This window comes from Leisingera sp. ANG-S5, assembly GCF_000813925.1.
Taxonomy (GTDB): Bacteria; Pseudomonadota; Alphaproteobacteria; order Rhodobacterales; family Rhodobacteraceae; genus Leisingera.
The window spans coordinates 1-110,824 of sequence record NZ_JWLH01000007.1; the positions used below are offsets into that span (position 1 = coordinate 1).

The following is a 110,824-nucleotide window of genomic DNA, read 5'->3' on the forward strand; positions in this document are numbered from 1 at the left end:
ATGACGTTGCCGGAGTTCAGCTTGCGATCCACGCGGATTGCCAAGCATTCTCGGCTGTATTCGTCGATGATGTTGAGCGTGCGGAACGCCCTTCCGTCATCAGTCCGGCAATGCACGAAGTCGTAAGACCAAACATGATCACGGTATTCTGGCCGTAGCCGAACGCACGATCCGTCATTCAGCCAGAGCCGCCCCTTCTTTGGTTGTTTCATGGGCACTTTCAGCCCCTCTCGTCGCCACAGCCTTTCGACCCGCTTGTCATTCACATGCCAGCCTGCATCTCTCAGCAGCGCTGCGATCCAACGATAGCCATAGCGGCCATATTGCCGGGTCAGCTCGATCATGTCGGCCACCAATCGTTCTTCATCCAGGCGACCAACTGGCACCCTACGCTGCGTGGATCGGTGTTGTCTCAGAACGCGGCACGCGCGGCGTTCCGAGACATTCAACTCACCACAAACGCGATCAATGCAAGCACGGCGACGAGCGGGGCTCAGAAGTTTCCCTTCGCGGCTTCCGCCAAGATCAGCTTGTCCAGCGTCAGATCAGAAACAGCTTTGCGAAGCCGCTCGTTCTCTTTCTGAAGCCGCTTCAGTTCCCTCAATTGGTCAGTGCCCATTCCACCGTACTTCTTCTTCCAGCGGTAATAGGTCTGTTCAGTCACGCCAATCTGCCGGATCGCATCCAGACGCGGCATTCCTTGCGCGGTCAGTATTTCAACCTGCCGCAACTTCGTGACAATCTCTTCTGGCTTTGGTCGCTTGTTGGCCATGCGTTTCCTCCGTTTTACTAAACATAGCGGAGGACCACTTCAGTGGGGGAAGACCAGCGGGGGAAACTCATACTCATTGATCACCTTGTTGTAGCGGAACATCTCTTCTGCACTACTCCCCGGCCAGTCGAAATGCTTGACGGCCCAATGGACGAAGACGCGCTTGAAGGCCTTGGTTTTGGTAAAACCGATTGATCCGTGCTTCTGCGCATATTGCAGAGTAAGCAGAGCGCCCCGAAGCAGCGGAGAATGCGCGAGGTCGGGATGGTCATCGGCGAGAGTGCGGAATTCGATCATGCCAGGATGCTGCCACAGTCCGCGCTGTAGTGCCATGATGTCCGCACAGGGTGAATTTGGCGTTATCAGAATTTCGCGCCTGCAGCGAATGGCCAGTAAGACAGGCCGCGCGGCAACATGCGGCTTAATGCTGAATGGCAGTTGTGGGCCGTCTTTTCGGTGGATTTTGCCGCCATTGCGCAGATGTTGCGTGGTAACGAGGTTAGCTGTGAGGCCAATTTACCGGAAACGAACCATTCAAAATGGGTTTAGCGCTTCGGGCCAGCGCCTGGGATGTTCAGTAATCAACAGCAACACATCCGCCCCGGTCAGCGCCTTGCGCGCATCCTGGATCATTCGCAAATTCAGACTGTTGATTTCTGCCGCCGAGACCGGGCGGCCGGGATTGTAATAGACCGTCACCAAGAAAGTACGCCCAAGTTTGGTGACCGACATGTCCTGCAGCGCGCCGCAATCCTCGGCGATTGCAGAACGCAGGCTTTGCCGGGCTGCAGCGACACTCTCAGGGCTAGCGCTGGCACCGGCCAGTCGCCCAGCCCAACGCGAAAATCCCGAACATAGGAACCGATCGCCAGCAGACAAAGCAGCAGGACAGTCACTGAATCACCCACCGGTGCGACCGGCGCCAGCGGACCATCCCGGAACAAGTAGATGGCGCCCAGAGCGCGCAATTAATCCTTGGCGGACTTCGTACGGGCGCTATCAGAAGAAAACCGGTACGCCGCCGGGGGTGTAAAAGGCCTGGGACTGCCCGCAGCAATGTTTTCCTTCATTTCTTCGGGCCTATTCCAGCGGCCATGTATTCAAGCAGCTCGAGGCAGCGTTGAGCGGACGGGTTGCCCCGACCGAACCGGGTAAGCTTTGCATAGAGCCGGGTGCATCTTGAGTGCCAATCCACGGGCATTTCAACCAAGGAACCCCTGGCAAGATAGGAATCGGCAAAGCTGCGCCAACCCAGTCCCAAGCCGGCGCCGGCCGCAGCGGCCTCCAGCAAATAGACGTAGCTGTCGAACTTCTCTCTGACCTGCCAGCCAGAAAAGTCAGGATGTGCCCGTTGCCAGTCCCGCCAAGTCATCCAGCCGAAATTGTCCTTGCTCAATTCCAGCAGCGGCGGAGGGGCACAGGAACTTTCGAGCGCTGCTTTCGCCTGCTCGATCAGTTCAGGCGTGCCGACCGGTTTGATTTCCTCCTCGCAAACCACGACGTGCTCTTCCGTCGGAGGGAGTGATGAGTACTCGAATACGATATCAGCTCCAGTATCTATTGCCGACCGGGTGAGGTTGTATTCTGCGGTCAGCAGGCGCAGCTCAACCTCCGGGCCCAGAGCTTTACGCAGCTGACCATGGCGCGGCATCAGCAAAAGATGTGAAACCGAATGCGAACAGACCAGGGTGACCAGATTCCCGGTCCGCGCCAGGCCGCGGACCGAATCCTGCAGCATGTCGAGGCCCTGTGCCGTCCCAGCATAGAATTGCTGCCCCTTTCTTGTCAGGCGGATGGGTGAGCTTCCCCGGTCAAACAGCAGTGTGCCGAAGCGGATTTCGAGATTGCGGATATGGCGGCTTATGGCGGGCTGTGACGTGTTCAACTCCTCCGCCGCGCGGGCAAACCCCTGAAGGCGGGCCACCGCTTCGAATGCAGTCAGCGCGTTGAAGGAGGGGAGAGAGTATTTCCGTTCCGGCATATCATTTTCGATATGTCGCCATAGACGCAAAAGCAATGGAAATCCGCGGGGATCCCAGGGAAGCTCCTGTGTGAAAGACACCCTAACCGACCGGCAGATTGCAGCATGGACGACTACGAAAAACCACGTAAATGGGCGGATCCCAAGGTAAAGCTCTTCCCGCACCAGGTGGGCTTTACCTGCCCGCCGCATGATTTCGATGCAGCCCCTTCGGACTTCCTCCGCATGGCGCCGCGCAGTGTCGGAGCCCACGGCTGGATGCTGCATGTGCCAGATTATGCGCACCGGCTGGACCAGCGAAAAAAGAACTTCGGCATGCTTGAGGATTTTCTGGAATGCATGGCGAACAATGGTGCCGATGTTTGCGGCCAGGTGGGGTCGAACTGGGTGCATGCCTCCGGCCTTGGGGTCGAAGGGATCCGCCAGCACTGCGAAATGCTGAGCGATAAATACGAGACCCCGTTTCACATGGCCGGCTACGCCATGGTTGAAGCTCTGCGTGCAAGCAATGTCGAGAAGGTGGCGCTGAATGCCTGCTACCATCCTGCCAGCTGGTATCAGGGCACCGCGGGTTTTCTGAAGGAGGCCGGGTTCGACGTGCTTTGGGCCGGGAACTTCTTTGATCAGGGCTGGTTTGCTTCTCAGCAGGAGGTCGACGACTGCATCTGGTGTTTCGACGAAGAACTGATCTGGAAGTCATTTGAGTTTACCGCAGAGCAAGCCCCCGATGCCGATGCTTACCTGATCAACGGAATGAGCAATTACCGCCGCCCATCGGACGGGATTGCGCAGCGCCCGGTCCATTATGCCGCCGCGCTGGAGGAGCGTTTGGGCAAGCCGGTCATCGGCCATGACATCGCGCTTTACTGGCAGATTTTCAAAACTCTCGGCATTGCGCCGGAAACCCCGCTCGGCAGCCTGCTTTCATCTTTGAAGGACTGATCATGCATAAGATTGTTGCCCTTTGGGCCATTCCCCGTTCTACCTCCACCGCGTTTGAGTGGATGATGCGGCAGCGCGGTGATCTGGATTGCCTGCACGAGCCTTTTGGTGAGGCTTGGTATCAGGGCGAAGACCCTCTGTGGCCGCGGTTCAGGGAGGGGGAAAAAACAACGCCCGGTCTGACACTGGACAGTGTGTGGGATGATATCCGGGAACGGGCGCGCAAGGGTCCGGTCTTCCTTAAGGACTTTCCGCACTACATCAATCACATGTGGGACGCGAAGTTCCTGTCGCAATTTACCCATGCTTTCCTGATCCGCGATCCGGCCAAAACCATCACATCGATGCACCACAAGTGGCCCGACTTTGATGAGCTGGAAGTGGGATTTCCCGAGCAGCGGGCCCTGTTCGATCTGCTGACGGCGCTGAATGGCACACCTCCGCCGGTCGTCGACAGCGACGATCTGCTGGAATACCCGGAGGAGATGACACGGGCCTTCTGCGATGCAGTTGGCATCCCCTTCATTCAAGAGGCGCTGACATGGGAAGCGGGTGGCGACCCCTCTGCCCACAGTTGGTGGGACGGCGGGTCGTTTCATGCAAACCTGGCCCAATCCACCGGCCTGACGCCGCAGAGGCGCAAGTACATCGATCTTGAGGACACGCCGGAACGGGTCCAACGGGTGCATCGCCGGATGAAGCCGCACTATGATCACCTGTACAAGCACCGCATACGTGTGCTGCAACCCGCAGATTAAAGCAGGAGTATTTAGAGGATGCAGCAGCCCGGTTCAGTGAAAGAAGTCGTCGAAGCCGGTCTATGCATCGGCTGCGGACTGTGCGAGGCGCTGGCGCCTGAACGCTGGAAAATGGCCTTTACGCCGAAGGGCCGCCTGCGCCCGTCCAGGATAGGCGCGGGATCTGATGCGGAGATCCTGCAGGCCTGTCCAGGGGTGATCGCCCGCCCCATCAGCGAGGCCGCACCGCGGACGGACACGGTTTGGGGCGGCTATCACCGGATGCAGGAAGCCTGGGCGGTTGATTCGGACACCAGGTTCCGGGCGGCATCTGGCGGTGTCCTGACTGCGCTGGCTGCGCATCTTCTGCGAACCGGCGAGGTGGAATTTATCCTGCATTGCGAGGCTGACCCGCAGGCGCCGATGCGTTCTAAGTGGTGTCTCAGCGATACGCCGGGGCAGGTGCTGGATCGGGCCGGGTCGCGCTATGGGCCGAGCGACACGCTGGCAGGTCTGGCCGCTGCGCTTGACTGGGATGCGCCCTTTGCTGTGGTCGCAAAACCCTGCGACGCCGGTGCGCTGCGCGAGCTTGCCAAAACCGATCAGCGGCTTACCCGCAACCTTGTGGCGGTGCTGGTTATGGTCTGCGGCGGGGCCTCGGACCTGGGCAAGTCGCAGGCCGTGCTGGATGAGTACGATCTGTCCGAGGATGACATCGCTCTGTTCCGCTACCGCGGTTATGGCAACCCAGGGCTGACCCGGATCGAAACAAGCGATGGCCGGGCCTTTCAGAAAACCTATGGCGAGATGTGGGCAGACGAAAGCGGCTGGCGCATCCAGACCCGCTGCAAGATTTGTCCCGATGCCTTGGGGGAGGCCGCGGATGTGGCAGCCGCGGATATATGGCCGGATGCCAGCCCTGATGGCGATAACGAAGGCTTCAACGGGGTGATCACACGGACAGCGGCCGGCGAACAGCTCTTCCGTGCCGCGAGCGAAGCAGGGAGCCTGACCGCCGGCGCAGACATCACCCCCCGCCAGTTCGACTCCTTTCAGCCGCATCAGGTCCGCAAGAAACACGCCTTGTCCGCGCGGCTCAGGGGCATGGCTGCCGCAGGCTCCCCGGTATATGAACATGAAGGTCTAAGGCTGGAAGCTCTCGACACCCACGATGCCCAGGAGGAGATGGGAACCCTGCAGCGTGTCCGCTGTGGCAAGTTCCATGAAGAACTTCCGTAGCAGGGTCCAGCCCAAAGGATTTGACCTGCGATGAAACTGGCGTACGCCGCACAGCAGCTTGTGTTAAGGTCCGCCTTGGTCCGAACTGATCGTTCAGCGGGACTTCCCAGGCAGTGATGCGTACGATCTTCATCGGTGGCTTCTTCTGGTGCTGTGCGCAGTTCCTATCTGGCGCGGATTTCATATGAGGCGACGGGCTTTCCGAAGATGCCGGTGTCGGGAGTAACGCCCAGCCCAGGCGTATCGGGTGGCGTGGCTTTGCCCCCGATGTTGCGTGCGCCCTGGCCCGGGACCGGATCGACCCCCAGATGATAGTGGCATAGCCAGCTGTCCATGTGATGCTCAGGCGGGGTGCTGCTGGCCAGGTGGACCGCCGCGGTGTCAGCCAGGGCGGATCCGCCTAGATCCTCGATATGCATCTTCCAGCCGACGGATACGGCGAAATCGCGCACCTGCAGGGATTTGGTCAGCCCGCCAAGCCGGTTGGGTTTGACCTTTAGCCCCGCGCAGGCATCTGTTTTCCAGGCGCGCAGATGATCGTCGAATGTGTGCAGACATTCGTCCAGCAGAACAGGTTGGCGCACATTTTGGGCGACATAGGCGCATTGTTCCAGCGTTTCGCAGGGCTGTTCGATCCAGCTGCGGGCATCCGACACGGTGTTCAGAACTTGCAATGCCACGCCCGGCAGCCAGGCCCGGTTGATGTCATAAGTCACGAATTCAGAAGGCAGCAGAGCCGAAGTTATCGCCTCGATCCGTTCGATATCGGTTTGCGGGTCGGACCCGCCTAGCTTTGCAGAATGGGTGCGGTACCCGGCGGCGCGCGCTTCGAGGATAAGAGCGATCATTTCATCGGGTGTGCCGGTGGAGATAGAGCTATTGACATGAACCGGCGCGGCTTGGGCTCCGCCCATCAGCTGCCACAGCGGCATTCCGCTGGCCTGCCCCAGAATGTCCCAGCAGGCCATGTCGACCGGGGATTTCACGTAAGGGTGGCCGGGCAGTTGTACGTCCATCAGCCGGTTTATGTGCCCAAGGCTGCGGGGGTCTTCGCCGATCAGAAACGGGGCCAGCGTTTCCAGGCCCGCACGGATGCCGGGCCCATGCGCCGGCAGATAGGTATGGCCCCACGGGCAGCCTTCGCCCCAGCCGGTAATTCCTTCATCGGTGTCGACGCGCACGAAGGTGGAATCGAGCTTTTCGAATTTCAGCCGCCCGCCGGACAGCCAGTAGGGCTTGGTGAGTGGCAAATCGAGCTGGTAGACTGTAATGCGCGAGATTTTCATGTTGCTGTCTCCTCTGCGGGCATTTGAGGATTGTCCGCGGCGGCGTTTTCTACCGACCGCCCCTCATGGGATTGCACTTTGCTCAGTGTCATTTCAGAGAGGTGGGCTGCTAACGCTGTGCTGCAGGCCGGAAGCGGCGGTGTGAATTCTGCGGCTTCTGATTTGCTGACAGTCATGCCGCCTGCCCCGCAAGCTCGAAAACCGGCGCCCCGAGATTGTAAAAGTCCGGCGTCACGCCCAGCCCCGGGGTGTCAGAGGCATAGAGCTTGCCATCACGCGCTGCCGGTCCGCCGATCCCGGTGCTGCGCGTGTTGTAATTCATCAGATCCGTCGAGTTGACCAGCATTTCCTCTGGCGTGGAGGCGGCGAAATGCGCCACCGCCGAGGTCGTGATCTGACCTCCCCAAGAATCTTCGGAAACCACCGGTATGCCATGGTCAATCAGGAAATCACGCACCCGGCGGGCTTTGGACAGGCCGCCAAGGTTGGAGATCTTCAGACAGCAGATCTCAGCCCCGCGGTCATTCACGATGCGGCGGGCCATTTCGATGCCGGTCACGCATTCATCCAGCTTCATCGGCTGCTCTGCCACACGGCGCACCTGTTGGCATTCGTCATAGCTGTGACAGGGTTGCTCCAGGATAAAGTCCAGATCGCGGGTCGCGCGTGCCACACGGATGGCATTGTCGACACGCCAGCCCTGGTTCGCATCGGCCATTGCCTTCTCACCCGGTTTCAGCAGCGGCACGCCGTCGCGGATGCGGTCGATGTCGGTGACCCAGTCGCCGCCCACCTTGATCTGAAACTGCCGGTAGCCCGCTGCGCGATGCAGCTCCATCTCGGCAATGGTTTCTTCCAGCACAGGTTTTTGCGGCACAACCCGGTACATCGGCGCGCCATCGGTGAGCTTGCCCCCCATCAGCATCCACACCGGCTGGTTGGTGGATTGCCCAAGAATGTCCCAGCAGGCCGCATCAAAAGGAGCCTTGGCATAGCCATGGCCCTGCACGAATTTATCCATCAGCCGCTCGATCCGGCGCAGCTGGCGCGGGTCTTCCCCGAGCAGGCGCGGCGCGGCTAGGCGGGCAAACGCCTCCACCCCTTCAGAATGGGCAACCATGTAGTTTTCACCGCAAGGAGCAAACTCGCCGCAGCCTTGCAGCCCTGCGTCAGTATCAACCACAACCACCGACGACATCGAGGTGGTTATGGCGTTGCCCGCCCCCCAGCCATAGGAGCCGCCGACATAGGGCAGCGGGGTCTTGAATACTCGAATGCGTGTTATTTTCATGGTGTCACCACGATGTTTCCGACGTGCGATTTGGTCATGAAGGCCTGTTGCGCAGCGGCCAGATCGCGCAGCGGATATGTTTCAGCCAGAAGCGGCTTCAGGGCGCCGGTCTCGATCATGCCGACGACGCGCTGCATGGTGCCGGGCGGGCAAATCGTCGCGCCGGTCAGCTGCAGGTCCTTGTAAACCAGCTGGCGCAGGTCGAATTCCGCCATTTGCCCGGCAATGCAGCCGGAGGTCGAATAGCGGCCGCCCTGGCGCAGTGCGTTGATCAGCGGCATGAACATTGGCGCACCCACCACATCGAGAGCGATATCCACCAGCCCAACGGCAGCCTTGCGGATTGCAGCTTCCAAATCGGGCGTGTTGCGGTCGATTACGATGGCAGCACCCAGTTCCAGAAGCAGTGCCGCCTTGGCTGGGCTGGCCACCGCGATCACCTTGCAGCCCCGCAGCCGACACAGCTGAATGGCGGCGGAGCCGACGCCGCCCGATGCGCCAGTGATCACCACGGTCTCGCCAGGGCGCGGCGCGGTGCGCTGCACAAGGTTCTCGGCGGTGGTGTAGGCGCAGGGGAAGGTGGCCAGTTCCGCATCGCTGAGTGTGCTGTTGACAGGAACCGCGTTGGCCGCACGCACTATGGTATATTCGGCAAAGCCGCCATCGGCTTCGGATCCGAAGTAGCCGGAGTTTTCCGTGTTGAGCCAGTCACCATGGCCAAGCAGCCAAGGGTCGATCATGACCCGCTCACCGATCCGCGTTGCGTCTACGCCTTCCCCGACGCCAACGATTTCACCAGCAACATCCGCGCCCTGAATGACCGGAAAGTTCAAGGAGCCGCTGCCCCAGGTGCCGTCACCGGCATCCGCTTCCTCGAAGCCATCGGTGCTGCCGCTGCCCAATTCTGCATCGACGGATTTGGAATACCAGGCGGTACGCGTGTTGATATCGGTGTTGTTCAGCCCACATGCGCCGACCTTGACCAGCACTTCGCCCTTACCGGGCTGGGGCGTCGGCACATCTGTGTACACCAGCTTGTCGAGCCCGCCGTGGCCGGTCAACACAACTGCTTTCATCGTTTTCGGGATCATCCCGGCCTCCCTGGTTTTCTTTGATATGTCTTTCTATCGGCGTTAAGGAGCGGCAGCTTCGCCGCTCCTTCTTGCGGATCATGCCGGCTGGTGAACGGCGTCGGTTGGTGGGCGCCCCGATTTCGGATCATAGGCCGGCCCACTCAGGATACGGCCCTTGCGCGGCTCACCTGCGGCGATGATCTCAACCTCCTTACCCAGCACATTCACGTGTAGTTTCACGAAGGCAAATGCGAGGATCTTGCCGACGGAGTGACCGTAGGCGACCGACGCGGTTGCACAGTCGGCAAGATCGGCATGCGTTCGAAGGAGTTTTCTAGCCAGGGCATGACGCGGTCGTAATCAGCCTCGAACAGCCAGTTTTCATATTCCCAGGGACATTCATTGTGCCAGACGGAGTTCGAGTTCTCTTTCTCGTAGATCCCGATCCGCCCCTTCTTTTGCACCATGCGGATGTAGCCCGAGGCCAACTTGTCGTCGCGGATCACCGGCAGTTTAGTGTCTAGATCCTTGAATCCGGGCACGTCCTCGGTGACGAAATAGTGGTGGGTCATCGACGTCATCGGCAGTTGCAGATCGGACCATTTGACCATCTGGCGTGCATAGGTGCCGCCGGCGTTGACGACGTGCTCGCAGATGACGGAGCCTTGCTCGGTTTCAACAACCCACTCACCGGCGTCGTTCTGGGTGATGTTCGTCGCGCGGAATTGGCGGAAGAGTTTCACTCCCTTCTGTCGGGCGCCAGTGGCCATCGCCATTGTCACGTTGGAGGGGGCAACGAGGCCGTCGTCTGGAGTGTACAGAGCGCCAATGACACCTTCGAGGTTATAGTAAGGGTGTTTCTCGGCGATGAATTCCAGACCGACCAGTTCGATATTGAAGCCAAGCGAGCGGCCAACAGACAAGGTGTGTCGCAGCCAGTCCATTTCGTCTTCTGTGTAAGCCAGACGGAAAGAGCCACAAGCGTGCGACGTGGAGCCTGAGGTGAGCTCCGCCTGTTCCAGCAGCACCGTTTTTTCGCCCCAGCCTTCATGACCCAATGTTTGGCCTGGCCGCAGCCCAAAACGCCACCGCCGACAATGACGACCTTGGCGGTTCTTTTTTTGGACATCGCAATTTTCCTGTTCGAGAGACATGGGGTTCGATAGGCGCCCTGCTGCTACGTATGTACCAAAGTTACCATCAAATGGCACATATGTACATGATTTGGATGAGCATGAATTACCCATTACACAAATGTACCAATCTCTGTTTTGAGGTCGCTTTCGTCAGATTTGGACGAGTTGACCCCTCAGCTGCGGAAGACCGCACGTTACGTAGGACATGTTGACAAAAGGGATTCACACTACCCGCTGAGCGTAATTCAAGCTGGTATCTGCGATGGAGACCAGCTCGGCACGAAATTTGATGCCGGACGAGGAGTGGGTGTTCTTTGAACGGTTAATCCTATCTGTCTGAGCCCCGTACGAACGCAAGCCCACCAAACACCGCCTTGTTCTCGATGGAATTTTCTGGATCGCCCGCACCGGCGTCTCTTGGCGCGATTTGACTAAGGAGTTCGGCAAGAGGTTAAGTGTCTACCGCCAGTTCCGGCTCTGGGAACAGATCATGGGTGTTTTGAACGAAGGCGGCACCGTTCCGGACCTGCTGCGCTTTGAAAGAAGCGGACCTACGGTCGCGGCTTCTTTCAGCACGGCGCTACGCCAAGCTAATCTTCTACCGTTTGCTGATCGAATTTGCCGGGACCTCCAGCCGCTTGGAAACAACGTCTACCTTTTCTCCGAAAGCAATATCGAGTTCGGTTCCAACAACGATCTGCGCGGGGTGCAGGTGGGGACAGGCGAGGAGCTGAAGCTGGGGGCTAGCCAAGCGAGTGGCTCGCTGGCTGCTGGAGCGGTCAGGGCGCAGTATTCCCAGCTACCTCTGACGCCCCCCGCTCTGACGGGAAGGCGATGTTTTCCGGCTAGTGTTGCAGGAAAAATCCGCCAGTGGGAAAAAATTAAGGAATGCTCTGCCTGTGCCGTGTAACCTCTGTGCTTGGGTGTCCCCATGAGACAAATTGAGTTTTTTGCCTTCCTGGCTGCGCAGTTTGCGGTATTCAGTTCCTTGCTCCGCGCTGTCTGCAGAAAGAGAGAGGAATAGCCCTGTGAGCTTCAAGAATGCAGTTTCATTAACCTGCTTTTGTCTCAGCCTGCTGTTTGGTCATGTTGCGGCAGCCCGCAACCTGGTCATTGGCACGATCAGCGACGAGCCTGTCAAGGAAGCCCGGGTTTTCCTGCCTTTTGCCGAATATCTTGCAGCGCAACTGCAGGATGAGAGTATCACAGCAGGAGAAGTCAGAATTGCCCGGAACATTGCGCATATGGCGGAATTGCTGCGCAGCGGCGAGGTCGATGTCTTTGTCGACAGCCCGCTTGTCTCGCTCGCGGTCAGGGCAAAATGCGGTAGCCGCTTGGTGGCGCGAAGATGGAAAAAGGGTGTCGCCGAATACCGGTCTGTTGTCTTTGTCCGCCGGGACAGCGGCATCCAGTCGCTGGAAGATCTCAAGGGCAGGGTCATCGCCTTTGAAGAGGCCTTCTCCTCCAGCGGTTACATCCTGCCCCGGCACACGATTGCAACGCAAGGTGTTCAGCTCACCGCGATGAGCGGCCCGCGGGCGGCGCGGCCTGCGGAGGCCACGGGCTATGTGTTTTCCGGTGATGACGAAAACACCATCGAATGGGTGCTGCGCGGGCTGGTTGATGCCGGCGCCATGTCGCTGAATGGGCTGAAAAAACGCGCCGGAGATGATTTCGGCAGCCTTGACGTGCTTGTCCAGACGGAAAGTATCCCGCGGCATGTGGTCAGTTTGTCTCCTGGGGCATCCACAGAGTTCACCGCGGCGGTGCAGGCCGTGCTGATCAACATGGATCAAAGCGATGAAGGCCGCCGGATTCTGGAAAATTTTGAAAGAACGACGAAATTCGATGCCATACCGGATCAAACGCTGGACATGCTGGAAGAGTTTGAGACGCCGGTGACAGCCCTGATTGGCGGCAATTGAGTTTCGCATGTCGGGCCTCAGGACAAAACTGGTTGTCTACACGGTTTTGATCGTCTTTGCGGTTGCAGGGGCGGTTTCGGCCATTTCGATAACTTTGGCCCACCAAGCATCAGTTGCTGCGTTCGAACGCCATGCAAAGGTGCTGGCAAAGACACTGGGCGAGGCGGTTCTGGAACCGTTGTATGAGCTGAATGTCAAACTGATGCGCCAGCAGGTGAGCTCGGTCCTGGCCGGCGAGAGTGCCTTGCGGGTGATGATCCTGGATGCGGGCACGCGTGTTCTGACCGATGGAACCGATGAAAACCCGCTGCGGGGAAGGGAGTTCAACGAACCCTATCTGCGGCAGGCCAGGGAACGCGCTGAATGGGTCACCTCGCTGCAGGACGGCGTGATCCGGGTTGCCGGACCGGTGCAGGCAACGGCGGACCGGCGGCTGGGGTATGTGGTGCTGGAATATTCCACCGCGCAGCTTGATGCCGAATGGATGAAGCACATCCGGCTGACCCTGCTATTGGCCGGTGTCTGTGCCGGACTTGCCTCAATAGCAGCTGTTTTCATGGCGAGCTGGATAACCCGGCCAATCAAGCGGCTGACGGACTTTGCCACCAGTATCCGCCTGGGCAGTGCCATGCGGAAAATCCCTGAGTGCGGCCACGATGAAGTCGGCCGCTTGGCAGATGCTTTCACTGACGTTCTGAGCCACTTGGATCATAGCAATGCCGAGCTCAAAGAGCTGGCAAATTCGCTTGAGCAAAAGGTAAAAGAAAGGACACAAGCGGCGGAAGCGGGCAACAAGGCGAAGTCCGAGTTTCTGGCGACAATGAGCCATGAAATCAGGACCCCGATGAACGCGGTGCTGGGCATGGCCTCGCTGCTGGAGGAAACCAGCCTGGACGAGGAGCAGGCGCTGTATGCCAGGACGATCTCTGAATCCGGCGAAGCGCTGCTGGACATCATCAACGGGATACTCGATTTCTCGAAGACCGAAGACCGAAGCCGGGAAGCTGGAGCTGCGGACTGCGCCGTTTGACCTGGAGGAGCTTCTGAGCGGGGTGCTCCGTATGCTGGCCCCCAATCCGGCGGAAAGCCGGGTGGCGCTGCGGCTGGAATACGATCCCGAGGCGCCGAAGAATATTCAGGGAGATGAAGGGCGGATCCGGCAGATCATTGTGAACCTTGTTGGCAATGCACTGAAATTCACCGAGGCGGGATCGGTGACAGTCAAAGTCACCGGCCGGGCTGCTGGCGGCATGGCGAAGCTGCGGATCGCCGTGACAGACACCGGGGTGGGCCTTCCCGAAGACAGTCTCGAGAAGATCTTCACTGCGTTTTCCCAAGTTAACAGTACCGCTTCCCGGGATTTCGGCGGCACCGGGCTGGGGCTGGCGATCGCTTCCCGTCTCGCGCATCTGATGGGGGGCGGTATTGAGGTCCAGTCCGTGCTCGGGAAGGGGTCCACGTTCACCTTCACATGCGCCCTTGCAACCGCTGAAGATTTGGTGACGGGGTAACTGCGGTGTGCATGGCCGGAGGCCTTGGCCTGGCTGGGCGGCATTGCAGGGGCGCGGAGAAACCAAAAGCTGAACTGAGCTGGCCGACGAACCCGGTCGCTGCGGGTCGTGTGTCACTTGGATTGCGTTTGCCATTGTCCCTAGGAAGGCCATGCGGCAGGTGGAGGAAGTCATGAAAGCAAAGATCAGCTTCAAGCAGCTGCAGGCCCTGGAAGCCGTGGCCAGGCATGGCAGCTTCACCCTAGCGGCAAGAGAGCTTGGCATGTCGCAGCCGACGGTCTCCAACCTCGTCTATAACGGCGGCTATGATGCTGTCCGGCGTTACGCGGCCACGTGGTCCATTTGCTGCCGCCGGACCTGGGTGGGTCGCCACATACAGCCGCTGTCACGCAATCGGTTTTGAATAGTCTTAGGCCGAACACATAATGATCGGAGTGGCCCACTTGGTCATCTTTGAGCCCATTGCTGCCGCCGGCCGCCAGGCTCTCCCTCGCATGTGCAGCGCATCGCGAACGGCGCTAAGCGGCCCTTGCAAGTTCAGCTAAGGAAAAACGGCTGACGGAATGCGCTCGGCGACACAACTGCGATGTGGGAGTATTGCCGCAGAACTAGCGCATCTCCTGGTGGCCTCCAGCCAGCCAGTCAAAAACCAACCGCGCCCGGTCTGATGACTGATTGTGCAGTTTGACATAGAACTCCAGCGGTGCCGTAATGGTGTCAGGCAGCAGCTTGACCAGCTTGCCGGATGCGACCAGATCTGCAGTCAAGCCCTCCCAGCCGAGCACGGCCCCCATGTCGTCCTGCGCGGCTTGCAGTGCGATGACATAATTGTTGACGCGGTGGGTAGACTTCAGCGGTCCTGAATAGCCCAAGGCCTGGGCCCACCCCTGCCAGTCGGTGCCGCCGGTTTCCAGCGAATCGAGATGGATCAGCGGAACCTCCGCGATGCCTGCCACGCTGCCTATCGGGTGCTGATCGGCAAACCGCGGGCTGCACAGCGCCATGATCCGGTCCCGGAACAACGCCCTGCAGTGGCCGCTGTCGCGGGACATATCGCCGTAATGCAGGCTGAGGTCGCAGTCGCCACCCGCCTTTTCCGTATCACTGACAATCTGGGCCACCGAGATATGCTCGTAGCTGCGCCAGAAATGCGCCAGCCGCGGCGTCAGCCACAGTGAACTGACAGCGGTGCTGGAGCGGATCGTTACCGAGCTTCGACCGTGCTGGGCCCGCAGCTGTTCAAATGCATCATTGATCCCCTCAAACCCCCTTTGCAAAGCGACCAGTAAGTAAGCACCGCTTTCCGTCAGTTCGACGCCGCGGTGAAACCGGTTGAACAGGCTGCACTGTAACTCGCGCTCGAGCGTCTTGATCTGATGGCTGACCGCCGCGGGGGTGACGTTCAGCTCTGCCGCGGCCAGTTTAAAGCTGGTGTTCCGGGCGGCGGCTTCGAAGCTGACCAGGGAGCTCATCCGGGGCAAATCATAGGGGCGGTTGGGCAAGGCGGTTTTATCCTACTGACAAAAATGCTGCTTTCTGGCTGCATCTTTTCTCACGTTTGGGCAAAATAAACTAAGCCAAGATGAAAATTTTTACAATTGCCGAATGAGGGAATGACGCCAGAATGCAGCATCATCCTCCGGCTCAGGATCAACACCAGCCGGGCGAGACAGTCAGGAATTCTGCCGCTGCAGCCAAGGCTGCCGGAAACCCGCAAACAGGAGTTGGACAATGAAGTCGCATGCAAAAGTGGTGGTCGTCGGCGGCGGCTGTGTCGGGGCCTCGATCCTTTACGGGCTGACCCAGCATGGCTGCAGCGATGCAGTGATGCTAGAGCGCACCACGCTGACTTCGGGGTCGACCTGGCATGCGGCCGGCCTTTTGGTGACCTTCGTGCGTTCGCACAACATTTCCAAGATGACGATGGAAACCATCCGCATCTATGGCGAGGTGGAGGAGAAACTGGGCAGCTCCGTGGGCCTGCGCCAGGTTGGCCAGCTGCGGGTGGCCAACACCGAAAAGCGCTGGGACGAGTTCCAGTCTTATATCTCCATCGCAGAAGCAGCGGGCGTGCCCTGCCGCCTGGTGACACCGGAAGAGATCAAGGAGATCCACCCGCTGCTAGCGCAGAGCGAGAACATCCGCGGCGGCATCCTGCATGACCAGGACGGCTATGTGAACCCGGCGGACATCACCATGGGGCTGGCCAAGCTGGCCCGCGATCAGGGCGCGACAGTCTATCAGAACACCGAGGCACAGGCTTATGAGAAGCTGGACAACGGCAATTGGAAAGTGACCACCAGCAAGGGCGAGATCACCTGCGAGCATCTGATTTTTGCCACCGGCAACTACGCCCGCGAGAACGCCCGCCGGGTGGGGCTGGACCTGCCTTGCATCCCGATTGTGCATCAGTACTGGACCACCGAGACCGTGCCGCTATTGAAGGAGCGCCGCGCCGAAGGGCTGCCGGAGTTCCCGATCCTCCGGGACGAGGATTATGGCGCCTACCTGCGCGAGGATGTCGGCGGCTTCCAGTTCGGGCCATATGAGTTCGAAAAAGATCTTAAGCTGTTTGCCGAAGACAAGGTTCCAGCCGATTTTGGTGCCGACCTGCTGCCCGAGGATTTCGAGGCGGTGGAAACCCAATGGGAACGTGCGCTGGAGCGGGTGCCTGCCCTGGGCGAGGTGGGCATCAAGGCCAACACCCGCGGGCCGTTCCAGATGACTCCGGACGAGCTGCCGCTGTGCGGTCCGGCACCGGGGCACGAGAACCTGTGGCTGGCCGAGGGCGTGCCCGGCGGCATCCTGTGGGGCGGCACCATGGGCGAGCGGCTGGCACGCTGGATCGTCGATGGCCATCCCGGTATGGACATGTCGGAGATCGACCCGCGCCGCTTTGGCGACTATGCCTCCAAGCGCTGGACCATGGACAAGGTGCGTGAGACCTGGGGCACCCATATGGATGCCCATGTTCCGGGCGAGGATTTCCCCAACGCGCGGCCGATGAAGACGATGCCGTCCTACGATCTGCTGACGGCGCATGGCGCGGTCTGGACCACCTTCAACGGCTTTGAGTTCCCGCGCTGGTTTGCCAAATCGCCCGCCGAGGCCGTCCCAGAGCACAGCTTCCGCCGCACCAACCACATGGAGCTGGTGCAGGAAGAGGTGCGGCTGACCCGGGAGGAGGCTGCGTTCATCGAGATGTCGCCAATGACCAAGTTCACCGTCCGCGGCCGCGGTGCCGCCAAATGGCTGGACGGGATCATGGCCAACAAGCTGCCCAAGGTTGGCCGCATGACCCTGGCCGTGGCGCTGAACCTGCAGGGCGGCATGGAGGGCGAATACACCATCGTCCGTTATGGCGAGAACGACTTCTACCTGGTCTCGACCCCGAACGGGCAGGTCTACAACTGGGATTATCTCTCGCGCTTGCTGCCGGATGACGGCTCGGTTGTGATGGAGGATATTTCGGAACAGCTGGGCGTGATTGCCCTGGCAGGGCCGAAGTCGCGCGAGATCCTGCAGCAGCTGACCGACAACGATCTGTCGAACGAAGCCTTCCCCTGGCTCAGCGCCCAGATGGGCGAGGTGGGCTATGCCAAGGGCGTCCACCTGCTGCGCGTCAGCTACACCGGCGAGCTGGGCTGGGAGCTGCATCACCCGGTCGGATACAACCGGCATCTGGTGGATCAGCTGCTGAAGGCAGGTGTGAAACCTTTTGGCCTGGAGGCGCTGGAATCGATGCGGCTGGAGAAGTCCTACCGCGCGATCAACCGGGAGATCTGCAAGGACATGACCCCGTTTGAGGCCGGGCTGGACCGCTTTGTGGCGCTGGAAGGGCGTGAGTTCATCGGCCGTGATGCGCTGGTCCGGCAGAAGGAGGCGGGCGGTTACAACACGCTTGTCACCCTGAAGCTGCCGTTCTGCGACACTTCGGTGATGGCAGATGAGAGCGTCTATAAGGACGGCACGCTTGTCGGCCGCGTGACCTCGGGCGGGTTCTCCTATTACTGCAACCATGACATCGCGATGGCGCTGGTGCCGCAGGAGCTCACCGCTGAGGGCACGCGCCTGCAGGTGATGGTCCACAACGAGCTGCGCGAGGCTGAGGTGATCGGCATCTGCGCGGTCGACCCAACCAGCGCACGCGCCCGGGCCTGATCCCGGCCTAGCCACAGGAGCATGACATGACGGAACTGAACACACGGGCGCCGCGCGGCGCCCGGGGCGGACGGGCTGCGCGCGTCAAAGCCCGCACCAACCCGGCCCCGGTCTATCTGCCCGCGCTGAACCGCCGGGTCGGCCCCATTGATCTTTTGGGTCCGGAAGGGGTGGAGAAGATCCACAATGCGGCGATGACGATCCTGGAAACCACCGGCATCGAGTTCCGCGACCCGGTGGCGCTGGCCGACTGGAAACGCGCCGGCGCCGATGTGCAGGGCGAGCGGGTGCGCATCGGCCGCGAAATGCTGAAGGAGCTGATTTCCTCGGTGCCATCGGAATGGGGCTATGCCGCCCGCAACCCGGAGCGCTCGCTGCGGGTGGGCAACCGGCACTCGGTCTTTGCCAATGCCTATGGCGCGCCTTTTGTCTATGACTTGGACGGTGTGCGTCGCCCCTCGGTGCTGGAGGATGCGCATAACTTCTTCAAGCTGAGCCAGATGAGCCAGTCGATGATGGTTCCGGGCATCCTGCCGGTGGAGCCGCAGGACGTGCCGGTGCCCGAGCGCCATCTGGAGCTGGTGCATGCGGCCCTGACGCTGACTGACAAGCCGATCAAGGGCTCGGTGCTGTCGGAGCAGGCGGCGCGCGACACGGTGGAGATGGTGCGCATCGTCTTTGGCGAGGAATTTGTCGACAGCAACGTGGTGCTGGCAGCACTTTTGAACTGCAACACGCCGCTGGTTTGGGATGAGACCATGCTGCAGTCTTTGCGGGTCTATGCCGGTGCCAACCAGCCCTGCCTGTTGTCGCCTTTTGTCTTGGCAGGCGCCTCGGCCCCTGCCAGCCTGCAGGGCGGTGTGGCGCTGCTGATTGCCGAAAGCCTGGCGGGTATGGCCTACAGCCAGATCATCCGCCGCGGTGCGCCGATGGTGCTGGGGGTGGCGATCATGGGCGTTTCGATGAAGACCGGCGCCCCGATGATGGGTTCGCCCGAGCCGGGGCTGATGAATCTGCTAGTGGGCCAGATGGCGCGGTTTTACGACGTGCCCTGGCGGACCTGCACCATGTGGACCGGTTCAAAATCGCCGGACATGCAGGCCGGGTTTGACACCGCCAACACCATGTGGCCGGTTCTGCTGGGCGGTGCGAACTACATCGTGCATTCGGCCGGTTTCCTGGAGGGAGCGCTGGGGGTCAGTTACTCGAAATGGGTGCAGGACACGCTGCAGCTTGAGAACTTTCACCGGTTCTTCAGCGGCCTGCAGGAGGAAAACCTGGATGCGCTGCTGGGTGATATCGAAGCGATCGGCCCCGGCGGCCATTTCCTGGGTACCGACCACACCCGCGAAAACCCGATGCATATGAACCCGCTGCAGAACAACGACAGTTTCGAGCAGTGGGAGGCAGAAGGCGCCAAAACCGCGGAACTGGTGGGCCGCGAAGAGGCGCAGCGGATGCTGGACAGCTACGTGCAGCCGCCGATGCCGGACGACCAGCGCAGCAAGCTGGATGAATTTGTTGCCAAAAAGCGCGCGCTGTACCAAGCCTGACACGAGCGGGCGCCAAGGCGCCCCTTTGACCCGACACAAGGACAGGATTTGAGCCCATGACCGCATCTTCGACAAAAACGCTCTCACTCGCCGAAGTGCGGGGTTTGGCCAAATCTGTCCTTGTGGCCGCGGGGATGGACGCGGCGGGCAGCGATGTGATTGCCGATATCGTCACCTGCTCTGAGCGCGACGGCCCGCGCAGCCACGGGCTGCGGATGCTGCCGGTCTATGCGCAGAGCTTCACCTCAGGCTATGCCAATGGCGCCGCGGCGCCGTCGGTTGAAAAGATAGCGCCGGGCGTGCTGCGCGGCGATGCGGACAACGGGTATTACCAGATCGCTGCGGCGGCCGCGCGTGATGAGCTGATTGCCCTGGCGCGGGAAAACGGCATTGCCGCCTTTACCTGTTCCAATTGCCACCACCTGGGGGGGCTGCGTTTTGACACCGAACCGCTGGCCGAGGCCGGGCTGGTGGCGCTGGCGGTAATCAACTCGCTGTCGATGGTGGTGCCGCAGGGGGGCGTTAAGCCGGTATTTGGCACCAACCCGATGTCCTTTGCCTGCCCGCGCGAGGGCGGTGAACCGGTGGTCTGGGATCAGGCGGCCTCGATGGTGGCGCTGATGGATATCCGAATGGCCGCGGCTGAGGGCCACGAGCTGCCGCGGCCGGCTGGGCTGGATCCCGAGGGCAATGCAAGCACCGACCCGAATGCCATCCTGGAAACCCGCAGCCTGTTGCCCTTTGGTGAGCACAAGGGCGCCGCGATTGCTTTTATGATCGAAGTGCTGGGCGCGGCTTTGGCAGGCGGGACCCTGTCCGTTGACAATCAGGAGCGTGAATCCTTCGGGGCCCTCAACATCAAGGGCGGCGCCACCCTGATTGCCATTGATCCGTCCCGCTTCGGAAATGCCGCCTTTGGCGACTACATCACCCGTATCTGCGCCGAAATCGAAGGCAATGGCGCCGCCCGGGTGCCCGGCGACGGGCGGCTGAAAAAACGCACGGCGGCAGAAGCAGACGGCGTTGAAGTCAGCACCGAATTGCTGGCGCAGCTAAACCAGCTGGCAGGCGCCTGATGAAGCGGGTGGTGATCGCAGGCGGCGGCGTTGTCGGCATCTCCTGCGCGCTGGCGCTGCAGGCCGAGGGCCACAGCGTTACCGTGCTGGAGCCGGGACCGGTGGGCGAAGGCGCCAGCTGGGCCTCCTGCGGCTGTATTGCCGTAGGGGAAATTGTGCCGCTGTCGCAGCCGGGCATGCTGATGAAAGTGCCGGGCTGGCTGCGGGACCCCGAGGCGCCTCTGTCCCTGCGCCCGGCATCTGCACTGGGGCTGCTGCCGTGGTTTGCCCGCTTCACCGCCAATTCAATGCCCTTCCGCATGCGGACGATCGCTGCCGACCTGTCGCGGCTAACCTTTGCTGCAACAGCCGACTTCAAGGCGCAACTGGCGGACATCGGCGCTCCGGAATTGCTGGTGGAGCGCCCGGTGATCAAGCTGTTCGATGATGAGCGCGACAAGGCTACTATGGGCGCGGCCTTTGATCTGGCGCGCGAACTTGGCTGCATCATTGACGACATCTCCGGGCAGGAAGCCCATGAGATGGATCCGGCCATCGCCGCCGATTTCAAATATGCCTCGGTGCTGCGGGACTGGAGCTTTGTCACCTGCCCCAAGCGGCTGGTGCAAAAGCTGATGCAAACCTTTCTGCAGCGCGGCGGCACGGTGCTGCCGCTGGCCTGTGCAGGCTTTCAGCGCGACGGCGCCCGGGTTTCCGGTGTCCAAACAGCTGATGGCCAGCTGCTGCCCGCCGATGAGGTAGTGATTGCGGCAGGCACCCAGTCCAAGGGTCTCTCCAGGCAGCTGGGCATCCCGCTTCGCCTGGAAGGCGTCATGGGTTACTCAACCGGTTTGCAGGATCCAGGCGTGAATCTGAAGCACACGGTTTTCTACCCAGCGGGCGGGTTCGGCATCACACCTTACGAGAGCGAGCTGGCGGTTGCCGGCACGGTGGAATTTGCCAGCCTCTCTGCCGCCCCCAAATGGCGCCGGGCCGATGTGTTGGTCAAACGCGCCCACCGGGTACTGCCAGGGCTGCAGGATAGCCACCGCAGCCGCCGCATGGGCCGCCGCCCCTTCACTCCCGACACCCGCCCCATCATCGGGAGAACCGGCAAACTGGCCAATGTGACACTTGCTGCCGGTCACGGTCAGCTCGGGTTGACGTTAGGGGCCACCACCGGACGGATCATTGCGGACGTCATTGCAGGGCGGCGGCCAGGCGAGGAAATCAGCGCCTTCAGCCCGGACAGGTTTTAGGTTCGGACAATTCAGCATTGCCGGACTTGAGTGCGGCGCATTCAGAAGCGGCAGTTGCCGGTCGGCGCCCCCCCCCGGTCTGGCCAACAACATACTTTGCCGGGTTGGCAATTATTAAACGCCGGAACGCCTTTCCTTCAGAGGCATCCCGTCCAACGTTTAAACTCCTGGCTCACGCTAGACACTTCGAACTGCGGACCCGAAAGAACGGCGCTATTCCGCAAGCCTGCCATCTAACCGCCGCTCGTGAAATGGCTCCTTCCACTTTAACGGGCATGCTGCCGCAGGACGGCTTTGAGCTGGGAGCTGTCCTTTCCAACTGCCCCGCGAACGTCCGGTTTGTCCTGTGTGGATGACGTCTGCTTTGTGGAGTTCGTCCCGATTTCCGGACAGTTTGATTATTGACCCTATGCAGCGTTTTTCCAATCCATGTTTTCATACGCTTGCGCGGGTGTTTGGTAGCCGATGGCTGAATGCCGCCTCTGACGGTTGTAGAAGACCTCAATGTATTCGAAGATCGCAGCCTTTGCCTGGGCGCGCGTTTTGAAGCGCTCCCGATGAACCAGTTCCTTTTTCAGTGATGCGAAGAAACTTTCCATTGGTGCGTTATCCAGGCATTCGCCGGTTCGGCTCATTGATTGGATGATCTTCGCGGACCCGAGCAGCGCGCGGTATTCGCTGCCTGCATATTGGGCGGATTCAACCGGTCGTCGCAACACCCCGTTGTTGGAGGTGTAGATGATGACCGGTTGAATCCGCCTTGCACGCCGCGATCCGAATGATGAATGAGCCCAGGAACGGGGCCACGGCGTCCCAGGGCCATGTTCAGGGCATCACAGCACAGTTCGGATCGCAGATGATCGCCCATGGCCCAACCCACGATTTCACGCGTGGCCATGTCCTTGATGGCGGCAACGTAGAGCCATCCTTCGTTCGTATCGACGTAAGTAATGTCAGCGAGCCAAACCCGGTTCGGAACGGTACAATTGAACTGTTGCTCCAACAGATTTGGTGAGGGTTTGAGGCTGTGATTGCTGTCTGTGGTGCGCGGCTTTCGACGCTTGTGCAGGCGCGGAGAGACCCGGTTTTCCCGCATTATTCTGGCCACACGCCGCTCGGAGACATGGATCCCATCGGCGATCAGATCGCGGTGTATGCGCTTTGAGCCATATCGCTTCTTACTTCGAGAGAAAGCCGCTTTGATCTTGGCCAGCAGGTCTGCGTCCCGGTCGTCGCGCAACTTTTGCCGCTGATTTCGGGCTGGTTGCGACTGAGTAGAACCATAAAACCAACTGCGACCGATCCCCAGAATGCAGCACAGCAGGGAAATGGGATAAAGGGCCTTATGGGCAACGACAAATGCATGTTTCGCGGTCATGTTTTCGCTGCCCTTGAGGCGAAAAAAGCGGAAGCTTTCTCGAGGATTTCATTTTCCAGCTTCAAACGTTTGTTTTCCTTCCGCAGACGATCCAGTTCCGCCGCATCCGCCTGCTGCCTGCGCAGCGCCGCCATTGATCCTGCCGCTTCGATCTCCAAGCGCCACGTCTTCAACTGCGAGCTCGTCACTCCAAGCTCCTTGGCAACACCGCCTTGTGTGGCACCAGGCTTATAAAGCCGACCAACAGCTGCGGCTTTGAACTCATCTGTGAACGTCCGTCTCGATTGTCCCATTCCATGCTCCTTTCGTGGACAGGGGTAATTTACCCCGCTGTCCGGGAACAGGGACGAAGTTCATGTGGACCTTCGTCCCAAATGCAGATCACTGGGTTCAATCAGCCGGTAAATGTCGTCCGGAATGTGAAGCTGTAGCTGCCGGGCGCCAGGGCTTTGGGAGCACGCGGCACACGGGCTCTTTTTACCGCGGCTATTGCCGCTTGATCTAGCTTAGCGTTGCCGGAACTTCGGGTAATAGAAACGGTCATCAAACGCCCCTGGGTTGAGACCGTCAGGTGCAGCCGCACTGTCCCCTCCCCGCCGCCGCGGGGCGGGCGTTTCTGCCGCTCGACCCGCGAAATGATTGCGGCCCCCCAGCGGTTCTTGAGACTGGCAGTGCGGCTTGAATCTCCGGTGGTGGCCGCATCCGCACCACCGTCGCCCTTGGCCTGCTGGCGGCTGCTGCCGACAGCGTGCTCTCGCATGCTTTCCGTTGAGGGTGCGGGGGATGGGCCGGGTGCCGCTGCAGCGGGCGGAGGTGGTGGAGGCGGCGGTGATACTTGCCGCGCAGGTGCTGTGTCCGCGGCGGGTGCAGCGGCAAGCACAGGCGAACTGACTGCTGCCGGAGCGTGCGGGGCATAAGGCGCAGCCGGAGCGGCAGCCTGCACAGGCTGCTGCGGTGGGTCGGCCGGAGCCTTGGCAGGCGCTGGCGTGTGGATCTCCGGCGGACGGTTCCAGTCAGAGACCTGCTGCGTCAGCGCCTCAGAGGCGGCCGCCAGTGTCACTTGCCCGCTGCCGCTGCTGCCGAAGCCGGCTGCCCTTGTGCCACCCTCGCGCATTGTCAGAAATGGCAAGGCGTGCAGCACAGCGGCGGCGGCAAGGCAGGCGGGGAACAAGGCGCGCCGGGTCAAGAGCCTGTGCCTGTCAGGCTGACAGCCTTGATGCCTGCGTCGCGCAGCCGGGCGATCAGCGCCGCAACCTCGCGGGCAGGCACCCCGGCATCGGCGCGCAGTGTGAGGACCTCAAGTTCTGCTGCCTGCGCCGCAACAGCGGCCAGGGCGTCCCCGCCTTCAGCCCCGGAGAAATGCAGCTGGCCGTCTGCGGCCATGAACAGCACCGCCTCCCGCATCGGAGGTTCACCGCTTTCCAGCTCCGGCGGGGTCACCGCAAAGGGCGCGCGTGGCGCGATTTGTGAGGACAGAAGGAAGAAGATCAGCAGCAGGAACACCACATTGATCATCGGCAGGATTGGCTCGCCTGCTTGCCGCTTTTGGGGGGTCGAGAAATTCATGCCGCTCACTCCATCACCACCAGGCCGGTGAAGCCGGCTCCGGACAGCAGACCAGCCGCATCCATCAGCTGCTGCAGCGAGGCGTTGGCGTCCGGTTGCAGGATGATCGCATCCGATTTCTTGTGGGTCAGCGCAGTCAACCTCTCCGCCAGGGCTTCTTCCTCCACTGGAACCCCGTTCAGCCGCAGCCCTTCAGCAGTCACCAGAACCAGCCGCGGCGGCCCCTGATAGGTGCTGCCCGCGCCGCCCATGGCCAATGGCACCACCCGGTCGCGGCCGAATTGCGAGGCGAGCATGAAGAACACCAGCAGAAGAAACACCACGTCGATCATCGGTGCGAGGCTGAGGCGCCTTTTCGCGCGCGGTGTTTCAAAGGCAAGTGTCATTCTGCGGCGTGCCGCAGTGCCGGACGGGCGGCTGCCGCAGTGAACACACGGGTGGCGGCGTCCTCCATTGCGGCTTGCTCACGCTCAGCCAGCCCCTCGATCCAGGAGGCAAGAGCCGAGGCCGGGATTGCCACCGCCATGCCCGCCGCCGTGGTCAGCAGCGCCTCCCAGATGCCGCCGGCCAGCACCGAAGGGTCAGCGCCGCTGCCGCTTTCCTGCAGGGCCTGGAACGCGCCGATCATTCCCAGAACGGTGCCAAGGAGCCCGACCAGAGGCGCTATGGCGGCAATCAGCTCCAGCGGGCGCAGGCCGCGGCGGAGGCCCGCCAGCTCTGCCTTGGCAATGCGGGTGGTCTCCTTTTCCGCGGTCACCGAGCTGAACTCAGGTGTCAGACGTGCCCGCATCGCGGACTGCGTTAGCCGATCCAGCGGCGTGCGGCCCGCGCTGATAGGCGGGGTGCCCCCTGCACTCCATTGATCGAGCCAGACTTCAGCCCGTGGCTTGCGCCAGACGCCCGCCTGTGCAAGCCCGATCACCTGCCAGAAGAACAGCGCCAAGGTCAGCACCGACAGCGCCGCGATCACCCACAGGGCGGGGCCGCCGCGGGCCATGAACTCGAGGAGAGGGGCAAGGGACATCGCAGCCTCCGTCAGTGGCCCGGATTTTCCGGGTCGGTTTGCTCAGCACCGCGGTCAAAGCGTTCGGCGTAAGCCTCGGTCAGCCGGTTCGGACCATGCAGCACCCGCCATTGCCGGATGCCATTGCGCCAGCCGGCCCGGCCTTCGCGGGTGTCGGGCTCTACGGCATCCTCAGCCGGAATTTCCGTCTCCAGCAGCTCCCAGACCGCCTGCTTGCCCTGGCAGTATGCTTCGGCGCCCCAAGTGCTCAGCAGTTTCCGGAACGCGTCAAAGGCGGCGCGGTTGAAGACCTTGTCCTCGCCCAGGCGGCCTATCACCGGGTTCTCAGGATGGACGCCGCAGCAGGGCACCCAGCCTTCGGGGATGGGCGTGTTGGCGGAATGAGTGCGCTCGGCACGCAGCAGTTTGGGCAGCACATGGGTGTGCGGGCCTTCGGGAGACTTGCCGCCGGTGTCGGGACCGCCGATCATTTGATAAACTTCGACCCGGCCAAGGCGGGTCAGCAGCACCCGGTGCGGATGGTGCTTCAGGATTGCCCCCATCGCTGGGTTGCCGTGCTCAAACAGCGAGCGGCCGGCGTTTTCGTTCAGCACCTCCAGCAGCTCAGGGTCGGCGGTGCGGATGCAGAAATCCGCCTGGTACTGGCCCAGCCCCATGTCGAACAACTGGGCGCCGCGGTCTTCGCCGCGCAGCGCATCTTCGTCGGGGCCAAGCGCGGTCAGCGCACCGCGCTGGTTCATCGCGGCGTCATCGTGCGGCAAGCACAGCGACACGGCTTGCGTCCAGCGGTGCGGCTTTGGACTGAGTGTCTCATAGGCGACCGGGCGCACGCCTTCCAGGGTGTCGATGCGCACGCCGCCGCGGGGGGTTACCTGCATAAGCCCGGCATGCTCCTGCGGGGCCGGGTCGCCATAGACATGGTGGAACTCGGCAATGGCGCCAAAGGACCCCATGTTCCAGCCGCAATCTTCTTGCATCAGCGCGTCTTTCAGCACCTGTTGAAGCTCAGGCATGTGCTGCCCTCCTGTTGGTTGTTTTCCATTTCAAGGCGCCCGCGTGGACGGCCTGGTAAACGGCTTTGCCGATGGCTTCGCCGGTGGCAGTGTGCAGCCCGGCATAAGGGTTTGCGCCAGCCGGGGCCGCCACCGCGGCACAGTCGGTTCCGGTGCCGGTCGCGGTTCCGCTTGGCAGGACGATGCCCGCCTCCATCACCGCAGCGGTGCGGGCCTGGACGGTAATGCTCATAGCCTCGATCAGCCCGGCGCGGGTCAGCCCTTCGGAGAGGCGCAGGGCGACACTGATGGTGCCCCAGTTGCGGCTGGCGTAGTCCATCCGGCTGCCGGCCCGTTCGGCATTGGACAAGCCGACAGTGGCCACCGCATGTGCGCTGATGCCTTCTACAGTGGCTGAGGCCTCGCAATAGCGGCGCACATCCCGCGAGGTCAGGAAGGCCACGGCATCCTCGCTGCCCCTCTGCGCCAGTTCACCTGCGAACCACTCGGTGACATCCAGATCACGCGGCAGGTCGCTGTTTCTGACTTCGCGCCACAGGATACGGCGGGCGGTAACAAGGCCGGGGCGGTTCACCGCCCAGCTCAGCACCTGCATTTCGGCGCCGAGGTCAAACTCGATCCAGGGGCGTTCCAGGGTGAGCGCGCCCATTACAGAACCTCCAGCGGCTGGAACACCGGCCCTTGCGCCGTTGTCTCATGCCAGACCGAGATGCCAAAGGCGCGGGCCATCAAGCCCGGTGTCAGCACGTCGGCGGGCGGCCCCTCGGCGAGGATGCTGCCTTCGGCCAGCAGGATCAGCCTTGTGCAATGGCGCGCCGCTAGCCCCAGGTCATGCAGCGAGACCAGCGCGGCGCGGCCTTCAGCCGCGAGGCTGGCAAAGACCTCCATGGTGGAAATCTGATGCGCCGGGTCCAGCCCGGCGGCAGGTTCATCGGCCATCAAGAGCGGCGTGTCCTGCGCCAGGGCGCGGGCAATCAGCGCACGGGCCTGCTCGCCGCCCGAGAGGCGCGACGCAGCGCGCTGGCGGAACGGGCCGAGCCCCATGCGCTCAATCGACTGATCGACCAGCGCCTGATCGCCAGGCGGCAGCCGCAGCCCCTGCGGCAGATGCGGCAGGCGGCCGAGCGCCACCAGCCGCTCCACCGGGATCGGCCAGGCAATCTCGCGCGATTGCGGCATCCAGGCCGCCGCGCGGGCGCGCTCCGCCGCGCTCATCTCTGCCAGCGAGCTGTGCCCCTGCGCCGGGATCAGCCCCAGGGCGGAACGCATCAGGCTGCTTTTGCCAGCGCCGTTCGGCCCCAGCAGGCCGACGAACTCACCTGCTTGGATTTCAATCGACACATCGCGCAGCACCGGGCGGTTCCGCAAGGTGACGGAGAGGTTCCGGACCGAAAGCACGCTCATGCCAGCCCCTTCCGCGTCTTATAGATCAGGTGCAGGAACAGCGGCGCGCCGACCAGGGCGGTAACCACTCCCAGCTTCAGGTCCCGCGACGGCAGGATGATCCGCACGGCAATATCCGCCAGTTGCAGCATGATGGCGCCGCCAAGTGCCGAGGCCCACAGCAGCCGCGACGGCTGGCCGCCCACCAGCGGCCGCAGGATATGCGGCACCACCAGGCCGATGAAGCCGATAGCGCCCGCCACAGCAGTGGCGCCGCCGACAATGGCGGCCGTCCCGACAACCAGCAGCAGCCGCAGCCGGTTCAGGTTCATCCCCATGGTCTGCGCCGCATCCTCGCCCAGGGTCAGCGCATCCAGACCCCGCGCCAGCGTCAGCAGAACCGCGCCCCCTGTCAGCGCAAAGGGCAGCACCAGCCAGACATGCAGCATTGAGCGGTCCGCCAGAGAGCCCATCATCCAGAACACGATTTCATTGGCGGCAAAGGGGTTGGGCGACAGGTTCAGCACCAGCGAGGTCAGCGCCGCCGCCATCGCCGAAATCGCAATGCCCGCAAGGATCAGCGTCAGCGAGCCGCCCTGCGGCCCGGCCAGCGCCATCACCAGAAACACACCTGCCAGAGCACCGGCCAGCGCCGCCAGCGGCAGGCCCAAGGTGAGGCTGGCCGCCAGCCCGGTGTTGATCGCCAGCACCGCCCCCAGCGCCGCCGAGGAGGACACACCGATCAGCCCGGGCTCAGCCAGCGGGTTGCGCAGGTAGCCCTGCATCGCGGCACCCGCCAGCCCCAGCCCGCCGCCGATAATCACTGCCAGCAGCGCCCGCGGCAGCCGGATTTCCCGCATCACCAGGGTGAGCGGCCCGTAACCCTCGTCAAACAGAGCGGCCAGGCTTTCGCCAGCGCCCACATCAGCCGGCCCCACCGTGAGCGACAGCAGGAACAGCGCCAGCACCGCTGCGGCCAGCGTCAGCATCAGACGGGTCATTCCCGGATCTCCTTCTCCATGAACAGACGGCGCTCTGCGGCCAGGGTTTCCACCGCGCGCAGCACATGCGGGGTGCCGCAGACCCAATCCGCATCGCGCATCTGCCCGGCGCCGCTGCGGGCGGCCAGCTGCCGCACCACCGGATGCGCCAGATTGTCCTCGCTGCGCGAGGCGCGCGGATAGGGCGACGTGCCGATCAGCAATTCGGGCGCCGACAATGCCAGCAGTTCCAGCGGCATATGACCGGAGTGCGCATAGCCCAGCTCATCCGCGATATTGCGCAGCCCCGCCGCGCGCAGGATCCGGCCCGCGAGGGTCATACTGCCGGAAGTGAACCCGTTGGCGGCATAAAGCCCGGCGCGTGGTGCCTCCGGTCCGGCTTGCCCCAGCTTTGCCAGCCGCTGGTCGTAGTCTGCCAGCAGTGCGCGGGCCGTTTCTTCGCGGCCCAGAACCCGACCCATCTGCAGGATACGCGCGCGCACATCTTGCAGCGAGCTGGCGGGCTGGAACACCACCACCGGCACGCCAAGACGGCGCAGCATATCCGTGGTGGCAGGTGTTGAATAGGCGCCGGCAATCACCAGATCAGGCTGCAGCAGGTATATCTCCTCAGCCAGCCCGTGATTGACGGGATAAGCCATGGCTGCGTCAGCCATGGCCGAGGCGCGTGTGTCCCGCGCGATGTAGGAGACCGAGGCCAGCTGGCCGGGTGCCGCAAGCAGCATCGCCAGCTGGTCGGTGCAGAGGTTCATCGACACCACGCGTGACGGCCCGGCAAAGGCGCCGGTGGCGGCCCACAAAAGGGCCAGGGCTATGCCGGGCAGCCAGCACATGGATCAGAACGAGGCCCGCACGCCGACATAGGCGGCGCGGCCGCGTTTGGCGTAGCCCCAGACGTCCGCGTAGTCCTCGTCAAACAGGTTGGTGACACGCCCGGTCAGCACCACGTTATCCGTCAGCTCATACTCAGCAGCCACATCAACGGTGGTGTAATCCGGCAGCTCAGCTGTGGCAAAGGAGCCAAAGAACTGGCTGTCCCAATTACCTGCCACATGCCGGATGTCCGCGGTGACAGAGCCGCGGCCATTGAAAGTATCCAGTGTGGCACTCAGCAGAAGCTCGTGCTCCGGGCGGCGGATCTCGACCGAGCCATCGGGGTTGGTGGCGTCCAGATAGGTGTAGCACAGACGCAGATCGAGGTATTCGCTGGCTTCCAGGCTTGCTGCCAGCTCAACACCCTTGCGGTCGCTGTCACCGGCTTGGTTGCGGTAGGAGAACGTGGTTGCGTTCACCATGTAGCTCTCGATCTCGCCTGTCAGCGTCTCGTCGAAATAGGTCACATCAACCAGGCCGCGCCCTTGAAGGAACGGCACCTCAATCCCGAAATCGAAGCTGCGATTTTCCTCCGGCTGCAAGTTCGGATTGCCGAGATAGGTGGTGGAGCCGAATGTGCTGTTGGCAAACAGCTCAAAGTAAGAGGGGTTCACAACACCGGTTCCAGCCGAGCTGTGCAGGCGCACACCGCTGTCTGCAAAAGTGTAAGAAGCACTGGCGGTCCAGCTGGTGGCGTCTTCGAATACGCTGTTGTTGTCGTGGCGCACCCCGAGCTGCAGGTCCAGGCCGTTGGCAAAGCTGCCGCGGTATTCCAGGGCAATCGAATTGGTTTCGCGCGCAAAGGCCGGGTTGGAACTGCTGGAGTCCTTTTCCCATTCCAGCATCGCGTTAAGAAGGTGGTCTGCTTGATCCGCTAACTGCCCGTCCAGGCCGAAGCTCAGCAGGTACTTTGCTGCTTCCGTTTTGGTCTCGGTCGGGGTGCCGCCATTGAAGGACCGGTCAAAGTCAGTGCGTTCGATTGACAGGCGGTGTTTCAGGCGGCCGCCCAATGTGTCCAGTTCAGCATAGACTTGCGCCAGTTGCTCATCCCGGTCACTGAATTGCGTCGGATCATCCACGACATAGCTAGCCGCATCCGTTGCGGTGAAGGAGGTGCGGTCGCTGTCATAGCGTTCATCCGACGTGCGGAAGTTGAAGCCAAGTTTCAGCCGGTCGGTGACCAGGTAGTCGCCTTTCAATTGCAGTGTATTGCGGCGGATGCCGTCTTCTTCACCGCCATCGCCCGAGGTGTCATAGCCGTCGTCATTGTCATGGGCGAAGCTGAAGGCGATACCGCCGCGCTCGGTCCGCGACGAAACTCGGGCCGAGGCCCGGTAGCCGTCGGACCCCGCTTCCGCGCTGCCGCCGTATTCCGTGCCGATGCCACCGGACTTGGTGATGATGTTGATCACACCGGCGGAGGCGTTGGAGCCGTAGAACACCGACTGCGGGCCGCGCAGGACTTCGATCCGCTCGATATTGGCAGTGTCCAGGCCGGACAGAATGTACTCGCTGTCACCGCCCGAGGCTTCGACGCCGTCGATCAGGATCAGCGTGTGATTGGCTTCGGCACCGCGGATGCGGACCTGGGTAAAACTGTCGCCGGAGCCGTTCACCATCAGGCCGGGGACCGAACGCAGCGCGTCCCGGACGGTGGTGATACCGCGATCTTCGATTTCTTCGCTGGTCAGGACTGAGACTGAGCGGCCGTATTTTTGGGCCTCGACCGGCGTGAAGCCGCCGGAGACGATGATCTCCCCCAGATCGGTGACTTCTTCATCCTGAGCGGTTGCGATTACAGGGGCGGCGGCCAGGGCGGCGGCCAGGGACAGGCTTGCCTTGCGCATATTCCATTCCTCCCGGCCCACGCAGCAAGCACAGGCCAAGCGGCTGCCCATACCTGGCAGCATGTTCATAATTTTGGTCTTTGGAAGGCAATGCCCCCGCAGACGGTGAAAACTGCCACCACTACGGAAGGTCCGTTATCTTCGGCGCGCCCCGCACCGCGATAGGGTGATCATCCTGGCAGGTCTCCTGACTTGCGGGTCGAGGCTTTGCTGCGCCTTCCCGCCCCTTGGGGCAGTGGCATACCGCAGCATTGCTCTCCGCTCACAGTTGCGGGGGCAGTCACGGATTCGGCGCCTGTTGGCTACACCTCACCGTGTTCCCTTTTAACCGGGTGGTCTCCCAGCCGGACCAGAATGGTCGGGACTTAGGCAAACTGAACTTATTCTGTCAAGCGGGAGAATTCGCAACCTGAGTAGAAATGGCCTTGGGCTGGCATCCATATCGCCGAATTTGCCTTTCCAATTTTTCAAGTGACGATGATTGATTACGCATACAAAAAACTTCGAAAGGCAGCGGTGTTTCCCCGTTCCTCTGATAGGAACATGCCTGCCTATTGATCCCTGCAGCACTGCAGGAGAAAAACCATCGGCACCGGACGGCCAAGTGAACAGAACATGATTCTCTTGACTCAGAAATTCCGGTTTGCCATTCAGCCAAGGTGACCGGTTCCGCGAGTGTTTCAATGCGCAGCGGAAGAAATAGGGAACACGGTGCGGCGTACCCAAAAGGGACCAAATCCGTGACTGCCCCCGCAACTGTGAGCGGTGAGTGACGCTGAATACGCCACTGGGAACATCCCCGGGAAGGCCAGCCGAGCCAGGACCCGCGAGTCAGGAGACCTGCCGGACACGGGGACTGAGGCTCCGCTTGCGGGGTTACTGCCCTTTTCCACCGGACGCCGGGGTGCGCGTCTGGCGCGTGTGCCGTTCAGGCGTTTCCGTGCCGCTACTCCCCGTTGTTCATTCCTGATTGCAGGTGCGCCTGTATCGTCGAATGAGGACGAAATGAAACTGAACTACCTGGCCGCTGCTCTGGCCGTTTCCCTGCCGGTTACCGCTTCGGCGCATTTCCAGCTGAACTACACTGAACAAGCGCTGATCGAAAAGCCCGGCGACGTGCCGATGGGCCTGGTGTTCTGGCACCCGATGGCCAACGGCCATGCGATGGACATGGGCAAGCCGGAAGAGTTTTTCATGATCCACAAAGGTGAAAAGACCGACCTGTCGGACCGCCTGGAACCCGCCACCTTCAAAGGGGCTGAAAACGAAGCTTCGGCTTACAAGGCCTCGGTCCCGGTCAAGCGGTCCGGCGACTATGTCGTGGTGACGGTCCCTTCGCCTTACTACGAGGAAAGTGAAGACATCTATATCCAGCAGATCTCCAAGGTCGTGCTGAACCGCAACACGCTGCCCACAGACTGGGACCAGCCGGCTGGCCTGGCGACCGAGATCCTGCCGCTGAACAAGCCCTATAACGTCATCGTAGGCTCCACCTTTTCCGGTCAGGTTTTGGCGGACGGCAAGCCGGTTCCGGGTGCCGAGATCGAAGTCGAGTTCATGGCGTCGGAGCCGGATCTGGAAAAATTCTCAACCACTGATCCCACCGTGGGTGAGATGCCGGGCGGCGCAATTGTTGCCATCGCCGACCAGAACGGCGTTTTTTCCTTTGGCATTCCGAAAGCAGGCTACTGGGGCTTTGCGGCACTCGGGTCCGGTCCGGCGACCGAGCACGACGGCAAGGAACTCAGCCAGGATGCTGTTCTGTGGATCCACGCAGAAGAGCTGAAGTGAAAGTAGACCGATGCATATCGTAGACGGCGCACTGTCGAACCCGGTTGTGATCGGCGGCGCGGTTGCCGCCGTCGGCGGTATTGCCATGGGTCTGCGCAACCTGCCGCTGGAGCGAATTCCTGCGGCAGGTGTTCTTTCGGCCAGTTTCTTTGTGGCCTCCTTGATCCATGTCCCGATCGGGCCCAGTTCGGTTCACCTGATCCTGAACGGGCTTGCCGGGCTGGTGCTGGGCTGGGCCGCATTCCCGGCTTTGTTTGTCGGGCTGCTGTTGCAGGCGGTCTTCTTTGGCTTCGGCGGGCTGACCGTGCTGGGCGTGAATGCGGTGAATATTGCCCTGCCTGCTGTTCTGGTCGGCCTGATGTTCCGGCCGCTGGTGGCGCGCGGCTCGCCGCTGCAAGGGGCGATCTGGGGCGGCATTGGCGGCGGTGCAGCAATTGCCCTCACGACCCTCGCAGTTGCAGTATCGCTGATGCTGTCCGGTGACGAGTTCATCCTTGCCGCCAAGCTTGTGTTCTTTTCCCATATCCCGGTGATGCTGATCGAGGCGCTGTTGTCCGGCGCCGCCATTTTCCTGGCCCGGCGGGTGAAACCCGAACTGTTTGCTGACACGAAAGGAAGCCTGGCATGATCCGCTCCTGCGTTCTGATCCTCACCCTGCTGGCACCGCTGCCGGCATTGGCGCACAATGTGATCTCTGCGGTGTTTCCATCGGGGTCGGACATTGAGGGCGAGGTCGGCTTTTCCAATGGTGATATGGCTCCGGACTTGCTGATCGAGGTTTTTGACGAAGCTGGCGGCAAACTGGGTGAAACCAGGACCGACGCTGACGGCTTCTTCCTGTTCACCCCGGCAGAACCGGTGACGCATATCTTCCGCGGTGATCTGGGCGCGGGCCATGTTGCTGAAATGATGATGGATGCGGCGGACGTCGCGCAGATCCTGGGCCAAAGCCCCAGCAAAGCAACGTCTGCAGCGGCCAGCTCCGCAGCAATCACTCCGGCCTACACGGCTGCCGGCTTGTCCGATCAGACCCGCGCTGAGCTTGCCACCATGATGCGCAACGAGTTGCGCCCGCTGCGCCTGGAGCTTACCGCGTTTAAGAACAAGTCGGATTTCCAATCCGTGCTTGGCGGCATCGGCTACATCTTTGGTCTTTTTGGTCTGGGCTTCTACATCGCCGCACGGCGCAGGATCGGTGGCAAAGCATGACTTATGTCCTGACTGGCGATGAAAAACCGCTCAGCGGCATCGGTGCCTTCCGCGCCAAGGTCACCGCGCTTGACCCGCGGATGCGCATCGTAATGACCGCGGTCTATGCCGTTGTGGTGGTCTCCCTTAGCAACCTTTGGGTGCTGTCAGCTGCGCTTGGCCTGTCGATGTGGCTACTGGCTTTCTCCGGGCTGCCGCCCCGGAAGACGCTGAAGCGGATGGCGATGATGGACAGTTTCATCATCTTCATGCTGGTGCTGCTGCCGTTCACTGTTCCGGGCACCCCAGTCCTTTCTGTTTGGGGGCTGGAGGCGAGCTGGGAAGGCCTGCGGCGCGCGGCCGAGATTGCCCTGACCGCAAATGCCGTCATCCTGGCGGTCATGACGCTGGCCGGGTCCATGGAGCCCGTGACGATGGGACATGCTCTCTTTGCCCTCAAGACGCCGGAGCGGCTGGTGCATCTGATGATGTTCACTATCCGCTACATCGATGTCCTGCGCGAGGAATACCAGCGCCTGAGCACCTCGATGAAGCTGCGCGGCTTCCGCCCCGGCACCAACTGGCACACCTACCGCAGCTACGGCTATCTGGTGGGGATGATGCTGGTGCGCGCCATTGAACGGTCGGAACGCATTCTGGCGGCGATGAAATGCCGGGGCTTCTCCGGCCGTATCATCCTCCTGGAAGACTTCCGCCTGCGCAGGGCGGACCTGTTGTTTGCCGCGGCACTTACCGCCGCCCTTGCCGCCCTGATCTGGGCAGAGGCCTTTTATGCCGCTTCTTGATCTGAATGATATTCATTTTGCCTACCCTGGGCTTGATCCGGTGCTGGAAGGCGCCTCGATGAAGCTCAATGCGGGAGAACGGCTGTCGATTGTCGGACCAAATGGAGCAGGGAAATCCACGCTCCTAAAAATCATCATGGGATTGATTGCACCCGATAGCGGTTCTGTCACAGCATTCGGAAAACCTTGCAACAGCGAACCGGATTTTCACGAAGTGCGCCGCCGTGTGGGGTTCGTTTTCCAGGACGCCGATGACCAGCTGTTCTGCCCGACTGTGGCCGAAGATGTCGCCTTCGGCCCGCTGAACCTAGGCAAGTCCAAGCAGGAAGCCCTGGCGGTGGTTGATGCAATACTGTCACGCCTGCGGCTGATGCACCTGCGTGACCGGGTCACCCACAAGCTGTCGGGCGGTGAGAAACGGCTGGTGACGCTGGCCACGGTTCTGGCAATGGAACCGGAAGTGCTCATACTCGATGAGCCGACCAACGCGCTGGATCCAGAAAATTATGCACGGCTGGCTGAGATTCTGAAAGAGCTTGACCAGGCGGTTCTGCTGGTCAGCCATGATCCTGAGTTCCGTGAACAGATTGCTCCAACAGGGTATCACCTGATGGAGCGGACACTTACAAGGGTATAGCGGTTTTTTGGCTGAACAGGGCTTTAGCACACACGCTTCCTGCTAAAAAACCGCCGCTCCTGGTTAGCCATGCTGCGAATGCGGCCAATATCCGCAAAGTCCGGTCCCTGATCCGTCTCTGATCAACCTATGCTGCAACGCCGATCAATGGCCGCGTTGAACGCCGCGGGGCAGCGCGCAATTTTCTGCATCTGCGATATCCAGTGTGCAGCAAGCGCGCGCAGCGAGAAATGCCAATGAGCAAGTTGGGCTCACAGTCAAATTTCGCCGTCTGCCACACGAACATCTGCTGCCGATACGGGAACGTCTGGTCACCGTTCCAGGTCGCACGATTTCAAGGACTTGGCCGTAACTCTGGGTGGCCGCTTCTGTTGCCTCAGAGCCATCGGATTCGCCGCGTGAGCAGTCAGCAAAAGAGAGCCCCTTTGCGGTCAAAAGTTGGCTCGCCGCCTGCGCCATTTTCATACTTCGTGATCAGCAAAAAGCCGTCGTTTATGGTATTTCCAATGAAAGACTATGTTGTGAGGCAACTAGCCTACATTTGTTTGCTTGGCTCCCGTCCAGGTGATCTTCCTTTTGCACGGTCTTTGAATGTAATCGCCCACATCGCGGCCAGGATCATCAGCGTCGAAAGGTAGAAAGCACCGTCTGGGACAAGCCGGAACAGCATGAAATCCGCTAAAACGGCAAAAATCAGCGACAGATACTCGAATGGTGCGAGTTTTGAGATTTCGCTGTGCTGCAGAGCAAGGGTCATCATGATATGGGCAATGCCACCTGCAATTCCTGCACCGCAGAGGTAGACCAGCTGCAGAAAGTCAGGCTGGACCCAGCCCCAAAACACAGAAACTCCCCCAGCCACTGCACAGGTCAGCGCAAAGTAGAAGGCTATGGCTCCGGCGTTTTCCGTTTGAGCAAGGCTGCGGATCTGAATTTTGGCACCGGCCGTGAAGATCGCCATGGCGAAGGCCAGGCCTGCTCCGATCAAATAGGGTTGATCCGGTGTCGCAGCAGTCAAGCCAGGCAGCACTAGAACGAGCATTCCCAGGAACCCCAGGACAACGGCAAACCAGCGCATCCCGTTCACTTGTTCACCCAATAAGAATCGCGCCAGAACCACTGCCAGGACCGGGGCCAGATAGCCTATGATCGACGCATGGGCGAGCGGCAGGTATTTTAGCGAAGCAAATGAGGCGAACAGCGCAGTGCAGCCCAGTAGGCAGCGGGCAATATGGGACAGGGGTCGTTTAGTCCGCAAACCGCTAGGAAAGTCCCGTGTCCACATCAGGAACAGAACCAGTGGTATCAGGGCGACGGCGCTTCGAAAAAACACCACCTGGCCTAACGGGACCTCGTCGGCAAGCAGCTTCACAAACACGACCATGACTGTGAAAAACAAGGTTGCGCCGATGCGCAGTGCGATACCTGTGGCTTCCATTGTTTTGCCTCTTGGTGGGTTATCTGGTCTGTGCCAGTACGTCTCGGAGCCTGTCTCCAGCCAGATTGATTGCCAGCACGGAAACCAGCACGGCCAGACCCGGAAAAATCATAATGTGAGGAGCGGTCTGCATATAGGGTTTGCCATCCAGCAGCATGGCCCCCCATTCGGCGGTGGGCGGCTGCACTCCGAACCCCAGAAAGCTGAGCCCAGACACTGCAAGGATCGTGCGTGACCAGCTGCTGGTCCAAAGAACCAGCAGTGATGGCAGCACATTCGGCAGAATGTGGCGCCACAGGATCAGCCAGTCAGTCAGGCCGTTCAGGCGGGCCTGAATAACAAAATCCCGTTCTCCGATGGTCAACCCCAGACTGCGGGCAAGCCGCGCGAATTTCATCCAACTGACCAGAGACAGGGCAACCACTAGGTTGACAGTGCTGGGGCCGAACAGCCCGGCAAAGGCAACCGCTGCGATAAGCTCCGGAAAGGCAAAGAAACTGTCTGTCACTCGCATCAGCAGGGCGTCGGGGAAGGAACCGGAACGGGCAGCCAGCAGCCCGACGAGCGTCCCTGCGATCAGCCCCGCCAATGACACCACAAGCGCCAGCCCCAGAGACCAGAACGCACCATAAAGCAGCCGGGTGCCAATATCGCGGCCCAGATGGTCTGTGCCGAACCAGTGTGCAGGCTCAGGCGGCGCCAGTCGGTTGAGAAAATCCGCCTGTGCCGGCTGGTAGGGTGTCAACCACAATCCGATGCACAGCCCCAGTGCCAGCACCACCAGTACCAGACCTGTTCTGCGCTTGAACCGGGACAGCGGGCTGTCCGGCAGCTTGGCGCCTTTTTGTAGGAGAACCTCACTCATACCCTCTGCTCCTGCGTGCGGGTCGCCGGGTCACTGGCGGCCTGCAGTGCCTCAGCCAGTGAATTGATCACGACATAAGCAACGGCAAAGAACATCACCAGAAACATCACCATAGGCAGGTCGCGCGACAGCACGGAGCCAGCCAGCAAAGACCCCAGCCCAGACCGGGCAAAGGTCAGCTCGACGATGATCGCGCCTTCCAGCAGGCTAGCAAAGTCGACCGCAATCATGGTCACAGCGGGCACCATCGCGTGGCGCAGCACGTGCCGAAAGAAGATCTCGCTCTCGGAAATGCCGCGCAGGCGCAGGGTTTCGACAAACGGCTGATTGGCCGCCTCCAGCATGAAGCTGCGAAGCAGACGGGTCTGCGAGGCCATCACCCAGAACGCCAGCGTCAGCGCTGGCAGCACCAGATGCGCGGGCGTGCCGGTGCCATATGACGGGAACCACCCCAGATGCACGGCAAAGCCCAGGATCAGCAGCAAGCCCAGCCAGTAGCTCGGCATGGCTGCGCCAACTGAGGAGAGCATCACGGCAGCCCGGTCCAGCCATGTCCCCGGGTGGCGCACCGCAAGACTGGCCAACAGAAACGCAACAGCCAGCCCCAGCCCCAGAGACGTTAGCGACAGGGTCACTGTTTCACCAAGATTGCCAATGAAAATGTCCCAGACCGACGTTTGCGAGGCATACGACAGGCCAAAATCACCGCGCAGCACATTGCCAAACCAATAGAGGTACTGGAGCCAGAACGGCTCCTCTAAGTGGAACTCGGCGCGAATGGCCTGGAGCAGTTCTGGTGGGAAGGCAATTTCTTCGGGGTAGCGCGCATGGGCAATAGCCTCAGCTCGGTCGCCGGGGGAGAAATAGCTGAGCGTGAAGGTAATCAGGCTGATCCCCAACAGAACAAAGGCAAGGCCCTGCAGGCGCGACAGAAAATACTTCATGCGGCCTCACTGGCGTGGCTCAATGTGCCGAGGCTGCGGGCGGCCTCGATCAGGTTTTCCGCATAGGGGCTGGCCGGTGCGGCAATGAACTCATCGCATGGCTGATAGGCTTCGACCTGCCCCATGCGCAGAACCAGAACCTTATCAGCATAGGCCGCGGCGAACCCCAGATCATGTGTGACCACAACATAGGCGGTCTGCGTCTTGCGCCGCAGCACTTCCATTTGGCGGGCGATCTTCTTTTGCACCAGTGCATCCAGCGCGCTAAGCGGCTCATCAAAAAAGATGAGTTTGGGCCGGGCGATCAAGGCCCGCGCCAGACAGGCCCGCTGTGCCTGACCCAGAGAGACCTGACCAGGGAACCTGCTGTAAAACTCCGATCCCAGCTGGACATCTTCCAGTGCGGCAAGAACGGCACTCTTGCGCTCCTGGACGGTCAGGTTTTGGCGGTAAAGGCTTTCCTGTATAGAGGCGCCAAGTGTCAGCCGCGGGTTCAGAGCAGCCAATGGATCCTGCATTACCCAGCGGGTCTGCGGCAGGCCAGGGTGCGTTGGCACAGCCCCGGTGATATCCGTGCCAGAGGGTGTGAACACTAGCCTGCGGCAAGTTGCGGGCAGAAACCCCTGCACGGCTTTCAGCAAGGTAGACTTACCTGCGCCGCTTTCTCCGATGACACATAGCATTCCACCCTGCTGGATGTCACAGGAAACATCTTGCAACAGCACTTTGTCTCCGGCCCTGACTGTCAGGCCTTCGAGTTGAAAGACCGGGTCATTCGGCGGCATGGCTGATCTCTGGCTTGGCTTTGTCCCAGCAGCGGTGCGCCACTAGCTCGCGGGAATAGGTATGCTGCGGGTTGGACAAAAGGATGTCAGAAACTCCGCTCTCAACAATCCGGCCGCGCTGCATAATTGCAATCCGTCCTGCAAATCGTGCGGCCAGCGCCAGGTCGTGGGTCACCATCATCACCGCGATCTCATGTTCCGCGGCGATGCGCCGGGTTTCCTGCAGCACCTGCGATGCAATCAGCGGATCCAGCGCTGAGGTCGGCTCGTCCAGGATCAAAAGTTTCGGAGCATCCATCAGGGCCATCGCCAGCAACAGACGCTGCTGCATACCTCGACTCCACTGATGCGGGTAGCTACCGCCCGGATCCGGCAGGCCAAGGGCCGATAGAATGTCCCGCTGATGTGAGGTGTGTTTTACCCTTTTGCGGCGGGCCAGCTGGTCCCATTGCCAGCGCAGGCGGCGCAGCGGATCAAAGCCATGGGCCGGGCTTTGCGGCACATATGCAATGCCATCCAGAGTGGTTTTTGCGGGCGAGGCAAAAGCACGCTGCGCGCCGTTGAACAGAATGTGCCCGCTGGTCGGACGCGCAGGGCGGGTCAGGCCCATCACGGCCCGCAAAAGAGTAGATTTGCCCGCACCGGAGCCGCCCACAACCGCCAGCCATTCTGTCGGCGCCATCTCAAGACTGACATCATGCAGAATACCCTGCCCGCCAATTTCGGCGGACAGGGCCTCGATTTTCATCAAAGGTGCCTGTTTACTCGGCAATCGCCAGCTCCGGGCTCGCCAGATAGGTTTCTGCCGGGTGGATGCGGTAGCCCTCAACCTTGCCATTGCCGACCGAAACCTGTGTCTTGTGGAACAGCGGGATCACCGGAAGGTCACGGTTGATAATGGCTTGAACCTCGGCATAGACCGGTTTGCGCTCTTCGCTTGAAAACAGGCTACGGCCCTTTTTAAGCAGTGCGTCCAGCTCAGGGTTGGAGTAGCCGGAAACATTATAGCTGCCATCCGTCGCCACCAATGTGCTGGGGAAGTAATCCGGATCGCCTTGCGGGGCGGTGCCCCAGGCCTGTAGGTGCAGGTCGATTTCGCCAGCTTTAAGTGCCTCGTTGTTTGCGCCGAATTCACCCATTGCGATTTCCGCGCCCAGACCGATCTGCTGCAGCATGATCTGCGAGATTTCCAGTGTCGGCCGCAGCGCAGCCCGGCCTTCGTAGCTACGGATCTTCAGCACGATGTCTTCGCCGTTCAGCTCCCGGATGCCATTGCCGTCACTGTCGGTAATTCCCGCCTCATCCAGCATGGCCTGCGCTTTGGCCGGGTCATAGGACAGGCTGATATCGCCGTTTACCCAGGATTTCATGCTGGCTGGGAAGATGCCATTGGCCGACTGCCCACCGACACCTGCCAGGGTCGCCGCAACGATGGTGTCACGGTCCAGGCCCAGCGAAACGGCATTCAGAACCGTCTGGTTGGACAGTGGACCGTCATTCACCCGTGGCTGCAAGAAGAACAGTCGCGCGGTTGCCTCCGAGAACAGCTGGCCTTTGCCTTCTTCAAGCAGCTTGGCGAAATCCGGTTCCGGGTAGTTGGTGACCAGATCAACATCACCCGCCTGCAGTGCCAGTGCCGCAACCGAAGGGTCGCTGATCGCGTCGATCACCAGACGGTCAAGTTTCGGCGCGCCGCCCCAGTAATCGGCAAACCCAGTGGTCACATAAGTTTTGTCCGTTTCCGCATTTTCAAAGACAAACGGACCAGTGCCCACCAGCGGCATTGCATCGGTGCCGTCTTTCATGACAGCCGCCGACGGTTCGGTCAGCGACCACAGGAAAGCTGAGTTCGGTGCACTGGTGCGGAAGACCAGCGTTTTATCGTCAACCAGCTCGATGGATTCGATGTTCAGAAGCTTGACCAGGCGCGGGTTATTCCCGGGGTGGCCCTCTTCGCTCAGCTTTTCAAACGACTCTTTGACAGCCTGGGCGGTGACCGCAGAGCCATCATGGAATTTTACACCCTCGCGCAGGGTGATTTTCCATTCCCGTTCAGACAGGTTTTCAAAACCGGTGGCAAGGCGCGGCTGAAGGGTCATGTCATAGCCGATACCAATCAGCGTTTCCGACACGCCTGCCCGGTTGCTGAGCCAGCCATTCTGGCGGGCACGGGGATCAGGAATGCTGCTTTTGGGGCCAAACGGCGCGGCAATCACCATTTCCAATTTGGTTTCTGCGGCTGCAGGGCTCAAAAGCGCCGCAGCGGCGAGGCAGGTTGCGGCGAGGGTTTTGGTCCAGAAAGCGCGTGAATAATTCGGCATGTCCTTGGTCCTTAGGTTTCTGACAAGGGAATTTTGGGGTGAGGTGTACAAGTTATGTGATAATATAACAAGCACTGATTCAGTGGACAGCTGCGTCAGCTCAGGTGTTAGGCAGGCAGCTGCGGAACCTGCATGGACAAGATGATGTCAGGGACGGCAACCGCACCTGCGGCTACGTCCAAGCAAGCCCAAACAGTGGGAGCAAGTTTCCGAGATACGCAGGATGCGTGCCATGAGGCCTCCTTCCAGGACGCCCCGTCCCGGTGTGGTTGAAATCGCGATGGCAGGTCTCCTGACTTGCGGGTCTTGGCTGCGCCATCCTTCCCAGCCATACGGCCAGTGGGTGCTTGGCGTCGCTATCCGCTTACAGTTGCGGGGGCAGTCACGGATTTAGCGCCTGTTGGCTACACCTCACCGTGTTCCCTTTTCATCCTCTCAGCATTTTGCCTTGAGGAACCATCGAAAGCAGGTAGGCGAACGCTGACAGAATTGTCAATTGCCCCGAACCAATAGGTAAGGGCTCGAGGTGGGCCAAAAGCTGCAAGTTTCAAGAGGGTCAGTTTCAATGGAAATGACCTTTGCAGCTAATGGTTCAGCCAAATTGCCTCAGTAGCCTGTGTTGTAATGAACCGGCCTGTCAGGCAGTGCCTCTATAAAGTTGGCTTCCCTGCGCGAAGCCGACACTCGGGGCACCCCTAGCTGCAATTGGGGCGGAAGTCAGCTCCGTCCGGCGACCTGTGGATTCGGGTGACAGATCTCTCTGCAGCATGCTTGAACGGCTGTTTTTTACGCCGCTCAGCGGCGCCCAAAATGATGCAGTTGCGACGATTTTGTTGCGGCGAGCACGCGCAGCGAAGAAATCCAAGGTACAAGTTGGGCTCGAACCTGCCGTCCACTGCATGAAGCTGCGACGTCAGCTGCCTGCGTAAAGAGGACACAGGATGGCGCCTTGGCTGCGTTTGCAGCGAAAACCGGCCTGTCTTGGGTCAGAAATGCTTGACAATTGGGGTGGAAATGCCTGGCAGGTGCAGGCAATTTTTCCTTAAAAACAGTCAGCATCGGGTCAGCTTTGCCTGACGTTTGACACAAACTGTCGGGCGACACATAGTTTTGCCATTTGCGACAGAACCTTTCCTTTTTCGTGTCTCCAACATCCCCGCTCGCGCCTCCTGTTCCGCCAGTGGTGTCAATCGGCATGGAACTTTGACCCCCTATAGGCATCCAAAATTGACCCCCTGTTTGACGTGCGGTTAGCTGGCCCGATGCGGTGTAGCCTCCACCAAGCGAAGCCGTATCGTGCCAGCGTCGGCGCGACTATTCTCGGGTTTTGAAGAGCCAGCTCTCGTTGCCCGTTTCGACGATGTCGCAATGGTGGGTAAGGCGGTCGAGCAGCGCGGTAGTCATCTTGGCGTCGCCGAAGACCGAGGGCCATTCGCTGAAGTCGAGGTTGGTCGTCACGATGATCGATGTGCGCTCGTAGAGGCGGCTGATGAGATGGAACAATAGCTGACCACCGGTTTGTGCGAAGGGGAGATAGCCAAGCTCGTCGAGGATCAGGAAGTCGAGACGGCACAGCAGATCTGCCGTGCGCCCCTGTCGGTCGGCGCGGGCTTCCGCATCGAGTTTGTTCACCAGGTCCACAACGTTGAAGAAGCGCCCCCGTCTGCCGCGGCGGATGCACGCCCGAGCGATGCTGACGGCTAGGTGGGATTTACCGGTCCCTGTGCCGCCGATCAGCACGACATTGCGTTGCTGCGCCAGAAACTCTCCGGTCGCCAGATCACGGACCAGCGCCTCGTTGACCGGCGTGCCTTCGAAGCTGAACTCATCGACCTCTTTCGCCAGGGGCAGCTTGGCAATCGTCATCTGGTATTTGATCGAGCGCGCCTGCTTCTCACTGATCTCGGCGTTCAGCAGATCGCCCCCTCTCGGCAGCATGCTGCGCATGCGCCTGCCGGGCAATGGATGATCTGTTGCGGTTCGTGCTGACGCTTCACCGCCTTGGCGATGGTCTCATCGTAGGCGGCCTTCATGCCGTAGAGCTTCAGCTGGCTCGTCGTGCCGGAGGCACGCATCCAGCGTGACGCGTCGGGCGTATCGATGGTCAGCGGCGGCTCACGATGCCGGGCCAGAATGTTGATGACGACCGAGGCCGCGGGGCCCCCTTCGTTCAGCGCTTCGGCACAGGCAGCATCCACTGCATCCAGCCCATCGGTGGGGATCATGCTCAGGATCTGGACCATCCACTGCCCGGCAGGGCATTGCGCAGCAATGTCCCGAGAGGAGGCCGGTCGCCATTGGGCACCTTGCCCAGTTTGCGCTGAATGCGCCTGATCGCTGATGGCAGCTCCCCGTCCTTGAAGGGAGCCCCATTCCTGAGGGCGTCCCGCTGCCCGGCAGCGCATGCGTGCATGCGCGAGAGGGGGCTTGCGGGCCAGCACCGGGATGTAGTGCAGCGGATCGTAGATGGCCTTGTCGCGCCCGAAGGCTCGTTCATGCCGCCCTACGATCTTGCCGTCCTGCCAGAACTCGACCCGCTCGGCATAGGCGCGGATCTCGACTGGCCGGCCGACGGCGCGGCCATCCACCGAGTAGCGGTTCTTGTCGAACCGGACGAGACAGGTCTTCGAGACTGATGCCGGAACAGCGTGGAAACCATCAAAGGGGCCGACGTATGGCACCAGACTCGCCCGCTCATCCTCGAAGACCTCCCAGATCGTGCGGTCCCGAAGCTCTTGGTGCGGATGAGATTTGGCCCAGGCGGCGCAGCGATCCTCGAGCCAGGCGTTTAGTTCGGCGTAACTCTTAAACTTGGGCCTGGGCACGAAGAAGCGACGCCGGACAACGCCTGCCTGGTTCTCGACCTGTCCACTCGCCATTGGGCTCGAACCAATGGCGCCTCAATGGCTCGTTCCCAGCCCGATGCTGGTGTGCAGGCAACGGGATCGACAAGATAATGCCCGCACATCTGCTGGAAGCGCCGATTGTAGGCCCGGTCGCGGCTAACGAAGATCGTGTCTGCCGCCGTCTTCGCGTCCATTGTCCTCGGACCAGTGGCGGACAATTTCCGCTGTCGTAGATCCCGCGCGTGCAGGCCCCGCCGAAGAAGGCGAAGGCCTTGTCATGGGCATCGAACATCGAGCCATTGGGAGCGCCATTGGTCCAAGCGGCAATGGCGAGGCTCCTGCGTCTCGCGCGGATAGGCCCGGACAAACAGCATGCGGCTGTGGCAGAGCCGGACATGCGCCACCTTCACAGTGGTGGTCGCACCGTCGATCACAACAATCTCGTGGCTCCAGTCAAATTGGTAGGCCTCGCCCGGATCGAAAATTAGCGGGACATAGGCGGCCGCGGTGGCCTCTTGTTTTTCCTTGGACCACGTGGCCGCGTAACGCCGGACAGCGTCATAGCCGCCGTCATATCCAAGGGCTCTCGGTTCTTCGAAGATCCGGATGCGGGTTAACCGCTCGCGCTTTGGCTTCCTCGCATTCGCCGCCAACATCTCTTTGAGCTTGTCTTTCCATGGCCCGATCTTTGGCAGAGGCTGAACGCGGCGTTCGTAGGTTGCTTCCGTCACACCAGACCGGATCACCTTCCGCACCGTATTCCGCGATACCCGCAGTTCCCGGCAGATTTGCTTGATCGGCTTGTTCGGCATTGGCCTCGGACCAATGGCGGCTCAATGCCTCAATCCTGAAAATACGCCCGCCGGATCTTTGCTATCGTCTCCACGACCAACATCCCACTCTGTGCTCCCCGATAACCTCGAGGGCATGATTCACATCAGTGTAAGGGGGTCATCTTTGGACGCCGATTTCCCCGCTACGGGGTCAAAATTGCATGCCTGTTCACACGTTCGGGTGCTGTTGTGCCCCGGTTTCAGGTCCCGCAGCGTCCGAGCAAGCTGGATCCATTCGCGGACAAGCTGTCTGCTTGGCTTGCCGCGCAATCGCGCAAGCCCCGCAAGCAGCGGCGCACGGTTAAGCAGCTGCATGTGGACCTGGCGGCTCTCGGCTTTACCGGCTCGTACGGGCGGGTGGCGGCCTTCATGCGGGCATGGCGCGCGGTACGCCAGCGCGTTCAGCAGTCGTCAGGCCGCGGCACGTTTGTTCCGCTGGCGTTTCAGCCGGGCGAAGCCTCCCAATTCGACTGGAGCGAAGACTGGGCGATTCTCGGTGGAGAGCGCACCAAGCTCCAGATTGCCCATATCAAGCTGTCGCACAGCCGGGCCTTCCTGGTCCGAGCCTACCTTCTGCAATCCCATGAGATGCTGTTCGACGCGCACTAGTATGCGCTCCGGGTCTCCGGCGGCGTGCCCCAGCGCGGGATTAATGACAGTGGGAATTGCCCACCACTGGTTCAAGGGCAATGACCGCGCACACAGCGGTTGAACGGGTCGGCAAAGGCGTTGAGCTGACTAAAAAGTCTAGTTCAGCCTGGACCATCTGAACGAATCATTGGTGCTTTAGTTTGAGGGCAGCTGTCGAGTGCCCCACAGTGTATCCAATCCTCAAGGGCTTTTCATGCCCAGACAGTTTGGGAATGTCCCGAATGACTAGCAGTGCAAACAATACTGTATGTTGCCACAGGTTTGCACAGGCGAAACCGCGTCGATCAGGGTTTTTCTTCAGGGCTTTGCCGCGAAAGCCCCGTGAGTTGTCTATTTTGATTTCAGCTGCTGGTTAGCTGCAACCGAAGCAGGGGTAAGTCACACAATTCTTTTTCCGAACTTGTTGTTGTGAGCATTCTGATGGGGAAGACCGGTAGGGTAGCAGCCCGCGCCGGAGTGTCAGAAGAGGGTTTGGAAATGGCTGTAGAAAAGGTAGACACGCTAGTTGTTGGTGCCGGGCAGGCCGGTGTGGCCATGAGCGAGCATCTGACCAGCCACGGCGTACCGCATCTGGTGCTGGAAAAAAACCGGATTGCAGAGGCCTGGCGGACCGGGCGCTGGGACTCGCTGGTTGCCAACGGCCCCGCTTGGCATGACCGTTTCCCGAACCTGGAGTACGAAGGAACTGACCCTGAGGCCTTTCCGGCCAAAGAGAGGGTTGCGGACTACATGGTTGAATATGCGGAACGGTTCAATGCGCCCATCCGCACCGGAGTTGAAGTGACCAGGGCCGGGCGTATTGAAGGCACCGGCGGTTTCCGGGTCGAAACCTCGGATGGTGTGATCGAGACAAAGCGGATTGTGGCGGCAACCGGCGCATTCCAGCATCCTGTGATCCCGCCTGTGGTGCCCGAGGGCGCAGGGGTGAACCAGCTTCACTCTTTCCACTACCGCAATCCGGGCCAGCTGCCCGAAGGCGCGGTGCTGGTGGTCGGCGCGGGGTCATCCGGTGCGCAGATCGCCGATGAGCTGAACCGGGCAGGCCGCAAGGTCTATTTGTCGGTGGGCCCGCATGACCGCCCGCCGCGGATGTACCGGGGCCGCGACTTTGTCTGGTGGCTGGGGGTGCTGGGCCTGTGGGATCAGGCTGCGCTGGAGCCGGGCAGGGAGCATGTGACGATTTCCGTCAGCGGCGCCTATGGCGGTCAGACCATGGATTTCCGCCGTCTGGCCGGCGAGGGGGTGACACTGCTGGGGCTGACCGAGTCCTACGACAATGGAACTATGAAATTTGCCGGTGATCTTCCGGAAAACATTGCCAATGGTGATGCCGACTATTTGAAGATGCTGGATTTGGCAGATGCTTATGTCGAACGCACTGGTGTTGATCTGCCAGAGGAGCCGGAGGCGCGCAAGGCCTTCCCTGACCCGGACAGCCTGACCAACCCGGTACGCGAGCTGGATCTTGCGGCAGAAGGCATCACTACCATCCTTTGGGCCACCGGCTTCCGCCAGGATTTCACCTGGATGAAAGTGGATGCCTTCGACGAACGCGGCCGCCCGCTGCATCAGCGCGGAGTTTCGGCAGAGCCGGGGGTCTACTTCTTGGGCTTACCCTGGCAGTCTCGGCGCGGCTCGACCTTTATCTGGGGGGTCTGGCATGATGCCAAGCATGTGGCTGACCAGATCGCTATCCAGCGCCACTACGAGGGCTATCGTGGCCCCAGCGAACGCCGCGCCGACGTGCTCTGAGCGCGGCGCTTAGCAGCAGCCTAAGCAAGGGGTAGCCAGACGGTAGTTTTGCTGCCCCGACGTGTGTGCGACAGTCACCAGAAAAACAACGCTGGCCGCACACGTAATCCCGCCATGCCAGGAGGACATCATGGCCCATACCCGTATCCGCAAGTTCAACACATCGGACACTTATCCGGAACAGAACCTGGACAATGATCTGTGCCAGGCGGTGGTGACACACGGCGGCAAAACCGTTTACCTGCGCGGCCAGTGCCCGCAGAACCTGGACGATGCGAAGAACATTGAAAGCCACGACCCGGTGGAGCAGACCCACAAGGTGATGCAGAACATCCAGCAGCTGATTGAAGAGTGCGGTGGCACAATGGAGCATCTGGTGAAGGTCGTCGTCTACATCACCGATGTGCGCCACCGCGAGGCGGTTTACCGCACCATGGGCGAATACATTAAAGGGGTGCATCCGGTGTCGACCGGCCTGGTTGTGCAGGCGCTGGCGCGGCCCGAGTGGCTGGTGGAGATCGACGGCACCGCGGTTATTCCGGACTGATCCGGAAGCGGGAAGGGGGCTGTCTGCCCCTCTTGAGCCTGCGGCTCAATTCACCCCCGAGGATATTTCCGGCCAGATGAAGAATGGATCCGTTTCCAGTGGCTGGTGAGGAGGAAAGACGATGACATTTTCGCTTGTGGCGCGCTGCGCGGAAACGGGCATGTTCGGGGTGGCGATTTCGTCCTCCTCTCCGGCGGTGGCAGCACGCTGTTCATTTGCGCGGGCGGGTGTTGGCGCTGCCGCAAGCCAGAATGTAACCGATCCAAGCCTCGGTCCGCTGGCACTGGACCTGATGGAGCAGGGCATGAGCGCCGCTGAAGCGGTTGCGGAAGTTCAGCGGCGCGGCAGGTTCATTGAATACCGGCAAGTGCTGGCCGTAGACAAAAGCGGCGACACGGCCATTCACTCCGGGCCGAACTCCCTGGGCATCTGGACGCAAGCAGAAGGCCAGGATGTGGCCTCGGGTGGCAACCTGCTGGCCAACGATGGCGTATGCCAGGCCATTGTGGACGGGTTCGCGGCTTCAACCGGCCATCTTGGCGACCGGCTGATTGCCGCGATGCGGGCCGGGCTGGCAGCTGGCGGCGAGGCCGGGCCGGTGCATTCTGCGGGCATGAAACTGGTCGACAAGGTGAGCTGGCCGGTGGCCGACCTGCGCTGTGATTGGACCGGGGATTGCCCGATCGAAAACATTGCTGCGGCCTGGGATATCTACAAGCCGCAGCTGGATGCCTATGTCCAGCGCGCGCTCGACCCGCGCGAGGCGCCGTCTTACGGCGTGCCGGGCGACGAATAAACAGGAGTGGGACTATGCTGGACTATACATTTGACGACTGGAAATCCCATGCAGCGGCTCTCTCATTCCGCAGCCAGGCTTTCATTGATGGCAAATTTACCGACGCTGTGTCGGGTAAGACTTTTGCAAGTGTGAACCCGGCGACGGGCGAAGTGCTGGCGCAAGTAGCCGAATGTGATGCAGAGGATGTGGACCGTGCGGTGGCTGTCGGCCGCCGCGCGTTTGAGGACGGACGCTGGTCGCGGATGGCGCCGGGTGACCGCAAGGCGGTGATGCTGAAGCTGGCGGATCTGATCCGGGAAAATCTGGAGGAGATGGCGCTGCTGGACAGCCTGGACATGGGCAAGCTGGTGACCGATGCGGCCACCATCGACGCGCCCGGGTCGGCGCATTTTTTTCAGTGGTATGCCGAGGCCATCGACAAGGTCTATGACGAGGTGGCGCCGACCGGGCCGGGTGATCTGGCATTGGTGTCGCGCGTGCCGTTAGGTGTTGTGGGCGCGGTAACACCCTGGAACTTCCCGCTGGACATGGCGACCTGGAAAGCGGCGGCGGCGCTGGCGGCCGGGAACTCCGTGGTGCTGAAACCGGCGGAGCAGTCGCCGCTGTCTGCACTGCGGCTGGCCGAGCTGGCGGCAGAGGCCGGGGTGCCGGACGGGGTATTCAACGTGGTGCCGGGCTATGGTGCCACTGCGGGTAAGGCGCTGGGGCTGCATATGGATGTGGACTGCCTCGCCTTCACTGGCTCCACCGCCATTGGCAAGATGTTCATGCAGTATTCCGGGCAGTCGAACCTGAAACAGGTCTGGCCTGAAACCGGCGGCAAAAGCCCAAATCTGGTATTCGCCGACTGCGAGGACCTGGATGCAGCTGCCGACATGGCTGCCTTTGGCATCTTCTTCAACCAGGGTGAGGTCTGTTCGGCCAACTCGCGGCTTTATGTCGAGCGTTCGGTCAAGGATGCCTTTGTCGAGAAGCTGATTGCCCGCGCCGAGGCGGCCCAGCCGGGGGATCCGCTGGATCCGGCCTCGAAAATGGGCGCCATCGTGGATGAGAAGCAGACCGAGGGCATCATGCGTTTCGTTGAGGCGGGCAAATCCTCGGCCAATCTGGTGGCGGGCGGTGAGCGCGTGACCGTCGGTGGCAAGGGCTGTTTTGTGCAGCCGACGATCTTTGACGACGTGAGCCACGACAACCCGCTGGCGCGGGATGAAATTTTTGGCCCGGTGCTGTCGGTCATTCCGTTTGATAGCGAGGAGGAGGCCGTCGCCATGGCCAATGACTCGATCTATGGCTTGGCGGCTTCGGTCTGGACGGCCAACCTCAGCCGCGCCTGCCGGGTGTCGGACAAGCTGCAGGTGGGCACGGTCTCGGTTAACACGGTGGACGCGTTGTCGGCGCAGACGCCCTTTGGCGGTATGAAGCAGTCAGGCTTCGGACGCGATCTGTCGCTGCATAGCCTGGAAAAATATACCGCGCTGAAAACCACTTGGATCAAATACCGGGCTTGATCGGCCCGGTCCTGCTCCGGCATAGTCGCTGACATGCCTTTGCGTTTCACACTGCGCCAGCTGGAGTATTTCGTCGCCGTGGGCGAGGCCGGGTCTATTGCCCTGGCCTCGGAGAAGGTGAATGTCTCCTCGCCCTCGATCTCGGCGGCGGTGTCGCAGCTGGAGAACGAATTCGGCTTGCAGCTGTTTGTGCGCAAGCACGCGCAAGGATTGTCGCTGACCCAGGCCGGGCATCAGTTCATGGATCAGGCGCGCGCGGTGCTGTATGAAGCCGGAGCGCTCAGCCGGCTGGCGGACAATATCTCGGGCTTTGTGCAGGGGCCTTTGTCGGTGGGATGCCTGCTGACCTTTGCCCAGCTCATCGTTCCGGGCCTGCGCCGCCAGTTCGAGGCGCTGTATCCGGCGGTGACCATCAGCCAGACGGAGCGCGATCAGGCCGGGCTGATCGAGCTGATCCGCCAGGCACGGATCGACGTGGCGCTGACCTATGACCTGAATATTCCGGCGGATCTGACATTCAACGCGCTGGCGGAGCTGCCGCCCTATGCCTTGTTGAGCGAGGATCACCCGCTGGCGGACCGCGCAAGCGTCACTGTGGACGACCTGGCTGCGCATCCGATGGTGCTGCTGGATCTGCCGCTGAGTGCCGAGTACTTCCTTTCGTTTTTTGAAGACGCGGGAGCTACACCGCAGATTGCCGAGCGCACCCGCGACATGGCGGTGATGCGCGGGCTGGTGGCAAACGGCTTTGGTTACTCCATTGCCAATATCCGTCCAGTGACAGACATGGCGCCGGATGGGCGCAAGCTGAGCTTCGTGCCGATTGCTGGCAAGCTGCGTCCTATGCGGATGGGGCTGCTGACGGCTGAGGGCGCCGAGAACGTTCTGACCGTCAAGACCTTCATCAGCTACTGCCAGGAACGGATTACTGACGGCACTGTGCCGGGCATCCGCATCGGGGACGGCGGCGCTTAGGCGGCGGCTAATCAATGCTTCCGTAAGCGCAACTTTCGCCTTTGGTGCGGTCCTGTACCTTTGAGGGGCTCTTGCACCGAAGGAGATGGAAATTGCGCGATCCCCGCTATGATATTCTGTTCGAGCCGATGAAGATCGGCCCGCTCACCGCCAAGAACCGCTTTTACCAGGTGCCCCATTGCAACGGCGGCGGCTACCGGGACCCCTCTGCCGCGGCAGCGATGCGGGGCATCAAGGCCGAAGGCGGCTGGGGCGTGATCTTCACCGAACAGTGCGAGATGCATCATACATCGGAAATCACACCCTTCATCGAACTGCGCCTGTGGGAGGACAAGGACATCCCGCAGCTGCGCAAGATGTCGGAGCGGATGAAAACTCACGGTGCGCTGGCCGGTATCCAGCTGGCCTATTCCGGGATCAACGGCCCGAACCTTTATACCAAGGAAGTGCCGCTGGCGCCGTCGGCGCTGCCGATCCGCACCTTCACCAATGACCCGGTGCAGGCCCGAGCGCTGGACAAGCAGGACATCAAGGACCTGCGCCGCTGGTTCGTGAATGCCGCGAAACGGTCAAAGGAGGCCGGGTTCGACCTGATCTGCCTCTATGGCGCGCATGGCTTTGGCATCTTCCAGCACTTCCTGAGCCGCGCTACCAATCAGCGCTCGGACGAATACGGCGGATCGCTAGAGAACCGGGCGCGTTTCAGCCAGGAAGTCATCGCTGACATGCGCGATGCGGTGGGCGACACCATGGCGATCACTCTGCGGGTTTCGTTGGACGAGACTATCGGCGAGCTGGGCTTCTCCAACGCTGAGGTGCGCGATTACATTGAGATGAACAAGGACCTGCCGGACCTCTGGGACCTGGCGCAGGGCACTTGGGAGGATTGCTCCGGCCCGAGCCGTTTCAAGGAGGAGGCCGCGCAGGAGCAGCTGGTGCGCGGCATTCATGAACTGACCGGCAAGCCCATCGTTGGCGTTGGCCGCTTCACCAGCCCGGATGTGATGGCGAAGATGGTGAAATCCGGCACGCTCGATTTCATCGGCTGTGCGCGCCCCTCGATTGCCGACCCTTTTCTGCCGAAGAAGATCGAGGAAGGCCGGATCGAGGACATCCGCGAATGCATCGGCTGCAACATCTGCATCACCGGCGACATGACCATGTCGATCAGCCGCTGCACCCAGAACCCGACTTTCATGGAGGAATGGCGCAAGGGCTGGCATCCGGAAAAGATGAATACCAAAGGCGACAGCTCCAATGTGCTGGTTGTGGGCTCTGGCCCGGCCGGGCTTGAAGCCGCTTGGGCGCTCTGCCGCCGCGGTTATGACGTGGCGGTGGCCGAGGCCAAGGATGTGATCGGCGGGCGTGTGACCCGCGAGCGCACACTGCCGGGCCTCAATGCCTGGGGCCGTGTCGTGGATTACCGTGACTACCAGCTGAGCCAGCGCCCGAATGTGGAGATCTACCGCGAAAGCCCGCTGGATGCGGACAGTATTCTTGAGTTCGGCTTTGAGAACATCTGTATCGCCACCGGCTCCACTTGGCGCCGGGACGGCGTCTCGCGCCAGCATGTGGTGCCGATGCCGATCGCCGAAGGTGCCAAGGTCTATACGCCCGACGACCTGATGGACGGCACCATCCCCGAAGGCCGTGTGGTGGTCTATGACGACGACCACTATTACATGGGCGGGGTTCTGGCCGAACTGCTGGCCTCCAAGGGGGCGCAGGTTACGCTGGTCACGCCGTCGGCCTTTGTCAGCGATTGGACCAACAACACGCTGGAGCAGGTGGCGATCCATCCGCGCCTGGTGGAGGCCGGGGTGGAGATTGTGCTGAACCGCGGCTTGACAGAAATCCACGCGGGCCATGTGGTCAGCAACTGCACCTACACGGACCGCACCTGGAACATCGAGGCGGATGCCGTGGTCATGGTCGCCTCGCGCACCGGTAACGACAGCCTCTTCGAGGAACTGCGCGCCCGTGAGGCGGAATGGGCGGATGCCGGCATCAAGTCGGTCAAGATCATAGGCGACGCCAGCGCGCCGGGGCCGATTGCCTGGGCGACCTATGCAGGCCACCGTTATGCGCGCGAGCTTGATGGCCCGGATATCGGCGATGCGCTGCCCTTCCGCCGCGAGATTACCGAGCTGGCCGTGGACTGACGATGACAGCAACGCTGGACATACTGGAGCGGCTGACCGGGTTCGACACGGTCAGCCGCAACTCCAATCTGGAGCTGGCTGCCTATGTGGAGGGCTTCCTGGTTGAGCGCGGTTTCGCAGTGGTGCGGCTGCCGTCGCCGGATGGCTCCAAGACCGGGCTGTATGCCGAGAAAGGCCCCGCTGGGCAGGGGGTTCTGCTGTCTGCGCATACGGATGTGGTGCCGGTGGACGGGCAGAAGTGGACCCGCGATCCGTTCCGGCTGACCCGGGATGGAGGCCGGGTCTATGGCCGCGGCACAACCGACATGAAGGGCTATGTCGCCAGCGCACTGGCGCTGGCGGATCGTGCCGCAAAGGTGGATCTAAAGGAGCCGCTGAAAATCGCGCTGTCCTATGACGAGGAGGTCGGCTGCGTCGGCATTCAGGAGATGCTGGAGCGCCTGGCTCCGCTGATCGGCAAACCGCGGGCCTGTTTTGTGGGGGAACCGACGGAGATGAGAGTCGCCATCGGCCACAAGGGAAAAGCTGCCCTGCGCGCGGTGTGCCAAGGCCAAAGCGGCCATTCAGCGCTGGCCCCCAATTTCACCAACGCTTTGCACCTCGCGGGGGATTTCCTGGCGGAGCTGCGGGCATTGCAAGAAGATTTTGCCGCCGTTGGCGCGCGGGACGCAGCCTATGCAGTGCCCTATTCCACGGTGCATGTTGGTAAAATGAATGGCGGCACCGCGCTCAACATCGTGCCGGACCGGTCAGAGCTGACCTTTGAATACAGACATTTGGCGGCGGACAACGGGGAAGACATTCTGGCCCGCATTCAGGCCGCCGCCGAACGGGTCAGCAACCGCTACCCGGCTGAGGCCTGTATCGAGGTGGAGCAGTACAACGCTTACCCCGGCCTGGACGTGCCTGCAGATAGCCCAGTAGTCCCTTTTGCGCAGAAGCTTGCCCAGAGCGATGGCACCACCAAGGTCGCCTTTGGCACTGAGGCCGGGTTCTTTGACCAGTTGGGTGTGCCCACTGTGGTCTGCGGCCCGGGCTCGATGGAGGGGCAGGGTCACAAACCTGACGAATATCTGGAGCTGAGTCAGGTTGCCGCCTGCGACGCGATGATGGACCGGATCCTGAACGATCTGACAACTTGAGAAACACGGCACGGCGACAATCGCCTATCTGCAGGCCAGAGTTTATCGTTCCGGCTCATTTAGCATGGCAGCGGGTGAAAGGATTCCCTCAATGCTGGCGGCAGGCAAGCTGCCCTGCTCCTTCAGCACCGCACGGATGCTGCGGCCCGAGGCCAATGCCTCCTTGGCGATCCTGGCAGCGGCATCATAACCCAGATGCGGCGCCAGAGCGGTGGCCAGCACCAGGCTGTTGTCCAGAAGGGCGGCGCAGCGGCCCTCATTGGCGGTGATCCCCGAAACGCATTTCACAGTCAGCACGTCAACGGCATTTTTTAGGATACGGATGGATTCCAGCAGGTTATAGGCCACCACCGGCTCCATCGCATTGAGTTGCAGCTGCCCTGCTTCCGCGGCCATGGTGACGGTAAGATCATTGCCGATTACCTGGAAGCAAACCTGATTGACAACCTCAGGGATCACCGGGTTCACCTTGCCCGGCATGATCGACGACCCCGCTTGCACCGCGGGCAGATTGATCTCACCAAAACCGGCGCGGGGGCCGGAGGACAACAGCCGCAGGTCGTTGCAGATCTTCGAGAGCTTCACCGAGACCCGTTTCAGGATACCGGAATAGGCGACAAAGGCGCCAAGGTCAGAAGATGCCTCGATCAAGTTGCCTGCCTGCTTCAGTTCAAATCCGGAAAGATGCGAAAGGTATTGCAGCGCCAGCGGGGCATAGCCGGGTTCTGCGTTTACCCCGGTGCCGATGGCAGTGCCGCCAAGGTTCACTTCGGTCAGCAGTTGGCTGATGTCGCGCAGCCGGTCGATGTCCTCGCCAACGGTGGTGGCAAAGGAGGCGAATTCCATGCCCAATGACATCGGTACAGCGTCCTGCAACTGGGTGCGGCCGACCTTGGCGATGCAGCAAAAGGCCTCTGCTCGCTCGCCGAATGCCTGCTGCAGCCGGTGCAGCGCCTTGCACAGCGGTCCGGTGCTGGCCAGAACCGCCAGCCGGATCGCTGTCGGGTAGACGTCATTGGTGGACTGGCCATGGTTCACGTCGTCATTCGGATGCAAGTGCGCGTAGTCGCCGGGTAGGTGTCCCATCCTCAGCAGCGCCAGATTGGCAATAACCTCATTGGCGTTCATGTTGGTGGAGGTGCCGGCCCCGCCCTGGATCATGTCGACGCAGAAGTGCCGGTGATGGCGGCCGCGCGCAATCTCATTGCATGCGTCCACAATCACCTTTGCTTTGTCCGGCACCAAGCCGCCGGTTTCCGCGTTTGCACTGGCTGCCGCGGATTTTACCATCGCCAGCGCTCGCACCAGCGCCGGGAAATGCGACAGCGGCACCCCAGTGATTGGGAAGTTTTGCCGGGCCCGTTCTGTCTGGATGCCATGTAGGCAATCTGCGGGCAGCTTCATTTGGCCGATGGAGTCCCATTCCGTGCGCGTATTATGCATTGCCGTCTGTCCTGCCGCTGGAAGTATTTTCCAAGGCCATAGCCAGATCCGCAGGCGAGCCGAAGATGCAGTTTCCGTTGCAAGGCTTAGGGTCAGGCGAAGCAGGTGATCAACTCTCCAGTGTATGCTCTAAGGCATTGTTTTGGAGTGACTTTCAAAGATTAGGTAAAGGCTAACATTTGCTGAGGGAGTCAATTCTTAAAGCAACCCCCTGGCCTTCCTATGCTGGATCAAACGACACGCGGCAGAGGGGAGGCGCAAGTGCCCAGCAACAAGACAGATGCGATTGATGTGCGTAACGCGGTCAAACGCTATGGGGACTTCACTGCCCTCAAGCGGATTTCGCTGACCATCAAGGACAATGAATTTTTTACCCTGCTTGGCCCCTCCGGCTGCGGCAAGACTACGCTATTGCGGATGATCGCCGGCTTCGAGGATGTGACCGAGGGTGAGATCCTGCTTTATGGCGACGAAATCGAAAAGTTGCCGCCGCATCAGCGGCCGGTGAACACCGTGTTCCAGAACTATGCGCTGTTCCCGCATATGACGATCCTGGACAACGTGGCCTTTGGCCTGGAGATGCGCGGCAAATCCAAAGCCGACGCCCGCAAGCGCGCGGGTGAGATGCTGGAGCTGGTCCAGCTGTCGCAATTCGCTGCACGCAAACCGTCTCAGCTCTCAAGCGGCCAGCAGCAGCGTGTGGCGCTGGCGCGTGCGCTGGCGCCACAGCCAAAAGTCCTGCTGCTGGATGAGCCGCTGTCGGCGCTGGACCTGAAGCTCAGGAAGGCCATGCAGCTGGAGCTGAAGCACCTGCAGCGGGAAACCGGGATCACCTTCATCTTTGTGACCCACGATCAGGAGGAAGCGCTGACCATGTCCGACCGCATCGCGGTGATGTCGGCGGGCGAGATGCAGCAGCTGGGCACGCCGACCGAGATTTACGAACAGCCGCGCAACATGTTCGTGGCGGATTTCATCGGCGAAACCAACCTGTTGGAGGTTTCGGTGGATCAGGTGATGAACGGCCGCGCGACTTGCCACCTGGGCGGCGGCCACGCGCTGACCTGCAATTCGGTGGACGGCATCGGCGAAGGCGCCAAGGTGCATATGTCGGTGCGGCCCGAACGGCTGTTCATGTCCGATGCACCGGTGGAGGCCGAAAGCCTCAAGGGGCGGGTCGCCGAGAACATCTTTGTCGGCACTGATATCAGCACGCTGGTCGATCTGGCCGAGGGGCCGCAGTTTATCGTGCGGACTTCCAATTCCGACCGCGGCAACAAGCGGATCTTTGAGCCAGGCAGCGAGATTTTCGTCAACATGGAGCTGGGGGCCGGGCGCCTCCTGATGGACTGATGGCAGCAGGCGCAGCAAGCGGCGGTTCAGCCCGCGCAGACACTTACAAGGACGCCCGCGGCTGGCTGCTGCTGCCGTCCTGGGCGGTGCTCGGCATCTTTGTGCTGGGTCCTGTCTGCATGATGCTGATCTATTCCTTCCTGACCAAGGAATTCCGCGGCGGAGTAATCTGGGAGCCGTCCCTGGCCGCCTACGATCAGTTCTTCTTTGACCGCGGGCTGTTCGGGGATGAACAGCCAAGGATCGAGTGGACCTATATCTCTATTTTCTGGCGTTCAATCTGGCAGGCGGGAGCTGCAACGCTGCTCAGCCTGGTGATCGGCTTCCCGACCGCATATTTCATCGCCACGCGGCCGGAAAATGTGCGGCCCGTCTGGGTGTTCATGATCACCATCCCCTATTGGGTGAACCTGCTGATCCGCACCGTCAGCATGAAATTCCTGCTGCGCGATCAGGGCCCGCTGAATGACTTCCTGATCGGCACCGGGCTGATCGACAGCCCCATTCACATCGTCAACACCAACTTTGCGGTGCAACTGGGGCTGTTCTACTCCTACCTGCCGTTCATGGTGCTGCCGGTCTATGCCGCGGTGGAGCGATATAACTTCTCGCTCAGCGAAGCTGCTGCGGATCTTTATGCCAGCAAATGGACCACCCTGCGCCGCATCGTGTTGCCCGCGGTGAAACCCGGTGTGGTGGCGGGCTGCATCCTGGTGTTCGTGCCCTCAATGGGCTCCTTCCTGGCGCCAGATCTGCTGGGCGGAGCCAAGAACTTCATGATCGGCTCCCTCATCGAGGAGCAGTTCAAGGGCAACGCGGGCAACTGGCCGTTCGGCGCTGCCGCGTCGATGATTCTGCTGACCATGGTGCTGATCATCCTGATGTTCTCCGCCCGCCAGCAGGCCAAAACGGACAAGGCAGGGGGCTGAGCCATGGCGCATGTGAATGACAATATCAAAGCCTACAAGGGTTTCCGCTCCATCACTCTCATGTGTCTGGCGGTCCTTTATGCGCCGCTGGTGATCGTCACCATCTACAGCTTCAACGCCTCCCAATCGATCACCAACTGGGAGGGGATCTCCTTGCGCTGGTACGCCGATGTGTTCACCGGGCCGGAAAGCGAGAAGTTCAAGGTCGCGGCATTCAACAGCTTCACCATCGCCATCATCGCGGCGACGGCCAGCACAACAATTGCCACCCTGGCGGCAACCGCAATGGTCCGCGGCGGCAACTTCAAGCTGCGCACGGTGTCCTTCGGCCTGATCTCGCTGCCCCTGATGGTGCCGGAGATTGTAACGGCGGTTGCGACGCTGATCTTCTTCAACGCGATCGGCTTCACCCGCGGCTACATGACCATTCTGGTCGCCCATATCGCCTTCTGCATCCCCTTTGCCTACCTGCCGATCTCGGCCCGGATGCAGGGGATCGAGGACAGCTTTGAGCAGGCGGCGATGGACCTTTACGCGACCAAGCGTCAGGCCTTCACCAAGATCCTGATGCCGCTGATGGCGCCGGGCATCATCTCGGGCTTCCTCTTGGCCTTCATCGTCTCTCTCGACGACTTCATCATCACCAACTTCGTCAAGGGCGCAGGCGTTGAGACCCTGCCCACCGCGATCTTCGGGTCGGTCAAGCAGGGCATCAAACCCAACATCATGGCGATCTCGACCATGCTGCTGAGCGTCTCAATCGTAATGGTCACCATCAGCTACTTCGTCAGCAAATCCGACAATACAAAATGATCCAACCTGGAGGGAAACACATGAAAAACCTGCTGAAATCCAGCGCCGCAGCTCTTGCTCTGAGTGTTGCTGCCACTGCCGCCGCCGCCGAGGGCAAACTGGTCCTCTACCATTGGTTCGAATACATGCCGCAGGAGGTGCTCGACAAGTTCACCGCCGAGACCGGCATCGAGGTGACTATGGACACCTACGATTCCAATGAATCCATGCTGGCGACGCTGAAGGCGGGCGGTATGGGCACCTATGACCTGGCAGTACCGGGGGATTACATGGTCAGCATCATGGCGGGAGAGGGCCTATTGGACACCATTGCCGATGGCGAACTGGCTAACAAAGGCAACATCGCGCCGGAATGGGCCGACCCCAGCTTTGACCCGGGCCGCGCGTCCTCGATCCCCTACCAGTGGGGATCCACCTCCTTTGCGGTGAACCGCGACGCCTACAGCGGCGACATCCAGACCACCGATATTCTGTTCAATCCGCCGGCAGAGCTGTCGGGCAAGATCAACATGCTGGACAGCCAAGGCGAAGTGATGGCGATGGCCTCGCTGCATATGGGCATCCCGCAATGCTCCACTGACCGGGAGCAGCTGAAAGCGCTGAATGCGATGCTGCAGGACGCCAAGCAGCATTGGGCATCCTTCAACTCGGATACAGCCAAGGAAGTGCTGGTGTCAGGGGATGCGGCTGTCGGACAGATCTACGATGGTTTCGCCGCCAAGGCGCGGGAGGAAGGCGCCAATGTGGAATATGCTTATCCGACGCAGGGCTATGTTGCCTGGATGGACAATGTGGTGCTGCTGAAGGACGCGCCGAACCGGGAAAACGCGCTGAAGTTCATGGACTTTTTGCTGGAACCTGAAAACATCGCGGCTGTCACCAACTATGCCCAGTACAATGCCGGGGTGACTGGGGTAGCCGGCTTCCTGGATCCTGCACTGGCCGCGCAGCCGGAAAAGAACCCTCATGCGGATGCGGGCGATGGGGTGTTTATCGAGGTCTGCAATCAGGAGACCCAGGCGGTCTATGACCAGATTTGGACCAACCTTAAGAAGTAAGAACCTTACCTGATTTCCCCAATAGGCAAGCTGTCCCGGGCATCAATTGCCCGGGCTTTTTTGGTTGAAAACTCTGACTGGGGCCGCCAATGACAAATAAGTTCGGCAAAACTTGCTCAGCGCTGAAAAGGCGAGTGCAACAAGGAACGCAGATCAGGACCCCTAGCAGCCTTTGGCGCAGACGCAGCGAATACTCACTGTGCCCGGCTCCTTGTGAGTGGCTCGTTCCAGCCTCGCTGCGCGCTGCATCAATGGCGGGTTTCATCGCCGCGACACAGCGCCAGATTTCGAGCGCATGAAGCATTTCTTCCGCAGCAAGCGCGCGCAGCAAAAAATCACAATGACCGGGTTGGGCTCTGAGGGTGAGTTCGCTGCTGTCAGGGCAAATGGTCGGTCCAGGCTGCTTCGTCTATCGCTGCGCTGTCAGTGCGCCGCCAGATGAGCGAGGAATATGACATTTTCTGCATCCAGACCGGTATAGCCTGCATGGTTGAGAAGGACATCCACATTGTCGCCCGGTTGGCCGGTACCCCCTTGGCGGGATGCCGGGATGCCAATCACGCGAACTGACCACGCTGATTGCCAGCCTCGGCCTCGCCCTTTTGGACGAGGTTGTTAGGCGTGGAAACGTGCCTCGTCCTCCCCTTTGTCTGGAGGCAAACATGGCACAGAATATCTACGACAATCCCGATTTTTTTTGCTGGCTACAGCCAGCTTCCCCGGCAGGTTCACGGGCTGGAAGGTGCGCCGGAATGACCGGCAATTCGGGCGCTGTTGCCCCGACTGTCAGGCAAGCGCGTGGCGGACCTGGGCTACAGCTTCGGCTGGGCAGCACGGTGGTTCTTCGGTCAGGGGGCTGCTTCAGTTCTTGGGTTTGACCTGTCTCAGAACATGATCGAATGTGCGAGGGCTGACACTGAGGATTCCGCAATCGAATACCGGATTGTTGACTTGGAAACGCTTGAATTGCCCTAGGCGGCGTTTGATCTGGTCTACAGCGCTTTGACCTCCCACTACGTGCAAGATTTTGAACGGCTGATCCGCATGATCCATGCGGCGTTGGTGCCTGGCGGGGATCTGGTCTTCACCATCGAGCATCCGATCTTCATGGCAGCCGCCCGCCCCCAGTGGACGCAAGATGAAGACGGCCGAAAGACCTGCCGGTTAACGGCTATTCTCTTGAGGGCGAGCGCCGCACTGACTGGTTTGCCAAGGGCGTGCTGAAGCACCATCGGACCCTGGCGACAATGATCAACACGCTGATCAGCGCGGGGTTCGACCTGCGCCGGGTGGAAGAGTTTGCGTCCACACCTGAACAGACTGCGGAGTTGCCGGACCTGGCCGAAGAACTGGAGCGGCCTATGATGCTGCTGGTTTCGGCACGCAAAATCTGATCCTATCGCCGCCCAGTCTAATCGCTTGGGCGGCGGACTTTCCAATGATCGGGTTGGGCTCGAACCTGCCGTCCACTGCATGAATCAGTAACGTTAGCTGCCTGCGTAAACAGGACACAGGATGGCGCCTTGGCTGCGTTTGCAACCAAAAACGGCCCGGCTTGGATCAGAAATGCTTGGCAGGTGCAGGCAATTTTTTCTTAAAAACAGTCCGCATCGGGTCAGTTTTGTCTGACGTTTGACACTTAATTGTCGGGCGACACAAAGTTTTGGCATTAGCGACAGAACCTTGCCTTTTTCGTGTCTCCAACATCCCCGCTCGCGCCTCCTGTTCCGCCAGTGGCGAAGCCTTCCCTGATTTTCACTTCGGAAGACCTCGTGTCTTCCGGAGGGCAGGCGGACCAATCAAATGAAAATGCCGGGGCAGGGGGGAGCGGGCGCAACCCGTCGATGCCCTGCCGCGACCCCTGGAACATGCAATCCGCGCGTGCCGCGAGGACTTCTACTGTTTCTTTCTGAAGGCCGCAGTTGCCCAGCTGCCAATCAGCCCAGCCTTGTCCCGCAAAAAGGATCGTCACCCTCCGGGACGGAAACTGGGTAGTGCAAACGACTTGTGTCCGCGGTGAAAAGTGGCTCGGAACGAGACGCTTTCCGCCGCTCCCGGCCGCAGGGAGATTGAGCTATCCAATATCCGTCCAGATGCCGATGCAGTCGGTATCCGGATAGAGCCCGGTCACGAGCTGAAAAGTGCGGGATTTTCTGACCCAAGAATGGGCTCTGAAGACGAGCTCGGCAATGCGGACCTTATGCCTACACGGCAGGGCCTGCTAAACAACAGTCTGCAATGAGGCCTACAAAGCGTATTCAGCACCTGAAACAACGTTTGCGGTACTTTCCTAAACTGGACGTCGGGCAAGTAAATGGCGGTGCCAGACGAACTGTTTGCACGCATAAAGTTGAATGCCGCCCTGGGCCGAATTACCTGCACCGGGCTGAATACCGTCCGGTGCAGGCTGCGGTTCAGGCGAAGCTGACGCCATTCAGGTTCATTGGCAGCGCCGTCACCCGCGGGCCGTTGACTGCAATGGCATTGGCCAGCGCCGGCGCCGAGGGAGGCGTGCCGGGCTCACCGACCCCCGTGGGCATCTCTGCAGAGGGCACGATATGCACTTCGATGGCGCCGATGTCGCCGATCCGAAGCGGCTCATAGTCGGGGAAGTTGAACTGGTCCACTTCGCCCCCGGTCAGAGTGATCACGTTGCGCATCGCGTGGCCTAGGCCATAGCCGATACCGCCCTCCATCTGCGCTTTGATCACATCCGGGTTGACCGCGATGCCGCAATCCACCGCGCAGGTGACCTTCTCGATCTTCACGCCGTCATCGGCATTGCCGGAGATCTCTACCAGCTCGGCCACATAGCTGCCAAAGCTCTTGTGGACGGCGATGCCCTGGCTGCGGCCCTCCGGCGCGCTGCCCCAGCCGCCTTTGTCGGCGGCCAATATCAATACCCCCGCCAGCCGCTGCTGGTCGTCGCCGCCGCCCTCCAGCAGGGTGAGGCGGAAATCCACGGGATCGCGGCCTGCAGCGCGGGCGGCCTCGTCCATCATCACCTCCATCACATAGGCCGTGTGGGTGTGCCCGACCGAGCGCCACCACAGGACGGAAGTTGCCTTGGCCACGTCGGTGAGCCCGGTGAACTGCCCCGGGATCCTGTAGGGGGTGTCTGCCACGCCCTCGACCGAGCTGTGATCGACGCCGCCGTGCACCATCATGCTCTCAAACGCGGTGCCCTTGAGGATCGACTGCGCGGCGATGCGGTGGTCCCAGCCGGTGATATTGCCCGCCGCGTCCAGACCCACCCGCACACGGTGCGCCACCGCGGGGCGGTAATAGCCGCCGGTGATGTCATCCTCGCGCGACCAGACCAGTTTCACCGGGCGGGTGCGGTCAGTCAGGGCAAAGGCCAGCGCCGCCTCCACCTGGTAATCCGCCGTCGGCGTGGCGCGGCGGCCGAAGGAGCCGCCGGCAAACATCGTGTTGATGCGGACCTTCTCCATCGGCAGCTGGAAGATCTGCGCCAGCGCCATGTGCGGACCGGTGGGGAACTGGCAGCCGTCGTGCAGGGTGACGCCGCCGTCCGCGTCGGCCTCGATGGTGCAGGTGAGCGGTTCCATCGGCGCATGCGCCAGCAGCGGGAAGTAGAAAGTCTGCTCGACCACCTGTGCCGCCCCTTCGATCTGCTCTGTGGTGGCGGCGTGGTCGGCGCCGGTCACGTTATACTCCGGCTCCGCGTTTACCGCGGCCAGCAGCTCCTCGCGGATCTGGTCCGAGCTGCGGCTTTCGGCGTTTGAGAAATCCCAGTCCACCGTGATCGCATCGCGGGCCTGGAACGCGGCCCAAGTGTCCTCGGCATAGACCGCGACGCCCGCCTGGTTGGGCAGCACGGCGGCGCGGATGTAGCCTTTGACCGCCTTGGCGCCGGCATCGTCAAACCCGCTGGCCAGCCCGCCCATCCGCGGGGTGCGGATGATGACGGCAACCATCTGGTTCGGCAGATGCAGGTCCATCGCATACATTGCGGTGCCGTTGGTCTTGGGCAGGGAGTCCTTGCGTTTGACCGAGGCGTTGCCGATCAGGCGGAATTCGCTGGGGTCCTTCAGCCGCGGCTCTGCCGGGGCTTCCATCTGGGCGGCGGCAGCGACAAACTCTGCCAGCGGCGCCTCTTGGCCTGCGCCCTTGATGACGCCGTCCTCAAGAGTCAGCTCTGCGGCGTCTGCGCCCCATGTCTCAGCCGCGGCCTTGATGAGCATCTCGCGCGCGGCGGCCCCGGCCTGGCGGTACTGCATAAAGGAATTGGCCATCGCGGTGGAGCCGCCGGTGCCCTGCATCTGGCCGAACGCCAGGTTGGCATAGCGCGAGGGGTCGGAGGGCGCGAATTCGTACTGGATGTCCTCCATCGAAACACCCAGCTCCTCGGCGATCAGCGTGGTGAGGCCGGTGGCCGGGCCCTGCCCCTTCTCGAAGTGCTTGACGATGGCAGTGACGGTGCCGTCTGCATCGATCTTCACAAACGGGTTCAGCTGCGCCGGTGCGGCGCCCGCCGCCAAAGCGCCGTCTGGACGGACGCCGACATAAAGGACCGCAGCAGCGGCAGCAGCGGATTTCAGGAAGCCGCGGCGGGAGGTATTGAGGGTCATTTCAGGCCTCCATCATTTCAGATGCGCGCTGGATCGCGGCGCGGATGCGCTGGTAGGTGGCGCAGCGGCAGGCGTTGCTGTTCATGTAATCGTCGATCTCTTCCACCGTCGGCTTGGGGTTTTCGCTCAGCAGCCCCACAGCGGACATGATCTGGCCGGACTGGCAGTAGCCGCACTGCACCACGTCCAGCTCCATCCAGGCGTCCTGCACGGCTTTGGACACCTTGGAGTCCAGCCCTTCGATGGTGGTGATCTCGGCGCCTTCGGCGTCCTCGACATAGGTCTGGCAGGAGCGCACCGGCTGACCGTCCAGATGCACGGTGCAGGCGCCGCAGGCGGCGACGCCGCAGCCGAATTTGGTGCCGGTCAGCTTCAGTTCATCCCGGATCACCCACAACAGCGGGGTTCCGGGCTCGGCCTCGACTTGATGCGTCTGGCCGTTGAGTTTCAGTGATAGTGCCATGGCTATGGGGCCTCCCCTTGGCTGGAATTTCTGGTTCAGGATTTTTCGAAGTCTGCAAAGGCACCGGCATAGTCGGGATGCCAGCGCGACAAGGCCGGGCGGTTCTCCAGGATATCGCCCAGGGCCCAGGCAACTCGGCGCCGGTCGCGGGCCGGCGTCACGTCGTTGTCCGGGCAAAGAATGTAGAAATCGCCCGCTGCCATGCGGGTCAGCAGGTGATCCACGGTCTGCTCCGAGGTCCAGGCAGAGGCGGGTTTCTCCAAAATGTGGCGGGCGATCATGCCGGTATAAGTGAAGCCGGGGACAAACAGATGCGCGGTGATGGGAGCCCCGGACTGCCGCAGGTCATGGGTCAGCATCTCTGTCAGCACCTTCACGCCGGCCTTGGAGACATTGTAGCCCGGGTTGCCCGGCGGCGTCGTGATGCCCTGTTTCGAGCCGGTGTTGATGACAACCGCCGGGCGTGCGGCGGCGATCATCCGCGGCAAAAAGGTCTGCACGCCGTTCAGCACTCCGAACAGGTTCACCTCGATCATCGCGCGCCAGGCCTCGGGTTCTTCCCAGCTGCCGGAGGGGCGGCCGATGCCTGCGTTGTTCATCAGCACCGCCACCTCACCCGCGGCGAAGGCAGCATCCGCCAGGGCCTGAACGGCCCTTGCGTCGCTGACATCGGTGGGAACGGCCAGAACCTGCGCACCCGGCCGAACCTGGCTGCGCAGCTTCTCAGCCGCCTGATCCAGCGCCTCGCCCGGCAGATCGGCCAGAACCACGTCCAGCCCGGCCCGGGCAAAGCGTTCTGCGGCGGCAAAGCCAACCCCGCTGGCGCCGCCGGTCACAACCGCTAGGCCGCCTGCTGCAAGTGCGTCTTTATACATGGATGTGTCCTCCCAGAAATGCCGTGCTGCCGGTCAACTGCCGGGATTTGGCTATGCTGCTGGACCTAAACCTAGTGCCCGCCGGGCCGGTTCCTGTGCCCGATCCTCCGGATGATCTGCCTGATCCTCCGGGATGCCGGGATTTGCAGTTCTTCCCCTGCCCCTGCCCGCCTATAGTCTGATCAAAGAGGAGGAGCGCCGATGGTACCGCAGGACCTGATTTCCGATGTTGCGGCATTTGTCCGGGAGCAAGGCGCGCTGGACACCGGCTGCAAAACCGGCGTGGGCGGGCTTTTTGCCTTTTGCAGCGAGAAGCGCACTGAATTTCAGGCGATGATCTATGAGCCGGTGATGTGCCTGGTCCTGCAAGGCGCCAAGGAGGCGCACCTGGAGGACCGCACGGTCCGCTACGGCGCAGGCAAATCGCTGATCGTCAGCCATGCCTTGCCGGTGTCGGCCGGGGTGATCGATGCTTCGCAGTACAAACCCTATGTCTCGTTGGCGTTGCAGCTGGATCTGGCGATGGTGCGCAGCCTCTATGACGAGATCGGCACTTTGCCGGATGCACGGCGGACCTCTCATTCGATGAGCGTAGCGGACGGCGATGCCGCTTTGTTCGATGCCGTCGGGCGGCTGTTCCGGCTGGCGCAGGACCCGGTGGAGGTACAGGCGCTGGCGCCCCTGGTGCTGAAGGAGATCCATTTCCGCCTGCTGCGCGCCCAGCACGGCGGGATGCTGCGCCAATTGCTGCTGCACGAAAGTCCGGCAAGCCGGATCACCAAGGCGATTGCCCTGATCCGTGAACAGTACAAGTCCCCGCTGCCGGTGGCAGATCTGGCCGCGGAGGCAGGCATGAGCCAATCCACGTTTCACGAGCATTTCAAGGCGCTGACTTCCACCACGCCGCTGCAATACCAAAAGGAGCTGCGGCTGATGGAGGCGCGCCGCCTGCTGCTGGGTGGCGGCAAGTCGGTGGCTTCGGCGGCCTATGATGTCGGTTATGAAAGTCCGACTCAGTTCAGCCGTGAATATGTGCGGAAATTCGGGGTTCCACCGCGACACGAGAAATTGCCTTCCATACCGGCAGCCGACTAGAGCTCTCCGGGAATGCCTCATTGGCATACTGAAAATGACATCGGCTTCTTCCATGTCCGAGCCGCCGGGATTTTCAGACTAGAGTGTTTTCGGTCATCTTGAATGGCTGGTTTGGGGAGGCAGCTCTGCTGTGACAGTAACCCCTTTCAACGGCAGGTATGGGCCGATACAGTGCAATCAGCAGATGGAGGGGCGGCAAAACGCTGCCCCTCCTGTCATGTTACCTCTTTGAACTGCCTCCCTTCGAAGATCCGGCTCGGTTCACCACGTTGAAGCTGTCCGTGGAGCGCCCAGGTTTCGTCCTGGCGGGCAGCGTCGGCTTCTGCTTTTTCGGCAGCAGCTAGCGCGGCAAGCCGTTCCATCGCCAGACGGCGGTTCTGGTGTTGCGAGCGGGTGTCGCGCACGACGACGGCATAGACTTGTCCATCGGCGCTGGTCCAACGCGCCCTGATCGCGCTCGACGTCTTGTTCTGGTGCTGGCCGCCAGGGCCTCCCGCGCGAATGGCCTGCATTTCAACGGAGGCCGGTTCAATCCGCACTGCGTCAGTGGCCGCAGGCAGGCGGAAAATCTGCACAAACCAGTTCTTCCGTTTGTGCCTGGGGCGCAGCTCGCTCTGACACCGCCAAAGGACGGTACCTTCGACAGCACACGCCAATTCGGCAGCCCGAGCGCCGCTCAGGATCACCACCGCTGAGGCGGGGCCGTGCGTGGCGTCCCTTGTCGCGACATCGAGTTCGACACCGTATTGCGTGGCCTTTGCCCTCAGCCAGGACAACAGGTGGCCCACAGCCTGACGGCATTCACCCGGACCATTGCCGCTGGACAAGAGAAGGGCTTCCCTGCCGCTCATGCCGCACCTCCCGTCGTCTTGAAGGTGACAAGCGGCAGAAGACGCGCCACCGCGTTTGCGATCCCAAAGCCTGCCAGGTTCTGCAGTACCTGTTCCGGGTCTTTGTAGGCCTGGCCGGCTTCTTCCAGCAGAAGATCGCGGTCCCCGCAAATGACGCGCCCGCCGAAACGGGTGCGGGTCAGGGCTGCCAGATCCGAACGGGTCTTGCGGATCCGTCCATGCATGGAGGACCGGTCATACTTCCTGCCTGCCCCATGAGAGACGGAGCCAAGCGCCCCGGGTACGGCATCCGGCACCTCCAGGAGGTAGCTTGGCGCTTCGCGCGATCCCGCGAGCGGGACGAGGCCGCCCTCCGGGCAAGCCGCCCCTTTGCGGTGCAGCCAGCCATCTGAACGCGGCACGGCATGATTATGCACCGTGTCGCAGATCAGCCGGGCCTCACTGCCAAGCGCTTCAGACGCGGAAGAGGCAATCAGCGCCCGGTTCACGCGCGCCCAGCGGGTAGCCGCATCATGAAGGGCGAGATAGCGCGCCGCCGCATCGCTTCCCGCCGCGAAGCCCTGTTTCCAGCTGTCGTCCAGCCCCTGAAAAATCCCGGCGCCGCGCCCGCGCGAACCGGAATGCACCAGCAGGCACAGATCATCTTTTTGCAGGTCAGTACGGGTGTGATCCATGACTTCGCCGACCACCTGCACTTCGCAGAAATGGTTGCCGCCGCCGATGGTGCCGAGTGCCTCTGGACCGATCAGTCCCGTCAGGCCAGCTGCATCCAGTGCTGCAAGCGCCTGATGAAGATCAGCCCCGTCTTCCAGTACAGCCAGCCGCCGGGCGGCCTTGTCGAGTTTGAGCCGGCGCCGAGGCAGATCGAGGCGAAACAAAGCCATACCGCAGCCGATATCCGGCCCGACAAGCTGGGGCCAGATCCGGTCGGCCAGAAAAGCTGCACCAACGGGGCCGAAGCGGCCTGGATGCAGATCCGGAAATCCGGCGACGGCCGTCATGCCCGGCCAGCCAGCCACCTGTTCAAGTTGCTCTTCTGCACGCCCGTCGATCCAGGCCGCACGATTGTAGAATTTGGAGATACGGGCGCACGCGGCGCTCCGTTCCCCGGAAATGGGATTGCCCATCGTTCATCTTTCCATAGCAATAGAAGCGGCCCGAGAGGGTCGCGGATGGATCGGCACTATGTTGGGAAACCCCGAATTGGGGATCAGAACCGCGTCAGATCCTGCGGAAGGGAAATGTTGATGGTTACGGTCATGGCTTACCCTCCTGTCTGTTGCGGATGAAAAGTTGGGAATGGATAAGCCGCAGATGCCGCTCCCGGAAGTCCTTGATCTCAAAATCTGGGACGGTGATGCAATCACGCGACAGGGAGGCTTACCCAAGATGTGACGGCAGATGGCTGTTTGCCTCTTACCCGGTGCCTGCAAGCCGACAATGAAACGTGGTTGATGCTGCACCATGCTTTAATGGCCGTTTTGGTGAAGCTGCGCTGCGGCGGTGAGAGATAATGCGAAATGAGGCTATGGGCTGACTGAGCCAGTAAGGTGCTAGCCGCACCAATCGTCCACTGAAAGACCCTGGCTGATCGTTTCGTCCCTTTAAGGTGGATAGGGAAGCTCCTGTAACCGCTTTTGGTGAGCCAAAGTGCTGAAAGGCGGGCGTGAGTGTCAATTGGACCAATGTCTCTCACGCCCGCCCGCGGTATTTATTTCGCCAGGTTATTGATGCGTCCGTGTCTTTTGCGGGTCGTAGACCGGGCTGACAACCACTGTTGCGGCGGTTTGAAGAGTCTCGCCTTTAAGCCACAGAACCGTTCCAGCGGCGATCCCAGGACGGACATGTGCCAGCGCCAGCGATTTGCCCATCCGGTGAGAAAAGCAGGGGCTGTTGATCACACCGATCTCATCACCATCCAGCAGCAAGGTCTCTCCGCCCTCCACTATGTCAGAATGGTCAATGTCGACGCAGACATTGGAAATCTTCTCGCGGCCCTTCGACGCCATCACCGCCTCTTTGCCGCGGAAATCGCTCTTCGTGGTGCTGACTGTGAAACCCAGGCCGACTTCCCAAGGAGTGTGGGCCTCGGTCATGTCATAGCCGTAGAACAGAAGCCCTGCTTCAATCCGTACCTTGTCGAGCGCGGTGAAAGAGCAAGGCATGACACCCGCTTCTGCCAGCTTGTCCCAGATACCGGTGATCACCGCGGCGCTGGCAAAGATCTCATAGCCGCGTTCGCCCGAATATCCGGTGCGCGAGATCCGGCAGGGGCGACCAAACAGGACGGCAGGCGCGTGTTCAAAATAGCCCAGCCCGGCAAGATCGATGTCGCAATGGGTGTTCAGGATATCCAGCGAGGCCGGACCCTGGACCGAGATATCATGCAGGTCGTCGGTGAACTCCAGCCAGACGTCACGGCCCTCTGCCGAGGCTTCCAGCAGCGCCATAGTGTCGCCCGAGCCATGCACGATCATCCATTCATCGCCGCCGTTGTTTGAGACAATGGCGTCGTCGGCAATACCGCCCGCTTCGGTCAAAACGCAGAGGTAGGCCGATTTGCCCGGCGCCAGTTTGGACAGGTCGCGGGTGGTCAGGTGATCCAGCACCGCCTGCGCATCCTTGCCGCGGACAAAGACCTTCTTCAGCGGCGACATGTCGAACATGCCGGCGCGCTCCCGCACCGCGTCGTGTTCGTCATTCGGGTCGGTGCTGTAGGTCCAGGCCGTGCCCATGTCGTTCCAGTCCTCCAGCCCCGATCCGAGGGCAATGTGGCGGGAAGCAAGCGCCGAGGTGCGGCTCAATTCTTCGGTCATGTTTCAGTGTCCTTTCTCAATACCATTCGTCGGGCATGGCGGCTTTGCGCCCCGCCACGAAGTCGTTCAGGGCTGTGCGGATGGCTGCTGGCATTTCCGGCGGCTGATACTCCGTCAGCATCTGCCGCCAGCGGGCGGCAGCGCGCTGGTCAGCTGTCTGGTGGCCGTTCTCGCTCCATTTTTCGAAGGGGCCGCCTTCGGGCACCTGCGGTTCAAAATTGGCGGTGGTGTAGTGGCGCAGGGTGTGGCTGGTAGACAGGAAGTTCTCGCCCGGACCCGCCTCGGCGTAGGCATCACGACCGAAGGCCTCGCCGTCCGTGCCGAACCCCTGCAGCATCTTCAACATCGCGCCGCAATGGTCGAGGTCCATCACGAATTTCTCGTAGGACATCACCAGACCGCCCTCGAGCCAGCCCGCCGCGTGCCAGACCTGATGGCCGCCGGATAGAAGGGTGGCCCACATCGCCCCGGCGCTGTCCTGCATCGCCTGACCGTCGGCGGCGTTGGAGGCAGTGACCTGACCGCCGCCGGAACGAACCGGCACCCCCAGCCTGCGGCCCAGCTGGCTCAGCGCCATGGTAGTCAGGTTCGCCTCCGGTGAGCCAAAGGTCAGCGCCCCGGTGCGCAGGTTCATAGAGGAGTGGAAGCTGCCGAAGACGACCGGGCAGCCGGGGCGCACCAGCTGGCTGAGGGCAATGCCCGCCATCGCCTCGGCCAGTGTCTGGGCGGCAACCGCCGCCGGTGAGAGCGGCCCCATGGCGCCAGCAAAGATGGCGGGCGAGATGCAGACGCATTGGTTGGCCGCCGCATAGATACGCAGGGAGGCGGACATCACCCCGTCATAGATCAGCGGCGAATTAACGTTGATATTGGCCTGCATCACCGCGTTTCGGTCCAGGAACTCCGAACCGAAGGCCAGCCGGGCCATTTCTATACTGTCCTGTGCGCCCTGCGCGGATGTCACACCGCCCATGAAGGGTTTGTCCGACAGGATGAGATGGGCCAGCATCATGTCCAGATGCCGTTTGTTTACCGGCACATCAGTCGGTTCAACCACGGTGCCGCCGGTATGGTGCAGAGCGGGCGACATATGCGAAAGCTTTACGAAGTTTTCGAAATCCTCCAGCGAGGCATAGCGGCGGCCTTGCTTCAGGTCGGTGACAAAGGGCGAGCCGTAGCCGGGCATCAGCACCAGGTTGTCCCCGCCCAAGGTCACCGTGCGGGCGGGATCACTGCCATGCAGCTCGAATTCGGCGGGAGCGGTTTTGCATAGCTGGCGCACATGGCCCGGTTCGAAGCGGACCCGGACACCGTCAACGCGCGCTCCGGCAGCGGCAAACAGCGCAAGTGCCGTGTCATCGCCGCGGAATTCGACGCCGATATGCTCCAGGATCCAGTCCGCCTGGGCTTCGATGCGCAGGAGTGCAGTCTCGTCCAGCAAATCATATGCAGGGATCTGGCGGCGCCTATACGCCGGTGCCGCCTGGGCCGCATTGTGCCGGGTCAGCCGCCCCCGGCGCGACTTGCCGCGCTGGGTGATATGGGTATCGGCGTTCATATTTCCCAACGCTGCGACTCCTGAGAAATGTTCCGTAGTCCATATTTTCGGAATCTGACCAGCCAACAATCGATATTATTTGCCCTGGGCGTTCAGGGATTTTATACGCTTTTTGTTATGCCCGTAGAATTCCGCCATCACGACAGCCTGCGCCTGTTTGCTGAGATCGCCCGTTACCGCAGCTTTTCCGATGCAGCCGAAGCGCTGAACATGACCAAGGGCGCGGTCAGCTATCAGGTGAAAACGCTGGAGGCGGATCTGGGGTTTGCGCTGTTTCAGCGCAATGCCCGCGGGGTCGAGATAACGCCGGACGGGCTCAAGCTGCTGGCTGCCTGCCAAAGCCACTATGAAGAGATCGAGGCGGGTATTCTGGCCCTCAAAGGGGTCTCTGCCAAAACCCTGACGGTGGGTGTCTCCACCTATTTCGCCGCCCGCTGGCTGTCGCCGCGGCTGATGTCCTTCATGCAGGCGCATCCGGATATCCAGCTCCGGCTGCAACCGATGATCCGGCTTTTCGATCTGGAAGCCCAAGGTGTTGATATCGCAATCCGTTGGGGAAACGGGCAATGGGAGGATGGCGACGTTACGCCGTTCCTGCCGTGCCCGGCTTTTCCCGCAGGCAACGTTGCAGCACTAGAAACAGTGAAGCGGCTCGGCTGGGAACAAGCGGTTTCAACCTTTACGCTGTTGCGTGATCATGATGACAGCGATGCCTGGACAGACTGGCTGAATGCCGCAGGCTTGCCGCACCGGACGCGGCGGGACACACTGATCATCCCTGACCCCAATGTGCGGGTCCAGGCGGTTGTTGATGGTCAGGGGGTCGCCCTGATGGACACGCTGATCGAGCAGGAACTGGAAGAGGAGAAGCTGTTCCGCCTGTCACCACATGTGCTACAGGACTACGGCTACTTTCTGGTGCGTCCGCGCAAAGCTGCTTCCCAAGACTGCGCCGCAACGTTTTCAAGATGGTTGCAAACCCAATAGATTGGCAAATCTTGCTGAATTTCTTCTTTGAACTTTTGTGCGAACAGGCTTGTTCCCCATCGCGCGAGTGCGGGCCATGCACGGTTTCGCGGTTGCCGCGAGTGATCGCAAAGGCAGGGCGCGCTGAAGCAATTTGAATGCCGCACATACAGCCGCTTTGGGCCGACCGTTGCTTCCTAGAAACGAAGGCACAGTGCCATAGAAGCCAGCAAACCAGGGTGTTCTACTCCGTTTTTTGCAAAGTTTGAGAAGAAAGTTTTTTGTAGAAAGCGTCATAGAAGTAAGTCAGCCAAATTGACGTTCCATCGAAGAAAATATCGGAAACTCCTTGTGAGTGGGAGCCGGTAGAGAGCGACAGAACGGTTCCCTCAGGAGAAATGCTTAGCAGTCGTGCCTCCGGAAACTTCTCATGCCCCCGGTAGCCGCCGACTACAATATTGCCATTGATGAGACCTACGGACTCCAGATTGCCAAAGCCGTCTGCAATCAAATCAGCCGTATTGGAGCCTTGTGATTGCGCGACCAAATACAGGGCGCTGTCCCATGCATCGTCGCTGCCCCAGGAAACTGCGTAAATTCCCTTATCCGCGATAGCAAAGCGGGCCAGCCCGTTGATGCGCAGATCCCCAAGGTAGGGTTGAATCGCACCGGTTTGAACTTCTGCGGAAACAAACACTCCCCACCCGAAATCGCTCACGATCAGGGTGTTGTCGTCGAGCGCTTCCACGTCGTAGAAAAAGACACCTTCGTCATCGAGGGACTGCCGCCAGTTGACCAAGCCATCCGGTGCGGTGGAGATGACCTGATTGCCGTCTACGATGAAAATCTGGTTTCCGGCCTGAACGAGACCGGTCGGATTGCGCAGACCTTGCCCGTCCGATAGCTCGATTTCCTCTGCTGTGCCGCCGGGCACAATCCTGTAAAATCCGCCATTTGCGGCGTCTGAGCCGAACTCCTCGCCGGGTCCGCCCGGGCCAATTGAAACTGCATAAAGATTCGAGCCCATTGGCAGAAGGGCTTCGGTGAAGGGCGGCAGGCTCTGTCCGGCGGCAGCAGGACCGGCCAAGAGGAAAGCGGTCGAGAGAGAGGAAAGTTTCATCGCAAACGATAATCCTGTGTGATTGCATTAGGTGTTGCAGCCAGTACTCATGGCACTGACCGTTTCAAAAATGGCGCTAGGGCCGGCGATACCGGCCAGAGCCTCAAACGGAGGTCAGAAAATGCGGCGCCATTGCATTGACGGCAGTGTCAATGATCAGCGGGTCTTCATAGAATTGAAGCTGGTTGGCTCCATCGATCCAATGCAGCATCTTCTGATCAGATGCGATCCTGTCGAAGATCCGGCGCGGTATTTCCGGCCCGCTGGCAGCTTTGTCGCCATGGATCATCAATACGGGCAAGTCTAATTGGGGAGCCGTTTCGTCGATCTCCCAGCCCCATATTCCCGCCTCGCTCATCGTGGTGATGCGGTTTTCCCAGCCACCCCGGAACGTTAGCCAGGGGGCCCTATTGTCCCACGGCAGATACCAGTCTGCTATGGCTTTGGCAGTAAGAATGGCATCCTCAGAGCCGACAATCGGTATGTAGCTGGCCTCCCCTGTTTTTGCGAACTTGGCGGCCGCCTTTGCAGCCCGGACTTTACGCGCTTCAACAGCAGCATCACCGCCAAGATACATTCTGGCAGTTTCCGCGGTCAGGTAATGGCCAGCCACGATGCCAAGAGACGCCACACGGCTGTCTTTGGCTGCGGTTTCGATTGCCCAGTTTACGCCCTGTCAGATCCCCAAAAGGTGCAGCCTGTTTGCGTCTATTCCGTTCTTAAAGGTGAGAAAGTCCAGCGCGGCCTGGCAGTCTTCGATCTTTGCGTCACCAGATTCGTAGCGCCTGGGAGCACCTGGGCTTTCGCCATGATAGCACGGATCGAAAATCAGAACGGCCAGTCCGCGGGATGCAAAGCGGGTTGCGTAATGCAGCGGTGATTGTTCCTTGACGAAGGCAACGGGTCCAATAATGGCGACCGCCGGATGAGGACCTCCCGAAGCTGGCATCAGCAACATGCCGGAAAGGGTTTCCCCGGAGCTCGGAAAGGAAACTGTTTGGGCCTCGTAGGTACCGGGCGCTGCTGAATCTCCAGCGCCAGAAGGCGCAGAAGTACCTGCCCAGGCTGTCGAGGCCCCGGTTAAGGAGGATGCAATCGCAATTGAGTTGAATGTGCGCCGAGTAAGCATTGCGGCAGTCCTTTCGTATCCTGATTGGTGGCCGCTGCGTCTGAAGATCAGGTCCAGGAAGTTTGATCTGATACGCCAAAGCCGGTTTCGCCTTTCAGGTATCGGGCTATTGACATAATCAGAATGTCAAAAATAGCATGATCAGCATGCATAAAATGGATTCAGATCTGGCGGCCCTGGATATGCGGGCCCTGCGGTTCCTGCAGCTTCTGCTGCGGACCGGCAGCGTGACGCGCACGGCCCTGCACTTGGGGATCAGCCAGCCCGCCGCCAGCCGGATCCTCGCCCGTGTGCGGGACCTGATTGGGGATCCGGTGCTGATCCGAACGCAAACCGGTTATCAGCTGACAGATCATGCTGTGGGCCTGAATGGTCTTGTCGAAGCTGCGATTTCGGCAGTTGCTGATGTTTTCAGACCGTTCGTCTTCGACCCGGCACAGTCCAGTGACTGCTATCGCATCGCCTCGACGGATTACGGCGTGGCTGCTGTTCTGGGACCTCTGATGGAAGTCTTTTCCGTCACTGCGCCAAAGGTGAGGTTCGATGTCACGCCGCTGGTGCCGCAAAGCTTCACCGACCTAGAAAGAGGCGCAATTGATCTGCTGCTGTATGCAGACTTGGACACCAAGGAAGATCTGCTTATCCAGAAGCTGTATGATGAGACTTACGCAGTCCTCTTCCGGCAAGGCCACCCGCTTCAAGAAAGCGCACAGTCGAAACCAGCTCTCACTCCGCAGGATGTTTCGCCCTACCGGTTAATCGAGTTCAATTTCCCGGACATAACCGATTTGAAACCGGATACGATCATGCGGACAAACGGCGATCACTCGATTTCTGTGTTCCAGCAGCCCTATTTCACGACACTGCCTTTCCTTGTCGGACAGGGAGATGCGGTTGCAGCAGTGCCTAAAAGGCTGGCAGAGCAAGTCCAAAAACTGACACCGCTTTGTTCGGCGCCATTCCAGCCGCAATGCAGCTTTGCCTATCACCTGGTGCGCCACGAGCGCAGCCGTCACAACCCGGCAGTCAACTGGTTGCGAGATGAGGTTTTGAAGCTCGCACAGTCCATGTAGCCGTGTGTGTGAGCTTTTTGGTGCGACGAGATGTGCAGCCATTCGTGGAAACTGCCCGGCCAAAGGAATTAGGAACCGATCATGATCGTCTCCGCCATCAAGCGCAGGATCGATTTGCGCGTCCCTTCGGTTATCTCGAAACGAAGTGGCCGCTTGTTCTTGCTCTGAATGATTGACACGCGCTCCTTGAGCTGACCAGAGGCATAGATGTCGACAACCTTCAGAGTGACGAGATTGCAGTCACGCAGCTGGCTGTCGATAGTCAGGTTGAAAAGCGCTAGGTCGCGCTGGTTCATTGCGATTTCCAGACGCACCCGGATGGCCAAGACATGTTTGGGAATGAGAGGGCGCTTCCGGCCACGACGCGGCCCTCGTGCCAGGCTGGCAGGCGCGAATAGCAGGCATGTTGGCGATGGTCATGATGTTTCCCCCATCCGCCTCAGCGCCACCCCAACGTTGGCGGTCCAGATTCCCACGCCGCTTTGTGGTTGAAAAGAAGGCGTTGTGTGAGCCCATAGCGGCTGATGCCGTGGAACGGACAAATGTCTTAGTCGCATAATAAAGCGGTCATTCGGCCATCGTTCCGGGAGTGTGCTGAATGGGCTGTCTTCATCTGATCGGGGTGCCCTCGTGCATTCGCGGGCTTGCTCAGATTATTATGGACGCTGGCCTTCCTCCAGAACCCGCCGCGCCACGCGGAAACACTCCAGCGCTTGCGGAACGCCGCAATAGATGCCGATCACGTGGATGATCGCTCTGATTTCATCTTGAGTGACGCCATTGTTCAGCGCTCCGCGGCAGTGGATTTCCCATTCGTGCATCTTGCCCAGGGCGCCGATCATCGACAGGTTCATCATTGAGCGCGTCTTGGCGTCGATCACATCATCGCCCCAGCCAAAACCCCAGCACCAGGCCGTCATCGCTTCCTGAAAGGGGCGGGTGAAGTCATCGGCGGCGGCGAGGTTTTTTTCGACATACCCGGCCCCAAGCGTAGCCTTGCGCTGCGCGAGTCCCTTCAGGAACAGATCTTCGTCAAATGTGCTCATTTCTTATCCTTTCAACCGGATCGCGATGTTCTTGGTTTGCACGTAGTTCCAAAGCGCCTCGCGGCCTTTTTCACGGCCATAGCCGGATTTGCCGTAACCGCCAAAGGGGGTCTCAACGCCGCCTGCGTACCATTCGTTGACAAAAACCTGACCTGCGCGCAGTTGCCGTGCCGCGCGGGTTGCGCGGTCAAGATCGGCAGTGAAGACGCCGGCCACCAAGCCATAGTCAGTACTATTGGCGATCTCGACGGCCTGCGCCTCGTCGCGGAAGGACAGGACAGACAGGACCGGGCCAAACACCTCTTGGCTGGCGATCTCCATGTCTCGTGTCACGCCCGACAGCACTGTGGGTTCTAGAAACGCACCGGGGCGGTTGGGCTTGCGCCCGCCCGCGGCAACTTGTGCGCCTTGTGCTTCGGCGCGCGCAATCATCGAGACGGCGCGGTCACGCTGACCGTCGCTCACCATCGCACCCATGTTCGGGCCAAACCCGGGGCGGTCGATGCCAGGGCCAACTGAAAGGGATTTGGCGACTGCCGCCGCCCGCTCGACCAGCTCGTCATGGCGGCTTTCGTGAACGACCACGCGGGACATGGCTGAACAAACCTGGCCGGCGTTGAAATAAATTCCCCAGCGGATGTCATTCTCGAAGGCGTCCAGATCGGCATCTTCATGCACGATGGCTGCTGACTTGCCGCCCAGTTCCAGCACGCAGGGCACCACGTTCCGGGCGGCTGCGGATGCAATGGCAATGCCCGTCGGCACCGAGCCGGTAAACACGATCTGGTTCACGTCAGGGTGCCCGGCCAGCGCCGCACCCGCGTCGCGCCCCAGCCCGCAGACAACGTTCACGGCGCCGGGCGGGAAACCCGCCGCCTCAGCTGCCTGGGCCAGATAGGCATTGGTGAGCGGTGTCATTTCGGGTGATTTAATGACGCAGGCATTGCCGGTGGCCAGCGCGGCCGAGAGCGACCGGGCCGTCATCTCGACCGGATAATTCCATGGAATGATCTGCGCGGACACTCCGAACGGTTCGTATTCTGTCCAGTCCATATAGCCGGCGCCAAGGGGGATGGAGCGGCCTTCGACCGTGCTGGCCTGATTGCCGTAATACTCAAAATAGAGCGCAGCACCCTCGACCTCGACGTGGCTTTCCCAAAGGGGCTTGCCCTGCTCGAGTGTCAGAATGCGCGCGATTTCGTCCTTGTGGTCAAGCAGGTAACGGCCCATCGCCTGAACCATCCGGCCCCTTTCGATCGGGCGCATGGCGGTCAATGCGCCGGACAGATGAACCTGGCGCGCCGCTTGCACAGCGCGGTCCACGTCACCCGCATCAGCGAGGGCGTGCTCTGCGATCCGTTCGCCGGTCGCAGGGTCGGTCACGCTGATACGGCCCGCGCCGCCGTCGGACCATGCGCCGTCTATGTAGTTCTGCCAATAGGGTTTCACGTCAGTCATCAACGGCCTCCCGCATCCAGCGTTGAAGGTGCATCACAGAGTGTTCCGAATTGACACCGCAGGCGGGATCAACAACCAGCGGTCCGGGCACGTAACCGCGCGATTTCAGGCCGCGCTGCACACTTTCAACAAGGTGAATATCTTCCTCGACCGTGGTGGCGCGGTCCTGCTGCGCCATGCGGCGGACGGTTTCGTCGTCATAGCCGCCGGCAGAGTACCAGCCGCGCCAGACCACGACGTGATCTGCATCGACAGCCCGCCAATGGTAGGTGTTCAGCAGGTTGCCGGGATAGACCTGAAAGCTGAACATCGGCCACAGGAACCAGCTGGAATACTTGTCGTTGTTAGGGAACCCGCTGTCGATGCCGTAGGTCATCTGGCTCAGCTCATTGCATTCCGTCGTGTGGCGCAGGCAAAAGCCCTGCGGCTGAATATCGTAGGTTTCCGGCCGGATCACCCCAGTAGCGAAAGTCGGATGGTTCAGCGAGCAATGGTAGCACTCCGAGTAATTCTCAACCGAGACTTTCCAGTTGCAGTTCTCCGGGATTTCAACCCATTCCAATGGCTTCAGATCGGCCCAGTTGGGCACAAATGCCTCGATCTCGGCCCGCGCGTCCGGAAACCACGCGTCCATCGGTTCGGCATCGGAATCAAGGTTGACGAAAACAAAGCCGAGGAAGACCTCTGTCCGAACCTCTGTCAGGCAGATTTTCGACGCGTCGAACCCCGGCACGGATTTCGCGTTGGGTGCGGCGCGCAGCTTGCCGGTCAGCTCATAGGTCCATGCATGGTAGGGGCAAACCACGACGCGGGTGCTGCCGATCCCGCTGACAAGCTGATGCGCGCGATGCTGGCAGACATTGTAGAAGGTGCGGATTTCGCCATCGCGGCCCCTGATCGCAAAGAGGCTTTCATCACCCATCTCAAAAGCCACGTAGTCGCCGGGGTTTTCCAGCTGGCTGGCGTGGCAGGCGAATTGCCAAGTGCGCGCCAGCAGCCCGGCCTTTTCGATCTCAAAAACCTGCGGGTCGGTGTAGTAACGCGCGTCCAGTGACCGGACTGGTGGTGTTTCGTCCTTCATTCCGGCTCCTCCATGTAAATGCCAAGCTGATGCCGGCGGCTGTGAAATGTCTCGACCCGGTCAACGATCTCGTCGCTGGCTACGGCAATCACGAAACTCAAAAGCGTTTCAAGAAATGCGATGGTTGAGACGGATGACGGGAAGAATTGCGGCGTGTCCACGGCGACGGCAAAGCCATGGTCTGCGGCCCTGATGATCGGGCTGGCCGGGCTGTCGCTGAGGCCGATGATGGTCATGCCCTGTTCGCGAGCCACCTTGATGGCGGCCATGACCTCGCTGCGGTAAGGGCGCATGGACATTGCAATCAACACGTCGCGGCTGTCGGCCCAGGCCAGATCATCTGTGGGGGTGGAGCCGGGGCGCGGGATGGCGTGGAACTGCACCATGCCGGTAGAGGCGAGGTAGGTGAAGTTGCGCGCGTTCGCATTGTTCACACCGACACCCAGCGTAAAGACCTGCCGGCTGGCCCAAATCGCCTCCGCCGCGGATTTCAGGGCCTCGGCGCCGATGCTTGCGAATGTGTCTTCCAGGTTGCGGATCGCACCTTCGGCCATGTCGGCATAGAGCCCGCCCAGATCGCCTGATTTGCGGATGTCCTGCAGCCAGCGCGCCCGGTCAGGAAAGCTGACGGCCCCATTGCGGATCGCCTCACGGAAGGGCGCGCGGAAATCCTCGTAGCCCTCAAAACCCACCTGCCGGGCCATGCGCACGAAGGTGTTGGGTTTGACGTTGGCTGCCTCGGCGATCTCCCGCACGGTTGAAACCCCCACATCATTGGGGTTTTCCAATACATAGCGCGCGGCTTTCTGCGCTTCGGGCGTCAGCGCATCCCACACTTCGGCGAGGCGGTCCAATACACGGCGTGATACATTTGTGTCATTCATGATTGACAGTGATACATCTGTACTCTTAGCCTGTCCACATGTTTTGCGACTCCCGGACAAAGGAAGCGACCATGTCGGAAAAGCAGTTTCCCAGCCACGCCCGCGTGGTCATCGTAGGCGGTGGTGTGATGGGGGTCGGGCTTGCCTACCACCTCGCGCATGAGGGTTGGGGGCCAGAGGTGGTCTTGCTGGAAAAGGCTGAACTGACCTCGGGCAGCACCTGGCACGCAGCGGGGCAGATCACACATTCCACCAGCAGTTTCGGGCTGGGGAAATGCGTCGATTACAATATCGGGCTCTATTCCGGCGCGCTGGAAGCGGAAACCGGTCAGGCTGTGACATGGCATGGGTGCGGGTCGTTCCGGCTGGCCTATACCGAGGATGAGATGGACTGGCTGCGCCACACGCTATCGGTCGGCCGGTCTTTGGGGTTCAACATCGAGCTTGCCAGCCCGGACCGCGTGGCGCAGCTGCACCCGTTTTATAACCTCGACGGCGTTTTGGGAGCGTTGCACACGCCCGATGATGGCCATGTGGACCCAACCAATGTGACAATGGCCATGGCAGCCGGCGCCCGCGCAAAAGGCGCGCGCATCATCCGCCGCTGCCGGGCCACGAATATCACTCAGGCGGCAAACGGCGAGTGGGTGGTTGAGACCGAGCAGGGCACGATCACCTGTGAACACGTTGTCAACGCGGGCGGCACCTACGCGCGGCAGATGGGCGAATGGTCGGGCCTGCAACTGCCGATGACGTCGATGACGCACCATTATTTCGTTACCGACGAAGTGCCGGAATTCCGCGATCTGGAGCAGGAATTGCCTGTGATCCGCGATGATCGAAAGGTCTCGGGCTACATCCGGATGGAACAGAAGAAGGGCCTGATCGGCATCTATGAAAAGGCCAACCCCAACACGGTGTGGGAGGATCACTGCCCTTGGGAGGCAGAGAACGAACTTTTCGCGCCGGACTATGATCGTGTCATGCCCTGGCTTGAGGAAAGCCTGAACCGGATGCCGATTTTCGCTGAACTTGGCATCAGCCGCGACGTCCATGGCGCCATCAGCCACCCGCCCGACGGTAACCCGCTGATAGGCCCCGCGCCTGGCGTGCGCAATTACTGGTGCTGTTGCGGCACCCAGATCGGCATCGGCTGGGGCCCGGGCCTGACGCGCGAACTGGCGCGCTGGATGGTGCATGGCGCGGCGGATATCTCGATGCGCGACTATGACCCGCGCCGGTTCGGATCTTACGCTGACAAGGACTGGCAGGTCATTAAGGCCAAGGAGGACTACTGCCTGCGCCACGAAATCCCTTTCCCGCATTTCAACCGTCTTGCCGGGCGGCCGGTCAAGCCGTCACCGCTGCACGAGACGCTGAAGGCGAAGGGGGCAGTGTTTGAAGAAGTCTACGGCTTTGAGCGGCCGCGCTGGTTTGCCAAAGGCATCGAACAGCGCGATTACTATTCCTTCCGCCGCACACCTGCAGACGGCATGGTCGCTGCAGAGGTCAAGGCGGTGCGCGAAGCCGTCGGGATCATGGATGTCACGGCTTTCACCAAGGTGCAGATCGAGGGGCCGGAGGCCTACGCGCTGCTGGACCGGCTGACCGCAAACCGGATGCCGCAGAAGACAGGGTCGATCACGCTCACGCACATGCTGAACCGGCGCGGGCGGATCGAGTTGGAAACAACGATCGTGCGCATGGCGGAGGACCGGTTCTATCTCGTCTGCGCTGCGTTCTTTGAACAGCGCCTCCTGGATCATCTGGCCGCGCATCGAGATGGGGCGGATGTGACCATTACGGCCCTCTCGGACAGCTGGGGTGCGCTTTCGCTGAACGGGCCAAAGTCCCGCGATGTTTTGGGCGCGTGCACCGATACGCCGCTGGACAATACATCCTTCCGCTGGCTCTCGGCGCAACAGATTACGGTTGCCAGGCACACTGTCTGGGCCTTCCGCATGTCCTACGCAGGAGAGCTGGGCTGGGAGCTCCACATGCCCTTCGACGCGATGACGGACGTTTATGACGCGCTCTGGCAAGCGGGCCAGGCACATGGCATCGCTGACTATGGCAGCTTTGCCATGAATGTGATGCGGATGGAGAAAGGCTTCAAAGGCGCGGGTGAGCTGACCAATGAGGTCACCTTGGCTGAGGCAGACGTTTTGCGCTTTGTCCAGGCGGATAAAGATTTTCTTGGCAAGGACAAGACTCTGAACACCGGCCTGCCATGGATCTGCGCCTATCTGGAAATTGACCCCGACGGCGAGATCGACGGGCACGGCGGCGAGGCTGTTCTGCATGGCGGCAAAGTCGTCGGCTCAACCGCATCGGTTGTTTATGGCCACACGGCCGGAAAGATCCTCGCCTTTGCCTATATCAAGCCCCATGCCGCCGAACCCGGCACCGCATTGGAGGTGATCATCCACGGCCGGCCGCGCGCTGCTCGTGTACTGGGCGAACCGGCTTATGATCCGCAAGGCTTGCTCCCCCGCGCGAATGCTGTTCAGGAGCCCGCCGAATGAACCCGCTTGCCTCTCCAGCGCTCGCGCCTGCCGGTGTAGAGCCGCGCATCACGCGGTTGCGTCTGTGGCATATGCCGCTGACCAGCCACACGGCCTACTACATGGCCGATGGCAAGACGTGCGACACGGTCGAAACTGTTGTGATCGCAGCCGACACCGATGCCGGTCTGACCGGCTGGGGTGAGGTTTGCCCGATCCCGCATTACTTGCCTGCCTATGCCCGCGGCGTGGCACCAGCCCTGCAGGAGCTGGCGCCGGTAATCCTTGGGGGTGATCCTATCGGTGCCGAGGCGCTCATGGCCAAGGCCGATGCCTATTTGCCAGGGCATGTTTATGCGAAATCCGCGCTGGATATCGCGCTATGGGATATTACTGGGCAAGCTGCGGGATTGCCGATCCATGCCCTGATGGGCGGGCGCCGGCAGGACACTCTGCCGCTGTATCATTCCATCACCTGTGTCGATCCGGAAGAAATGGCCCGCATCGCTCGTGAGGCGCAGGCGACGGGGCTTAGCCAGTTCCAGGTCAAGCTCGGTGCATCGGGCGATTGGCAAACGGACGTCGAACGGCTGACAAAGGTACGTGAGGCGGTAGGGCCCGGCCCGCTGGTTTACGGTGATTGGAACTGCGGCGCGACCACGCTGGACGCGATCCGCACGGGCCGCGGGGTGGCGCATCTGGACGTAATGCTGGAACAGCCCTGCGCCACGCTGGAAGAGTGCGCGCGGGTGCAATCGGCCACAGGTCTGCCGATGAAACTGGATGAACTGGCACATGATACTGCCACGCTTCTGCAGGGGCACCGGCTGGGCATCATGGACGCAGTTGCGCTGAAGCTGTCAAAGTTCGGCGGGCTTTCGGCTGCGCGCCGCGCGCGCGACCTGTGCCTTCATCTTGGGGCAAAGATGTGCATCGAGTGCACCTGGGGCAGCGATATCGTTACTGCGGCAGCACTGCACATTGGGGCTGCAACCCCGCCCAGCCGTGTTCTGAACGTTTGCGACCTGTCGGGCTATGTCAGCCCGCGCCTCGCCCCCGGCGCGCCAACGCGCGCCGATGGCCGCATAACTCCGCCCGATGGCCCCGGTTTGGGCATCGCTATCGACCAAGACCGTCTCGGCACGCCCGACCTGATACTGGATTGACCACATGAACCGCCTTCACTCCCAAGCAGATTGGATCACCCGTGCGCGCGAGGTTCTTCCCGCCGCCGGTTTCGGCAACTTCGACGCTTCCACCGTGATTGCGAGGGGCGAGGGGAGCCGTGTCTGGGACGAGGATGGCCGCGAATACGTGGATTACCTGATCGGCTCCGGCCCGATGCTTTTGGGCCATGGCCATCCGGAAGTCATGGAAGCGGTGCTGGAACAGCTGCCCCAGGGCATGACCTTTTTTGCCAACAATGCAAAAGGCATCGAACTGGCCGAGGCTATCGTCGAAGCAGTGCCCTGCTGTGAACAGGTCCGTTTTGTCACGTCTGGCAGCGAGGCGGACATGTATGCCATCCGCCTCGCCCGCGCTTATACCGGCAAGCCGAAGATCCTCAAATTCGAGGGCGGCTATCATGGCATGTCCGCTGAGGCGCAGATGAGCCTGGCCCCGGCCCGCGAGGTCAACTTCCCCTCGCCCGTGCCAGACAGCGCAGGTATCCCGCAAGGTGTGGCCGACGACATGCTGATCGCGCCGTTTAACGATTTGGAGGCGGTCGGGTCGCTTTTGGCCGAACATCAGGATATCGCCGCCATCATCGCAGAACCCTTGCAGCGTATCATCCCTGCCCAGCCCGGCTTCCTGCAAGGCTTGCGCGATTTGTGCGACAGGCACGGCGTGCTGCTGATTTTCGACGAGATTGTCACCGGCTTCCGCCTCGCCTATGGCGGCGCCCAGGAACGTTACGGCGTGACGCCGGATATCTGCACGCTCGGCAAGATCATCGGGGGCGGCTTTCCTTTGGCGGCGCTCGGTGCCAGCACCGAAATCATGTCGCATTTTGACAAGGCGGCCGTGGGGGCAGAGCGGTGGCTCATGCAGCTTGGCACGCTGTCGGGCAATCCGGTGGCTTCTGCCGCTGGCCTCAAAACGATGGAGATCCTGCGGCGTCCGGGACAGTATGAACGGCTGCGCGAACTGGGGCAAACCCTGATGGACATGCAATCCGCCGCACTCAACGAGCAGGGTATCGCCCACCGCATTTGCGGTGATCCGGCATTGTTCGACATCTTCTTCACAAATGCGGAGCCGATCGATTACCGAAGCGCAAAGCATAGCGATCCGGGGCTTAATGCGCACTGGAACAGCACATTGCGCGCCAACGGCGTCTTTAAGTCGCCTGGGAAACTTTATCCGTCTCTGGCCTTGAATTCCGGCGACTTGGAATTGACCAATTCAGCTTTCCAGCACGCAGCAAACGCTTTGTCAGAATATAAAAATATGGCGACGTAGCCTTCACGAACGCGACCGTCTTGCGCACGGACAACAGGCAAGGTCTGGTTCGGCATTTCCCTCTTCCAGAGCGGCGGCCTCTCGCCCCATTATCGAACGCTGCTACTTATGACCTTAGAACAGCAGCCTCTCACCATCGGGTTGGCGCTCCCGCGTGAGGCTGAGCAGGCGATTGCCGGAAAGCCAGTTCCACTAGGGCAAATACGCGGCCACAAAGCTAAGCTGTTTCCGTATTCACTGCGCTGAGTCGGACCTAACTCTGGTAATCTAGTGTTTTTTCGATCGTCGGGAGCAAAAATGCCGAAGCGATTGCACTACTAGATGCTTGTGATGAAGTTGACTGGATCGGATTGTGACGTATGCGAGTCTCTTGCAGCATGCGATCGCCAAAGACGACCTGAGCCGCCGCTCAGCTTGATCGTCAGCGAGAGGCACCGCGGAGGATGCGCAAGATAAGCGCCAGTGCGAAGAGCACCAGAAAAAGGAAGAACAGGATCTGTGCGATCCCAGCGGAGGCCGTTGCGATGCCGCCAAATCCAAAAATGCCGGCAACGATGGCAACGACCAAGAAGACGAGGGCCCAATAGAGCATGCCGTGTCCTTTCAGTTGCGAGTTGCTGTTGAGAAAACTATTGACGCCGCCAAAAGTTCCACGCCAGCGTCAGGAAATCGCGTAAATGGCCGCTTGCATGCCGCAGTAAGTCAGAACAACTGTCAGTGCGGTCGATTGCCCATAATGCAAGTACGACATTCAGGGCGTGTTTCGTGGCGTTGTTCCGATAGCGGCTTCACGAAGCCTTGGGCTGCCGCAGAGATTCAAAACTGAGAATGGATCGAACTGGCGTCCGATCTTCAAGGAGGCTGCATTAGATCAGCGGCCGCCGTTCTGGTGCGGCCAATTCGATCATTGCCATTTCCGCCAGCGCAGGCAGGTTTCTGACTTTCAGCATTCCATTTTGCCATTTTGCCATTTTGCTCTCCCGCAGTGTTTTCAGCATCTTATTGGTATGCACCAGAGACAGGCCAAGTGCATCTGCGAGGTCCTGCTGGCGATAGGGCAGCGGTACCGTGTCCTTAACATCCATGCCGACTGATCTGAGCCGTTCAAAAATCCTCACTAGTGCCCAGGCAATGCGCTGTGAGGCATCACGCTGACCCAGAGACGCAATGGTTTCACCCAGAAAATGCTCCTCCACTGCGGCAATCCAGGTCAGATCATACGCGCGCTCCGGATGGTGCTGGAAAAGCTCGTACAGCGCGGCCCGGCGGAACACGCACAACGTCATAGAGGTAGACGCTTCGACTGAATGCTTCATTTCTCCCATCAGGCTGGCCTGCAGCCCGGCAAAATCGCCGGGAAAAAGAAAATTGATGACCTGACGGCGGCCATTTTCCAGCGTTGTGTAGCGCGTACCCATGCCTTTGAGCACCGTGTAGAGTTGCGGGCTGTTCGAGCCTTCCAGAAGGATAGTCGTGCCTGCATCCACTGTCAGCTCGCCGGTTTTGAACTCTTGGGTAAAGGCGACTTCCTCACGCGACATTGGTGTGAACACGGGCCGCTTTCGCAACGGGCAGTTCTGGCAGGTTGTTGGCGGCATGGCCCTCTCCCTTCGTACCTATGTCATAGTTAAATGCGCCTGCGCCGAAAAAGTTCCAGTATGTCCCATTGTAGGGGGGCGAAAGCAATGGAAGAGCCCAGTCAAGACCGAGCACACATTTATCTTGTGGTGTCCAGAAATTACCTGATCACTTGCGATATCTGCGATACCATCTCGGATTTCGATCCGGTGGCTGAAATCAGCGTGCAAGAGGGGCATGAACACGCTCTTGTTACGATCACGCCTTTGCGGCGGATTGCAGTAGCTTTCGTGGAGGCGGGGTCCGAACAGGTGACTAAGCTCAAGATAGATCAGGCTGTTCAGGGCCGCGGCGGCCGGCTTGTCTTGATGGGAAATGCGGCCGAAGATGAACTGGACGGGCATTCCCCGCGCTTGAGGTGGCCGGTGCTTGCCCGGCCAGTTTCCACCCGGATGATACTGAAACAGCTGGCGCTGCCGCAGCACAGTATTCGAAGTAAACGGTGTTTTGCAGGCCTGAGATAGGGGTTGGACTGGCTGCGCGTGTGGGTCCAGCTGGGCTGTTTTACTTTGCCAGCTCATCCATGGCGCGGCCGACCGTGAAGCCGTGAAGCATAGTCGACAGCAGGATGGTCAAACCGATTAGAGCCCATAGCTCAGGTTCATTGACAAACTCCAGATGCGCACCGGCATAACAAAGATAGTAGACTGAGCCGATCCCCCGGACACCAAATACGGATACCACCAGACGGTCACGCTTACGCAGACGCGACCCGGCTAAAGAGATCCAGCCTGCTAGAGGGCGTATCACAAGGATGAGCAGAAATGCCAGCAGCAGGTGCGTCCATGTGAAGTCCTCCAGAACAACTGGAAGGACGTGACCAAGCGCGACCAGCAGCAGCGCTGTCAAAGCGTGTTCGATAGTTTCGCAGAAGTCGTGCAGCCTACGGTGAAACCGGTGTTCATTTTCGATCCGGCGCAGTGCCAGGCCCATAACGGTGACGGCTATGAACCCATAGCCTTCGACCAGTTCGGTTGAACCGTAGCACAGCAATACACCTGCTATCGCTACCACACCTGAACCCGTGTCGGCCAGAACTGCCGAACGGGGAAACAAAAACAGCACCTGCCCCAGTGCCCATCCGCCGCAGGCGCCCATCACAACACCAGCTGAGATCCGGTAGGCGACGTCAATCATCAGCCAATCGGCCAGCCAGGCCTGAGGGTTCAGCCCCTGAACGGCAACGATGAGACCGAGATAGACAAAAGGAAAAGCAAGCCCGTCATTGAGCGCCGCTTCCGTTGTCAGCGTAAAGCGCACCGGATGCTCGTTGCCTTCCATAGGCGGACCAACCTGCACGTCACCCGCAAGCACCGGGTCTGTCGGGGCCAGCACGGCCCCCAGAAGAATTGCCCCCGCAGCCGTCATGCCGCCCAATCCCCACCCCAGTAAGGCAACCGCCAGAATTGTGAGCGGCATCGCGATGAGGAGGAGTCTGGCTGTCGGAGCCCAATCTTTCCACGACCTCAAGCTGTCCAAGCGGAGGCCGGCAGCAAAAAGCGCCACTATCACGGTCAGCTCGCTGACGACTTCCCAAGGCTTCGGGTGAACGCGCGGATCAGGAAGCTCAGGCAGGCCCGGGACCAGCCAGTATGCCGCCATGCCCAACAGCATGAGAAGCGGCGCGGCGGCGGGTTCCCTTGTGGAAAAAAGGCGCGGCGACCAATGGGCGAGAATGATCACTACACCCACCGCCGCAAGCATGAGGTGATAGGGGGCTAAACCGAAGAATTCAGATTGATCCATGAGCACCATCGAGCAGAGTATACGGCCTTTGGCGCTGCTGAGTGCAGCAAAATAAACGGGCCAGCCGTTAACATGCCGAGGAGCGTGCGGCCTGGCCCGCCACTACGTCAACCTGTCAAAATTTTCGGATCAGGTCTTCGGGCTTCGGTTGCCTGCCGCGTTTCTTGCACCTCCTTTTTTATTTAATGCTGAACCAGACCAGTTGGAAAAGCCCATTTCTTATCTAGTCTGCGCCCCCATTGCTCTCGCTCCCGGGCTTTCCTGCCTGGTCAGATGCTGTCCAGGATCCGGTCGACAGTCTGGCGGACTTCATCCTTGGTCTTGCCCAGTTTCTGCTGCAGCAGCCCTTCCAGCTGCTCGCGTTCGCCCTTCGCCTGCTCCAGCTCGTCATCAGTCAGGTCGCCATAGGCCTCGCGAAGTCGGCCTTTGAGTTCGGTCCATTTGCCGGTGAACCGGTCGTCATCCATGAGTCGTTCTCCTTTGAAAATCATTTGGAATCCGGGTCAGTCGCGGTGCGGCGCCCTTGGACAGAAAACGCGCCAGCGGCTGCTTGGTTCCGGTGTCACGCCGTGTCCGTGTCCGTGTCGGAGGCGGCACCTAGAAGCATGGCATAAGCCGAAAGCGACAATCAGGTTAGCCGGATATTGACGCCGCTCAATACGCCGAAGACCTGATTGTAGGAGTCGAAGGTTTCAGTATGAACCGTGATCCCTGCGCTGGCGGTGAACCACAGCAGGCAAGCGGCAGCGGCTCCCCTTGGTGATCCAAGGCTGGTCGGCAGCCGGGCGGTTTTGGCCGTAGCCGCACAGAACTGATATCCCGAACGCACCGGTCAGCATCAGTACCGGCAAGCGGGCCAGCCCGAACAATTGCTCAAGCAAGAATCTGCAGGTCCAGCGGGCAAAGGCTGGCAGGGCGCGTCAGCGTGCCCGCCACGATCAGCAGCATGATTGCGAACAGAGACAGCCCCAGTTTCAGGGCGGACAGCACCGCAATGCTGCGGGATTCCTTGCAGTCCAGAACCTCTCTCAGCCCGACCATCGCACTCCGGCGGCTGCGGATACCCGCTAAGCCGCCGACAGCAGCACATAGGTGTTCTCGGTAAACTGGTGATCGGGATCATAGTCCGGGAACGCCCGCCTTGCTTTGCGCTGAGGAGCCCTTATTCGCCGACCATCTCCATAACAGCATCAAGATGGGCGGTTTTGAACGGGCGGGTAAGCATGGGCAATGCCTTCAATTCTGGCTCGGCCGTATCCCCATTGACCAAGATGACCCGCCACTTCTTAGATAGCGCGTCGGTAAGCCAGTCCCGAGCAGCAGAGTTGCTGAGCGGGAAGGCAAAGAACACCAGTCGTGGCGGTGGCAATCCGTCTTCCAGAAAGCCAGTGCAATGCTCGACTTTACTTTCGGTCAAGATGGCGTTCAAACCACGGCGTGTCAGGTAATCGCTGATATCAACTGCTTCAAACGCGTTGTTGGTAAGGATCAGTACGGGTGCTTCCGCACCTTGAGTTTCGCTGCCCATATGGCCTCCATTTTTTGGAGGAGCTTTGGCGCCGTGCCAGGCGTCATGCATTAAACTGTGACATAGTTCTGGGCAAATCATGCCATTGAAACGTTTTATTTCCAAAGTCCCCTCCGAAAGGAGAAAACAAAAAATAGCTAGACAAAATCTATCCAGATATTTGATATATATAAATAATTTGCTGTTTCTCCGGGGAGCCGCGCCCAGTGATGGAGAAAATCCGAAGCAAATTTCAGTCCGATCGCCCTGAGAAGTCACTTGTCGTGTGACAATCCGATCTTGCAGCCGCTCCTTTCAGCTTTGGATCCGAAGGCCTAGCGAAGTGCGAAACGGCCGTTGGCAGCAATGGTAACGCAGTCTCGGCCCTACGACATGGCGGAAACCAGGCGTATTTGAAGCGGGCATCCCGGATTGGTGGGGGCCAAACGCAACCCAGCGGGAGGTGTTCCTCTGCTTTCCTGCTGAACACTTGCAGAAACTGGGGGTAGACAACGCATCGTCATGGCGGGTGAACTGCCTTTATCCGCGCAACGCGGACCTGTCTTTTGCAGCGGGTGCGAATTTGATCGGGAGAATGCAAAAATTGGAACTCGTAGAGTGTTTTGCTGAACCAAGCAGGGAAAGCACCGTTGCCCCGCTAAGCAAACTGCGGTTGTTCTTGCATTGCGTGGCTGTATCGGCAGTGCTGTTCTTGGGAACTGTGGCCGGTCAAGCGGAGATAGCTCGTGAACCGGTGCAGACCGACAGCCTGATCGAAGTTGGTGATGCGGCCGTACGGGATGGTGAGATTCTGAGCAGAATTGAAAACCTGCTGGCTGAAATCAACGGCTATGGAAGCGTGAAAGTGTCAGTTTCCGAAGGTGTTGTTCGTGTTTCGGGTCAAGTAATCGACAATGCGGCGCAAGACCGGCTTACGCAGATCATCAACCGCGTGGCCGGTGTTGTGGCTATTGAGAATGAAACCGAAATCAGCGGCACCCTTGAAGAACGGCTGGCTCCGGCCATGGAGCGGATTGCTGCCCGCACACGCAATCTGCTGGCAAACGGTCCGATCTTCCTGGTCGCAATGGCGGCCTTTCTGCTGGTGGCTGCGGGCGGGTGGCTGCTGACGACGCGGATAGGCATCTGGACCCGGCTGGCACCCAACGCTTTCATTGCGGATGTCTACAGGGCGGTTGCACGCATCCTTTTCATCCTGACCGGACTGGTTCTGGCTCTGGATATCATGAACGCAACAGCGCTGATCGGGGCAGTTCTGGGTGCGGCAGGCGTGGTTGGCCTCGCGCTTGGCTTTGCAGTGCGCGACACGGTTGAGAATTTCATTGCCTCCATTCTTCTCAGTCTTCGCCAACCATTCCGGCCAAATGATTTCGTCGACATCCAAGGGGATCAAGGAACGGTGGCGCGGTTGACGTCGCGGGCGACCATCCTGATCTCACCCGATGGCAACCATATCCGCATTCCCAATGCCACAGTGTACAAGGGGCGTATCGTGAATTTTACCCGTGATCCCCATCGCCGGTTCTGTTTTGACCTAGGGGTAGATGCAGATGCCGACTTGGCCGCTGCGCTGGCCACCGCCGTTGCTGCGCTGGAGGCTCAGAAATTCGTGCTGAAGGAGCCGGAGGTCGGCGCCTGGATCAATGAAGTCGGAGACTCCAATGTGATCCTGACTTTCACCGGCTGGGTGAACCAGACGGAAGTGAATTTCGCCAAGGCGCGCGGTGAGGCGATCCGGGCTGCCAAGATGGCGCTGGAAAGCGCAGGATTTGGTCTGCCGGAGCCGATTTACCGGGTGCGGCTGGATGGGGCGAGCGCCACTGCGGCGGCAAAGCGAGACTCCGTTGAAGAAGAGCGGGCTCCTAAACCTGAATTGGCAGCATTGCCCGAGGCTGCCGATCCAGCGCGGGCAGAGCCGGCAATCGCGGATGCCGCGGAGCGGGAGCGTGAAGTGCTGGATGGCGGGGAAAACCTTTTAGACGATCAACAACAAGCGGAGTGAAGAGTTTTTGCACCCCTGCGGTGCCGGACAGCGGTCAAATCACCTTGTTTAAGGGGTCCTGCGCAGGTTCGTCCGCGGCCCCGGGCTGCGGGGCTAGCAGAACCCCCAGCCAAAGCAAAAGCGGCAGTGTGACAAATGCTCCGACCGGTCCCCAAAGCCACAGGCCAAATACAATTGCCAGGAATATCAGCAGCGGGTTTATTGCCATGCGCTGCCCAACAACAAGAGGTGTCACAATATTAGCCTCTGTCAGGTTGATCAGCAAAAACGCCAGTGGTGGCAAAACAGCAAACAACCCATGGAACTGAAGCATTCCGGCGATTGCCAGACTGACTGCAATCAGTAAAGGGCCAAGGTACAGGACGTAATTCAGCAAAGCTGCCGCCAGCCCCCAGATCAAAGCATATTCAACGCCGAGCGCAATTAGTGCAGCCGCGGTGACGGCACCCAGTCCGGTATTCACCAAAGTGATGGCAGCGAAATACTTGGCGACGACGGTGTCGGCGTGTTTCAATCGGATTTCCAGTGGCCCTGTCAGGCGGTACAGGTCATTGCGTGTCAGAGTGAAAAAAAACAACGTTCCAACAAATATGAACACTTGGGAGACGAAGCTGGGGGCCAGCCAGAGTGCATCCCCTACCGAAGGGATCGCAGTTTGTGGTTCCACGGCTTCGGCGCCTACGCTTTCCTCAATTTCCTGGCTGATTGTCTCGATTCCGCGCAGCAGAGACGATGCTTGGTCGATCAAAGCTCCCATCACGGACTTGATGCGGGGTAGCTCTTCGATGAGGACATTGATCAGCGGCTCAATCAGCAAAAGAATGACTGCTACGAACAGCGTAGAAAGGATTAAAAGCGACAGGGCGATCGCCAGCCGTGGCACTCCATACCGGGCCAGTTTGTCGGCGAGCGGCGAAACCACTACACCCAAGACTAGCGCAAAGCTCATCGGCGCGAGGACTTGCTGTGCCAGGTGCAGGGCTGCAGTGATGCCGATGATTGTCAGAATCATCAGCATCACACGAACCCCCCGGCCGCTGAGGACATTTTCTAGAATTCCGGACATTATTAGCTGGCAGCGGTGTGCAGTGATTTTTTGCTGGCAGATGGATCCAGCTTGGCGTTGGCTGTTTGATACAGTTTGTCCATCTCGTCGCGCAAAGCCTTTTCAGCTTTTGCCGCCAGCGCATCTCGATGCGCTCCTAGAACTTCATCCTCCCGGCGAGTGGAAGGCAGCAGGGCGCCGATCAGCGCACCAAGGCCAAGCGCAATCGCGCCGGCAGCAAGTGGGTTCTCTTCAAAAAAGGTCTGGCCTCTGGCCGCGGCTTTGGATGCGTGTGCCTCAAGCTTCTCCTGCGCCTGCAGAGCTGCCCTGCGGGCGTTGAGCACACGTTTCCGGGCGGCCTCAGGCAAGCCGTCCAGTCCTGCGTTCAAAGTCTCGCGCATATTGGTCGAGCGGAAGCTTTCTTTACTCATCCCGGTCATCTCCTTTTTCATAGCAGCATCCGCGGCGGCGACGCGGTTATCAAAACCGGCAAAGGAGTCCTCCAGCGGAACTGCTGTTGGATTGGCGACGGGGCTAGTCGGACGGCGGCCGGTCCCCGCAAACATCAGGGCAAGCCCCGCGCCGGTCAGCACCAGTGCCGCTGGGTTGCGTTTGGCTGCGGCCACTGCCTGCTGACTAAGCTGGCCGCCGTACCCGTGAGCCGTGGCCTTGAGCTGCTTGGTCACCGATTGCGGAGCGAGCATATCTGTCACTCCCGACAGCGAGGCAGCCAGTTTGCGGCGGTCTGCATCCACCTTTTTTTCGAGGTTGTCAATTTCCGGCATTTCCAGCCTCCCTGATACTGGCAGCGTCCTGCTTGATACTGCGAATGGTGCGCGACGGCAGAAGCGCCTTGCTGCTGAGGCGGGACTTGCCCGCCAGAAGCAAGCACACAGCCGCGGTCAGAAGAGCGCCGCCTACTACAAGGGCGGCAAGGCCTGGGGATAGCCCGGCGGCGGCAATCCAAGCGACAAGTGCCGCAGCAAGGACGTGCAAACCTGCCAGAGCGGCAATGGCAGCGGCAGTCATGAAGGCGAGCCCGGTTCCAGCCTGCGCGGCCTTCTCCTTTAATTCACCTTTGGCTAGCTCCGATTCGCTGCGCAACAGGGCAACGAAGTTACGGAGAGTGCCAAGGAACAGCTCTGGGGCCGCGCGTAAATCAGGATGCGTCATGGCCACTCCCTTCACGCGCCGGACTCAGCATTCCTTCCTGAGCAAATGAGGCGGCATCCGCCGGTGCACGCGCCTTCAGAAAGCGGGTGGCCGCGAACCCGGCAAGGGATGCGGCACTGAGAAACAGCAGTGGGTTTTTGCGAGCAAATGAACCGATATCCCGTACCGTCTGTTCGAAGTCCATTGAGCGGACACGGTGCGCGGCATCCTCCAGATGGCCCGCAATCATCTGCGCCGCCTGCGCCTGAACGGTGCCCGGTTCAAATGCATCTGCGGCGGCATCCGCGGCATCTGCAGTCGACTGCACCTCTCGCGCAGCGTGCTCTTTTGCGGCGCCGGCGGTGTTGCGGACGGTGTCTGCAACTGCATCCTTTGCCTTGCGGCCCAGATCCGCGGCCTGCGCGCGAGCCTGCCTTTCCAATTCAGAAGTATCGGTCATATCATCAGCCTTTCCGGTATCGGGGATACAAAGAGGACGCGTGCGCTGGCGTTGTTTGTTCTCTTGGAACAAACGGGGCCCGGCCTGTAATTGCCGGACCGCTTCAGGCCAATGCCGGCTGGTCAAATCTTTGCGGCAGAGGATTTCGGGCCTGCAATAAGCCAGATGATAAAGCCCACGACGGGCAGAATGAGAATCACCAGGGTCCAGAGGATTTTGGCTGCGGTGGAGGCGCCGGAGGACAAGATTTGAATGGTTGCGTAGATATCTGCGGCCAGCACAAGCAGGCCGATCAGCCCATATTCCATGATAGTCTCCCTTCAGTTTCCTGTTCTGATCAGAAAACGCACAGGGAAGAAAAATGGTTCCCTGACACCGGGTAATTTTCCTTGTCGCGCTACCGGCGATGCCGTTTTCAGACCGCTTGGAAAAACCAAAAGCCGCGCCAAAAAGCGCGGCTTTCATTTACTGTTTTGAACCGTTGCCTTAGAAACGGCTGCGCATGGCCAAACCAAGCAATACGCCGGCCCCCAGAGCACCAGCGATGGCAAGGCCAGGATTTTCTTTTACAAATGCCCGCCCCTGTGAAGCCACACGCTGAAGTTCACCAGAACTGTACTGCAGCCCGGCACCAATTTGCTCTTGCGCCTGCTGGACAGTCTCTGCGGCCTGTTCTTTCACGCGGCCGGTAAGGCTGCCGTTTGCCGCTTCTGCTGTGGCTCCGGTGCCCTCAGGTGAATGCTTTTTTGCTTCGGCTGTGTTGGTCATGTGTCGATATCCTTTTGTTAGCTGCCGTTCTGCAGTCCGCGGGAGCTCTGCCGCGTCAGCGCTTGATAAAACGAACAATGATCGAGAGAGCGAAGAGCACCAGGAAGATCACAAACAGGATCTGAGCGATCCCGGCGGAGGCTCCGGCGATGCCGCTGAAACCAAGAATTGCGGCCACAAGCGCGATTACTAGAAATGTGATTGCCCAGCCAAGCATGACTCTTCTCCTTCAATGTTTACGCGCTGCTGTGCGCCATCTTTAACATCAACGGCTTTGCGGGCGATTGGTTCCGGATTTCCTTGCCGCCGGTGCTGTAATAGCTCCGCTGGATCAGGAGAAAGCGCGGCTGCCAAGCTGCGTTTCAGGTATTCCAGCACCTGATCAGCTGCCGCTGCGGATCTCTTTTTCAGGTTTTTGGAACTTGATTTCGGGGAAAGGTAACCGACACATCCTCTATGCCGAATTCGATGCTTTCAACTCCGGCGTCAAATTCGAGAAGCTGGCCGCCTTCGTCCAAGGCGACGATGTCTGGAAGGCGGGTTTCTTAGACTCTGGCCGATGCCGCTCGTGCAGATGCCGAATACCAGCAAAGGGATGCCCGCATCGAAGGCAATTGAAGCAGGAGGGTTCATGACACAGTTTTTTAGGCTGCAAGCCTCATTCAATGCGGCCGCGGACGGAAGGGGACCTGAACAGCGGCCAAATACGGTGGAGACCTGCTTGTCTCGGTTAGGCAAAACTGGGTGACACAAGAGAAAATGACCCCCGCCGCAGCAATGTCGGGAGCCCAGTGGAACGACCAAGTTGGGGACAAGTCGTGCAGCGCTTTAAGGCTGCCAGCAGTTGTAAGACGCACAATGCCGGGTTCGGTTCCGAAAAAGTCCTTGAACGCAAACATATCTCCTTATCGACTAGCCCAGCAAAAAAGGCATTGGCCAGCCCCCGCTCTCGAAAACATGTGCATCGGCTGAAAACTCATTCAATTTCTTCAGGGCATGGATGGGGAGCGTAGCGTTGTCCCCATTTGGTAATGCCCAGAAATGAAAACAGGCGCGGGCCACGATTGCGTGGCCCGCAAACTAATCGGGTCAGAAACCGGCAGAGTCCTCAGTTGACTGGGCCATTGGACAGAATTCCCGCAGTTACACTGTCTGTGAGTTCCAGCGCCTCGTCATCTTGAAGGCTAAGCAAATCAGCAAGCGATGCACGCGCGCGTCCAACCCGGCTTTTAATCGTCCCGACAGCGACACCGCAGGTTTCAGCAGCTTCTTCATAGGAAAACCCGCCTGCACCGACCAAGATCAACGCCTCGCGCTGAGTGTCCGGAAGTTTTTCGAATGCCTGCATGAAATCCCGCATGTTAAGGCGGCCATCGTGATCGGGTTTTGAAGCCAACGCCAAGGCCAGCGATCCGTCAGCATCCTCAACCTCGCGCTTGCGCTTGCGGCGCAGCGAATAGAAAGTGTTACGCAGAATGGTAAACAACCAGGCCCGCATGTTCGAGCCGGCATTGAACTTCTCGATATTACTCCAAGCTTTGATCAGAGTGTCCTGCACAAGATCATCTGCAGTTGCCGAGTTCCTGGTGAGACTGAGCGCAAAGGCACGCAGCGCGCCCAGATGCTCAGTCAACTCATCTCGCGGATCAGCTGTCATTGGATGTCCTTCTTGTGAAGTTCAGCTTTGCGCAGCTGCTCAAGCAGATCAGTGAACCGCTCCGGCAACGGTTCCGCCGCCAGCTCGTCAAAGGCATGCTTCAGGCTGCGGTCGATATGGTCCGCTTCACGGGGGACGCGGTGGATGTTCTTTTGCTTCGCCATTGTTCCCTCTGCTCGACGCTCACAGGTTCTCAACGCGTCAAGCAGCGAAATGGTTCCTGCGATGCTGAAAAGAGGACTAGCCCGGGCGACTGCTCAACCAATGCAGAAATCAGTTGGCGCGTTGCTGTCATCATCTGCCCTGCAAAGTTAGTTCATGTCGGGCCGGTCATCTGCGCCACGGTGTGCCATCAAGCGGCTGACCGACAAAAGCAGCGCTGCCAACCCTGCAGTAAGAAAGGCCATCACTGTGAAGCCGAGCCCTGCTGCCATTCCAACCGCTCCAGAAACCCAGATGCTGGCAGCCGTGGTGATACCACCGACACGTTTGTCGCCCTTGATGATCGCCCCTGCGCCAATGAAGCCTATCGCACCCATCAAGCCCTGGGTCACGCGGGTCGGATCTGAAGACAGGCCCTCGGCCTGCATCTGACGGCCAAATTCCAGACCTACGATGATGAAAGCCGCTGCACCAAGTGAAACCATCATGTAAGTGCGGATGCCTACCCTGCGGTGGCGCAATTCCCTGTCCAGTCCCAGCAGTGCGCCGCCGGCCAGGGCAACGGTCAATCGCAATGCCCAGTCCAGCTGTGTTGAATGGCTTGCTGCGCTCGCGAAAAAGTCCACTCTGCCTACCCTCCCGGCACCACTGCTTTTCCCTGCGCGGCTGCAGGGATCTGCACGACAAACACTTGAACCGGCAAAGAGTTCCCTAGCCTGGCATATCTTCGGGTGAGCTGCCAGGAAACAATTCGGGGGCTTTTCCACAGACCGCAATCGCGCATCCATGCTTCGTCTTCCAAATTTCAACACTTGTTCTTCAGTGGTAATCAGGAGCGAACCTGAGCGTTTCCAACTTTAGCCAATCAATTTAGGAACCGTTCAAGAAGCTCGTGCGTTTCTCCGTTGCATCCCCATTCGGGGCAGAAATGTAAGGAGCAAAAAGATGACTCAACTGATCCGAACTGCCGCCCTCGTTTCGGCTATGGCGACGGCTGCTGTGGCCGGCCCCAAAGTCTCCGAAATCGACGTAACAGCAGATCTGAGCGCGATCGAAAACCACTCAGCCGCCGCAGTTTGGACCAGCCTGGAAACGGACCTGGAGACGGCGCTGGCTGAGCGTCTGATCGGACAGATCGCGGATGCTGATACTGAGGGTGCGGAAATTCATGTCGAGATTGACTCGGTTCTGCTGGCCAGCAACTTCGAACAGGCGCTTGGTGTCGGCGAATGGGTGCTGAAGGGCGATGTGGATATCGACATGCCTGATGCATCCAAGGACATGCGATACGATCTCACGGTCTCCGCGGATCAGCTTGATGCCTACTACCCTGAGGGCACCGATCCTGCGACTGTTACCGTTGACAGCGATGCGTTCTATTCCGCCATCATCGGTGCCTTTGCCGGTAACGTGGCATCCAAACTGAAATAAGGAAAACGTTATGCGCATCATTCTCGCGTTCTTCGCGCTGGCCGGTCTGGCCGCATGTGAAACTGCCGAGGGCTTCGGCAGGGATGTTTCGAACCTCGGCAATGAGATCACCGAAGAATCTCAGGAAGCGCAGTAAAGCCTTACTTGTTTTTCCAAAACTGAATGGCCCGGCTCATTCGGGTGCCGGGCCATTTTTTCGTCCGCAGCAAAGCACCTGCGGGCCATCCTGACTGCTGGCGGTTCAAACGATGTCTTCGGTCGCCCCGGGCAAAGGTTGCTGCAAATCCGACATCCTGTCCTGATCATGCAACACTAGTAGACCGCGGCGCGCTTCCGGGCGCCGCACGTTGTTGCGGCGGATCTCATTTTGCCACCATGGAGCTGCTGTTGCCGGGTTCAGCGCTTCAAGCGGCAGATCCTCTTGCCACCAGTGCCGCGCCAGCGCATGCCACAGCTGTCTGACCCTGTCCTTCTGCGGTATCCGCAGAGCCGCTTCGGTATCCCATCGCATTGAGCGCCCATTCAAATTGGCTGAACCAACCATAGCAAAGCACCCGTCAGTGATTAATACCTTGCTGTGGAGATAGATCATGGGGGATCCCGTCAATACAGAGGGCGCATCGCGGGCCGCCATGCGCGGCTGAACCGGGCTGGCAATACAGGCGCGTGTGCCAAAGGCTGTGCTGATCTCCTGCAGTGCTTCGGCCTGCAATGCCATGCCATAACGCGCATCCAATTCACGGCTGCCCTCAAAAGCAACCTCCTCGGGCAGCGCAGGCAAAATCAGGATCAAGGACAAATCCGGGTTGCGGCGCGCCGCATCGGCCAGCCCGCGGGCAATTACGCTGGAGCGCAGGTATTGGGTTTCCAGGTAGACCAGATGCCGGGCCTGTGCGAAGGCCTCTAAGTGATCGTCCTCAATTTCTTTCAGGACCGTCCGTGGCGACAACGCCCAAAACCCGCCGCGGCGCGGCACAGAAAGCGTTCGACGGATGTGTTTGCCTTCGGAGGGGCGCTTGCGCAGGGCGATTTCCTCCTGGAACTGCTCAAGATGGTTTGCTGCCTCAGCGGCTTCTGGCCCACGCACCATCAGCTGCACATCAGCCCATGTTTCGTGCGCTGGTTGGTCGTGCTTCTGAGTGTCGAACCGGCGCCGGTTCAAATCCAAGCCGCCGATGTAAAGGATTTTACGGTCGATCACCGCAATTTTTTGGTGTTGAGAAACCGGGTGAAGCTGCGGCAACCCCTGACGGCTGGCCGCTTGGGGCCGCAATCGTTTGGGCAGGTTGCGCAGTTTTTGCAAAACGAAAGGTGAAAAGGCTATCCGCGGCAACAGCCCTGCTCGCGCGGGATGCATCGCGGCGGAGACCGAGAGCAGGGCCGCCTGCTCAGGCCCGAGAGAGTCAGCAATTTGCTGTGCTTGCTTCAATGTCTTCTGTGCAGCTGCATGCAGCGGAGTGGCCATGACCGGATCAAAATCGCTTACCACCAGCCTGACACGGACACCGCGCCGAAGCGCATCTGAAATGAGATCTGCCCAGGTTTCCCCGAATTGCAATGTTTCCGGAGAAAGAAGAGGCGTGGCAAAATCGAACAAGCGGAAGCTGGCAATGATCTCCTTGCGGGCTTTCAGTACTGCCCGTTCGAAGGCGGGCCAGGCCTGCTCGGCGGTGATCAGTACCTCAAAATCCCCGCGGCGGTGTTCATGCGGCGGGTTCTTTTGCATCTTGCTCCTGCTCCGTCATTGAGGCCTCTGGCGGTGATGCCCCTGCAACGGCGGGGAACCCCAGACGGTATGTATACCTGCTCTCTGTTTCATGGGTGGTGGCATCACCATCAAGCTGTGTGGCAAAGGCTGCCATCAGGCGTGCGCCGATACCGGTGCCCCCGAATTCCTCGTCAGGGTCCAGCATCGGTTGCCCCTTGGTATTGGTCACCTCAAGCTCCAGCCAGTTTTCTGCCGTTTCGCGCAGGCTGACACTGATTGCCGGCCGTCCGCCCTCCGGTACGCCGGTGTATTTCACAGCATTGGTCATTGCCTCCGAGACGAGCATCGAAAGGGTTACCGCCTGATCCTGGCTGAGCGGTCTTTGCGCAACGTCGGTTTCGATTGCTACATCCTGTCCGGTGCCAGAACTCATAGTGCCGATCTCTTCTATCAGCTCGTTAATAAGTTCGCGGCTGTCTACGGTGGAAACGTCCGGATTGGTGTTAAGACTGCGATGGATGGTGGCCAAGCCGCGCACCCGTCTCTGCAGCTGTGCAAGCATTCGCCGGGCCTCCGGTGTTTGGGCGTTCCGGCCTTGCATGTTCATGATGGATGCCACCAGCTGCAGGTTGTTCTTCACACGGTGATGCACCTCGCGCAGCAACATTGTTTTTTCTTCCAGATCAAGCTCGCGCCGCCTTTCTGCTTCACTCAGGATCGCCACCATGCGATTGAAGGATTGCTGCGCCTCCCCAAACTCCCGTGGGGGCGAGACCAGTTCGAGTGCGGCGTCTTCGCGTTCTCCCAATGCATAGCGGCGCATTGCTTTGCGAAGTGCATTCAGGTGGCGGATGACCATCTGCTGAAGGCCGAGGACAGCAACTGATATCCCGGCAAGCCACATCAGCACCGGAAAAACCAGCGTCATCCAGGACGTTGGGCTGGCGCTCACTGACATAGCATTCTCCACTGGCCAGCTCCCAACCACCACCACTTGACCGGGAAGGATTTGGCTCACAGCAAAGAAACGTTCCTGGCCGGAATGCGCGGCTTCAAAGAAAGTGCCGCCGGCCCGCTGAAGCAACTCCCGGCGCGGCACGGAAACTGGCAATGCTTGAATTGCCTGCTGTTCTTCCTCGGTTGCGGACAGAATTTCACCTTGTGCGTCCAAGGTAACAAACCGGATTCCCTGTTCCGCCAAATTCACTTCGGAAGGCAGCTTGGTAAGGCGGTGCGGGATCGCAATGGAAACATAACCCAGAAGGATTCCGGCGCGCTGTACTGGACTGGTTGCCACCAATTGAGGGCCTCCGGCGCCCAGCAAACCCTCGCCCGCCGCAAACGAAAGACGCGAAGCCTGCTGGGCCTTCAGAAACATCCACTTCTCAGACACATCCCCCGTACTGCCGTCTGATGTGCATTCCATTTTGCCGCCGGGGGTGATGAACGCTGCAAAAGTGAACGGGTTCGGGCCTTCTACAAAAGCCTTCATCAGGTTTGTGCAGCCGCCGTTGTCGGACAGTGGAACGATCGCCGCGGCCAGGCCTTCGGTAGCTCCGCCAGCCCTTTGCAGCAATTCACGCTCCCTAGCTGCGGTTTGCTGCGTGCGCGCCAGAAGCGAAGCATGAGACAAGCGGTTGGCTTCCTCGACCACAGCATTGGTTTGGTAAAGCGCTATCAGGCCCAATGGCAGCAACGCAAATGTCATCAGCGCCGCCAAGCGTATTAGAAGGCTGCCAGCCTGAAGCCGCGGCATTGCGATCACGCGGCGCTTCGCTGGGCAACGATCCCAGCCGTGACGGTATCAGTCAGTTCCATTTTTTCTTCGCCATCCAGCTCCATCAGTTCCGTCAAACGGGCACGGGCACGGTTCACACGGCTCTTGATCGTTCCGGTCTTCACGCCGCACATCTCCGCGGCTTCGTCATAGGAAAAACCTCCCGCGCCAACCAGAACCAAGGCTTCACGCTGCTCGTCACTTAAGTGCTCAAATGCCGCGTTGAAATCCCGCATGTGGAGCCGCCCGTCATGATCGGGTTTCTGGGCAAGGGCACCAGTGAGCACACCATCAGCGTCCTCCACTTCGGATTTGCGTTTGCGGTTAAAAGAATAATAAGTATTGCGCAAAATGGTGAATAGCCAGGCCCGCATGTTCGAGCCGGGATTAAACTTCTCGATATTAGCCCAGGCCTTGACGACAGTGTCTTGCACCAGGTCATCGGCAGTGGCGCTATTGCGGGCAAGACTGATGGCAAAGGCGCGCAGTGCACCCAAGTGGTTGACCAACTCATCTCTGGGATCTGGCGCGGCCTCAGTCATCGGAAGATTTCTCTTCCAGCTGATGTGGATTGTGCGCCTCGAGCGCTTCCTTTTCCTTCAGTTTCTTCAAAAGATCAGTAAACCTGTCGGGCACAGGCTCACTTGCGATCTGATCAAAGGCTCGCTTAAGGTTCTCATCAATTTCGCGGTCGGCCTGTTCGTTGCGCGGCCGGGCGTGTTGTGGTCGTTTCATGCAATCCAACAGTTTTCTGCGCAGCTTTTGGAACTAAACGCTTTGAGGCGCGTTTGGTTCCATATCTATTGTAAAAAAAGGGACTACGCAAAATGACCGCTCAATCGGGAGAACTGATCGCCAGTCAGATCGGCGCTAACCTGCCCTATTTGCGCCGCTATGCCAGGGCGCTGACCGGCAGTCAGGACACCGGTGACAAGTATGCGCTGGCGACGCTCGAAGCCATTCTTGCTGGCGAAGAAGATTATGACAGCACGCTGTCTCCCAAATTAGCGTTGTTCCGCGTCTTTCATGCTATCTGGTCCTCTTCAGGAGCTCCCGCCGCGGAAAATGAAGACGAGCCCAGTCTGGCAGCCAAGGCACAGAAACACTTGCGGCGGCTTACACCGAACACCCGAGAAGCGCTTCTGCTTCACACCATCGAAGAGTTCAGCGCAAAAGATACCGGCAGAATCATGGGCGTGAGTGAAAAAGAAGCCTCTGAACTGATTTCAATTGCTTACGAGGAAATGGCTCGCGCCACCTCTGGCCAGGTTATGATCATCGAAGATGAGGCGGTTATTGCAATGGATCTCGAAGCGATCGTGACCGGAATGGGCCATAGCGTGACGGGTATCGCCCGCACAGAAACCCGCGCGAAGGAGGTGGCCGCACAGGTTTCGGCGGACCTCATCCTGTCTGACATCCAGCTGGCAGACAACTCCAGCGGCATCGACGCGGTGAATGGGATTCTGGCGACTCATGGCGAACGGCCAGTGATTTTCATCACGGCCTATCCTGAACGCTTGCTGACAGGTGAGGGGCCGGAACCGGCGTTCTTGATTTCAAAACCTTATACTGAGGAGCAGGTGCGTTCGGCAGTGAGCCAGGCGATGTTCTTTTCGTCCACCGAAACGCTGAAGGCCTGATTAAGCTCAGCGGAGAGAGGTGCTCAGTCCAGGTCCGCATTGGCAACGGAGCAAAAAATGCTCCGTTAGTCATGCACAAGCTAAATCCATTGGGCAGGTGCTGCAAACAACGTTGTCTGCTAGACGTGAAAAGCAATTTGAACTCTGATGCTTCGCTTCCCTTGGAACCTGCTGGCGCAACGAAGACTAGTCTTCAGCGCCAGCTAAAACACAGGATGACAGTTTCAGCACCTGTTGTGTAAGTTTGCGCCAGATACCGCGAGCGGATGACTGGGGTGTGGCCATCCACCTCTAACTTGGTGGAGCTGGCGGCTCTGCAAAACGTGGTTCCCGCAAGCGCTAACTTAGTTTGTCTTCTTTCGCCAAACTTAGTCGCCGAAGCAGCAAATGCCCCATTAGTTTTGCTTATCCATGAGTTTCATATTGTGTGTTGCCAGAAGGCCGCGAAAGGGCCCGCATGCACCAGCAGCTGTTTGTAACCGCCTCCTGTGGCCGGTATTTTCCCGGCGGCGGTCAAGAGCTCCTTCCAGCCGATCAGGGCTGAAACCGCGGAAATGTCCTGCACATCAAGCTAGTTGTTATCTCTAGAAGTGCAGCGGAGTTTGGAATGAGCAGTACCCCTCTTACTTTCGCAGACCGTCACCAACGATTGAAGTTCTTCCGGTTTGCGCCATGGCAATGCTCAATTCTTCGCTAAGGGCATTCCAAAGTTGTTCCAGCCCCGGCTCACCAGCAGCCGCTATCGCGTATTGCAGAATCCGGCCGATAAAGACGAAGTCCGCACCCACTGTAAGAGCTTTGAGAACATCCTCGCCTGACCGGAGGCCGCTGTCATAGAAAACTGGGGCCTCCGGACCCACCGCCGCACGTATTTTCCTGAGCATCTCTATCGGTGCCGGAGTTGCTTCCAATTGGCGCGCGCCATGGCTGGAAACCTGGATGGCATCAACGCCTGCAGCGACCAGCGTGCGGGCATCTTCTACGTCGAGCACGCCCTTCACCACCAGCTTGCCGGGCCAGAGATCGCGCAGCCGCGCCAGTGTGTCCCAAGTGGCGCGCGCCCGGCTTTCGGTTCGGTCGAATTCGTAGCCCTCCATCTCGAAATTCGCCATCACTGGCTTACCTTTCATCAAAGTGGTCAGAGACCAGCGCGGATGCAGGGCAAAATCAATGAACTGCCGCGGGCCGATGCGGAACGGCATCTTGAAGCCGTGGCGCAGCTCGCGCGGGCGGCGGCCGACCTCGGGCACATCGACCGTGAGCACCAGCGTCTGATAGCCGGCCGCGCGGGCGCGCTCGGCCAGCTTGAAGGTGCCAGTGCCGTCGCCGCTGAAATAGAGCTGGAACCAGGCATAGCCCTCTGACGCCGCCAGGATGGTCTCCAAAGGAGTCGAGGCGACGGTGGAAACCCCATGCGGCACACGGTAGCGCGCCGCCAGCCGGGCCAGCATCAGGTCGGCCCCGGGGGCCGACAGGTTGCACATGCCCATGGGGGCAATGCCGAAGGGCCGGTCCGCCTCGGCACCGAAAACCCGGGTGGCCAGCGAGCGCTGGCTGACATCGCGCAGGATACGGGGCCGCAGGGTGATGGCGTCCAGGGCAGCGCGGTTGCGCGCCGCCCCGGTTTCCTGTCCGGCGGCGCCGTCGATATAGTCAAACACCATCCAGGGCAGCCGCCGCCGGGCCAGGCGCCGGGCATCCTCGGCGGAATGGATGGCGCCTGCGCCCATCAGCCGGCCACGGCCTTCATGAAGCGGTCGCGGATCACCACTGGGTCCATCGTGATCACCGGCATCTTGGCGTTGCCGCTGTCGCATTTGACCACCAGCACGGTGGCTTCACCGCTGGCGAGCGCTTCCTCCAGCGCCGGCCCGGTGTCCTTGTCCTGCACCTCCACCACCCGGGCGCAGCCAGCGGCGCGGGCCATGCCCGCCAGATCGGTGCGCTGGCTGGTATAGGTCGGCTGATCACCGGTGGAGCCATAGGAGCCGTTGTCGATGATCATCAGGATGTAATTGCCGGGGGCATTGTTGCCGATGGTGGGCAGGGTGCCGAGATTGGTGAGGATCGAGCCGTCACCGTCGATCACGATCACCGGTTTCGGCTGCGCCAGCGCCAGCCCCAACCCGATGGAGGAAGCCAGCCCCATGGTGCCCAGCATATAGAAATTTGTCGGCTGGTCGTCGATCGCGTGCAGCTCCTGGCTGGGAATGCCGATGTTACAGACCACCAGCTGGTCCCGCAGGATGGGCGCGATCTCTTTCAGGATTTCGGAACGGATCATTGGTCGCCATAGCCTCCCCAGAAGTTGGCGTCGGTCAGGATGGCAACGGGCTTGTTGCACATGAAGGTGTATTTCAGGATGTTGTCCAGCTCCTCGACATCTTTCTGCCAGTGGAAGTGGTAGGCCGGGATATTGAGCTGGGCCAGCAGCGCCTTGGTATGCACCGCCATTTCAACCTGGCAGGCCACCGGCTCGCGCAGCTCGCCGCGGTAGGAAATCAGCATCGGCAACGGCATCCGGTAGTATTGGATCAGCGTTGCCAGCGTGTTGATGGTGACCCCGATGGCGGTGTTCTGCATGATGATGGCGGGACGCTTGCCGCCCATCCAGGCGCCGGCGCAGAGCCCCATGCCCTCGTCCTCCTTGTTGGAGGGGATGTGAAAGATGTCGTCGCGCTGGTCGATCTCCTCGATCACGCCGGCCAGTTGCTTGCAGGGCACGGTCGTGACGAAGGAGACGCCGTTGGCGGCCAGATCGTCAGCGATCCTCTTGTCTATGTTCATGGTGGGTAGCCTTTGCTTCGGAGGTCGTGTTTCTGAGTCAGGAAGTGCGGCAGACATGCACCGCGCAAGGTGCGTGGCGGACCACGCGGGCGGCTGTCGAGCCGAGGAAAAAGTCGCTAAGCCCCGGTTTGTGGGAGCCGACAACGATGCAGTCCATGCCGTGCTGCTCTGCGTATTCGACAATGGCGCGATAGGACCGGCCTTTGACGATTTCCGCCGTCACATTGTCCAGGCCTGCGGTCTTGGCCGCGAGCAACTGGCGGGCCTTGTCGAAGCCTTCGCGCACGGTGTCTTCATCCAGGTAGGCGGTGACCGAACTGTGCACCGCCTCATAGACATGCAGCGCGGTGATCTGCCCGCCCGGATTGCACAGGGTGGTGGCGGCCTTCAGCGTGGTCTCAGAGACCCCGTGATCCAGGGCCATGGGAACCAGGATTTTGTCATACATGGTTGCTCTCCGTTTGCTCCGTGCGCGGGCTCATGCCCAGGGGTCGAGGATGATCTTGGGTGCCGCCACCGCGCCGGACCGCAGGTCGCGGAAGGCAGCTGCGCCGTCCGACAGTGGCCGCTGCTCAGTCCAGTCTATCGGGCCGAGACGGCCGTCGAAGATTGCCTGCGCGGTGTCGCGGAAATCCTGCGCGGTATAGGTGTAGGTGCCGATGAACGTGATTTCCTGCAGCGTCATGCGGCGGATTTCCAGGCCGCCCGCGTCCTCGCCCAGTCCGACATGGGCAATCACCCCGCCGGGCGCGGCAGTTGCTGAGGCTGCGGCGCGGGTGGCGGCATAGCCCACGGCGTCCACCACCAGCGTCGTCATGCCCTGAAACTCCGCCACCACCTTTTGCCCGCAGCGGTCCGTCAGGAAGGCCCGGCGCGCTTCGTTCGGCTCCTGGATGGTCACCTCCGCCACCCCCATCGCCCTGAGCGCCAATGCTGATGCGAGGCCGATGGCGCCGCCGCCGATCACCAGCGCGCGGCGTTCTGTGCTTGGATGCAGCGCCTCCAGCGCCAGCCGGGCGGCGTGCCAGCTGACCGCCAGCGGTTCGGCCAGAGCGGCCTTTTCCAGAGGCACCGCCTCCGGCACGGTCACAAGGTTGCGCTCCGGCATCGCCACGAACTGGGCAAAGGCGCCCTCGCGCGGGGGCATGGAGATGATCTGGCGGCTGGCGCAGAGGTTTTCGCGCCCCGACGCGCAGGCAGCGCAGCTGCCGCAGGTCACCAGAGGATTGATCGTCACCCGGCGGCCCGCCTGCGGTCCGTTCTCGATCACCCCCGCGGCTTCATGCCCCAGGATCAGCGGCGCAGGCCTGCGGTTGTCGTGGCCCAGGTAGGCGTGCATGTCCGACCCGCAGATGCCGGAGGCGCGGATGCGGATCAGATGCTCGCCGTCGCGGCCCGCGGCCATCGGCACGTCGCGGAACGCCAGCGTCTCAACCCCTTCATAAACCAAGGCTTTCATTTCGCCGTGAACCCCCCGTCAACCATCAGGATTTGCCCGGTGACATAGGCCGAGGCCTCCGAGCACAGGAACAGAAGCGGCCCGTCGAGATCCTCCAGCCGGCCGTTTCGGCCGATGCAGGTCTGCGCGGCATTGCGGGCGGCGCGGGCGTCATCCCCGAACACCGCCTGGGTCAGCTCGGTCGGGAAGAACCCCGGACCGATTGCGTTGGCTGTGATGCCATGGGGCGACCAGGCCTCTGCCATGGCGCGAGTCAGCTGGCCGATCCCGCCCTTGCTGGCGCCATAGGCGATGC

General features: G+C 60.5%; 109 protein-coding genes, 7 pseudogenes and 3 riboswitches (1 of these 119 cut by a window edge). Of the genes and pseudogenes, 42 read left to right on the top strand and 74 right to left on the bottom strand.

Features of this window, described 5'->3' with window-relative positions; all coding sequences use genetic code 11:
• The 4 genes and pseudogenes from RA25_RS22370 to RA25_RS22700 all read right to left on the bottom strand — a co-directional run.
• Positions 1-772 (bottom strand): annotated as a pseudogene (locus tag RA25_RS22370) (IS3 family transposase); the annotation flags it as partial.
• Positions 773-814: 42 nt separating this feature from the next.
• Positions 815-1,069, bottom strand: a pseudogene (locus RA25_RS11980) (hypothetical protein); the annotation flags it as partial.
• A gap of 237 nt (positions 1,070-1,306) precedes the next feature.
• Positions 1,307-1,504, bottom strand: coding sequence for a hypothetical protein (locus RA25_RS11985; protein ID WP_039172552.1), 198 nt, complete (start codon positions 1,502-1,504; stop codon positions 1,307-1,309).
• 334 nt (positions 1,505-1,838) lie between these two features.
• A complete protein-coding gene (locus RA25_RS22700; RefSeq protein WP_039172554.1) occupies positions 1,839-2,753 on the bottom strand; it encodes a LysR family transcriptional regulator in 915 nt (304 codons plus the stop codon).
• Positions 2,754-2,858: 105 nt separating this feature from the next.
• Between RA25_RS22700 and RA25_RS11995 the strand changes: the two genes are divergently transcribed.
• From RA25_RS11995 to RA25_RS12005, 3 genes are read left to right on the top strand one after another with little or no spacing between them, the layout of a single operon-like run.
• Entirely contained in the window at positions 2,859-3,695 is an 837-nt protein-coding gene (locus tag RA25_RS11995; RefSeq protein WP_019294421.1) for a hypothetical protein, read from the top strand.
• Positions 3,696-3,697: 2 nt separating this feature from the next.
• Complete coding sequence (locus tag RA25_RS12000) at positions 3,698-4,453, top strand: sulfotransferase-like domain-containing protein (RefSeq protein WP_039172557.1); 756 nt, start codon at positions 3,698-3,700, stop codon at positions 4,451-4,453.
• An 18-nt stretch (positions 4,454-4,471) separates the two neighbouring features.
• Entirely contained in the window at positions 4,472-5,671 is a 1,200-nt protein-coding gene (locus RA25_RS12005; protein ID WP_039172560.1) for a Coenzyme F420 hydrogenase/dehydrogenase, beta subunit C-terminal domain, read from the top strand.
• 164 nt (positions 5,672-5,835) lie between these two features.
• On the opposite strand, the gene RA25_RS12010 is transcribed toward RA25_RS12005, so the two are convergent.
• The 5 genes from RA25_RS12010 to RA25_RS12025 form a co-directional block, all read right to left on the bottom strand.
• A complete protein-coding gene (locus RA25_RS12010) occupies positions 5,836-6,957 on the bottom strand; it encodes a mandelate racemase/muconate lactonizing enzyme family protein (protein WP_039172563.1) in 1,122 nt (373 codons plus the stop codon).
• Positions 6,958-7,129: 172 nt separating this feature from the next.
• Complete coding sequence (locus RA25_RS12015) at positions 7,130-8,248, bottom strand: mandelate racemase/muconate lactonizing enzyme family protein (protein ID WP_039172566.1); 1,119 nt, start codon at positions 8,246-8,248, stop codon at positions 7,130-7,132.
• The gene (locus RA25_RS12020) at positions 8,245-9,339 is read right to left on the bottom strand and encodes an alcohol dehydrogenase family protein (protein WP_019294416.1); all 1,095 of its coding nucleotides are present in this window, start codon (positions 9,337-9,339) and stop codon (positions 8,245-8,247) included. The genes RA25_RS12015 and RA25_RS12020 overlap by 4 nt, the downstream gene beginning before the upstream one ends.
• Positions 9,340-9,417: 78 nt before the next feature.
• Positions 9,418-9,561: a hypothetical protein gene (locus RA25_RS23265; protein WP_019294415.1), complete on the bottom strand. Its 144-nt coding sequence runs from the start codon at positions 9,559-9,561 to the stop codon at positions 9,418-9,420.
• A complete protein-coding gene (locus RA25_RS12025) occupies positions 9,558-10,475 on the bottom strand; it encodes an FAD-dependent oxidoreductase (protein ID WP_206539687.1) in 918 nt (305 codons plus the stop codon). The genes RA25_RS23265 and RA25_RS12025 overlap by 4 nt, the downstream gene beginning before the upstream one ends.
• 244 nt (positions 10,476-10,719) lie before the next feature.
• On the opposite strand from RA25_RS12025, the pseudogene RA25_RS22380 reads away from it, so the two are divergent.
• From RA25_RS22380 to RA25_RS12045, 5 genes and pseudogenes are all read left to right on the top strand, one after another.
• A pseudogene (locus tag RA25_RS22380) lies at positions 10,720-10,992 on the top strand (transposase); the annotation flags it as partial.
• Positions 10,993-11,407: 415 nt separating this feature from the next.
• Positions 11,408-12,382, top strand: coding sequence for a phosphate/phosphite/phosphonate ABC transporter substrate-binding protein (locus RA25_RS12035; protein ID WP_193747973.1), 975 nt, complete (start codon positions 11,408-11,410; stop codon positions 12,380-12,382).
• Positions 12,383-12,389: 7 nt separating this feature from the next.
• Positions 12,390-13,412, top strand: a complete 1,023-nt coding sequence (locus RA25_RS22135; RefSeq protein ID WP_152612191.1) for a histidine kinase dimerization/phospho-acceptor domain-containing protein — start codon at positions 12,390-12,392, stop codon at positions 13,410-13,412.
• Between the two features lie 31 nt (positions 13,413-13,443).
• Positions 13,444-13,893, top strand: a complete 450-nt coding sequence (locus RA25_RS22140) for an ATP-binding protein (RefSeq protein WP_052254231.1) — start codon at positions 13,444-13,446, stop codon at positions 13,891-13,893.
• Positions 13,894-14,065: 172 nt separating this feature from the next.
• On the top strand, positions 14,066-14,296 hold the full coding sequence (locus RA25_RS12045; RefSeq protein WP_152612192.1) for a helix-turn-helix domain-containing protein: 231 nt from the start codon (positions 14,066-14,068) through the stop codon (positions 14,294-14,296).
• 205 nt (positions 14,297-14,501) lie between these two features.
• Here the strand turns inward: RA25_RS12045 and RA25_RS12050 are convergent, their stop codons facing one another.
• A complete protein-coding gene (locus RA25_RS12050; protein WP_241477403.1) occupies positions 14,502-15,365 on the bottom strand; it encodes a LysR substrate-binding domain-containing protein in 864 nt (287 codons plus the stop codon).
• Between the two features lie 259 nt (positions 15,366-15,624).
• On the opposite strand from RA25_RS12050, the gene RA25_RS12055 reads away from it, so the two are divergent.
• Genes RA25_RS12055 through RA25_RS12070 form a run of 4 tightly spaced genes read left to right on the top strand, consistent with a single transcriptional unit; the run spans position 15,625 to position 21,921 of the window.
• Positions 15,625-18,054: a GcvT family protein gene (locus tag RA25_RS12055; protein ID WP_039172575.1), complete on the top strand. Its 2,430-nt coding sequence runs from the start codon at positions 15,625-15,627 to the stop codon at positions 18,052-18,054.
• A gap of 26 nt (positions 18,055-18,080) precedes the next feature.
• Positions 18,081-19,607 carry a trimethylamine methyltransferase family protein gene (locus tag RA25_RS12060; protein ID WP_039172579.1) on the top strand — a complete coding sequence of 509 codons (1,527 nt, stop codon included), beginning with the start codon at positions 18,081-18,083 and terminating at the stop codon, positions 19,605-19,607.
• Between the two features lie 56 nt (positions 19,608-19,663).
• Positions 19,664-20,683 (top strand): Ldh family oxidoreductase, encoded by a 1,020-nt coding sequence (locus RA25_RS12065; RefSeq protein ID WP_039172581.1) that lies wholly within the window; start codon positions 19,664-19,666, stop codon positions 20,681-20,683.
• The gene (locus RA25_RS12070; protein WP_039172585.1) at positions 20,683-21,921 is read left to right on the top strand and encodes an NAD(P)/FAD-dependent oxidoreductase; all 1,239 of its coding nucleotides are present in this window, start codon (positions 20,683-20,685) and stop codon (positions 21,919-21,921) included. The genes RA25_RS12065 and RA25_RS12070 overlap by 1 nt, the downstream gene beginning before the upstream one ends.
• Positions 21,922-22,328: 407 nt before the next feature.
• Here RA25_RS12070 and RA25_RS22705 read toward each other — a convergent pair whose 3' ends face one another.
• The 13 genes from RA25_RS22705 to RA25_RS12130 form a co-directional block, all read right to left on the bottom strand.
• Positions 22,329-22,520: an IS3 family transposase gene (locus tag RA25_RS22705; RefSeq protein WP_052254233.1), complete on the bottom strand. Its 192-nt coding sequence runs from the start codon at positions 22,518-22,520 to the stop codon at positions 22,329-22,331.
• A 32-nt stretch (positions 22,521-22,552) separates the two neighbouring features.
• Complete coding sequence (locus RA25_RS22385; protein WP_152612194.1) at positions 22,553-23,299, bottom strand: IS3 family transposase; 747 nt, start codon at positions 23,297-23,299, stop codon at positions 22,553-22,555.
• Positions 23,296-23,592: a transposase gene (locus RA25_RS12080; protein ID WP_036761687.1), complete on the bottom strand. Its 297-nt coding sequence runs from the start codon at positions 23,590-23,592 to the stop codon at positions 23,296-23,298. Before RA25_RS12080 ends, RA25_RS22385 begins: the two co-directional genes overlap by 4 nt.
• A gap of 101 nt (positions 23,593-23,693) precedes the next feature.
• Positions 23,694-24,413, bottom strand: coding sequence for a TonB family protein (locus RA25_RS23490; RefSeq protein ID WP_446720376.1), 720 nt, complete (start codon positions 24,411-24,413; stop codon positions 23,694-23,696).
• 68 nt (positions 24,414-24,481) lie between these two features.
• Positions 24,482-24,865 carry a biopolymer transporter ExbD gene (locus RA25_RS12090; protein WP_039172587.1) on the bottom strand — a complete coding sequence of 128 codons (384 nt, stop codon included), beginning with the start codon at positions 24,863-24,865 and terminating at the stop codon, positions 24,482-24,484.
• Between the two features lie 5 nt (positions 24,866-24,870).
• Positions 24,871-25,251: an ExbD/TolR family protein gene (locus RA25_RS12095; protein WP_039172589.1), complete on the bottom strand. Its 381-nt coding sequence runs from the start codon at positions 25,249-25,251 to the stop codon at positions 24,871-24,873.
• Complete coding sequence (locus RA25_RS12100) at positions 25,248-25,889, bottom strand: MotA/TolQ/ExbB proton channel family protein (protein ID WP_039172592.1); 642 nt, start codon at positions 25,887-25,889, stop codon at positions 25,248-25,250. Before RA25_RS12100 ends, RA25_RS12095 begins: the two co-directional genes overlap by 4 nt.
• An 11-nt stretch (positions 25,890-25,900) precedes the next feature.
• Entirely contained in the window at positions 25,901-26,902 is a 1,002-nt protein-coding gene (locus RA25_RS12105; RefSeq protein ID WP_039172595.1) for a DUF6925 family protein, read from the bottom strand.
• Positions 26,895-27,551 carry an adenosylcobinamide amidohydrolase gene (locus RA25_RS12110; RefSeq protein WP_039172598.1) on the bottom strand — a complete coding sequence of 219 codons (657 nt, stop codon included), beginning with the start codon at positions 27,549-27,551 and terminating at the stop codon, positions 26,895-26,897. Before RA25_RS12110 ends, RA25_RS12105 begins: the two co-directional genes overlap by 8 nt.
• Positions 27,551-28,306, bottom strand: coding sequence for an ABC transporter ATP-binding protein (locus RA25_RS12115; RefSeq protein WP_039172600.1), 756 nt, complete (start codon positions 28,304-28,306; stop codon positions 27,551-27,553). The genes RA25_RS12110 and RA25_RS12115 overlap by 1 nt, the downstream gene beginning before the upstream one ends.
• Positions 28,303-29,286, bottom strand: coding sequence for a FecCD family ABC transporter permease (locus RA25_RS12120; RefSeq protein WP_039172603.1), 984 nt, complete (start codon positions 29,284-29,286; stop codon positions 28,303-28,305). The genes RA25_RS12115 and RA25_RS12120 overlap by 4 nt, the downstream gene beginning before the upstream one ends.
• Positions 29,283-30,119 carry an ABC transporter substrate-binding protein gene (locus RA25_RS12125; protein WP_039172605.1) on the bottom strand — a complete coding sequence of 279 codons (837 nt, stop codon included), beginning with the start codon at positions 30,117-30,119 and terminating at the stop codon, positions 29,283-29,285. The genes RA25_RS12120 and RA25_RS12125 overlap by 4 nt, the downstream gene beginning before the upstream one ends.
• A 3-nt stretch (positions 30,120-30,122) precedes the next feature.
• A complete protein-coding gene (locus RA25_RS12130) occupies positions 30,123-32,006 on the bottom strand; it encodes a TonB-dependent receptor plug domain-containing protein (RefSeq protein WP_039172607.1) in 1,884 nt (627 codons plus the stop codon).
• 160 nt (positions 32,007-32,166) lie between these two features.
• A riboswitch (cobalamin riboswitch) is annotated at positions 32,167-32,375 on the bottom strand.
• A 278-nt stretch (positions 32,376-32,653) separates the two neighbouring features.
• A riboswitch (cobalamin riboswitch) is annotated at positions 32,654-32,868 on the top strand.
• Positions 32,869-33,011: 143 nt separating this feature from the next.
• On the opposite strand from RA25_RS12130, the gene RA25_RS12135 reads away from it, so the two are divergent.
• From RA25_RS12135 to RA25_RS12155, 5 genes are read left to right on the top strand one after another with little or no spacing between them, the layout of a single operon-like run.
• Positions 33,012-33,797: a DUF4198 domain-containing protein gene (locus tag RA25_RS12135; protein WP_019294587.1), complete on the top strand. Its 786-nt coding sequence runs from the start codon at positions 33,012-33,014 to the stop codon at positions 33,795-33,797.
• 10 nt (positions 33,798-33,807) lie between these two features.
• On the top strand, positions 33,808-34,425 hold the full coding sequence (gene cbiM / locus RA25_RS12140; protein ID WP_039172608.1) for a cobalt transporter CbiM: 618 nt from the start codon (positions 33,808-33,810) through the stop codon (positions 34,423-34,425).
• Positions 34,422-35,006: a hypothetical protein gene (locus RA25_RS12145; RefSeq protein WP_039172612.1), complete on the top strand. Its 585-nt coding sequence runs from the start codon at positions 34,422-34,424 to the stop codon at positions 35,004-35,006. The genes cbiM and RA25_RS12145 overlap by 4 nt, the downstream gene beginning before the upstream one ends.
• Positions 35,003-35,791, top strand: a complete 789-nt coding sequence (cbiQ, locus tag RA25_RS12150; RefSeq protein WP_039172616.1) for a cobalt ECF transporter T component CbiQ — start codon at positions 35,003-35,005, stop codon at positions 35,789-35,791. Before RA25_RS12145 ends, cbiQ begins: the two co-directional genes overlap by 4 nt.
• The gene (locus tag RA25_RS12155) at positions 35,778-36,428 is read left to right on the top strand and encodes an energy-coupling factor ABC transporter ATP-binding protein (RefSeq protein WP_019294583.1); all 651 of its coding nucleotides are present in this window, start codon (positions 35,778-35,780) and stop codon (positions 36,426-36,428) included. Before cbiQ ends, RA25_RS12155 begins: the two co-directional genes overlap by 14 nt.
• 535 nt (positions 36,429-36,963) lie before the next feature.
• Here the strand turns inward: RA25_RS12155 and RA25_RS12160 are convergent.
• The 9 genes and pseudogenes from RA25_RS12160 to istA form a co-directional block, all read right to left on the bottom strand.
• Entirely contained in the window at positions 36,964-37,866 is a 903-nt protein-coding gene (locus RA25_RS12160; RefSeq protein ID WP_019294582.1) for a DMT family transporter, read from the bottom strand.
• A 19-nt stretch (positions 37,867-37,885) separates the two neighbouring features.
• Positions 37,886-38,731: an ABC transporter permease gene (locus RA25_RS12165; RefSeq protein WP_039172619.1), complete on the bottom strand. Its 846-nt coding sequence runs from the start codon at positions 38,729-38,731 to the stop codon at positions 37,886-37,888.
• The gene (locus RA25_RS12170) at positions 38,728-39,675 is read right to left on the bottom strand and encodes an ABC transporter permease (protein ID WP_039172621.1); all 948 of its coding nucleotides are present in this window, start codon (positions 39,673-39,675) and stop codon (positions 38,728-38,730) included. The genes RA25_RS12165 and RA25_RS12170 overlap by 4 nt, the downstream gene beginning before the upstream one ends.
• Positions 39,672-40,460, bottom strand: a complete 789-nt coding sequence (locus tag RA25_RS12175) for an ATP-binding cassette domain-containing protein (protein WP_275041670.1) — start codon at positions 40,458-40,460, stop codon at positions 39,672-39,674. The genes RA25_RS12170 and RA25_RS12175 overlap by 4 nt, the downstream gene beginning before the upstream one ends.
• Entirely contained in the window at positions 40,447-41,208 is a 762-nt protein-coding gene (locus RA25_RS12180) for an ATP-binding cassette domain-containing protein (protein ID WP_019294578.1), read from the bottom strand. Before RA25_RS12180 ends, RA25_RS12175 begins: the two co-directional genes overlap by 14 nt.
• A 13-nt stretch (positions 41,209-41,221) precedes the next feature.
• Positions 41,222-42,781, bottom strand: a complete 1,560-nt coding sequence (locus tag RA25_RS12185; RefSeq protein WP_039172624.1) for an ABC transporter substrate-binding protein — start codon at positions 42,779-42,781, stop codon at positions 41,222-41,224.
• A 265-nt stretch (positions 42,782-43,046) separates the two neighbouring features.
• A riboswitch (cobalamin riboswitch) is annotated at positions 43,047-43,257 on the bottom strand.
• A 319-nt stretch (positions 43,258-43,576) separates the two neighbouring features.
• Positions 43,577-43,978 (bottom strand): hypothetical protein, encoded by a 402-nt coding sequence (locus RA25_RS22715; RefSeq protein ID WP_152612195.1) that lies wholly within the window; start codon positions 43,976-43,978, stop codon positions 43,577-43,579.
• Between the two features lie 117 nt (positions 43,979-44,095).
• Positions 44,096-44,814: pseudogene (istB, locus tag RA25_RS12190) on the bottom strand (IS21-like element helper ATPase IstB).
• Positions 44,795-46,522: pseudogene (gene istA, locus RA25_RS23270) on the bottom strand (IS21 family transposase). The pseudogenes istB and istA overlap by 20 nt, the downstream one beginning before the upstream one ends.
• Before the next feature lie 124 nt (positions 46,523-46,646).
• Between istA and RA25_RS12200 the strand changes: the two are divergent.
• The 8 genes and pseudogenes from RA25_RS12200 to argE form a co-directional block, all read left to right on the top strand.
• A pseudogene (locus RA25_RS12200) lies at positions 46,647-47,066 on the top strand (IS21 family transposase); the annotation flags it as partial.
• Between the two features lie 522 nt (positions 47,067-47,588).
• Positions 47,589-48,863: a flavin-containing monooxygenase gene (locus RA25_RS12205; protein ID WP_039172628.1), complete on the top strand. Its 1,275-nt coding sequence runs from the start codon at positions 47,589-47,591 to the stop codon at positions 48,861-48,863.
• Positions 48,864-48,993: 130 nt separating this feature from the next.
• On the top strand, positions 48,994-49,410 hold the full coding sequence (locus RA25_RS12210) for a RidA family protein (protein ID WP_019294911.1): 417 nt from the start codon (positions 48,994-48,996) through the stop codon (positions 49,408-49,410).
• Between the two features lie 121 nt (positions 49,411-49,531).
• Complete coding sequence (locus RA25_RS12215; protein ID WP_019294912.1) at positions 49,532-50,206, top strand: DUF1028 domain-containing protein; 675 nt, start codon at positions 49,532-49,534, stop codon at positions 50,204-50,206.
• A gap of 14 nt (positions 50,207-50,220) precedes the next feature.
• Positions 50,221-51,717: an aldehyde dehydrogenase gene (locus RA25_RS12220; protein WP_039172630.1), complete on the top strand. Its 1,497-nt coding sequence runs from the start codon at positions 50,221-50,223 to the stop codon at positions 51,715-51,717.
• Positions 51,718-51,750: 33 nt separating this feature from the next.
• Complete coding sequence (locus tag RA25_RS12225; protein ID WP_039172633.1) at positions 51,751-52,692, top strand: LysR family transcriptional regulator; 942 nt, start codon at positions 51,751-51,753, stop codon at positions 52,690-52,692.
• Positions 52,693-52,784: 92 nt separating this feature from the next.
• Positions 52,785-54,854 carry an oxidoreductase gene (locus RA25_RS12230; protein ID WP_039172636.1) on the top strand — a complete coding sequence of 690 codons (2,070 nt, stop codon included), beginning with the start codon at positions 52,785-52,787 and terminating at the stop codon, positions 54,852-54,854.
• 2 nt (positions 54,855-54,856) lie between these two features.
• The gene (gene argE / locus RA25_RS12235) at positions 54,857-55,996 is read left to right on the top strand and encodes an acetylornithine deacetylase (protein WP_039172639.1); all 1,140 of its coding nucleotides are present in this window, start codon (positions 54,857-54,859) and stop codon (positions 55,994-55,996) included.
• A 42-nt stretch (positions 55,997-56,038) separates the two neighbouring features.
• Here argE and RA25_RS12240 read toward each other — a convergent pair whose 3' ends face one another.
• Positions 56,039-57,439 (bottom strand): aspartate ammonia-lyase, encoded by a 1,401-nt coding sequence (locus RA25_RS12240; protein WP_019294917.1) that lies wholly within the window; start codon positions 57,437-57,439, stop codon positions 56,039-56,041.
• A gap of 222 nt (positions 57,440-57,661) precedes the next feature.
• Here RA25_RS12240 and RA25_RS12245 point away from each other — a divergent pair, with 222 nt between their 5' ends.
• The 6 genes and pseudogenes from RA25_RS12245 (at position 57,662) to RA25_RS23280 (ending at position 62,986) form a co-directional block, all read left to right on the top strand.
• Positions 57,662-58,792, top strand: a complete 1,131-nt coding sequence (locus tag RA25_RS12245; protein ID WP_052254236.1) for an ABC transporter ATP-binding protein — start codon at positions 57,662-57,664, stop codon at positions 58,790-58,792.
• Positions 58,792-59,721, top strand: a complete 930-nt coding sequence (locus RA25_RS12250) for an ABC transporter permease (protein WP_039172647.1) — start codon at positions 58,792-58,794, stop codon at positions 59,719-59,721. The genes RA25_RS12245 and RA25_RS12250 overlap by 1 nt, the downstream gene beginning before the upstream one ends.
• Before the next feature lie 3 nt (positions 59,722-59,724).
• The gene (locus RA25_RS12255; RefSeq protein ID WP_039150993.1) at positions 59,725-60,534 is read left to right on the top strand and encodes an ABC transporter permease; all 810 of its coding nucleotides are present in this window, start codon (positions 59,725-59,727) and stop codon (positions 60,532-60,534) included.
• Between the two features lie 20 nt (positions 60,535-60,554).
• Entirely contained in the window at positions 60,555-61,592 is a 1,038-nt protein-coding gene (locus RA25_RS12260) for an extracellular solute-binding protein (RefSeq protein ID WP_039172650.1), read from the top strand.
• Positions 61,593-62,390: 798 nt separating this feature from the next.
• Positions 62,391-62,816 (top strand): annotated as a pseudogene (locus RA25_RS23275) (class I SAM-dependent methyltransferase).
• Positions 62,810-62,986 carry a hypothetical protein gene (locus RA25_RS23280; protein WP_241477404.1) on the top strand — a complete coding sequence of 59 codons (177 nt, stop codon included), beginning with the start codon at positions 62,810-62,812 and terminating at the stop codon, positions 62,984-62,986. The pseudogene RA25_RS23275 and the gene RA25_RS23280 overlap by 7 nt, the downstream one beginning before the upstream one ends.
• A 1,020-nt stretch (positions 62,987-64,006) precedes the next feature.
• Here RA25_RS23280 and RA25_RS12270 read toward each other — a convergent pair.
• From RA25_RS12270 to RA25_RS12280, 3 genes are read right to left on the bottom strand one after another with little or no spacing between them, the layout of a single operon-like run.
• Positions 64,007-66,184 (bottom strand): xanthine dehydrogenase family protein molybdopterin-binding subunit, encoded by a 2,178-nt coding sequence (locus RA25_RS12270; RefSeq protein WP_039172654.1) that lies wholly within the window; start codon positions 66,182-66,184, stop codon positions 64,007-64,009.
• Position 66,185: 1 nt separating this feature from the next.
• Positions 66,186-66,647: a (2Fe-2S)-binding protein gene (locus RA25_RS12275; RefSeq protein WP_039172658.1), complete on the bottom strand. Its 462-nt coding sequence runs from the start codon at positions 66,645-66,647 to the stop codon at positions 66,186-66,188.
• Between the two features lie 35 nt (positions 66,648-66,682).
• Positions 66,683-67,522, bottom strand: a complete 840-nt coding sequence (locus tag RA25_RS12280; protein ID WP_039172660.1) for an SDR family NAD(P)-dependent oxidoreductase — start codon at positions 67,520-67,522, stop codon at positions 66,683-66,685.
• Between the two features lie 201 nt (positions 67,523-67,723).
• On the opposite strand from RA25_RS12280, the gene RA25_RS12285 reads away from it, so the two are divergent.
• Positions 67,724-68,617, top strand: a complete 894-nt coding sequence (locus RA25_RS12285; RefSeq protein WP_039172663.1) for an AraC family transcriptional regulator — start codon at positions 67,724-67,726, stop codon at positions 68,615-68,617.
• Between the two features lie 215 nt (positions 68,618-68,832).
• On the opposite strand, the gene prfH is transcribed toward RA25_RS12285, so the two are convergent.
• The 4 genes from prfH to RA25_RS12305 all read right to left on the bottom strand — a co-directional run bounded on the left by prfH (position 68,833) and on the right by RA25_RS12305 (position 73,842).
• Positions 68,833-69,468, bottom strand: coding sequence for a peptide chain release factor H (gene prfH / locus RA25_RS12290; RefSeq protein ID WP_039172667.1), 636 nt, complete (start codon positions 69,466-69,468; stop codon positions 68,833-68,835).
• A complete protein-coding gene (locus RA25_RS12295) occupies positions 69,465-70,595 on the bottom strand; it encodes an RNA ligase RtcB family protein (protein WP_039172670.1) in 1,131 nt (376 codons plus the stop codon). The genes prfH and RA25_RS12295 overlap by 4 nt, the downstream gene beginning before the upstream one ends.
• A 597-nt stretch (positions 70,596-71,192) precedes the next feature.
• Positions 71,193-72,284, bottom strand: coding sequence for an aminomethyltransferase family protein (locus RA25_RS12300; protein WP_039172673.1), 1,092 nt, complete (start codon positions 72,282-72,284; stop codon positions 71,193-71,195).
• Between the two features lie 16 nt (positions 72,285-72,300).
• Positions 72,301-73,842: a trimethylamine methyltransferase family protein gene (locus RA25_RS12305; protein ID WP_039172676.1), complete on the bottom strand. Its 1,542-nt coding sequence runs from the start codon at positions 73,840-73,842 to the stop codon at positions 72,301-72,303.
• A gap of 117 nt (positions 73,843-73,959) precedes the next feature.
• On the opposite strand from RA25_RS12305, the gene RA25_RS12310 reads away from it, so the two are divergent.
• A complete protein-coding gene (locus RA25_RS12310) occupies positions 73,960-74,829 on the top strand; it encodes a LysR substrate-binding domain-containing protein (RefSeq protein WP_039172679.1) in 870 nt (289 codons plus the stop codon).
• Between the two features lie 223 nt (positions 74,830-75,052).
• On the opposite strand, the gene RA25_RS12315 is transcribed toward RA25_RS12310, so the two are convergent.
• From RA25_RS12315 to RA25_RS23105, 3 genes are all read right to left on the bottom strand, one after another.
• Positions 75,053-75,928 carry a hypothetical protein gene (locus tag RA25_RS12315; protein ID WP_152612196.1) on the bottom strand — a complete coding sequence of 292 codons (876 nt, stop codon included), beginning with the start codon at positions 75,926-75,928 and terminating at the stop codon, positions 75,053-75,055.
• A gap of 103 nt (positions 75,929-76,031) precedes the next feature.
• Entirely contained in the window at positions 76,032-76,541 is a 510-nt protein-coding gene (locus RA25_RS12320; protein WP_206539689.1) for a hypothetical protein, read from the bottom strand.
• Between the two features lie 63 nt (positions 76,542-76,604).
• A complete protein-coding gene (locus tag RA25_RS23105; RefSeq protein ID WP_039172689.1) occupies positions 76,605-76,886 on the bottom strand; it encodes an alpha/beta hydrolase in 282 nt (93 codons plus the stop codon).
• A 308-nt stretch (positions 76,887-77,194) separates the two neighbouring features.
• Between RA25_RS23105 and RA25_RS12330 the strand changes: the two genes are divergently transcribed.
• The gene (locus RA25_RS12330) at positions 77,195-78,130 is read left to right on the top strand and encodes a LysR family transcriptional regulator (protein WP_039172692.1); all 936 of its coding nucleotides are present in this window, start codon (positions 77,195-77,197) and stop codon (positions 78,128-78,130) included.
• A gap of 68 nt (positions 78,131-78,198) precedes the next feature.
• Here RA25_RS12330 and RA25_RS22150 read toward each other — a convergent pair whose 3' ends face one another.
• The 5 genes from RA25_RS22150 to RA25_RS12355 form a co-directional block, all read right to left on the bottom strand.
• Positions 78,199-78,426, bottom strand: coding sequence for a hypothetical protein (locus RA25_RS22150; protein WP_152612199.1), 228 nt, complete (start codon positions 78,424-78,426; stop codon positions 78,199-78,201).
• Positions 78,427-78,786: 360 nt separating this feature from the next.
• The gene (locus tag RA25_RS12340) at positions 78,787-79,176 is read right to left on the bottom strand and encodes a carboxymuconolactone decarboxylase family protein (RefSeq protein WP_039172695.1); all 390 of its coding nucleotides are present in this window, start codon (positions 79,174-79,176) and stop codon (positions 78,787-78,789) included.
• 3 nt (positions 79,177-79,179) lie between these two features.
• The gene (locus RA25_RS12345) at positions 79,180-80,634 is read right to left on the bottom strand and encodes an aldehyde dehydrogenase family protein (RefSeq protein ID WP_039172698.1); all 1,455 of its coding nucleotides are present in this window, start codon (positions 80,632-80,634) and stop codon (positions 79,180-79,182) included.
• Positions 80,627-81,715 (bottom strand): aromatic ring-hydroxylating oxygenase subunit alpha, encoded by a 1,089-nt coding sequence (locus tag RA25_RS12350; RefSeq protein ID WP_039172701.1) that lies wholly within the window; start codon positions 81,713-81,715, stop codon positions 80,627-80,629. Before RA25_RS12350 ends, RA25_RS12345 begins: the two co-directional genes overlap by 8 nt.
• Positions 81,712-82,599, bottom strand: coding sequence for a MurR/RpiR family transcriptional regulator (locus RA25_RS12355; RefSeq protein ID WP_029204827.1), 888 nt, complete (start codon positions 82,597-82,599; stop codon positions 81,712-81,714). Before RA25_RS12355 ends, RA25_RS12350 begins: the two co-directional genes overlap by 4 nt.
• A gap of 71 nt (positions 82,600-82,670) precedes the next feature.
• Between RA25_RS12355 and RA25_RS12360 the strand changes: the two genes are divergently transcribed.
• From RA25_RS12360 to RA25_RS12370, 3 genes are read left to right on the top strand one after another with little or no spacing between them, the layout of a single operon-like run.
• The gene (locus tag RA25_RS12360; protein WP_039172705.1) at positions 82,671-85,124 is read left to right on the top strand and encodes an FAD-dependent oxidoreductase; all 2,454 of its coding nucleotides are present in this window, start codon (positions 82,671-82,673) and stop codon (positions 85,122-85,124) included.
• Positions 85,121-86,269, top strand: a complete 1,149-nt coding sequence (locus RA25_RS12365) for a mandelate racemase/muconate lactonizing enzyme family protein (RefSeq protein ID WP_052254238.1) — start codon at positions 85,121-85,123, stop codon at positions 86,267-86,269. The genes RA25_RS12360 and RA25_RS12365 overlap by 4 nt, the downstream gene beginning before the upstream one ends.
• A gap of 4 nt (positions 86,270-86,273) precedes the next feature.
• The gene (locus RA25_RS12370; RefSeq protein WP_039172708.1) at positions 86,274-87,566 is read left to right on the top strand and encodes an aspartate aminotransferase family protein; all 1,293 of its coding nucleotides are present in this window, start codon (positions 86,274-86,276) and stop codon (positions 87,564-87,566) included.
• Between the two features lie 421 nt (positions 87,567-87,987).
• On the opposite strand, the gene RA25_RS22395 is transcribed toward RA25_RS12370, so the two are convergent.
• Positions 87,988-88,158, bottom strand: a complete 171-nt coding sequence (locus RA25_RS22395; protein ID WP_039147913.1) for a DUF1328 domain-containing protein — start codon at positions 88,156-88,158, stop codon at positions 87,988-87,990.
• A gap of 274 nt (positions 88,159-88,432) precedes the next feature.
• Complete coding sequence (locus tag RA25_RS12380) at positions 88,433-89,164, bottom strand: Crp/Fnr family transcriptional regulator (protein ID WP_039147917.1); 732 nt, start codon at positions 89,162-89,164, stop codon at positions 88,433-88,435.
• 87 nt (positions 89,165-89,251) lie between these two features.
• Between RA25_RS12380 and RA25_RS12385 the strand changes: the two genes are divergently transcribed.
• On the top strand, positions 89,252-89,668 hold the full coding sequence (locus RA25_RS12385) for a hypothetical protein (RefSeq protein ID WP_039172711.1): 417 nt from the start codon (positions 89,252-89,254) through the stop codon (positions 89,666-89,668).
• A 40-nt stretch (positions 89,669-89,708) separates the two neighbouring features.
• Here the strand turns inward: RA25_RS12385 and RA25_RS12390 are convergent, their stop codons facing one another.
• The 4 genes from RA25_RS12390 to RA25_RS12400 all read right to left on the bottom strand — a co-directional run bounded on the left by RA25_RS12390 (position 89,709) and on the right by RA25_RS12400 (position 92,529).
• A complete protein-coding gene (locus tag RA25_RS12390; RefSeq protein WP_036762041.1) occupies positions 89,709-90,950 on the bottom strand; it encodes a cation:proton antiporter in 1,242 nt (413 codons plus the stop codon).
• A 269-nt stretch (positions 90,951-91,219) separates the two neighbouring features.
• Positions 91,220-91,417: a CsbD family protein gene (locus tag RA25_RS12395; RefSeq protein ID WP_019296333.1), complete on the bottom strand. Its 198-nt coding sequence runs from the start codon at positions 91,415-91,417 to the stop codon at positions 91,220-91,222.
• Positions 91,418-91,823: 406 nt separating this feature from the next.
• On the bottom strand, positions 91,824-91,991 hold the full coding sequence (locus tag RA25_RS23005; RefSeq protein ID WP_193747975.1) for a hypothetical protein: 168 nt from the start codon (positions 91,989-91,991) through the stop codon (positions 91,824-91,826).
• Between the two features lie 121 nt (positions 91,992-92,112).
• Positions 92,113-92,529, bottom strand: a complete 417-nt coding sequence (locus RA25_RS12400) for a hypothetical protein (protein ID WP_241477406.1) — start codon at positions 92,527-92,529, stop codon at positions 92,113-92,115.
• Positions 92,530-92,947: 418 nt separating this feature from the next.
• Here RA25_RS12400 and RA25_RS12405 point away from each other — a divergent pair, with 418 nt between their 5' ends.
• Entirely contained in the window at positions 92,948-94,480 is a 1,533-nt protein-coding gene (locus RA25_RS12405) for a mechanosensitive ion channel domain-containing protein (protein WP_237754568.1), read from the top strand.
• A gap of 34 nt (positions 94,481-94,514) precedes the next feature.
• Here RA25_RS12405 and RA25_RS12410 read toward each other — a convergent pair whose 3' ends face one another.
• The 10 genes from RA25_RS12410 to RA25_RS12450 all read right to left on the bottom strand — a co-directional run bounded on the left by RA25_RS12410 (position 94,515) and on the right by RA25_RS12450 (position 100,293).
• Positions 94,515-95,498, bottom strand: a complete 984-nt coding sequence (locus RA25_RS12410; protein WP_241477407.1) for an AI-2E family transporter — start codon at positions 95,496-95,498, stop codon at positions 94,515-94,517.
• A 50-nt stretch (positions 95,499-95,548) separates the two neighbouring features.
• Complete coding sequence (locus RA25_RS12415) at positions 95,549-96,310, bottom strand: hypothetical protein (RefSeq protein ID WP_019296338.1); 762 nt, start codon at positions 96,308-96,310, stop codon at positions 95,549-95,551.
• Positions 96,297-96,698 (bottom strand): phage holin family protein, encoded by a 402-nt coding sequence (locus tag RA25_RS12420; RefSeq protein ID WP_039172716.1) that lies wholly within the window; start codon positions 96,696-96,698, stop codon positions 96,297-96,299. Before RA25_RS12420 ends, RA25_RS12415 begins: the two co-directional genes overlap by 14 nt.
• Positions 96,685-97,209, bottom strand: a complete 525-nt coding sequence (locus RA25_RS12425) for a hypothetical protein (protein WP_152612200.1) — start codon at positions 97,207-97,209, stop codon at positions 96,685-96,687. The genes RA25_RS12420 and RA25_RS12425 overlap by 14 nt, the downstream gene beginning before the upstream one ends.
• A gap of 50 nt (positions 97,210-97,259) precedes the next feature.
• Positions 97,260-97,445 carry a PLD nuclease N-terminal domain-containing protein gene (locus RA25_RS12430; protein WP_039172719.1) on the bottom strand — a complete coding sequence of 62 codons (186 nt, stop codon included), beginning with the start codon at positions 97,443-97,445 and terminating at the stop codon, positions 97,260-97,262.
• 178 nt (positions 97,446-97,623) lie between these two features.
• Positions 97,624-97,905: a hypothetical protein gene (locus RA25_RS12435; RefSeq protein WP_019296342.1), complete on the bottom strand. Its 282-nt coding sequence runs from the start codon at positions 97,903-97,905 to the stop codon at positions 97,624-97,626.
• 55 nt (positions 97,906-97,960) lie between these two features.
• Positions 97,961-98,122, bottom strand: a complete 162-nt coding sequence (locus RA25_RS22400) for a DUF1328 domain-containing protein (RefSeq protein ID WP_019296343.1) — start codon at positions 98,120-98,122, stop codon at positions 97,961-97,963.
• An 891-nt stretch (positions 98,123-99,013) separates the two neighbouring features.
• A complete protein-coding gene (locus RA25_RS12445; protein ID WP_019296345.1) occupies positions 99,014-99,562 on the bottom strand; it encodes an RNA polymerase sigma factor in 549 nt (182 codons plus the stop codon).
• Entirely contained in the window at positions 99,559-99,726 is a 168-nt protein-coding gene (locus tag RA25_RS23010) for a NepR family anti-sigma factor (protein ID WP_019296346.1), read from the bottom strand. The genes RA25_RS12445 and RA25_RS23010 overlap by 4 nt, the downstream gene beginning before the upstream one ends.
• A gap of 147 nt (positions 99,727-99,873) precedes the next feature.
• On the bottom strand, positions 99,874-100,293 hold the full coding sequence (locus RA25_RS12450; RefSeq protein WP_019296347.1) for an MgtC/SapB family protein: 420 nt from the start codon (positions 100,291-100,293) through the stop codon (positions 99,874-99,876).
• Between the two features lie 376 nt (positions 100,294-100,669).
• Between RA25_RS12450 and RA25_RS12455 the strand changes: the two genes are divergently transcribed.
• Together RA25_RS12455 and RA25_RS12460 are read left to right on the top strand one after the other, a co-directional pair.
• Entirely contained in the window at positions 100,670-101,155 is a 486-nt protein-coding gene (locus RA25_RS12455) for a hypothetical protein (RefSeq protein WP_039172722.1), read from the top strand.
• 10 nt (positions 101,156-101,165) lie between these two features.
• Positions 101,166-101,291: an entericidin A/B family lipoprotein gene (locus tag RA25_RS12460; protein ID WP_039172724.1), complete on the top strand. Its 126-nt coding sequence runs from the start codon at positions 101,166-101,168 to the stop codon at positions 101,289-101,291.
• A 105-nt stretch (positions 101,292-101,396) separates the two neighbouring features.
• Here the strand turns inward: RA25_RS12460 and RA25_RS12465 are convergent, their stop codons facing one another.
• The 4 genes from RA25_RS12465 to RA25_RS22405 are packed head-to-tail and all read right to left on the bottom strand — an operon-like array spanning position 101,397 to position 105,375.
• Positions 101,397-102,881: a phospholipase D-like domain-containing protein gene (locus RA25_RS12465; protein WP_019296350.1), complete on the bottom strand. Its 1,485-nt coding sequence runs from the start codon at positions 102,879-102,881 to the stop codon at positions 101,397-101,399.
• Complete coding sequence (locus tag RA25_RS12470) at positions 102,859-104,583, bottom strand: sensor histidine kinase (protein WP_241477408.1); 1,725 nt, start codon at positions 104,581-104,583, stop codon at positions 102,859-102,861. The genes RA25_RS12465 and RA25_RS12470 overlap by 23 nt, the downstream gene beginning before the upstream one ends.
• Positions 104,584-104,624: 41 nt before the next feature.
• Positions 104,625-105,182, bottom strand: coding sequence for an RNA polymerase sigma factor (locus tag RA25_RS12475; RefSeq protein WP_039172727.1), 558 nt, complete (start codon positions 105,180-105,182; stop codon positions 104,625-104,627).
• Positions 105,175-105,375, bottom strand: coding sequence for a NepR family anti-sigma factor (locus tag RA25_RS22405; RefSeq protein ID WP_082008917.1), 201 nt, complete (start codon positions 105,373-105,375; stop codon positions 105,175-105,177). Before RA25_RS22405 ends, RA25_RS12475 begins: the two co-directional genes overlap by 8 nt.
• Before the next feature lie 92 nt (positions 105,376-105,467).
• Here RA25_RS22405 and RA25_RS12485 point away from each other — a divergent pair, with 92 nt between their 5' ends.
• Positions 105,468-106,283: a response regulator gene (locus RA25_RS12485; protein ID WP_039172730.1), complete on the top strand. Its 816-nt coding sequence runs from the start codon at positions 105,468-105,470 to the stop codon at positions 106,281-106,283.
• A gap of 623 nt (positions 106,284-106,906) precedes the next feature.
• On the opposite strand, the gene RA25_RS12490 is transcribed toward RA25_RS12485, so the two are convergent.
• The 6 genes in view from RA25_RS12490 to RA25_RS12515 are tightly spaced (at most 37 nt apart) and all read right to left on the bottom strand, a layout consistent with a single transcriptional unit that may run on beyond the window.
• A complete protein-coding gene (locus RA25_RS12490; RefSeq protein ID WP_019296355.1) occupies positions 106,907-108,013 on the bottom strand; it encodes an alpha-hydroxy acid oxidase in 1,107 nt (368 codons plus the stop codon).
• Positions 108,013-108,567 carry a sulfopyruvate decarboxylase subunit beta gene (comE, locus tag RA25_RS12495; protein ID WP_019296356.1) on the bottom strand — a complete coding sequence of 185 codons (555 nt, stop codon included), beginning with the start codon at positions 108,565-108,567 and terminating at the stop codon, positions 108,013-108,015. The genes RA25_RS12490 and comE overlap by 1 nt, the downstream gene beginning before the upstream one ends.
• Positions 108,564-109,070: a sulfopyruvate decarboxylase subunit alpha gene (gene comD / locus RA25_RS12500; RefSeq protein ID WP_019296357.1), complete on the bottom strand. Its 507-nt coding sequence runs from the start codon at positions 109,068-109,070 to the stop codon at positions 108,564-108,566. Before comD ends, comE begins: the two co-directional genes overlap by 4 nt.
• A 37-nt stretch (positions 109,071-109,107) precedes the next feature.
• The gene (locus tag RA25_RS12505) at positions 109,108-109,518 is read right to left on the bottom strand and encodes a universal stress protein (RefSeq protein WP_039147939.1); all 411 of its coding nucleotides are present in this window, start codon (positions 109,516-109,518) and stop codon (positions 109,108-109,110) included.
• Between the two features lie 30 nt (positions 109,519-109,548).
• Positions 109,549-110,529 carry a zinc-dependent alcohol dehydrogenase gene (locus tag RA25_RS12510; protein ID WP_039147942.1) on the bottom strand — a complete coding sequence of 327 codons (981 nt, stop codon included), beginning with the start codon at positions 110,527-110,529 and terminating at the stop codon, positions 109,549-109,551.
• Positions 110,526-110,824 carry the final stretch of an SDR family NAD(P)-dependent oxidoreductase gene (locus tag RA25_RS12515; protein WP_039172733.1) on the bottom strand. Its footprint extends 463 nt past the window's final position, so the window shows 299 of its 762 coding nt (coding positions 464-762); its start codon lies off the right edge, out of view; the stop codon is at positions 110,526-110,528. Before RA25_RS12515 ends, RA25_RS12510 begins: the two co-directional genes overlap by 4 nt.

Bases quoted from the DNA above. Each gene is read 5' to 3' on its own strand.
- RA25_RS12055 (WP_039172575.1), top strand. From the start codon at position 15,625: ATGAAGTCGCATGCAAAAGTGGTGGTCGTCGGCGGCGGCTGTGTCGGG.
- RA25_RS12045 (WP_152612192.1), top strand. From the start codon at position 14,066: ATGAAAGCAAAGATCAGCTTCAAGCAGCTGCAGGCCCTGGAAGCCGTG.
- RA25_RS12080 (WP_036761687.1), bottom strand. From the start codon at position 23,592: ATGGGACAATCGAGACGGACGTTCACAGATGAGTTCAAAGCCGCAGCT.
- RA25_RS22395 (WP_039147913.1), bottom strand. From the start codon at position 88,158: ATGCTCTATTGGGCCCTCGTCTTCTTGGTCGTTGCCATCGTTGCCGGC.
- RA25_RS22140 (WP_052254231.1), top strand. From the start codon at position 13,444: ATGCTGGCCCCCAATCCGGCGGAAAGCCGGGTGGCGCTGCGGCTGGAA.
- RA25_RS12060 (WP_039172579.1), top strand. From the start codon at position 18,081: ATGACGGAACTGAACACACGGGCGCCGCGCGGCGCCCGGGGCGGACGG.
- RA25_RS12350 (WP_039172701.1), bottom strand. From the start codon at position 81,715: ATGAAGGACGAAACACCACCAGTCCGGTCACTGGACGCGCGTTACTAC.
- RA25_RS12225 (WP_039172633.1), top strand. From the start codon at position 51,751: ATGCCTTTGCGTTTCACACTGCGCCAGCTGGAGTATTTCGTCGCCGTG.
- RA25_RS12255 (WP_039150993.1), top strand. From the start codon at position 59,725: ATGGCGCATGTGAATGACAATATCAAAGCCTACAAGGGTTTCCGCTCC.
- RA25_RS12505 (WP_039147939.1), bottom strand. From the start codon at position 109,518: ATGTATGACAAAATCCTGGTTCCCATGGCCCTGGATCACGGGGTCTCT.
- RA25_RS12010 (WP_039172563.1), bottom strand. From the start codon at position 6,957: ATGAAAATCTCGCGCATTACAGTCTACCAGCTCGATTTGCCACTCACC.
- RA25_RS22385 (WP_152612194.1), bottom strand. From the start codon at position 23,299: ATGACCGCGAAACATGCATTTGTCGTTGCCCATAAGGCCCTTTATCCC.
- RA25_RS12260 (WP_039172650.1), top strand. From the start codon at position 60,555: ATGAAAAACCTGCTGAAATCCAGCGCCGCAGCTCTTGCTCTGAGTGTT.
- RA25_RS12285 (WP_039172663.1), top strand. From the start codon at position 67,724: ATGGTACCGCAGGACCTGATTTCCGATGTTGCGGCATTTGTCCGGGAG.
- RA25_RS12130 (WP_039172607.1), bottom strand. From the start codon at position 32,006: ATGCGCAAGGCAAGCCTGTCCCTGGCCGCCGCCCTGGCCGCCGCCCCT.
- RA25_RS22715 (WP_152612195.1), bottom strand. From the start codon at position 43,978: ATGCCGATTGACACCACTGGCGGAACAGGAGGCGCGAGCGGGGATGTT.
- RA25_RS12160 (WP_019294582.1), bottom strand. From the start codon at position 37,866: ATGGAAGCCACAGGTATCGCACTGCGCATCGGCGCAACCTTGTTTTTC.
- RA25_RS12340 (WP_039172695.1), bottom strand. From the start codon at position 79,176: ATGAGCACATTTGACGAAGATCTGTTCCTGAAGGGACTCGCGCAGCGC.
- RA25_RS12205 (WP_039172628.1), top strand. From the start codon at position 47,589: ATGGCTGTAGAAAAGGTAGACACGCTAGTTGTTGGTGCCGGGCAGGCC.
- RA25_RS12020 (WP_019294416.1), bottom strand. From the start codon at position 9,339: ATGATCCCGAAAACGATGAAAGCAGTTGTGTTGACCGGCCACGGCGGG.
- RA25_RS12445 (WP_019296345.1), bottom strand. From the start codon at position 99,562: ATGACAGCTGATCCGCGAGATGAGTTGACTGAGCATCTGGGCGCGCTG.
- RA25_RS12185 (WP_039172624.1), bottom strand. From the start codon at position 42,781: ATGCCGAATTATTCACGCGCTTTCTGGACCAAAACCCTCGCCGCAACC.
- RA25_RS12435 (WP_019296342.1), bottom strand. From the start codon at position 97,905: ATGACCAACACAGCCGAAGCAAAAAAGCATTCACCTGAGGGCACCGGA.
- RA25_RS23010 (WP_019296346.1), bottom strand. From the start codon at position 99,726: ATGGCGAAGCAAAAGAACATCCACCGCGTCCCCCGTGAAGCGGACCAT.
- cbiM (WP_039172608.1), top strand. From the start codon at position 33,808: ATGCATATCGTAGACGGCGCACTGTCGAACCCGGTTGTGATCGGCGGC.
- RA25_RS12180 (WP_019294578.1), bottom strand. From the start codon at position 41,208: ATGAAAATCGAGGCCCTGTCCGCCGAAATTGGCGGGCAGGGTATTCTG.
- RA25_RS12275 (WP_039172658.1), bottom strand. From the start codon at position 66,647: ATGGCACTATCACTGAAACTCAACGGCCAGACGCATCAAGTCGAGGCC.
- argE (WP_039172639.1), top strand. From the start codon at position 54,857: ATGACAGCAACGCTGGACATACTGGAGCGGCTGACCGGGTTCGACACG.
- RA25_RS12485 (WP_039172730.1), top strand. From the start codon at position 105,468: ATGACCGCTCAATCGGGAGAACTGATCGCCAGTCAGATCGGCGCTAAC.
- RA25_RS12475 (WP_039172727.1), bottom strand. From the start codon at position 105,182: ATGACTGAGGCCGCGCCAGATCCCAGAGATGAGTTGGTCAACCACTTG.
- RA25_RS12135 (WP_019294587.1), top strand. From the start codon at position 33,012: ATGAAACTGAACTACCTGGCCGCTGCTCTGGCCGTTTCCCTGCCGGTT.
- RA25_RS12015 (WP_039172566.1), bottom strand. From the start codon at position 8,248: ATGAAAATAACACGCATTCGAGTATTCAAGACCCCGCTGCCCTATGTC.
- RA25_RS12420 (WP_039172716.1), bottom strand. From the start codon at position 96,698: ATGACGCATCCTGATTTACGCGCGGCCCCAGAGCTGTTCCTTGGCACT.
- RA25_RS12415 (WP_019296338.1), bottom strand. From the start codon at position 96,310: ATGCCGGAAATTGACAACCTCGAAAAAAAGGTGGATGCAGACCGCCGC.
- RA25_RS12355 (WP_029204827.1), bottom strand. From the start codon at position 82,599: ATGAATGACACAAATGTATCACGCCGTGTATTGGACCGCCTCGCCGAA.
- RA25_RS12210 (WP_019294911.1), top strand. From the start codon at position 48,994: ATGGCCCATACCCGTATCCGCAAGTTCAACACATCGGACACTTATCCG.
- RA25_RS12175 (WP_275041670.1), bottom strand. From the start codon at position 40,460: ATGCCGCCGAATGACCCGGTCTTTCAACTCGAAGGCCTGACAGTCAGG.
- RA25_RS12510 (WP_039147942.1), bottom strand. From the start codon at position 110,529: ATGAAAGCCTTGGTTTATGAAGGGGTTGAGACGCTGGCGTTCCGCGAC.
- RA25_RS12345 (WP_039172698.1), bottom strand. From the start codon at position 80,634: ATGACTGACGTGAAACCCTATTGGCAGAACTACATAGACGGCGCATGG.
- RA25_RS12310 (WP_039172679.1), top strand. From the start codon at position 73,960: ATGCCCGTAGAATTCCGCCATCACGACAGCCTGCGCCTGTTTGCTGAG.
- RA25_RS12360 (WP_039172705.1), top strand. From the start codon at position 82,671: ATGTCGGAAAAGCAGTTTCCCAGCCACGCCCGCGTGGTCATCGTAGGC.
- RA25_RS22405 (WP_082008917.1), bottom strand. From the start codon at position 105,375: ATGAAACGACCACAACACGCCCGGCCGCGCAACGAACAGGCCGACCGC.
- RA25_RS22400 (WP_019296343.1), bottom strand. From the start codon at position 98,122: ATGCTTGGCTGGGCAATCACATTTCTAGTAATCGCGCTTGTGGCCGCA.
- RA25_RS22705 (WP_052254233.1), bottom strand. From the start codon at position 22,520: ATGGAAAGTTTCTTCGCATCACTGAAAAAGGAACTGGTTCATCGGGAG.
- RA25_RS12315 (WP_152612196.1), bottom strand. From the start codon at position 75,928: ATGAAACTTTCCTCTCTCTCGACCGCTTTCCTCTTGGCCGGTCCTGCT.
- RA25_RS12465 (WP_019296350.1), bottom strand. From the start codon at position 102,881: ATGCAAAAGAACCCGCCGCATGAACACCGCCGCGGGGATTTTGAGGTA.
- cbiQ (WP_039172616.1), top strand. From the start codon at position 35,003: ATGACTTATGTCCTGACTGGCGATGAAAAACCGCTCAGCGGCATCGGT.
- RA25_RS12410 (WP_241477407.1), bottom strand. From the start codon at position 95,498: ATGCTGATGATTCTGACAATCATCGGCATCACTGCAGCCCTGCACCTG.
- RA25_RS12270 (WP_039172654.1), bottom strand. From the start codon at position 66,184: ATGACCCTCAATACCTCCCGCCGCGGCTTCCTGAAATCCGCTGCTGCC.
- RA25_RS12400 (WP_241477406.1), bottom strand. From the start codon at position 92,529: ATGCATGACGCCTGGCACGGCGCCAAAGCTCCTCCAAAAAATGGAGGC.
- RA25_RS12455 (WP_039172722.1), top strand. From the start codon at position 100,670: ATGACTCAACTGATCCGAACTGCCGCCCTCGTTTCGGCTATGGCGACG.
- RA25_RS12370 (WP_039172708.1), top strand. From the start codon at position 86,274: ATGAACCGCCTTCACTCCCAAGCAGATTGGATCACCCGTGCGCGCGAG.
- comE (WP_019296356.1), bottom strand. From the start codon at position 108,567: ATGATCCGTTCCGAAATCCTGAAAGAGATCGCGCCCATCCTGCGGGAC.
- RA25_RS12065 (WP_039172581.1), top strand. From the start codon at position 19,664: ATGACCGCATCTTCGACAAAAACGCTCTCACTCGCCGAAGTGCGGGGT.
- RA25_RS12245 (WP_052254236.1), top strand. From the start codon at position 57,662: ATGCTGGATCAAACGACACGCGGCAGAGGGGAGGCGCAAGTGCCCAGC.
- RA25_RS12460 (WP_039172724.1), top strand. From the start codon at position 101,166: ATGCGCATCATTCTCGCGTTCTTCGCGCTGGCCGGTCTGGCCGCATGT.
- RA25_RS12145 (WP_039172612.1), top strand. From the start codon at position 34,422: ATGATCCGCTCCTGCGTTCTGATCCTCACCCTGCTGGCACCGCTGCCG.
- RA25_RS12050 (WP_241477403.1), bottom strand. From the start codon at position 15,365: ATGAGCTCCCTGGTCAGCTTCGAAGCCGCCGCCCGGAACACCAGCTTT.
- RA25_RS12240 (WP_019294917.1), bottom strand. From the start codon at position 57,439: ATGCATAATACGCGCACGGAATGGGACTCCATCGGCCAAATGAAGCTG.
- RA25_RS22700 (WP_039172554.1), bottom strand. From the start codon at position 2,753: ATGCCGGAACGGAAATACTCTCTCCCCTCCTTCAACGCGCTGACTGCA.
- RA25_RS12170 (WP_039172621.1), bottom strand. From the start codon at position 39,675: ATGAAGTATTTTCTGTCGCGCCTGCAGGGCCTTGCCTTTGTTCTGTTG.
- comD (WP_019296357.1), bottom strand. From the start codon at position 109,070: ATGAACATAGACAAGAGGATCGCTGACGATCTGGCCGCCAACGGCGTC.
- RA25_RS12250 (WP_039172647.1), top strand. From the start codon at position 58,792: ATGGCAGCAGGCGCAGCAAGCGGCGGTTCAGCCCGCGCAGACACTTAC.
- prfH (WP_039172667.1), bottom strand. From the start codon at position 69,468: ATGAGCGGCAGGGAAGCCCTTCTCTTGTCCAGCGGCAATGGTCCGGGT.
- RA25_RS12070 (WP_039172585.1), top strand. From the start codon at position 20,683: ATGAAGCGGGTGGTGATCGCAGGCGGCGGCGTTGTCGGCATCTCCTGC.
- RA25_RS12390 (WP_036762041.1), bottom strand. From the start codon at position 90,950: ATGGATCAATCTGAATTCTTCGGTTTAGCCCCCTATCACCTCATGCTT.
- RA25_RS12380 (WP_039147917.1), bottom strand. From the start codon at position 89,164: ATGCCGCCAACAACCTGCCAGAACTGCCCGTTGCGAAAGCGGCCCGTG.
- RA25_RS12155 (WP_019294583.1), top strand. From the start codon at position 35,778: ATGCCGCTTCTTGATCTGAATGATATTCATTTTGCCTACCCTGGGCTT.
- RA25_RS22150 (WP_152612199.1), bottom strand. From the start codon at position 78,426: ATGAACCAGCGCGACCTAGCGCTTTTCAACCTGACTATCGACAGCCAG.
- RA25_RS12295 (WP_039172670.1), bottom strand. From the start codon at position 70,595: ATGGGCAATCCCATTTCCGGGGAACGGAGCGCCGCGTGCGCCCGTATC.
- RA25_RS11995 (WP_019294421.1), top strand. From the start codon at position 2,859: ATGGACGACTACGAAAAACCACGTAAATGGGCGGATCCCAAGGTAAAG.
- RA25_RS12305 (WP_039172676.1), bottom strand. From the start codon at position 73,842: ATGAACGCCGATACCCATATCACCCAGCGCGGCAAGTCGCGCCGGGGG.
- RA25_RS12430 (WP_039172719.1), bottom strand. From the start codon at position 97,445: ATGGAATATGGGCTGATCGGCCTGCTTGTGCTGGCCGCAGATATCTAC.
- RA25_RS12110 (WP_039172598.1), bottom strand. From the start codon at position 27,551: ATGGGCGCGCTCACCCTGGAACGCCCCTGGATCGAGTTTGACCTCGGC.
- RA25_RS12095 (WP_039172589.1), bottom strand. From the start codon at position 25,251: ATGACACTTGCCTTTGAAACACCGCGCGCGAAAAGGCGCCTCAGCCTC.
- RA25_RS12000 (WP_039172557.1), top strand. From the start codon at position 3,698: ATGCATAAGATTGTTGCCCTTTGGGCCATTCCCCGTTCTACCTCCACC.
- RA25_RS12280 (WP_039172660.1), bottom strand. From the start codon at position 67,522: ATGTATAAAGACGCACTTGCAGCAGGCGGCCTAGCGGTTGTGACCGGC.
- RA25_RS12090 (WP_039172587.1), bottom strand. From the start codon at position 24,865: ATGAATTTCTCGACCCCCCAAAAGCGGCAAGCAGGCGAGCCAATCCTG.
- RA25_RS12005 (WP_039172560.1), top strand. From the start codon at position 4,472: ATGCAGCAGCCCGGTTCAGTGAAAGAAGTCGTCGAAGCCGGTCTATGC.
- RA25_RS12125 (WP_039172605.1), bottom strand. From the start codon at position 30,119: ATGTGCTGGCTGCCCGGCATAGCCCTGGCCCTTTTGTGGGCCGCCACC.
- RA25_RS23105 (WP_039172689.1), bottom strand. From the start codon at position 76,886: ATGTTGCTGATGCCAGCTTCGGGAGGTCCTCATCCGGCGGTCGCCATT.
- RA25_RS12215 (WP_019294912.1), top strand. From the start codon at position 49,532: ATGACATTTTCGCTTGTGGCGCGCTGCGCGGAAACGGGCATGTTCGGG.
- RA25_RS12120 (WP_039172603.1), bottom strand. From the start codon at position 29,286: ATGACCCGTCTGATGCTGACGCTGGCCGCAGCGGTGCTGGCGCTGTTC.
- RA25_RS12365 (WP_052254238.1), top strand. From the start codon at position 85,121: ATGAACCCGCTTGCCTCTCCAGCGCTCGCGCCTGCCGGTGTAGAGCCG.
- RA25_RS12490 (WP_019296355.1), bottom strand. From the start codon at position 108,013: ATGGGCGCAGGCGCCATCCATTCCGCCGAGGATGCCCGGCGCCTGGCC.
- RA25_RS12395 (WP_019296333.1), bottom strand. From the start codon at position 91,417: ATGGATGACGACCGGTTCACCGGCAAATGGACCGAACTCAAAGGCCGA.
- RA25_RS23490 (WP_446720376.1), bottom strand. From the start codon at position 24,413: ATGCGCGAGGGTGGCACAAGGGCAGCCGGCTTCGGCAGCAGCGGCAGC.
- RA25_RS12385 (WP_039172711.1), top strand. From the start codon at position 89,252: ATGGAAGAGCCCAGTCAAGACCGAGCACACATTTATCTTGTGGTGTCC.
- RA25_RS22135 (WP_152612191.1), top strand. From the start codon at position 12,390: ATGTCGGGCCTCAGGACAAAACTGGTTGTCTACACGGTTTTGATCGTC.
- RA25_RS12220 (WP_039172630.1), top strand. From the start codon at position 50,221: ATGCTGGACTATACATTTGACGACTGGAAATCCCATGCAGCGGCTCTC.
- RA25_RS11985 (WP_039172552.1), bottom strand. From the start codon at position 1,504: ATGTCGGTCACCAAACTTGGGCGTACTTTCTTGGTGACGGTCTATTAC.
- RA25_RS12100 (WP_039172592.1), bottom strand. From the start codon at position 25,889: ATGTCCCTTGCCCCTCTCCTCGAGTTCATGGCCCGCGGCGGCCCCGCC.
- RA25_RS12300 (WP_039172673.1), bottom strand. From the start codon at position 72,284: ATGACCGAAGAATTGAGCCGCACCTCGGCGCTTGCTTCCCGCCACATT.
- RA25_RS12115 (WP_039172600.1), bottom strand. From the start codon at position 28,306: ATGAGCGTGCTTTCGGTCCGGAACCTCTCCGTCACCTTGCGGAACCGC.
- RA25_RS12330 (WP_039172692.1), top strand. From the start codon at position 77,195: ATGATCAGCATGCATAAAATGGATTCAGATCTGGCGGCCCTGGATATG.
- RA25_RS23005 (WP_193747975.1), bottom strand. From the start codon at position 91,991: ATGGTCGGGCTGAGAGAGGTTCTGGACTGCAAGGAATCCCGCAGCATT.
- RA25_RS12105 (WP_039172595.1), bottom strand. From the start codon at position 26,902: ATGCCTGAGCTTCAACAGGTGCTGAAAGACGCGCTGATGCAAGAAGAT.
- RA25_RS12165 (WP_039172619.1), bottom strand. From the start codon at position 38,731: ATGAGTGAGGTTCTCCTACAAAAAGGCGCCAAGCTGCCGGACAGCCCG.
- RA25_RS12025 (WP_206539687.1), bottom strand. From the start codon at position 10,475: ATGTCTCTCGAACAGGAAAATTGCGATGTCCAAAAAAAGAACCGCCAA.